The sequence below is a fragment of the Listeria kieliensis genome (genome assembly GCF_003369925.1).
GTDB classification, from domain to species: domain Bacteria; phylum Bacillota; class Bacilli; order Lactobacillales; family Listeriaceae; genus Listeria; species Listeria kieliensis_A.
Genome location: NZ_LARY01000003.1, coordinates 57,672 through 173,014 on the forward strand (window position 1 = coordinate 57,672; position 115,343 = coordinate 173,014).

The window sequence follows — 115,343 nt, forward strand, 5'->3', positions numbered from 1 at the left end:
ATTTAAACATTAAAACCAATAAAAACTGCTACAACTCTATTTATTCTAGCAAAAACTACTCTTTTTGGAAAGTGAAGCTATAAAAAAACAGCTGTTTCTAAAAGAAACAGCTGTTTTAGTAAATAAATTAGTCAACAACCTTATTTTTTCAAGTTGTAGAAAGCTTTAAGACCACGGTATTGAGCAAGGTCTTGAAGATTGTCTTCGATGCGAAGCAATTGATTGTATTTAGCAACACGGTCAGTACGAACTGGCGCACCAGTTTTGATTTGGCCAGCGTTTGTAGCAACAGCGATATCAGCAATTGTAGAATCTTCAGTTTCACCAGAACGGTGAGAAACAACTGCAGTATAGCCAGCTTCTTTAGCCATTTCAATAGCGTCTAGAGTTTCAGTAAGCGTACCGATTTGGTTAACTTTGATAAGGATTGAGTTAGCGATACCTTCTTCAATACCTCTTTCAAGTTTTTCAGTATTCGTAACGAACAAGTCATCACCAACAAGTTGAACTTTTTTACCAATACGTTCAGTAAGAAGTTTGAAACCTTTCCAGTCATTTTCATCCAAACCATCTTCGATTGAGATGATAGGGTATTTATTAATCATTTCTTCATACCAAGCAACCATTTCTTCAGAAGTACGCGTTACGCCTTCACCTTTAAGTTCATAGTTACCAGATTCGCGGTTATAGAATTCAGAGCTTGCAGCATCCATAGCAATTTTAACTTGTTCGCCAGGTTTATAACCAGCAGCTTCAATCGCTTCGATGATTGCTTCGATCGCTTCTTCATTTGATTCAAGGTTAGGAGCGAAGCCACCTTCATCACCAACACCAGTGTTAAGCCCTTTATTTTTAAGAACACCTTTAAGAGCGTGAACAATTTCAGCACCCATACGAAGAGCTTCTTTAAAGTTAGGAGCACCAACAGGCATAACCATAAATTCTTGAATATCAACGTTATTATCAGCATGTTCCCCACCATTTAAGATATTCATCATAGGAACAGGAAGAACCTTAGCGTTAGTACCGCCGATATATTCATAGAGGTGAACACCAAGTTCATCAGCAGCAGCACGAGCAGCAGCAAGAGAAACACCAAGAATAGCGTTAGCACCTAATTTACCTTTATTAGGAGTACCATCAAGATCGATCATAGCTTTATCGATACCGATTTGGTCAGTAACATCGAAGCCAATAATTTTGTCAGCAATAATATCGTTAACATTTTCGACAGCTTTCAAGACACCTTTACCTAGGTAGCGAGATTTGTCGCCGTCGCGAAGTTCAACAGCTTCGTATTCACCAGTAGAAGCGCCACTAGGAACAAGAGCGCGACCGAAAGCACCAGCTTCCGTATAAACTTCAACTTCGATAGTAGGATTACCACGGGAATCAAGGACCTCACGTGCGTAAACTTCAGTAATAATGGACATTTAAATTCTCTCCTTTGTTGGGGCTCTTATGAGCAAAGCGAATTAGAGCCCCAATATGCATGCGAGCAAAGCGAGCATGTAATCCTTAAAAGGCTCTTATGAGCAATAAACTAAGGCAATAGCCCGAGCTCTAGCCCTTAAAAGACACTTATGAGCAACAAACCAAGACAGCAGTCCGAGCGCTAATCCTTAAAAACTGCTTCAACCAGCCAAGCAAAAGCTAGTATCCAAATCCTCATAAGAAATTACAAACAAAATTCAGCATACACATTGGGAAAACGCAAAACCCATCCCCACAATTTAATTACATTTTTATTGTAGCTTTGTTTACTAAAAAACAAAAGTAAAAACTATACTTATTTCTCGATCAAACTTTCACCAGTCATTTCAGCTGGCTTTTGAACACCTAAAAGATCGAGCATGGTTGGTGCAACATCTGCAAGACGACCATCCGTACGCAAAGTTACACCTTTTTTCGTCACAATCACAGGAACAGGAACCGTTGTATGCGCCGTATGTGGTTTCCCTTCCGGCGTTACCATCGTTTCCGAATTACCGTGATCCGCGAAAATCACTGCCGAACCGCCTTTTTCAAGAATCAAGTCGACAACACGGCCAAGATTTTCATCAACCGCTTCAATCGCTTTGATTGTTGGTTCAAGCATCCCAGAGTGTCCAACCATATCTGGATTAGCAAAGTTCAAGATAATCGCATCATGTTTGTCATTTTGAATATCTGCCACAAGCGCATCCGTAACTTCATACGCACTCATTTCAGGTTGCAAATCATAAGTTTCCACTTTCGGTGAATTGATCAAAATACGATTTTCACCTGGGAATTCTTCATTTCGTCCACCATTCATAAAGAATGTAACGTGCGGGTATTTTTCAGTTTCAGCAATGCGGAGCTGCGAAAGCCCTTCATTTGATAAAACCTCCCCGATTACATTTTTCATTTCGATTGGTTCAAACGCCACTTCAGCATCAACACTTGGATTATAAAGCGTCATCGTCACGAATTTAACATTGTTCGGATGTTTCGCGCCACGATCGAAATGTTCCCATTCCTTATCCGTAAACGCATTTGAAAGTTGAATCGCACGGTCAGGACGGAAGTTAAAGAAAATAACAGCATCGTTGTCTTTAACAGTAGCAACTGGTTTGCCGTCTTTTTCAATAATTGCAGGAACTACAAATTCGTCATTCTTCCCATTTTCATAAGAAGTTTCAACTAATTTGATCGGATCCGCAAACTTTTCACCTTCCCCATAAACAATAGCTTTATAAGCTTTTTCAACACGTTCCCAGCGTTTATCACGATCCATCGCATAAAAACGTCCAGAAACAGTAGCGATTTGGCCATAGCCAAGTTTATCAATTTCTGCTTGAAGCTGTTCTAAATACTTAATTGCTGATTGCGGTGCCACGTCACGCCCATCAAGAAACGCATGAATATAAGTGTTTTTCACACCTTTTTCTTTTGCCGTTTCAAGTAGTGCTGTTAAATGGTTGATATGACTATGAACGCCGCCGTCAGATAAAAGACCAAACAAATGCAAATCAGAATTGTTTTCTTTTGTGTGACTGAATGCGTTATTAAGAGCTTTATTTTCTTGGAATTCGCCTTCTTCAATCGCTTTATCAATTCTTGTTAAACTTTGATAAACGATACGTCCAGCTCCGATATTTGTGTGTCCAACTTCCGAGTTCCCCATTTGGCCATCTGGAAGACCAACGTCAAGACCAGAAGCCTTCAGAGTACTGTGTGAAAATTCAGCCCAGTATTTATCAAAATTTGGTTTTTTCGCTTGTGCAACAGCATTTCCGACTGTTTCATCGCGTTTCCCAAATCCATCCAAAATAATAATTGCTACAGGAGATTTACTCATTTATTTTACTGCCTCCAATAATGCTAAGAACGATTTAGGTTCTAAGCTTGCGCCTCCTACAAGAGCTCCATCGATATCCGATTCAGCCATGTATTCTGCAATATTTTCAGGTTTAACACTGCCGCCATATTGAATGCGAACTGCTTCAGCCGCTTTTTCAGAAACTGCTTCAGCAACTGTTTTACGAATAACTGCACATGTATCATTTGCATCTTTACTTGTTGAAGATTTACCTGTTCCGATTGCCCAGATTGGTTCATAAGCAATAATGGATTTAGATACTTGTTCTTCCGTCAAGCCTTTAAGTGCAGCTTTGATTTGACCACTTACCCAATCGTTTGTTTGTCCAGCTTCTCTTTGTTCTAAAGTTTCACCGCAGCAAATGATTGGTAGCATGCCATGTTTTAAAATAGCATGTGCTTTTTTGTTGATGTCTTCGTCTGTTTCATGGAAATACTCACGACGTTCGGAGTGTCCGATTACAACGTAAGAAACGCCAAGATCAGCAAGAGCGAACGGACTTGTTTCTCCAGTGAATGCACCTTCATCTTCGAAATAACAGTTTTGCGCTGAAATTTGCAAATTTGTACCTTCAGCAAGACGAGTTAAGTCACGTAAGAAAAGCGCTGGAGAAGCGATTACAGAATCTACTGCTTCTTTTCCAGGAACTTTGCCCTTTACTTCTTCAACAAATTCAGCTGCTTTTGCGGCTGTTTTGTTCATCTTCCAGTTTCCTGCAATAATTGGTTTACGCATGAAAAACATCCTTTCGCACTTTATTTTTTATTATTTATCACTAATGGCTGAAACGCCAGGAAGCTCTTTTCCTTCTAAGTATTCAAGTGAAGCCCCGCCGCCAGTTGAGATATGCGTAAATTTATCCGCATAACCAAGTTGCATAGCTGCTGCCGCAGAGTCACCGCCGCCGATGATAGTTGTTGCGTCTTTCAAGTTCGCAATTGCTTCGCAAACGCCGATTGTGCCTTTTGCAAAGTTGCTCATTTCAAATACACCCATTGGTCCGTTCCAAACAACTGTTTTTGCACCTTGAAGCTCTTTTGTGAAAAGTTCAATTGTTTTTTCACCGATATCTAGACCTTCTTCATCAGCAGGAATTTCATTCGATGCAACCGTGTGGAATGGTACGTCATTGCTAAATTCTTTTGCAACTACTGTATCAATTGGAAGGACAAGCTTGTCGCCTGCTTTTTCCATTAGGCTTTTCGCAAGATCTACTTTATCTTCTTCAAGAAGCGAAATCCCTACTTCATAACCTTTCGCTTTCATGAACGTATAAGCCATACCACCACCAATTAGCAACTTATCAGCAACTTTTAGCAAGTTCTCGATAACGCCAATTTTGTCAGAGACTTTAGCTCCACCAAGAATGGCAACAAATGGACGGTCAGGATTTTCAACCACCCCACCGATAAATTTAATTTCTTTTTCCATTAAGAAGCCGGCTGCTGTATCAAGATGAGAAGCAATCCCAACGTTAGATGCGTGAGCACGGTGAGCCGTACCGAAAGCATCATTTACAAATACGTCACCAAGGCTAGCCCAGTATTTGCCAAGTTCTGGATCATTTCCACTTTCTTTTTTACCATCAATATCTTCAAAACGTGTATTTTCAAACAGAAGGACGTCGCCGTCTTTCATTTCATTGATTGCATTTTCAAGTTCTGGACCACGAGTCACAGGAACGAATTTCACTTCTTTGCCTAGCAATTCGCTTAAACGTTCAGCGACTGGGCGAAGAGTTTTATCTTTTTTGTCTTCTTCAGTTTTCACTTTTCCAAGGTGGGAAAATAGAATTGCTTTCCCATGATTTTCAATAATGTACTTAATCGTCGGAAGGGCAGCAACAATACGGTTATCATTTGTAATTTTGCCATCTTGCATCGGAACGTTAAAGTCAACGCGGACAAGAACTTTTTTGTCATTCAAGTCTAAATCAGTGATTACTTTTTTAGCCATTTCACATTTCCTCCATTACTTAAAAGATTTTTAAGTCATTTTAACAAACAAGCGGAAACAAACTTCTTTGTCTCCGCTTATTCGGTTAAAACTATTTAGTTCCTACTTAAATTATTTAGCAATTTTAGCGAAGTATTCAAGTGTACGAACTAGTTGAGCAGTGTAGCTCATTTCGTTATCGTACCAAGAAACTGTTTTAACAAGTTGTTTGTCGCCAACAGTCATTACTTTTGTTTGAGTTTCATCAAATAGAGAACCGTAAGTCATGCCTTTAATATCAGAAGAAACGATTTGGTCAGCAGTGTATCCGAATGTATCAGGATCGCTAGCGTCTTTCATTGCTTTGTTTACGTCTTCAACAGAAACCGTTTTGTCAAGAACTGTTACAAGTTCAGTTAATGAACCAGTTGGAACTGGAACACGTTGAGCAGCTCCATCTAATTTACCTTTAAGGCTTGGAAGTACTTCACCGATTGCTTTAGCAGCACCAGTAGAGTTAGGAACGATGTTTTCAGCTGCTGCACGAGCACGACGGAAGTCACCTTTAGGGTGTGGACCATCAAGAGTCATTTGGTCACCAGTGTATGCATGGATTGTAGTCATAAGACCTTCAACAATACCGAATTTTTCATCTAAAACTTTAGCCATTGGAGCTAAGCAGTTTGTTGTACAGCTTGCACCGGAAATAACTGTTTCAGTTCCGTCAAGTGTTTCATGGTTAACATTGTAAACGATTGTTTTCATGTCGCCAGTTGCAGGTGCGGAGATAACAACTTTTTTAGCACCAGCTTTAAGGTGAAGTTCAGCTTTTTCTTGAGTTGTGAAGAAACCAGTACATTCAAGAACGATTTCAACACCAAGATCTCCCCAAGGAAGTTCTTCTGGGTTACGGTTAGCAAGAACTTTTACTTCTTTACCGTTTACTTTGAAGAAACCATCATGCACTTCAACGTCACCGTCGAATCTACCTTGTGTTGTATCATATTTTAAAAGATGAGCTAACATTTTAGCATCTGTTAAATCATTGATCGCAACTACTTCAATTCCTTCTACTTCTTGGATACGACGAAATGCTAAACGTCCAATACGTCCAAAACCATTAATACCAACTTTAACTGTCATAAGTCATTTTCCTCCTTAGAAAAATAAGTGAAATTTTTTTATTTCAAAAGGGTATTGCTCCCTTTTAAAAGCATATTAGCTGCTCCTTCATCGGTCACGAGAATCGTGTTTTTCGGAGCACTCTTCATGTAGGATTTGATTGCTTTGGCTTTTGATGAGCCACCGGCAATCGCAATGATGTGTGGAATTTTTGCTAAATCTTCAAACTGTAAGCCGAAAGTTGATACTTTATGAACAACTTCCCCTTGTTCGTTGAAGTAATAACCGAAAGCTTCACCCACTGCTTTTCGCTCAGTGATTTTCTGGATCACATCTTCGCTCGTATGGCGTCTTTTCGCCATCGTAAGCGCGTCACCCACCCCATGAACGATTGCATTAGCAGATTGTACAAGGCGTAAACCTTCTTGGATCGCAGGTTCTTTTAAAAGAGAACGATAAGCTTCTTCACCGAGTTGTTCGGGGACATAAAGCACCCCATGTTTTGTTCCCGTTTTTGTTGCTATCCGGTCGCAAATCGTATTGGCCTGATTATCCAGATCCTCTCCGATTCCACCCCGTCCAGGAACAAATAGCAATTCTCGCCCTTTGGCGAAATCACTTGGCATTGTGTCAGCAAAAGCAGCCATTGTAGAGCCACCCATGATCGCAATGATGTTTCGTTTCTCTGTTAGCGCCAAATCAAGTTGTTTGACGGCAACACGTCCCATCTCTTCACGAACCCAAGGTGTAACATCGCTGTCTCCTTGGACGACTAAACACTTTTGAATGTTTAGGACTTCTGCAAGTTGATTTTCGATTGAATGTAGTCCCGATAGTTGGTTCATTGCGCTTTCTAAATCGCGAAAAACGACAAGACCTTCCTCAGTGACTGTCATTCCGGATGATTTGATATCAATCAATCCTTGTGTTTTCAAAAACTCAACTTCACCACGAAGAACTCGCTCGCTCATACCAAGCATTCCAGCTAATGTCCGTCTGCCAACAGGCTCTGCGAAATAAATCGATCGCAAAATCTGATAACGCTTTTGCATAACGGCCAGCACATCGGGTAATAATTTTTTTTGAATGCTTATTAAATCTGACATAGCCATGACTCCTCGTTGATTTGGACGATTAAAGACCCACATAGTCGATAAACGTCCCATCAGAATTAAAAAAAGTAGCGGTAAAGGTTATCCAAATTCAAAATATAGATCGGATTATTCAAATGAGACTTCCCATTTCTTACCTTTTTTCGCTGTGTTTGTAGCTTTATAAAATTCTTTGTTCTCTTTCATTACCCTACGACATCATTGTAACAGGCAAGAGCAAATACTTCAAGTGATAAGTGGGACATTTATAAAAAAACAACAATAACTTTACGGTTCCTTTACGCCCCGTCTCACTTAGAGCGCCATAAATTCCTTCTCAATTTATTTTTACTTGAACATCAAAGTTAACGAGAAGGACAAAAAAAGTCCCTCCTGATTTTTCAGGAGGGACTTTTGACGACCAATCTAATCAAACCTTTTACGTTTCGATGAAGACGGGATAGAAAGTTCTAATCGATACTTAGCGACCGCTCGTCTTGAGATTGCGATATCCTTTTCTTCCAATAGCTCAACTATTTTTTGATCAGATAGCGGCTTTTTCTTATCTTCCTGCTTAATATATTCACTAATCCATTCTTTAATACTTGTGCTGGAAACACCACTAACGTCTTCTGAATTCTCTTTTTTCTTTGGTAAAGCTGAAGAAAAGAAGGATTTTAGCTCAAAAATGCCGTTTGCCGTTTCGAGATATTTCCCATTTACTGCACGTGACACAGTGGATTCATGTACGCCGATTTCCTCAGCAATTTCTTTTAAAGTGAGCGGAACAAGTGGCTCTTTAGGATCAATAAAATGAGCTTGTTGATGCCAAACGATGGCTTTTCCAACTCGTTCAAGCGTATCTTCCCGCTGCTCCATTCCTTTTTTCAGCCAATCATATTCACCTGTTTTTTGCTTTAGAAACTCGGATACTTCTTTTTCTTTGCTATCTTGCATTTGTTTATAGTACTGTTCCTGAAAGCGAATTTGCGGTAGGAAGTTTCTTGCAATGGAAACGATAAGTTCACTACCTTGTTGTTGCAAAATAAGATCTGGAACCACATATTGGACGGTTTCTGTCTCAAACTCGGAACCCGGCTTTGGTTCAAGTGTGCGTACATAATCTGCAACTTCTTGAATATCCGAAAGCTCAACATCAAAAGCTTTTGCAATGTTTTTCCACTTTTTATTTGCAAAGTCTTCAAAATGCTCACTCAGCAAGTCATAGGCAATATATGGCGCGTCACTCGAGCGATCAATCTGCAGCAAAATACATTCTTGTAAATTTCGTGCAGCCACACCTGCGGGTTCTAGACTTTGGAGTATTTGAAGCACATCTAAAACTTCCGTTTCAGTTCGCGTAAGATTTTCGGCGACTGTTTCGGGAGCAATTGTCAAATAGCCTGCCGAATCCAGACTTTCAATCAAATAGAGCGCGATTTGCTTTTCAGAATGTGATAAATCTAGGAGCATAATCTGGTCTTGCAAGTGATCAGACAGCGTTTCCGAGCGACTTGCCACTTGTTCAAGAAAGTCATTTTCCATTTGGGTTCCATTTTTTCGTTTTTTATAAGAATAGTCGGTAGAAATATCTGCTCCCGACGTTACTTCAATTAATGGATTTTCAAGCGCTTTGTCTTCTAAAAACGCGGTAAGGTCTGCGGCTGTAAATTGAAGCATTGCTATTGACTGCGACAATTGTTGTGTCATCGCAAGCTTCATTGTTTGCTTCTGCGCCTGTTTTTGAACAAAACTCGATTCGAGTCTCACAAAATATCCCTCCCGGTTTCCGAATTCCCTCGGGGTGGATTTGCAAAACCCACCTTTGCTTCATTATATCACCCCTATTTTATTTTTGTAATGTTTTTTTATAACGGGTACTCCAGAAAAGCCCTTCTGTCCCCAGGAGAGCCCATACACCTAATGTGGGTGGCATGTAATATTCATATCTTCTGATTTTTAGTATCCAGCAAAGTAGCACCTTTTTCTCCCCAAGCAGGAATCCACTTTCCATCTTCAGAATAATGGGTTTCTTCTATATCTTCTTCGTAAAAATCATGCATAAGATATTTCACAAATCTGTCTGCTGATTTCCCATCTAGGTCATCAAAAAAGTAAGAAATAAAATCGTTTAATTTGTCATAATCAATTTTTTCTTCTTGAACTGATTCAATCAATTCCTCTGTGGTTGTTGCGAAAGAACCAGGTATGAACTTCAAATATTCATAATAAAAATTTCTTGTCGCTGTATATTCAGCAAGATCTGGACTATAAAAAACCATCTTTCGCTTTAGCAAAGCATATTCAAAGCAAACGGACGAATAGTCAGTAATTAGGACCTCTGTTACTAGCAATAGATCATTAATTTCTCTGTAATCAGAAACATCAAAATAAAAATCTTTATATTGATATGGAATTTGTGGCTTGTTTTGAACAAAGGGATGAATTTTTAATAACATAACCCATCCTTTTTTATACAACGCTTCGTAAATATCTTTAAAATTCAAGTATTCAAAGGGATAATGAGCTGATTGTTGACCATTTCCCCTAAAAGTAGGTGCAAATAAAATCACTTTTTTATTTTTAATAAATGGCATCTCTTTATATAGTCTTTCCAAAATGCTTTGTTGCTTATTTAAATCGAAAAAAAGATCCGTTCTTGGTACGCCAATTGGATATACGCTTTCCGCCTTAATGCCAAATCCTTCAGCATACTTATCTACAACATGATGTGAACTGACAATCGCTTTCGTATAGTTCTTATGATCAACGGAATCAATTTTTGGACCCCCAGGCATACCTATTCGACTATATCCAAAAGTTTTGAAAGCACCAACAGCATGCCAAACTTGAATTAAATCCGTATTTTTTCTAATTGATAAAGGATAGATTAATGGATAGTAATCATCGAGAATAATATATCGACTTGTTGCAAAATGATAAGCTAACTTAAAAAATTCTATCCACGTTTTTTTATCTCGAATACTTTCTTTTAAAAAGAAAAAAGAATTGAAATGGGAACCGTTAGATTGTATCGCTTCATAGATATATTCAAAATTCCCTGATAGGTCAGTACGACTATCAGAAGCGAACGTGATCTTATTTTTTTGAATTGGCCATATTTTACAGATGCGATAGCAAAATCTAAAAACTAATTTTTTTGCATATCGTAAAAGCCGGTTCTCTTGTGTCAGATCTTTCTGCTCTAAAAATGATTCGACTTCTGCTAGTTTTTTTGAAGATATTATAAATTTTTGACTTTCAACATCTAACTCAGCTATAAGCCGATAGGATTTATTCATTTTCGATGTATAAACTTTCATTTCTGAAGACACTATAAAATCCGTTTTTTGATTTTTGATATTTCCTAAAGTACAAACCCCTTCTACCCACTCGCCATTAAAAAATTGTTTGATTTTGAGCAATATCTCATAGTTACCTGGCTGTAATACTCTTCCTCTTTCAAATTTATTAAAATTCACGCTGATTTTATAATCTGAGAAAAACAATTTCTCATTTTGCAAGTTCTGCATGCGTAATTCAGCGACTTCTTTTCCATCTTTTTTAAATATCAGATACTTTTCAATTTCACTTTCAGTCAGTGGTTCATTACCCCAAAAGTGAGCATTCCCTTCTAATACCATCATTCCGCTATTAAACGTAAGCTTGGTGATTTCTTTTTCAATAATTAACTCCTCTTGTTCTAGCTCTTTAAGTAGCTCTTCTGCTACCTCTAAATCAATATTAACGAGTGAGCTAAACATTTAAAAAAACATATTTCGCTTTTTATTGTGTGTTGCTCGAATGTTTTTTCCCTCTTTGTCGGAAACCGTCATATACTTGTCTTTCCTCCTCTAGTTGCAAACAATTAATGAGTTGCAATACATTATTTTTTGCATCTATTGTTTGTCTACTAAATTCTTCTTGCTTAATTTTTTTAGCTGGCTGACTATCTATTTTGGCTCCTGCACTTTTTAATTGCTGAATCAACTCAGAAGCAGAAGCGAACATTGGCAAATTATATTTCGCATAGAATTGCTCGTCGAAGAATCCCGGGTTACTTTTATACGCTTCAAAATCTGGTGCTAAGATCAAAATGGGGCGTTCAAAGTAGCTAAAGTCAAGGATCAAAGATGAATAATCGGTAATTAGTATTGCTCCTTCGCTTAAAAAAGAATGGATATCTTGTTTAGAAATATAGTGCTGAAGCTTTTCATTTTTTTCACCTTCCAAGTATGGATGGAGCGAAAGTATTAATTCATAGCCAGTTTCTGCTTTTTCAAATTCAGACACAAGTTCTTCTGCCATAGATAAACAGCTCGCATGTTCTCCATTTCGATATGTTGGCGCATAAATAATCCTGTTTTCACATGCCTTATCATGCAAAGTTTGTACGTATAGCTGCAGCGACCCCGTTACTCTTACCTGACTCTTCTCTACTCCGAGCGCTTGCGCATAGAAAGGGATGTCTTTCATTTGATTTACACACACAAAATCATAGTTCTTATGCGGAATATATGTTTTAACTTTGTTCAAACTGTTCCCAAATTTTTTCAGTTCCCCGGCTGCGTGCCATATTTGAATCACTTTATTCCTCTTGAATTTTATAGCAAGCGCATTTAACGGATAAAAGTGATCATCTACTATAACGATGCCTGATCGAGCAATTAAATATACTGATCGAATAGCTTTATAAAATTTCGATAGTCGCTTTTTATTGCGGCCGTAAATGCAAGTACGAACATCTACTTCTTTATTCTCCTTCATTTCTTCGTAGAGTATTTTCATTCCCACTGTCATTTCATCACTTCTCGAACTAACAAAAGTAATCATATTCCTTCTATATGGCAACAAACAAGCAAGCACCAAATATTCCACTGAAAAAAGACCTTTTAACAGGAGTACTTCCCACCGTTTCATTCTTTTACTTCACCAAGCTTTCTCCCAACTTTTCTTCTCATTTTAGCAACAACTAAATCTTTTTATTTGTAACTTTGTTTCATTAATCTCTCATTTTCAAGGCGTTTTGTTGTCAATATACAACTTTTAACAACCTAACTACGAAAAAAGGAAGTAGAAACTCAGAAAAATCTTTCTTCGTTTCTACTTCCTTATCCATTTAATATTCAACTATTTTTTCTTTAACTTGGCAAATGGTTCATAAAATTTTGATAGGCAAAACCTTCCACTTCTTTCTTGCCAAAATGGTGTTCCAGAACTGCAATAAAATCTTGAAAATCTGAGGCGTTTTCAAGACCTTTTACATGTGAAGGGATCCCATCAAAATCTGATCCAAAACCGATATTTTGAATCCCTCCAAGTTCCGCAATATGGTCGATGTGACGAACGACATCTTCCATATCCGCCATCCCACTTTCCGTTGTAAAAAGCGGATGAAAAATCACATGGATCATTGCATCTTTTTCAATCATGGCTTTAATTTGGTCGTCATCCAAGTTACGTTTATGCGAACAAATCGCTTTTGCGCTAGAATGACTAGCAATCGGAAACTCAGCAATCTCCATAACATCCCAAAAGCTTTTCACGCTCAAATGCGAAACATCAGTAAAAGCATGATGCGCATTTAAACGAGTTACAATTTCTTTTCCAAAACTAGTTAGTCCAGCGCCTCGCTTTTCTTCAATACCATCAGCAGCAAGATTCGCATTATTCCAAGTTAGCCCTACAGAAAGAACACCGCCATTAAGCAACTGCTCAAGTCTTTCGAGATCTTGACCGATCGGCTCCACACCTTCTAAAGTCAGTGCCGCAGCAATTTTCCCTTCTGGAAGCGTTTCTAAATCTGTCCATTTTTTAAGCGGCTTGATAACACCATTTCGGTGTAGCACATGTTGTTTGAAAATATTGCTTTGTTCCACCGCTTTTTTCCACTTTTGTTCGATTGGAACCTCAGGATCGAGAAAAATGGCAAAACTTTGTAAGAATAGTTCTCCTTCTATCATTCGCTCAAAATTCACATCAAGTTCCGGTGAATCTTGGAATGTAATTCGTCCTTTAGCTTGTTGCAGCTTATAAAGCACATCACAGTGCATATCCACAATTTTCACTCGTCGTTTCCTCCTTCAAACAGCGACTTTCCTTCAAGTCCCAACAATTTATTCAATGTCGCCCGGTGCCATTTCCTGCCAAGAACGTACTTACTAACTAAATACGTCCCAGCTTCAAGTGACTGATTTTCTGTAAGGGCTTGAATTTTCAACTGATAAACAAGATTTTTTTTGCCAATCTCCACTTTATGCAGCCTTTCTTTAGCAAGATAATGCATTTCCGCTTCGCCCAGTTTAAACTGAAACGTAAACATTCCAACATTAGTAAACGCAAGAACCAGCGTGTGTCGCGTTCGCATAGTTGGTCCTGCGTAAAGCAAATTGATGTCACTCACCGCAAGTTCGTTTTCCCGAGCAAAGTCATAAATTTCTTTTTCAAGCCGTTCTTTTAACCCCAAGTTTTATCACCTTTTTCTAGTCCAAACTTCTTTTAACATTCCTACAAAAAAAGAATTTCCTCAAACCTGAATATCCAAATAAGAATAAGCTCGAACATCAAAGCGGTTTCGGCTTCGCGAAAATTCAATGGGTCTTCCATCTTTTTGATAAATCACTTGTTTGATTTCAAGTATCGGATCGTGTTCGCCGCAATTTAAATATTTCTGATCATCCGATGAACTTTTATCCGCAGAAATCGTTCGGTAAGCGCCTGCAAATTTAATGCCTAGTTCTTTCTTTAAATATGAATAAATCGAATGACGAATATGTATTTTTGTAAGCCCAGGAACCAAGTCTACTGGCATGTATGTATGTTCCAAAACAAATGGCTTCCCGTCCAAAATCCGAAGTCTAAAAATGTTGTACACGGGGTGACTGTCACTTATCATTAAGCGCTCTTGCACCACTTCGTCTGGAAATTCCACCGTGAAATCAATAGGTTCACTCACAAGGTCATGACTCGTATTTTCAAAATCATTGCTGAGCCCTTGATAATCTTTTAAATAAGATAAGTTTTTATCTTTAAGAAACGGATGATTCAAAACCTTGGTTCCCGACCCACGTTGCGAATACACCAAACCCTCCATCGTCAAAATGTTGATCGCTTTTTTGATCGTCATTCTGCTCACACCAAACTCATCCACCAAAACAACTTGATTTGGCATGAAACTGTCTGTCGGATATTCACCGCTCTGGATGCGTTCTCGCAATATATTCGCGATTTCTTCGTATTTTGGCACCTTTTTCACCTCCACTTGAGTATAACTGAATCTATCAATTTCCTCAATCTAAAACGGCAAAGTAACTCGCTCATTTTACTTTCTTGTAAAGACTCAAAAATTCACTAACCTTTTACATGAAGTTTACAGCTTCTTCAATAAAGCCTAAAATTCACACACTATACTAAAATACAAGGAGGGATTACATATGCAAAAATGGGTAAAAGTAACTGGAATTGCATTTGTTGGAACAAGTTTACTACTCACGGGCTGCCAGTCAGATAAAAAAGCGAAGACGAGCGAGCAAGCCGTAGCCTCAGTAAAGATGGTCGCAGGTGAACAAATCAAACTCGGTGGCGCGGTTAACGTCCGTGACTTGGGCGGGTACAAAACGGCTGATGGCAAGAAAATCAAGTCGCATAGACTAATTCGTTCGGCGGAACTTTACAAGTTAACCGGGGATGACATTCACAAATTAAAAAGCACCTATCACTTACAGCAAATTGTTGATTTCCGGACAAACAGTGAGGTGAAGGAAAAGCCAGATCCGCCTATCCAAGGAGTGCGCTATACTCACGACTCCATCATGAAAGATAATGGCGCCTCAACAAGCATGGCAGATTTAACAAGGAGCTTATCAAAAATGGACAATCCAGAAAGTTTCTTGATCCAAGCCAATCAAAGCTTTGTAACAGACGAGCATGCAAGGCAAGCCTACAAAAAGTTCTTTGACATCTTACTTGAAAACGAAAAAGGAGCCGTTTTATGGCATTGCACGGCCGGAAAAGATAGAGCCGGATTTGGAACTGCACTTGTTCTTTCGGCACTCGGCGTCCCGGAGAAAACGATTATGCAGGATTATTTACTTTCCAACAAGTACCGTGCCGCTGAAAACAAAGCAGCAATTGGGGAAGTTGCCAAGCAAACCGATGATCCCAAAGTGATTGACGGAATGAAAGCAATCATGGATGTACGCGAAAGCTATTTAAATGCTGCCTTTATGGAAATCAATAAGCAATATGGCTCGATGGATCGCTTCTTGAAAGATGGGCTTGGGCTTACAAGCAAAGACCTCACAAAATTGAAAAGTAACTATTTGAGCTAAAAAAGAAAATAAAGCGGGTAAATTTGCACTCGCGGGTTCCTGCTCACGCATCACTAATTATGCTCATCCGCACATTTATTTATCGCTTCCTTTTATTTTTAAAATGAATCACTCTTCAAATGCCTAGTCATTTAATAAAAAGGATTGATTTTTAAAGTAAAGGTCGCTATGATAAGTAGTATGAAGCGTTTTAAATAAAAAAGAAGTGCGTTTTGGCTTCTAGCGGAAGGAAGAACAGATATGTTAGGTGCAATTGAAGCAGGTGGAACAAAAATCGTTTGTGCTGTGGCGCCAAAAGAAGCGCTCACGCAAATTGCGGAACGAATCAGTATCCCAACAGGCACTCCGCAAGAAACGATGCCCAAAATAATCGCTTTTTTCAAAAATTATCAAATCGAAGCCATCGGAATCGGCTCATTCGGACCAATTGACGTTGATCCAAGTTCTCCTACATACGGATTCATCACAAACACACCGAAGCTTGCTTGGAAACACTTTGATTTCCTTGGCACGATGAAAAAAGCATTCGCTGTCCCTTATTTTTGGACAACGGATGTCAATGCAGCTGCTTTCGGGGAGTTGAAACACGGCTCGGCTGTCGGAAATGAAAATTGTATTTACATAACCGTTGGAACTGGAATCGGCGGTGGAGTGGTGCTGAACGGGAAGGTTATAGAAGGAAAAGGGCATCCTGAGATCGGTCACATTTATATCAATCAATTGGTACACGACTCTTTCGAAGGAAACTGCCCTTACCACAAGAATTGTTTAGAAGGACTGGCAGCGGGGCCAGCAATTGAAGCGCGAGCTGGCAAGCCCGCACAAAATTTAGCAGCCGATAATCCCGCTTGGGAACTGGAAGCTCATTATCTGGCTGAGGCTTGCGTCAACTATACCCTTTCGTTCTCGCCTGAAAAAATTATTTTTGGGGGCGGCGTTATGAAACAAGCGCATTTATTTCCACTGGTACGCGAGAAATTCACCGAGTTACTGAACGGTTATTTGCCAATCAGTCAAGTGGACCAGTACATTGTCCCATGCGCCCTTCAAGATAACGCTGGAATTGTGGGTTGTCTGGCGCTGGCCAAAGAAACTTTATAATAAATATAAAAGGTCGATTGTTTTTCATTATCATCTCAATCGACTTTTTATTTGCTTTAAGCAAATCCTCTACATTATCTAAACTTATTTTAAAAATTGGTTGGATTCAAACCTTTCTTCTCATATTGAGTTACCTACTTAACGATGGAAATTTCGGATATAGGGCTCTATATCATTTATTCTCAAGTCATATAATAATTTGACTATTCTTTGACTTCCACTGTGCAATTGTGAAAAAAGACACAATATCAACATGAAAGACAGGTTTATTTATGTTACTTAGTTGCAGAAGTCTAAAATTAGTTGGCGTATCCTTCATTACAGTTACATCTGCTCACTTTTCCTGTCTTTCAAAAAGTGATATAATGTGAGCAATTTCATATTTAGGAGGATAGACATGCATAACTTTAACAGCCAAGAAACACAAGATATCCTGAAACATTATGCTTTTATCATGCAGAGTCCAGCAATCAAAGGGGTTAGGCAAAATTTCCAAAAAGACTTTACATTAGCTCAACTTTCTTTAGTTGATGACCCTTACCTCAGTTTAATCAATCTTGAACGCTTTCTATCCACTGAACCTTGCTTTGCAAACGTTCGTTATCAAGAGTTAGTATGGCTTATCGATCACTATGAAGCACTTAATATGTTATCCAAAAGCTCCAAAATTTTCACCCCTCAATTTCCAGAAAAAGTTGGAAAAAAATTAGTTTTTTTATTATGGTTCCAAGGAGAAAATTCTGCTCCTCCCATTGTTAAGGCAAACATTCGTAGGCTAAAAGAATACTTCGAAAACTACGAAATTGTCTTCTTATCCGATGAAAACATTGTCCAGTGGATGGATATTTCAAACATACCCAATTATGAAATCATGAAAGAAAAGTTTCCCGCACATTTATCTGACGTCATTCGTAGCTACTTATTAGCTACTTATGGTGGTGTTTGGCTTGATTCAACTGTTGTAATAAACAGTGATTCTGTAACTTTTTTAGAAAAAAACATGGAAAGACGCAGGCATTTCATTTTACGATACAGTGATTTTAGAATAGCAAATTGGCTAATCGCAACCAAAGAGCAAGACAAAACTATGCGATTACAGTATGTTGCACTAACTGAATGGCTTAAAAGAAAAAAAGTATTCCTAGAATATTTTCAATTTCACACTTTTTTTGAAATTTTTAGCATGTTAGATGATGATTTTTTAGATGCAACTCGCTTAAAAGCACCAGATGCATTCTTATTATCAAAAAAATGGCCTAGCGTAATTCAAGCATCTAATATCCAAAACATTTTTGAGAAAATGCCCTTCCAAAAACTCAACTATAAAATTGATCGAAACAAAGTGTTACCAAGAACAGTTGAACATTTATTCGAAAATTATTTAGATCCCACTTCAGATAATTCTTTACAGGACATCTATAAATTACCAAATGCAAAAAACAATGCAGGAGAACAATTCTTCACTGAAAATCCTCAAAAAATCATAGCGAAAAAAGAAATTGACATCTGGTCAGGCGTTGACTTCACAGCGAACACACGTGTCGGAATTCTTCCTCCAAATAAGGAAACGACTGTTTTAGCAATCAGTGGTACTATTGCCGGGACGCCGAGATTAAAAATAGATAGTGGTTATATTACTGCGAATAAAAAATGGATACAATCACTTTGAAGTGTTTACGTTGTCTTTTTTATTGCATGTTAAAGATGAAACATGGAATTTTTGTTTAAGCTCAATGAAACGTCTTCATAGAATAATGTGGCCTATCAATTAGAACGCTTGGCTATTACAAAAATACCCCGAATGAAAGTCCCGACTTTCGCCGGAACCATTTTCTTTATCTTTCATCTATTTTCGAAGCTATTACTAAAGAGTTGATGACTACAGGAATTGTCACAACCAACCAAACAAGCAAAAAATAGTCATGCTTTTTGATTGCTTGCGCGAAAACAAGAATACTACTTACTAACGCCAAAATAAGAACACTATAATTCAACCATTTTTTCACTGTACTTATCACCTACATTCCATATGCCTTTCCAATTGTTGTGTATGTTTTTTTTAACCCAGTATAATTTGACTTTTTATAAACGAAATATTGTTTTTTTATTTTTTGCATACCTGCCAATACCACATTTTTACTTTTACATACGCTTTTTTTGCGACTTTACTGCTTGAACTGCCGCAATTATTACTCCTGGAATTCCTAGCCAAGCCCCCCACTACTGCTATAATGGCATATCCGACAGAAGCAGCTGAGGCATAAGCATTTACATTTACTTTATAGGTATGAATATATTTCCATGGCGAATATGCTCTTAACATGCTATTATTGCCAAACTCATTCATGCTTTCGTTTTCAATCTCAAGAGAAACAACTTCCTTACCGTTTTCATAAACTGTTTTCTTTCCGTTCACATCTTGTTTTACTTCTAGCGTTGCTGTTTCACCTGTTGTTTTGTTTTGGATCGTTCCTTCTGTTAAAGATTGATTCCAAATCACAACTTCCTTTTCATCCGTTTCTTTATTAAGGCTTTCCCATTCTGTATCGGACTTTTCAACAATTTTCAATGTTTCATTATCTAAAATAACTTGATTTGAATTAGACTGACTTTTTTCAGCTACCGGATCTCCTTCTGCTTTTCTATCCATCGTAAAGTTAGAAACCCCAGGAGTTACTACTGAAAACAGCATTGACGCCGATAAAACTATACTTCAGCATTTTTAGTCTTTTTCTCTTTATTTGCGTTATTACCATCTTCCTTTCAGTATTTTAGTTTTTGCACTCAGATTATAGCATGAAATATTATTGTAAAAGGAAAATATAGTGAAATGCCTGATTTAAGTCGTAAATGACCGAAAATTTCTAGTTTTTCATTTTTTTGGATTTTATTGAGAATAATATTTTTATTATGTTTTTAATATATACAACATAAAAAGATCTTACAAACCGTCACTAACCAAAGCTCCACCAAGCATTGAGACCATTTATAAGATTTTTTTAAATTTACTTTTAATATCCTTGGAGGACTTAGTAAACGTTTATATTATAGCAAAACCCGCCGGAATACTACCACAAAAATCGGAGCATCGCAAACATACTATTTTTTAAACGCATATCATCCTAGAAATTTTCTAACACATCTTCTTGTTTTTCGAAGACTTCTGTGACTTTCTTGCCAAAATGTCCTTTTACGGCTTCTCGCAAGTGGCTGCTTGTTTCCGAAAAAGATGTCTTCGCCATTTTCATTTCTTCTTTTCCCGCTTTTCGAACTTTCTTGTCTGCTGCTTGTCCTATCCGTATATGTTGCATTCCTAAAGTTCGGATTTGTGTTTTCTGATTGTTTTTCTGGAATTCTTTGAGTAGATCTTCTAGTGCCTCTAACAACTTGCATCACCTCATTTGTTTCTCTCTACTTGCTGTAATCCTTTATGAAACTGTTCCTCTAGATGTTCCGTTTTTTGTCTTACTTCCCGCTTTTTCTCCTGTAAATCCACTTGATAGTTTGTTTCCAACTGTTCGATTTCCCTTCGAGCCATTTCTAGAATGTCCGTACAGTCTTCTTCCCTTTGTCGAATCTGGTAGAGAATCGCTTCATAAGTTTGCTGCGCGATTTCTTCGCCTTTTTTCTGAAAGCGATAAATGTCCTCCGCTTGTTCCTCAAGTTCTTGTCTTTGCCGTCTATACTCCGTTCGCAACTCTTCTTCGGTTTTCACCTACGAACCTCCCTCACTCATCCCAATTGCTGAGCTAATTCGTGATCTTTTTGTTTAAGAGCCTCAATACTCTGTTTAATTTCTTTTGCCAAATGGTCAAATTTAGACCCCATCTTCTTTACTTTATTCATTTTTTTCTGATACGCTTCGCAGGGTTCAATGACTAATCGTTTTTCTGTGCAACCTACGCTTTCTAACTCCGCTAAGATTTCACTTTCTGTGAGCATATCTCCCACTCGGCGTGCTTCTTGTAGTATTTCCTTCCAGATCTTTTCGACCTTATCCATGCCTTCCTGATAAACCTTAATGACATGTGCGGTGACTGCTTTAAACTCTGCCATGGCTGTCTCTACAGCGGCTAACGCTCGACTATCATCTAAATAGATCTGTTCGTTCGTCGAGATTCCTCCACCACTTGCTTGGAATTTTTTTTGCAGTATTTCAAGGTCATATAACTTGGATATGTATTCAGTCATAGCATAGCGTTCTGCTTGTTGAACAATGGCTTCTTGGTTATATTCATTATTAGGTATTTTTAGCTTACCATTTTTATCAAACGCCCAGTTGCTCAACTGATGATAGTCGACAATGTTCAAATGAGACCCCATCTCCATGCTCACTTTGATTTCGGCGCCTGTCCCATTTCCACCAAAGTTCCCAATAACATCTGCACGATTCCGATAATTCGCTAACATGCCTGGATTCGCTTCGATCCACTTTTTGGCTTCATCCGATAAAATATTGGAGGGGTCTGGGCCATTGAAACCTACATTGCGCCACTTATTTTCAGCCGCAATCATTAAAGCCAAATATTCTCCTAAAGAATGACCTGTTGTCGTGATAACGGAATTGGAATATTGAGCTTTTACTTCATTTGCAAATTTTTGAGCGGAAATTGCTTGTCCGTCAATTTTTGATCCCTTAAATGGATGCGCGGGGCTAAGTTCAAGTTTTTTATTTCCTTGAATGACCGTTTGAAGATCCGTTGCCCGGTCTTTGGCGTCTGAAAAATTTGTCCCCGCGTAGGCAATAACAATTTCTGTAGTGTCGACTTTTCCATGTTTATCCACTGGGGCTACTGCCATGGCTTGCATACCATTTTTTGAGTTATTTTCTGTTTTTAAGATTTTATAGTTAAAGCCATCTAACTCAAAACTATTTCCTTTTTTCATAGTAGGGGAATAATCACCTTGTTTCGGGTCTAACCAATAAGCTGCATCGCCCAATTTATTGTACTGTCTATCCCGAATAGCCATCAAACTTCCTCCTCTTTGCCATTTGAATAAATAACTTTAACTTTATTTGTTGTAGTCCCCTTTTCTTGAACCTCTTTATCAACTAAACCTATAGTAGATAATTCGTTTTGTTTTTTTACAAAACCATAATCAAAACGGGCAGTTTTATTTTTATCATTTGTCATCTTCACAACCATTCGATAAAAACCTGTCATTTTATTATAGCCAGTGCGCTCTATTTCTACTTTTTTTATATCGGAAAATTTCTTTTTTAATAACTCAACGGATTGTTTTTCGGCCTCTAACTTTTCTACTTCTTTTTTATTATCCATATACATCTTCCCTCCAGTAATTAAGACAACCACAATAATGACTACTGCAACAGAAATTAAAATAATCCTGCCCTTTTTCATCTCATCTCTCCATCCATTTCACTTCTCCATATATCAAAAATGCCTCTTAAATTATACAATAAGAGGCACTCTTTTAAAATTAAAAGCCAAAGTTTTGGGACAGTTGTTGGTCTTGTTCTTCCACCGCTGTCGCTGTTTTTTGAAGTTGTTGCTCGATTTGATCCATCAAATTTGCGAATTCCGTTACTTTTGGTTTTAATTGGTTGAATTGGTCATCAAAACGCGCAAACGCTTGTCCTTCCCATTCACTCCGTAGTTGTTCCTGTAATTGGGATAAGCGTTGCAACATTTGCTCAATATCACGTGCACTTGTGCCGTAAGTCTTGGCGCGATCACGTAACTCGGCTGGGGTCATTCTGATTTGTCCAGACATCTAATTCATCTCCTAATTATGTATTTTTCTTTCAATTGTAATATACCATATTTTAGAAATGAAATTGTGTCGATTTAATGAACTTTTTATTGAATCATATACAAAAAACACCGTCAACTTATGGGAATTAAAGATATAAAAAAACATCTTATCTATGATTACAAACTACAAATCATAAATAAGATGCTTCTCGTTTTTTCTAACGCCCTCGGAGGGAATCGAACCCCCATTTTAAGAACCGGAATCTCACGTGCTATCCGTTGCACCACGAGGGCAATTTTCACCGTACGAATAATAATTATAGACGAAAACCCTGTTTTTTACAAGTTTTATTCAAAATTTAAAGCCTTTCATTTGACCTACTTTGACCTTTGTTATATGATATAATCATTATATGAGAAAGAAGCATTTTCTCATTCTAAATTATTGCTATTCACAGGAGGAATCTTGATATGAATTTAATCCCTACAGTTATTGAACAAACAAGCCGTGGCGAACGTGCTTATGATATCTACTCTCGCCTTTTAAAAGACCGTATTATTATGCTTGGATCTCCAATTGATGACAACGTAGCTAACTCTATTGTATCGCAATTACTGTTTCTTGATGCCCAAGACCCTGAAAAGGATATTTTCCTTTACATTAACTCTCCAGGTGGTAGCATCTCTGCAGGGATGGCAATTTACGACACAATGAACTTCGTTAAAGCTGATGTACAAACAATCGGCATGGGGATGGCTGCTTCAATGGGATCATTCCTTCTTGCAGCGGGGGAAAAAGGAAAACGTTTCGCTCTTCCAAATTCAGAAATTATGATTCACCAACCATTAGGTGGTGCACAGGGGCAAGCAACTGAAATTGAAATTGCCGCACGTCATATTTTGAAAATCAAAGAACGCATGAATCAAATTTTAGCTGATAAAACTGGTCAACCTCTTGAAGTCATTGCACGTGATACAGATCGTGATAACTTCATGAGTGCAGAACAAGCAAAAGAGTATGGCTTAATTGACGACATTATCGTAAACAAAGCTGGTTTAAAATAAACACTGTCTGAACAACCTTGCATCTTTCTCAAGATGCAAGGTTGTTTTTTTGCACAAATTAAGCAACTTTGTACCAACTATATTTGTAAATGTTACAAATTTTTTAATATATTTTAATTAGTCTTTCTTTTTAAAAGGTTTCGTGTATAATAATCCCTAAAACTAAATAAAAAGGAGAGATTTTATGGCAACAATCGCAGCATTATTGGCGGTAATGGTCGCTATTTTCGTTGGTGAGTGGGTTTCTACTTGGACGAAAGCACTTATTCCGTCTCTTTTCATCACTTCGGTTATTTTCATCATTGGTTATTGGACAATTTTTCCGAAAGATCTCGTCGAAAAAGCCAGCTTCGGCGTCAACTTTGCAAGTATCTGCGTACCTCTTCTGCTAGTCCATTTAGGTACAAGCATGAATTTAAAACAACTTGCAAGGCAATGGAAAGCAGTTGCCATTAGTCTCCTCGGTGTTTGTGGAACTCTTCTACTAACGCTTACAATCGGGAGCTTCATTTTTGACCTCCATACTGTTTTAGCCGCCGTTCCAGCTATGGTTGGTGGGATTGTATCAGCACTTCTAATGAGTGATAGTTTAAATCAAATTGGTTTAACTTCGCTTGCCACGTTACCAGTTTATATGATCATGTTTCATGGGATTTTTGGCTATCCAATCACCTCGATTATGCTCAAAAAAGAAGCGCGACGTTTACAAACTAAATTCCAAAGCGGCAATATTAGTCAAACCGAATCTCTAGAAGCAAATGAAGAGGAAGATTCCAAAAAGTTCATTGAAAAACTTCCAAATGACTATAAAACAGGTGCATTTATCCTAGCACGTGTTATACTAGTTGCATTAATTGCTTTTGCGGCAAGTCAATTGATCCATAACTTTATTAATTTCAACATCCTATGTCTACTTTTCGGTGTTGTTTTCTGTGAACTTGGTTTCCTAGAAAAAAACGCGCTTCACAAAGCAGGCGTTTTCAATTGGCTCATTTATGGCTTAATTGCTTACATATTTATGCAGCTTGGCACCTCGACTCCAAAAGGATTTGTTTCCTACATTCCTGAAATCATCATTTTGCTTGTTCTAGGTGTTATCGGAATGTACCTTATTTCACTTTTATTATCAAAATATTTGAAGCTTTCGAAAGAAATGGGCTTCGCCGTGGCATTAACTTCCTTGCTTGGTTTCCCAGCCGATTATATCCTAACGAATGACGTAATCAAAGACGTAACGAAAGATCCTAAGGAAGTCAACTACTTAACCAAAAACATGTTACCTCCAATGCTTGTTGGCGGGTTTACCACCGTCTCAATCGCTTCAATTATTATTGCATCAATTTTCATAAAATTCATATAGAAAGCAGGGCTAAACATGACAAAAACAAAATTCAAAAATGCACAAGTATTTACGGGAAACGGAGAACAATTTGAACAAATTGATTTTGGCGTTGACGAGTCAACCGGGCGCCTCTTTTTCGATCTTGAAAACCACAGCTTCGATACCGAAAAAGACTTGGGTGGGCGATTTGTAATGCCTGGTCTCATCAATTGTCACACTCACGTGGTTCTCGATCCTTTCTTTAAAATCGGCGGACTTTCGACAGTGTCGAGTAAAGAAGCAGAAGCCGTTCGCGGAACCTTCATCGCACTAGATAACATCCAAAAGTCGCTAAAACATGGCGTTACCTATCTTCGTGACTGTGGCTCTTCCTTTGATATCGATATCAAGCTTTCTCAGCTTGAAAAAGAAGGTCATTTATTTGCTCCTGGTATTATCGGATCTGGCCCAGCACTCGTGATGACTGGCGGACACGGTGTTGAGCTTGGACTTGAAACAGATGGTTCTGATGAAATGAGAAGAAACGCCCGCCGAAATATCAAAAATGGTGCACGAAACATCAAAATGATGGCTACGGGCGGAGTAAGTGTAGATGGCGAAAAACCAACAGATGTTCAACTCAGTGAAGAAGAAATGCGCGTAGCCGTTGAAGAAGCCCATCATAAAGGCTATACAGCTTGTGCCCATGCTCAAGGTACGGAAGGCATCAAAAATGCTATCCGAGCAGGCGTTGACTCGATTGAGCATGGTGTTTACCTTGATGATGAATCTATCCAAATGCTTCTTGACCACGGTACGTTTGTAGTCCCAACGCTGATTGCGCCTTATGCTATCAACCAGCATCCAGATGTGCTACCAGAATTCATGGTTGCCAAATCCGTTGAAATTTCGGAAGCGCATTTTGAAAGCATCGGAAAAGCTGCTAAAGCGGGTGTCAAGCTAGCACTTGGAACCGATTCAGGCACAGCCTACAATGACTTTGAAAATAGCGCTGCCTTTGAAATGGAACTCATGGTTCGCGCGGGAGTTACCCCGCTTCAGGCCCTTCAGGCTGCTTCCAAAAATGCTGCTGAACTTTTGAAAATCGATCAAGAAACTGGAACTCTTGAAAATGGAAAATTGGCTGACTTCCTTGTTCTAAAAGAAAACCCACTTGAAGATATCCGAGCTGTACAAGGCGAAAAAGATGTCTACAAAAAAGGAAAACTTGTTTAAAAAGGAAAACCCCCAATGCTAAAGTGCATTGGGGGTTTTCCTATCATTAAGCTCGACTATATTGAATTGGGCCAGCTATTTCTTCACCAAGTTGGCTAGCTGCTTCTCTTGCAAAATATGGATTGCGAAGTAGCTCACGTCCAAGGAAAATCAAGTCAGCACGTCCGTTTCCAAGGATTTCTTCGGCTTGGATTGCATTTGTAATCAGACCAACTGCCCCGGTTGCGATTCCTGCGCCCGCTCGAATTTTTTCAGCGAATGGGACTTGGTAGCCTGGATAGCTGTTTGGTGCAACAGGGACTAATCCGCCGCTAGAAGTATCCACAAGTTCTACACCATCTGCTTTCATCCATTTCGCAAAAGGAATGTAATCATCTGGCGTTAAGCCACCATGTGCGTAGTCATCCGCAGAAATTCGAACTATTACAGGTCCATCCCAAACTTCGCGAACAGCTTTAATTACTTCGCTTAAGATTCGGTAACGATTCCCCGCTGGGCCGCCGTAGGTATCTTCACGCCGATTTGTGAGTGGTGAGAGAAATTCATGGAGCAAATAGCCATGTGCGGCGTGAATTTCAATTACGTCAAAACCTGCTTCTGCAGCTCGGTAAGCCGCACGTCTGAAGTCAGCCACTACTTCCTTGATTTCCTCACTAGTAAGTTCTTCTGGTGTTCCGTATTTATCACTAAAAGGAATGGCAGAAGGTGCAACAATTCGACCTTCAAGTTCTGATTTTCTGCCTGCATGCGCAAGTTGAATGCCTGCTTTCGCATCGTGATAGTGAATACCATCTGTAATTCGTTTAAGCATCGGAATTTGCTCGTCATTCCAGATCCCAAGGTCATTTGCTGAAATCCGTCCAACAGCTTGTACAGCTGTAGCTTCGGTGAAAACAAGGCCTACTCCACCTGCTGCACGTGACATGTAATGAGTCAAATGGAAGTCCGTTGCGATTCCATCTTCCTTTTCAACTGAATACATGCACATCGGCGACATCACAATCCGATTTTTAAGCGTTACATCTTGCAATTTGTAGCTAGAAAATAATTTCGACATCAAACTCGCATCCTTTTCCTTATTTTTTAATGTTCAAAAACGCGGAGTCCCACTTGTGACGGGGCTTCTCCATTTCGCAGTCGCTCGGCTATCTGATCAATTTTACGTAATCTATGGTTGATTCCCGATTTTGAAATAGGCCCTGCACTGATCATTTCCCCGAGCTCTTTAAGTGAAACATCTTCATGAGTCACTCGTAGCTCGGCGATTTCACGCAACCGTTCTGGTAGGGCATCTAGCCCCACTTCCGCTTGAATGAATTTAATATTTTCAATTTGGCGCACAGCCGCACTAATCGTTTTATTCAAATTCGCCGTCTCGCAGTTCACTAGCCGATTGACCGAATTCCGCATATCACGCATGATTCGAACATCTTCAAAGTGCAGAAGCGCTGAAGTGGCACCAATAATGCTAAGAAATTCTGTGATTTTTTCTGCTTCTTTTAAATACGTAATCGAGCCATTTTTTCGCTCAAGCGTCCGCGCGTGAAGCCCAAATTGATTCATCAAATCGCAAATCGCTTCATTGTGCTCCGAATAGACCGAAAAAATTTCCAAATGATAAGAAGAAGTTTCCGGGTTATTTACAGAACCACTCGCAAGAAACGCACCACGGAGATAGGCCCTCTTCGCATTCCTTTTTTTCACAAATCCTCTGTCAATTGATTTGATAAACGTGAAAGAATCTTTTAAAATATGCAGATCTTCCAAAATCTCACGTGTTTTAACTTTCAGACGCACAATATAAACATTATTCTTTTTCAGCTTCATCTTTCTTCGTACTAAAAGCTCAATCGGAATATTATAAAGCCGTTTTAAAAGCTGATACATCCGTCTTGCTGTCGCCGCATTTTCCGTTTGAACATCCGCCACCATGGCGCCGTTTGAAATGGAAACCGCTCCATTCATCCGAATAAAGGCAGCAAGTTCCGGCTTCGCTTCATCATCCGTCACTTCAAAATGCGTCAATTCTTTTTTTGTTTCCGAAGCAAATGACATTTCACTCACTCCTTTTCTTTATAATTCGGTAGCAAATTCAGGAGCGCAGCAGCCACTTTTTCGCCATCATGCCGAACAAGCCCATCCTCAGTTGAGAGAAAATCATGATAAATTGCTTCAACGCCCAACTTGCTGATTCCTGCAGCGTCATGTACGACTTGTGTGACTTCATCTGGAAATAGCAATTCTTGTGGCACTTTCTCCGTGTTAATCAACGTTTTAGTAATAAATGGCTCGCCGACATGTTCCTGAATGACGCGAATATGATCCGCATCACTAAAATAATCGGTTTCTCCAATTTGCGTTAAAATATTAGTGATATAAACTTTTTCAGCTTTTGAATTCACAACTGCTTTGGCAACGCCTTTCACAAGCAAGTTTGGTAAAATGCTCGTATAAAGGCTCCCCGGACCGATCACAATCAAATCGGCTTCTTGAATCGCTTGCGTCGCCGTCTCTAGTGGCTCCACATCTTCTGGTTCAATAAAAGCGCGTTTGATCGGCTTTTTTTGAAGTGGAATAAGCGATTCACCCGTAACGATATCGCCATCTTCCATTTCTGCTTTGAGAATCAGCGGCTTATCCGTAACCGGAATCACCTTGCCGCGAATTCGCAGTACTTTTGCTAAAACATCGATCGCGTCCACGTAGCTCTCGTTCAACTGTGAAAGTGCCGTTAAAATCAAATTCCCCACAACGTGTCCTGATAAATCTCCATCTACCGTAAAACGATACTGAAACAAGTCAGTCAAGCGCTTATCCGCGTTCGAAAGAGCAATCATGACATTCCGAATATCTCCCGGCGGCAAAACATCCATCTGCTGTCTGATTTTCCCCGAGCTTCCGCCATCATCAGCAACCGTAACAAGCGCAGTCAGATTAATTTTTTTCTTTTTTAATCCTTTTAAAACAACAGGAATTCCTGTACCTCCGCCAATTACGACTACTTTCGGCATTGCATCCCTACTCATTTTAACTTTCCTTTCTGCGCTTCATATCACGGTGCGAAATAATCGTTTCGTATTTGGACTCAAGAGCCTTACCGATATACTCCGTAAGAGCCACAGAGCGGTGCTGCCCACCTGTGCATCCAATAGCGACAATAAGTTGTGTTTTTCCTTCTCGTTTATAAAACGGCAACGTGAAATTAAGCAAATCAAGTGTTTTATCAAGAAAGGTTTCAGTTTCCGGCCATTTCATGACATAATCATAAACCTCTTTATCTTTTCCAGTTAAAGGTCGCATTTTATCAATATAATGCGGATTTGGTAAGAAACGAACGTCAAATACAACGTCAGCATCAAGTGGCAATCCGTATTTGAATCCAAATGACATGACTTGGACGTTAAAAATATCTTTATCTTCTGCCTTAAACTCTTGGTTGATCCGATCACGCAATTCCCGTGGTGACAAACGTGACGTATTAATAACTAGTTGTGCACGGCCTTTCAAATCGCTTAAAAGCTCACGTTCAGATCGAATTCCTTCGAGAACCGATCCGTTTGGTTCAAGCGGATGGTGCCGTCTTGATTCTTTGTAACGCGAAACGAGTACTTGATCGTCCGCTTCTAAAAATAAAATTTTTGTTGTAATAAAAGATGTATTATCAAGATCATCAAGTGCCGAGTCAATCGAATCAAAGAAATCACGGCTTCTTAAATCCATAACGAGCGCAATTTTATTCATCTTCCCTGATTCTTTCATCAGTTCCCAAAATTTAGGAAGAAGTGTAGGCGGCAAGTTATCGACACAAAAGTATCCTAGATCTTCTAGCGACTGCATGGCAACCGTTTTTCCTGCCCCACTCATCCCAGTAATAATGACTAATTGTAATTGATTCGAAGCCAAAATTCCACGCCCTTTCCATTTTAGCTATTCTTTTATTGTACCACATTGTGAGGTAGAAAGAATAAAAAAGAAGCTTCAAAATCAGAAGCTTCTTTCCTTCTTTCAACGTTCCACTTGCTCTAAAAGCGCATCACGAACACGCGTTAATTTAGCCAAGCTTTCTTCCGCTGTTTTTCCTTTAATACTGAAATAAAATTTAATTTTTGGTTCCGTTCCAGATGGACGAAGGCAGAACCACGAACCATCTTCTAAATAAAATTTCAAAACATCCGCACGTGGTAGAGCAATCGCTGCCGTTTCACCAGATGCGAAAGTCGTCTCACTCCGCAAATAGTCTTCTGTTCGACTAATTTTTTCACTGCCCATACTTGTCGGCAGTTGTTCACGAAAACGTGACATCAAAGCTTTAATTTGCTCTGAACCATCTTTTCCGCTTAACGTTAGTGAAACTAAATCTTCTTTGTAATAACCAAATTGCTTATAGAGTTCTTCTAGCTCATCAAACAGCGTAAGTCCGCGTTCCTTCGCATCGAGCATTACTTCCGAAATCGCAAGCACCGCTTGAATCGCATCTTTATCTCGTGTAAAAGCCTTCACCATGTAGCCATTACTTTCCTCGTAACCAAATTCAAATTGATGCGAGCCCGTCGCTTCAAAACCTTTAATTTGTTCAGCAATAAATTTAAAGCCCGTCAACACTTCAATCATTTCCGCACCATAAAACTCAGCAATATCTCGTCCAAGATCACTTGTCACGATGGATTTTAGCACTGCAGCATTTGATGGTAACTCACCTTGCTTTTTCTTTTGCTTCAACAAATAGTTCAAAATCAAAGCGCCAATTTGATTTCCCGAAAGCACATCGAATTCACCAGAATTTGTACGCACTGCGACACCAAGTCGGTCAGCATCTGGATCCGTCCCTACGAGAATATCGGCATTTTCTTTTTCACCATACGAAATCGCAAGTTCAAAAGCCTCACGATTTTCCGGATTAGGTGACTTGACCGTTGAAAAATCCGGATCATTAATAAATTGTTCTTCTACTTTAATAATGTTTGTGAAACCAACGCTTTGAAGCGCCGGCACACCAAGAATTCCACCTGTACCGTGAAGTGGCGTGAAAACAATCTTAATGTCTTTTCCTTTTTCTTGAACAAGCGATTTATTCACGATCACTTCTTTAAGCTTTTGCAAATAAGGACGATCCACTTCTTCGCTGATCACTTCAAGCAAGCCTTGCGTTTTCAGAACTTCAAGGTCTTCAATTTGAACAGAAAAAATATCTTGGATCGCATCGATGTATTCCGTAACTGCATCCGCGCCTTCTGGAGGCATTTGGCCACCATCTTCTCCGTAAACCTTGTAGCCATTATATTCTGGCGGGTTGTGACTTGCCGTAATCACAATCCCACTAAAACAATTTAAATAGCGTACCGCAAAAGAAAGTTCTGGTGTGGGGCGCAACGCTTCAAATACATAGCTTTTCACACCATGTTTCCCGAGCACAGCCGCACTTTCAAATGCAAATTCGCGTGACATATAACGTGGATCATAAGCGATCACAACACCACGTTTTTTAGCTTCTTCACCATTTTCGGCAACAAAGCGAGCTAAACCTTCCGATGCCTTTCGAATCGTGTAAATGTTCATCCGGTTTGTTCCTGGACCGAGCACACCACGCATGCCCGCCGTACCAAATTCCATATCCCGGTAAAAACTATCTTCAAGAACCTTTTCATTGCCGGCTTCCTGATCCAGCTCTTTTCGAAGTTTTTCATCTAAATCCGAATTCTCGAGCCACTTCTGGTATTCCACTTGCCAGTTCATAACTAATCCCCTCTCAAAAGCCCAATTTACTTTTCATCTTTATCATCATAACCGTTTGGATGCGCCGAATGCCATCTCCAAGCCGCACCAATAATATCGTGCATATCCGTATGTTCCGGTTCCCATCCTAGAATCCGCTTAGCCTTTTCGCTCGATGCCACAAGCGCACTTGGGTCCCCAGGACGTCGTGCTACAATTTCATCTGGAATAGCTTTCCCAGTAACTTCGCGCGCCACCTCAAGCATTTCCTTCACCGAATATCCCTTATTACTTCCAAGGTTAAAGATGTTGCTTTCGCCGCCATTTTTCAGATATTCAAGCGCTAAAATATGAGCTTTCACTAAATCGACAACATGGACATAATCTCGGATGCAAGTTCCATCTTCCGTCGGATAATCATCTCCATAAATCATCAACTTCTCACGCTGCCCAAGAGCCACTTGCAAAATAATCGGCACAAGATGAGATTCTGGATTGTGGTCTTCACCTATCGAACCATCTTCCTTCGCACCCGCCACATTAAAATAGCGAAGCGCCACATAACGCGTTCCGTACGCCAAATCGCACCAGTGCATCATCTTCTCCATCATCAATTTCGAATCGCCATATGTACTTTCCGGCTTCGTGCGCATCTCTTCAGTCAGTGGCACTTTCTCAGGTTCGCCGTAAGTCGCAGCAGTGGAAGAAAACACGATATGCTTCACGCCAAACTCTTCCATCACTTCAAGCAAAATTTGCGTTCCGTACACATTATTATTCAAATACTCTAGCGGGATTTCCATGGATTCCCCAACAAGCGAACTAGCCGCAAAATGGATGACACCGTCAATTTTCTCCTTGCGAAACACCTCTTGCAAGAACACTTTGTTGCGAATGTCCCCCTCATAAAAAGCAGCTTTTTCATGTACCGCTTGCCGGTGTCCCGTTTTTAAATTATCAACAATAACCACATCATAGTTGTCCGCTATCAATTGATCGACCGCATGTGAGCCAATATAACCAGCTCCTCCAAGAACAAGAATACTCATCTCATTTCCTCCTCGTACTTTTTTACATTTAAATTCATTCTACAACAAATCTTGCACTTCGTCATGTGAATTCAATAAGAATACCGTTTGTTCACAAATTTGTCATTTATCTTTCTTTTTACTCAACAAAAAAAGTTGAGATCAAAAGATCCCAACTTTTCCCATTCCAATCACAGTTTTCCAGTTACCCACAATCCGAGTTGTGACAAAATCGCGCTTCCTAGATACGTACCAATGAAAACAAAGATCGCAACAATGGCTACTTTCCAAGAAGTCTTCGATAAATCAATCAAGTGATCCGCAACCGAAATTCCTGCGAATGCCAAAATCGGCGTTGTAATCGACAAGAAATCCACAGCCGCAATCGCTTGAACGAAGAAATTCGATGATAAACAGAAAATAAGCGAAACAAGCGAAACCCATCCAAGTACTGGAAAACTCTTCAAAATATTCACAGGTACTTTTTTCATGATATCCGAGACCAGAATCCCAATAAAGGAAAAGCCCCATAAAACAAAGAGGCCAATAAACGTATCCATCGAAATCGGCGTTCCTTCAGGATTTTTCCATAACTTCACTTGTTGCGTAAATAAAATAAGCGCAATACTTAAAAGTAGAACTAGACCAAATTTAATATACTTATGCTGCAACACTTTGTTAGACACCTTGCTCCTCCCCTTTCCTTGTTAAAACGCGATACATGAATCTTTGTAGCGGAACCGCCAAAAAGACCATCGTGTAAGTTCCCAAAAAGCTTGTTAAAAGCTGACTTGCTGCAGCAAAAGAAAGAATCGTGCCGCTTAAATCAGGAACTTGAGCCGCAAGCGTTGAAGAAGCTGCCGTCATCATGCTGGCTGATCCCACGCCTGAACTCATCGCAAGTGCCCGCACATCGAATCCAAGGTAAAGTAAGAACGGTGCAAAAATACTGAAAAAGATTGCGCCAAAAAGCGTTCCGATCAAATAAATCGACAAGACGCCTCGCCCTTCCGGTGAATTGAGCGTGTATTTCTCCGAGATATAAGCGAGTTCCCCTTCACGCCCGAGTCCAAGCGTCGCACCAATTGCTTCACGACGAAGACCAAGTAACAATGCGATCGGAAGACCTAGCAGAACAGTCCCTAAGTTCCCAAGTTCTTGGAAAATAAAGACCCAGCCGATACTAAAAATTTCTTTAATATTCGGAGCTACATCTGCCCCGTAACGGGCCATAAGGGGCAACATGATATAAATCAAGTACTTTCCAGAAAAACCAACATTTTCTTTGCTATAAATTCGTTTCAAAATCCCTTTTCTAAAATAAGGAACTCCAAGAATCATTCCGATGATAACAGCAAAAACAAGTGGAAGAATCGTAATCGTTACTTTCCCCATTTTCACTGGTACAATTCCAATTAGTTCCGAAATGGCAATAATCACTAAAACCGTTGCTAACAAATAAACAAAATTCTTTTTCATTGGTCCTCCCTTTTACGATTCAATTATACTCAAAATTTGTTGTTCATATTCTTTATAACTGCGTTTGTACAGCTCTTTACGATCAATTGACCCATTCATCTCTTCAAGCACATCTGCAATAAAGCCTGGAAGTGTTTCAAGAACAAATGGCTCATCAATCATTTTAAAATCATCGCCATGAATTGAGCCTGTAAACCCGCCATAGCTAATTTGAATACAAGGCATCATAAAGGATAAATCGCCAATATCGCCAGCAGCTGCAATGCCACCGCGATCTTCAATAATCGCTTCCACAGCATCATTTTTTAGATAAGCTTTCTTTACAAATTCATTCAAATAGCGATTTTGAATGAACGGTAGATAGCCCATTTGCGTTTGAATATCCACTTTACCACCCAAACTCATCGCGCTTCCAAGAGCAGCTTGATCAAGCTTCACAGCCGTTTGCTTCATATAATCAAGCGTTCTCGTACGCAAGTCGGTGCCGACACGGACCTTATTTGGAATCACATTCGTCGACATATTCGAATTCATCAAAATCGGATTAAAACGAACAAGCATCGTGTCATCCATTTGTTGCCGCATAAAGCCTAAAGCCACATTAAATAAGTTAGACATACTGTAGGCATTAACCCCGCTAAATGGGGCAAAGCCCGCATGCGCAGCTTTTCCTTCAAAATCATAGTACTTGTACAAAAAGCCCGCCAAATCACAGTTGATTTCGATCGTCGGCTTATCAAACGTTTCGCCGATTGCATGCACGCACATCGCGAAATCAATATCATCAAAAACACCCAGCTTCATCGCTTCCGGTTTTCCACCATAATATGTAATTTTCCCTTGCGAACGTAACGTTTCACGGTATTCCAAATCTAAAAATTCCTCTGCAGGAACGAATACAAAAACGATATTAAAATCAAATTTTTCATAAGCTTTAGAGCTTACCAAGTAGGCATATAAAGCGAGCGCTGTCGTAATTTGTGTAAAGTGCCCACAATTATGAGCTGCACCCGTTTCCGGATCAGCGTTGAAATGCGTTGGCGCGTAAACCGCATCCAGTTCAGCGATAAACGCCATCGTCATTTCCTTATCCTTCGAAAGCCATGTCTTAATCCCCGTTGCACTAAAATGTTCCAACTGAGCATCCGGGTTCTCCTTCAGCAAAAAGTCTTCCACCACTTTTTTAGTGTATACTTCTTTGTAACCTAGTTCTGGATGATCGAACAAATCATGCGCAATTTTTGACATTTCTTCAAAACGTTCCTGAAAAAACATATCCAAGCCACCTTTTCATTATTTTTAAACCCCTCAATAAAAACATCTACAGATAATTTATTTCTGCTAAAGAATATAATTGAAAAACTTTCATGAAATTATTTTAACATAACATTTCCTCCATAGATATAGCATTCTATCGGATTTTTCTAATATTTGCAAAATCATTTCGCATTAAAAGAAACCCTCGCTTTTTAAAAAGCGAGGGTTTCTTAGCATTATTTATTAACTTCTTCAAGTGCCAAAGTTTCCTTTAGCTCTTCCACAAATTTCTGTGCATTTTGTCCGGCAATGCCGCCATCACCAGTTGCCGTAACGATTTGTCGAAGCGTTTTTGCGCGCACATCGCCTGCTGCAAAAATGCCAGGAATACTTGTTTCCATTTCTTCATTCGTTACAACATAACCTGCTGCGTCGGTAATACCTAGGTCACGGAAAGGCTCAGTAAGCGGAACAAGTCCAACATAGATGAAAACACCTGCAGCTGGAACTTCCCGTTTAGAGCCATCTTTTGTAGATACAAGACGCACTCCAGTTACTTTCTTTCCATCACCAAGAATTTCTTCCACTTCAGAATTCCAAATAAAATCTACTTTATCATTTTTAAACGCGCGATCTTGCAAAATTTGTTGCGCACGGAGCTTGTCACGGCGATGAATTACAGTTACTTTATCCGCATAGCGTGTTAGATAAGTTCCTTCTTCAACTGCTGAATCGCCGCCGCCAACGACAAGTAATTCTTGGTTTTTGAAAAACGCTCCATCACAAACGGCACAATAAGAAACACCGCGTCCAGAAAGATCTTCTTCACCCGTTACACCAAGTTTTTTATGTTCGGCACCGGAAGCGATAATAACCGCACGTGCTTTATAGCTTTTTGAGCCTGCCGTAACAAGTTTATAACTGTTATGATCTTCGATTCCTTTAATGTCGCCATAAGCGTACTCCGCTCCAAATTGTTTAGCACCGCTTAGCATTTTATCGGATAGTTCAGGGCCGAGAATACTGTCAAAGCCAGGATAGTTTTCTACTTCTGCTGTGTTCACCATTTGGCCGCCGGGAACTCCGCGTTCAATCATCAACGTATCTAAATCTGCACGAGAAGTATAAAGTGCTGCTGTCATTCCAGCAGGTCCCGCACCGATGATAATGACATCATAAATTTTTTCTTCATTTGCCATTTTTATTCCTCCTAGTTCCCAGTTCTAAGTCTATCAACAGCTTAATACGAAAACCCATTTTCGTCTATTTTTCTGCTCATGCGGTCACAGAAATGGTAACTCAAGTGGTTGCGCTCCACAAATTTGTGTCGCTTCACTTACTTGTTTCCCGCCAAAATGAACTAACAGATAAGCAGAAATGCCTTGCAACTGCTCTTCATCAAGTGTCACTTCAGCTTCGCTCAAGCGGAAAATGGCAGCAAGTGATTCTTTATAGAAAGAAAGATTTTTGGCAGCAAGTGGCAAAGCTTCTTCCTCAAGCTTCCGCCAAATCTGGATCAAGGTTTTGCTATTCCGCTCCAAAATGCCTTCAGGTAAATACTCGAAGTCTGTGAATACCAAATGCTCAAGATAATTCCAATTGCTCATCTCAAATAGCGGATTAAAAAGAAGCAGTTCCGCTCGCACGGAAGAAATCGAAAGCGCATAAACGCCAATAAAATGATCCAGCTCATCTTCCGCGCAAAGTTCCGTCAAAATTTGCGAAGCTTCGTGAGCCATCTCTCCTTTTCTTGAAAAAGGAAAAGCCTCTCGCTCATAAACATCACAATTCAAAAACTGTTGCCAATATTCCTTTGCATTTTCTTCTTGGCCAAGATAAAAGGCTGTTTTTGCCCGGTAATAGTAAAAACGCGGACGATCCGTAACCTCGAGATCAACTATATCGACAAACAGGTTCTCAGCCTGTGTGTAGTCTGCCATCATCGCGTGCAATACAGCCAAACGCTCTTTATGATGAGTTAAAATCGGAACTACTTTTTTCAGTTCTCCGTATAATTTCTCAGCTTCTTCTCGGTTCGCTTTAAAATAATGGTACACAAACAAATCTGCTAGCCCAAGTAAATTCCCCGGCGAACGATCAAGCAGACGATAAAGAACTTTCAAACCTTCCTCTTCTCGTAAATCTTCAAAATAAAGCATCGCGAGCTGATTATACGCTGGCCAAAAATTCGGTTTTTCGTCAACCACCTTCTCAAGCACCTGACATGCCGAAGCACTATCTTCCTCTGCCAAATAGCGATTCAGCTCCCGCTTATACTGGTAAAACTCCTGTTCGGCTTTAGCAAAATTATTTTCAAGCGCCACGCCGATCGGAGTTTCCTCTAGTAAAAGTTGAATCAGATCCTCTGCTTCCTCTTTATACTCGCCAGTCGGGTCCAGTTCCTGGTAACGCTTGGCATATTGAAGCGCACGCCTAAAATCTTTCATATAGGCGAAATTATTGGCGATAAAGTAATAACAATACACCATGCTCTCATCCAAATTTTCCAAAATATAACGCAAAAATTGGTTAGACTTATGGAACTGCCCTACTTCCGTATAGCAAATTGCCAGTTGGCACATCACCACTGGTTCGCGTGGTTCAAGTTCATGTGCTCGTTCCAAATATTCGATTGCTTCTTTGATCTTTTCTTCGCGAAAAGCAGCAATCCCCCGTTCAAAATAGAAGTAACTATTCGGGAAAAAGTGAATCACTTTCGCGTCTCTTGATTCTCTTTTCTTCAACTTCTCCCCTCCATTCCTCGTTTCTTAGTTGAAGTATATCATAGATTTTTTGTTCCGCAAGTGGCAAAAAGACTGAAATAAGAGCCTTTTTATCTTTACGCTCCCATTTCAGTCCCTTTTATTTTCCCGATCAAGCGGGCGCACAACGAGTGGGTTCCCAAATGCTAAGTGATCATCCGGAATATCTCGATTAATAACTGCCCCAGCTCCCACTTTGACGCGGCTTCCAATTGTCACCCCCGGAAGAATCGTTACATTGGCTCCGATCATCGTGTCATCACCAATTTGAACTTCTCCCGTGCGGTATTCTTCAATCAAATATTCATGTGTCAAAATCGTTGTGTGGAATCCAATAATCGAATTCCGACCAATTTTGATTTTTTCTGGATAAAACAAATCAAATGTTACTTTGAAAGCGATGGCCGTATTTTCACCAATCTCCATCCGCAAAAGACTCTGATACAACTTTCGCTTACCTGAAATCCACGGAAAATAGCGGCAAAACTCGATCACGATCGTGTTTTTCAAAGTTCGCCAAAATGATACCGTTTGATAAACTCGAAATAGCGGATTTTCTTTTTCTCTTCTTGGTTTAAAACGGTTCAAGCGACGCATCGTTACTCTTCCTCACGATGAACAATCTTCAGCAAGTCGCCCATTTTGTGTAACATATAATCAGGTTCATAAGCGAGAAGCGTGTCTTCCCCTTTGATGCTCCAAGCAACACCTGCAGCTTTCACACCGGCATTTTTTCCAGCCAAAATATCATGATAGTTGTCTCCGACCATGATCGCTTCCTCTTTTGAAGCATTTAAAAGCGTCAACGCCATGTTAATCCCTTCTGGATCAGGCTTTGCGGCTTGCACTTGATCGAAACCGATAACAACTTGGAAAAACTTATCTAGCCCCATTACTTTTAGGCCTCGCATTACTGTGTCATAAATCTTCGTTGAAACAATAGCAAGTTTATAATCTTCTTCATAAAGGGCTCGAATCGCTTCATAAACGCCATCATATTCCAAGATGAGCTCATCATGATGCGCATTTGTATACGCCCGGTAAAAATCGATCATTTCTTCTGCGCGTTCTGGCAACAAATTCCCAAAGGTTTCAGAAATCGGCGGTCCAATAAACGGCAGGATTTCTTCACGAGAAAATTCTTTTTCAGGTAAAAATTCTTTTAATGTCGCTTGAAAAGAAGCGATAATGAGTTCATTGGTATTAATCAAAGTCCCATCTAAATCGAAAAGCAGGGTTGTGATTTCGCTAGTCATGTCTACACCCTTTCCTGATTAAATTATTTCCTTTTTGGCACGTTACCGAACTTATCGGCCATATAATAAGGCGGATTTTGTTTGATCCGACGATAAGCAATAATCGCGAGGGAAACCACGATAAGAAGTATCGCGAGTACTTGCGAAACGCGGAAATCGCCCCACATTAAGCTATCTGTTCGCATTCCTTCGACAAAGAATCGTCCGAAAGAGTACCAGATCACATAACTCAAGAAAAGTTCGCCTCGTCTGATTTTTGTTCGGCGCAAGATGAGTAAAACGATAAATCCTAAAACATTCCACAGGCTTTCATAGAGAAAGGTGGGTTGATAGTATGTACCTTCAATATACATTTGATTAATGATGAAGTCTGGTAAATGCAAGCCTTCCAAGAAACTCCGGGTAGTTTCCGCACCATGTGCTTCTTGATTCATAAAGTTGCCCCAGCGTCCAATAGCTTGAGCGATAATCAAACTTGGCGCTGCAATATCCGCCAACTGCCAAAATGAAATTTTCTTCACTCGAGCAAAAATGATAGCCGTCGCAACCGCCCCGATTAAAGCGCCATAAATCGCAATGCCCCCATGCCAAATTTTAATGATTTCGTCTAAATTGTTTTTATAAAAATCCCACTGGAACACGACATAATAAATTCGCGCACAAATAATTGAAATCGGGATTGCCCAAATCAAAAGGTCAATATACAATTCTTTATCTAATCCACGCTTGCTAGACTCTCGAAGAGCTAGTAAAAGAGCAACTACAACACCAACTGCAATAATAATGCCATACCATTTGATTGAGAGTCCGCCAAGATCGATCGCAACCGGATCAAGCGGCTTAATTTGATTCTCCATGTTTAACCTACTTTCATTCACTTTGTTCGTATTGATTGTACCTTTTTTTACGTAAAAAGAAAAGGAGCCCGAATTTCTACTTCTTCATTCACTCGTGGCTCCATTTCTGGCATTTTAGTCGTTCATACTGTTATGGCTGATCAAACGATTAAGGTCACTCGTAAAGCGTTCAGCCGCATTGTACCCCATGTTTTTCAACCTGAAGTTCATCGCAGCAACTTCGATAATAACCGATAAGTTTCTTCCCGGCCTAACCGGAACCGTAATCATCGGCACGTCCATATCAAAAATTTGCGTCTTTTCTTCATCCAATCCGACACGATCATAGTGTTTTTCTGGATCCCAGTTTTCCAAATGAACTACGAGCGTAATCTTTTTACTCGACCGAACCGCACCTGCACCGAAAAGCGTCATAACATTAATAATGCCAAGCCCGCGGATTTCCAGTAAATGTTCAATAATTTCTGGTGAGGAACCAATCAACGACAACTCATCTTCTTTGCGAATTTCAACGTTGTCGTCAGCTACTAGTCGGTGCCCGCGTTTCACAAGTTCAAGCGCTGTTTCACTTTTCCCAACGCCACTATTTCCCGTAATCAAAACACCAAGCCCATAAATATCTACTAAAACACCATGTTTTGAAATCACCGGTGCAAGCTTACTTTCCAAATAATTCGTAATATAAACAGACAAGCGCGTTGTTTTAAGGCGAGAACGAAGGACAGGGATTCCAGCTTCTTTTGCAGCTTGAATAAGCTCATCGGGGGCTTCTAGGCTACGTGAGATTACAAAAGCTGGCGTGCGACGCGTACACATTTGCCGATACCGTTTTAAACGTTCCTGCGTTTCCATCCCCTTTGAAAACGAAATCTCCGTCATTCCGAATAGTTGTACACGGTCTTCAGGATAATACGAGAAAAAGCCAGTCAGTTCAAGACCTGGTCTTGATAAATCACTTGTTACGATTGGGCGATTTAATCCGTCATCTGAACAAAGCACTTCTAAATTAAGCCGCTCCACTAATTCTTTAACCGGAACAGATTTTGTCATCAAATTACCTCCATCAAGGTTTGTTTTCTTTATTTTACCATTTCTCAAGCTTTTCGAGTAGTTAAATCCCAAACTTTGCTTGAATTTGCTTCCTAAACAAAAACAGCCCCATTCACTTGGAGCTGTTTTTGTTATTTCTTATCATCCCATAATACGGAATTAATAATCATATTGGCAAATGCCATAATTGCAGCAATCAACATTGCCATCCCGAATCCATCAATACTAAACGAGCTTCCCATGAAATAAGTCGTAAGTTCAAGCATCAGCGCATTTACGACGAAGGTAAACAAGCCAAGCGTCAAAATATTAATTGGGAGCGTTAGAATAAATAAAATCGGACGAACTAGCATATTTAAGATTGCTAAAATAAAACTTGCAATGACAGCAGTCATAAATCCGTCGACATGGAAGCTTGAAAAGAAACCAGACATCGCGACAAATAAAACTGCATTAATGATAACACCTATTAACCAGCGCATTTCCGAAAATTCACTCCCACTCTGAACCTGGAGCTTTTGGCATAATAATCGCGGCAATGATATATAGCAAGATACCTGATCCACCAATTAAAGTTAGAACGACCCAAGCAAGGCGTATCCAAGTAACATCAAAGCCCAAGTATTCCGCAAAGCCACCACAAACTCCAGCTAGCATTTTTTGTTCCGATGATTTTGTTAGTTTTTTCATCGTAATTCTTCCTTTCTTTTAATGATTATAAAACATTTTCCTGTTTTTCTTCCAGTTCAGTCACTTTAATAATTCCAGTATCTACGTTAGCTTGCAGAGTTGCTGTACTTATTTCTTCAGCATTTTGAGTGAAAACAAGTGCTTGAGTCGAATCATCCCAAACCTTAGCATTTTTCAAATCAAAGTAAATTTTTTCTCGTTTGGTTCCAAGCGTCCCATCCACGTTCCACGATGCGGGAATCTGGATGCGAATATCTCCATTCGGGGCTTTCAAATCTGCTGCTGTTGCAGAATCATTGTGCAAGTTATACTCCACATCGCCCTTAGCGGATTTAGCAATCGTGGTAATAAAATTGCCATCCACAACTACGTCTCCTTTTTGCGTAACAAGATCGAGATTTTCAATATTGGCTTGCTTGAAGAAAATTTCGCCATCTTGTAAATCTGCACTTAAGAATTTACCGCTAGCTGCTGAAGAGCGAAGATCCCCGTGGTGAATCTTAATAATTGTATCTTCTACTGAAATATCATCAAATTTCAAGTTTCCGTTGAGTAGTTGAATTTTAACTTGTTCATACAGTCTTTTAGGAACCGTCAAAACGACATCTGTTTTCAAAATATCTTTTCTTGATTCAAACGTAAATTGCGCTGGATCAATTTCTAACATAGTTTGGCTAAAGAAATAATCCCACAATTTATCTTCACTCATTTGGCGAATCGACCGAGCTTTTTCATGAACCGCAAGAACAACGCGCATCTTCAATTCATTTTTTTCCCAAACACGGATGCGGACGTCTCCTGTCGCAATTTGAACTTTAAGCGCCTTGAACGTCGTTGCATCGAACGTGAATTCACGAGTTGGACGCGGTCTCGCTCCCCCGCGGTGAATTGACGGTTCTGGCGTATGTGATGGACGCATTTTATCAGCATTTCGCATGCGACCGCGTTCCATATGAGCCTGCTTTCTTGCCACTTTTTCGTCCATTCGGTCAAAGCGTTGCCCACGTCTTTCACTCACGTAACGACGCTTTTCATCTTGCCGGCGACGAAATTCCGCTCTCACTTCATCATTATTCATGTTACTTGAAGGAATCACAAACAAAGCAATAATGTAAGCGATGATTGCAATCCCGGTTTTCATCGTAAAAATCGCAAAGGCAATAAAAACGAGCCGTAAAATCGTTGCATCAATTCCAGTGTATTCCGCAATACCTCCGAAAACACCACCCACTTTACGATCTACTCGCGACCTTCTTAACTTTTTCTCCATAGCTTGTGCTTCCTTTCTTCCTAAAACTTAACTAACTAAGCAGGAAACAGGGATGCTGCTTCCCGCAAATTGCATTTATTTAAAGTCTCTAATTTTCACATTGCCCGTCGTTGCTTCAGCTTCTACTTTCAGTGCTTCCGAATCTTCATTTGAAGCTTTCGTAAATACCATCATCTTGTTCACTGATTCCGTTTTTGAATCGAGAACATTCGCATCCTTCACATCAAGCAACAATTTACCTAGATTGGTATGAATTCGTCCATCCAAGCCCGATTCCTTCGGCACGATAACCTCAATGTTTCCAGCACCAGCTTTCGCCTTGAGATAAACTGCATTGGCATTTTCCAGTTGATAACGCACATTTCCATTTTTAGTGGTCAAGTTACTTGAATAAAACTCACCTTTCACAGCCACATTCCCATTTAGCGTTTTAAGCGAAACATCTCGCACTTTCCCATTTTGAATCCGAACATTTCCATTGATTGATTCAATTTCAGCAAGTGTCGCTTGAAGCGTTCCGACACTAATATTGCCATTCGTTGTTTTCGCAAACAAGTCACGTCCAACTAGCTCATCAATGTGGAAATTCCCATTCAAAATTTTGATTGAAACATAATCATATTCCCGGCGTGGCAAGTAAACCGTCAAGTTGGTCACAATTTGTTTTGATTTAGATTCGAATCGAAGCGTTTCTTCATCTACCCGAAGCGTCGTTCGATCAAAGAAAATCTTCATTGCTTCCTCTTCTGGGTATTCCTTGAAGAGCTTAATCGCAGCCTTCACACGAATATCATCATTTTCCGATGGCTTGAATTCAATATTCCCAAGCGCAACATCAAACTCTAAAATTGAAAGCGTCGTATCATGATAAACAAATTCGCGTTCTAGCTTCGTTGAGGTTAAAAATGGAAACGGCATATCCTTCACTTGATTGATAGCACTTCCCAAGAAAGAACCAATTTTTTCACCCGCTTGCGATAAATCACTCATTACATTTTTCAACGTTTCTTCGCGTTTCGCTTGCTTTTCACGTTCTAATTTAGCTCTTTCTTCCTTGTTTGTTAACTTTTGAGGACGAGGACGCGTTTTTTTAGCTTCTCCGCCACGATACGGATTATCTTTGGTGTTCCAACCTTGCGAATAATCATAACCCACTTCCTCTTGCTCCTCCTCTTCCTGACGAGCTTCCGAGCAATCAGCTTGACGCATATTTTCCGAAGCTGCGCTTTTTCCTTCTTTTTTCGAAATATTTTCAAGTAACATCAAAGCTTCTTCCGTTGAGATAACGCCTTGTTTTACGAGTTCCAAAATACGTTTACGTTCATTTTCCATGTTTCTTCCCTCCAAAAATTTATCATTTATTCAAAAGTTCCAATTGATTGAGTGTCTCATTTATTATAGTTCTATTATGACGCATCACATAAATTCTGTCATACAACCTAAGAACGATTCTTTCTTTAGACTTTTGGGGAAAAGAAAAAGCCTGATCTGGCTACTTTCATCCAGACCAAGCTTATCAACTTATTTTTGCTTTTCGGCTACCTTTTCCTTCATACGATTCTTATCACGTTCCAAAATCGGTTTCAAGTAGTGCCCCGTATACGATTTCTTCGATGCCGCTACCTTTTCAGGCGTTCCCTTCGCGATAATTTGACCGCCTCCATCGCCACCTTCTGGCCCGAGGTCAATCAAATAATCAGCTTGCTTGATCACATCCAAATTGTGCTCAATCACAAGAACCGTATCGCCATTTTCGACGAGTCGTTGCAAGACTCCGAGCAAACGGCCAATATCATCAACATGCAGCCCTGTCGTAGGCTCATCCAAGATATAAAACGACTTTCCGTTGCTGCGTTTATGGAGTTCCGAAGCGAGTTTCACACGTTGCGCTTCCCCGCCTGAAAGCGTCGTTGCAGGTTGACCTAAACGAATATAGCCAAGTCCTACATCCACAATCGTTTGCAATTTCCGAGCAATTTTCGGTTGGTTTTGGAAAAATTCAAGCCCTTCTTCCACCGTCATATCTAGCACTTCTGCAATATTCTTTCCTTTGTAATGAATATCAAGCGTTTCACTATTATAACGTTTTCCGCCACAAACCTCACAAGGAACATAAACATCCGGCAAAAAGTGCATTTCAATTTTGATAATGCCGTCCCCTTTACAAGCTTCACAACGTCCACCTTTCACATTAAAACTAAACCGGCCTTTTTGATATCCACGAACTTTCGCTTCATTTGTCGAAGCAAACAAATCACGAATATCATCAAACGCTCCAGTATATGTGGCCGGATTTGATCTTGGCGTCCGTCCGATTGGTGACTGATCAATATCAATGATCTTTTCAAGGTGTTCGATTCCTTTGATTTCCTTATGCGCTCCTGGCTTAGCATTCGCACGATTTAGTTTTCGAGAAAGCGTCTTTCGAAGAACTTCATTCACGAGTGAACTTTTTCCAGAGCCAGAAACCCCAGTCACACAAGTAAAAGTTCCAAGTGGAATATCCGCTGACACATTTTTCAAGTTATTTGCCTTGGCACCGATAATCTCAAGCTTATTACCATTTCCTTTACGACGCTTCGTTGGAACAGGAATAAATTTCTTACCAGAAAGATACGCACCTGTGATTGAATTGGCATCGTTCGCAACTTCTTCCGGGCTTCCAGCAGCCACAATTTCTCCGCCGTGTTCCCCGGCTCCTGGTCCAATATCAATCAAATAATCCGCTGCCATCATTGTATCCTCATCATGTTCCACAACGATGAGCGTATTGCCAATATCTCGCATGCCTTGAAGTGTATTCACAAGCCGGTCATTATCCCGCTGATGCAACCCAATCGAAGGCTCATCTAAAATGTAAAGCACTCCAGTAAGCTTCGAACCAATTTGTGTAGCCAATCGAATTCGTTGCGCTTCACCACCAGAAAGCGTTCCAGCCGCTCGACTCAACGTTAAATAATTCAATCCGACATTTTTAAGAAAACCTAATCGGTTTCGAACTTCTTTCAAAATCGGTGCAGCAATTTGTGATTCTTTTTCCGATAAATCAAGGCCTTCAAAGAAATCATAGCCTTCTGTAATCGAATAATCGCTTACTTCCCCAAGATGCTTCCCGTCCACTTTGACAGCAAGAGCTTCTTCCTTCAAACGATAACCATGACAAGTTGGACATGGCAAATTAGTCATATATTGCGCCATTTGGTCACGCGTGAAATCCGAGTTCGTTTCCCGGTAGCGCCGCTCAATATTCGGCAAAATCCCTTCAAACGGCATCCAAGTTTCCCGTGTCATTCCAAAATCATTCTTATATTTAAAGAAAAATTCTTTTTCACCAGAACCATTTAAGATGATATTTTGATGCTCTTTCGAAAGTTTTTCAAACGGTGTATCCATATCAATCCCAAACTCTTCACAGGCAGAAGCAAGCATCTGCGGATAATATTGTGAGCTAATAGGCTTCCAAGGTACGATAGCCCCTTCGTTTAACGAAAGTGATGGATCCGGAATAACTGTTTCTACATCCACTTCAAGTTTTGTTCCAAGACCATCACAAGTTGGACAAGCACCAAATGGACTGTTGAACGAAAACATACGTGGCTCTAATTCACCAACCGTAAAACCGCAGTACGGGCACGCGTAGTGTTCGCTAAACAGCAATTCCTTTTCACCGATCACATCCACAACAGCATAACCATCTGCGAGCTTAAGTGCTGACTCTAAGGAATCATATAGACGCGAATGCACGCCTTCTTTGATCACAATCCGGTCAATGATGATTTCAATCGAATGTTTCTTGTTTTTTTCCAGTTCGATTTCATCATTTACATCATACACTTCGCCATCTACGCGAATTCGTACGTAACCTTGCTTTTTAATTTCTTCAAACGTTTTCTTATGTGTTCCTTTTTTTCCTGAAACGATCGGAGCCATAATTTGGATCCGTGTTTTTTCAGGATATTCAAACACACGATCTACCATCTGATCAATCGTCTGTGAAGTAATTTCAATTCCGTGATTCGGGCAAATTGGGTGCCCTACACGAGCGTAAAGCAACCGCAAATAATCATGAATTTCAGTTACGGTCCCAACTGTCGAACGTGGATTTCGACTTGTCGTTTTTTGGTCAATCGAAATCGCTGGACTCAAACCTTCAATCAAATCCACATCTGGTTTATCCATTTGCCCAAGGAACTGTCTCGCATATGCAGACAATGATTCAACGTAGCGCCTTTGTCCTTCCGCATAAATCGTATCAAAAGCAAGCGAAGACTTCCCAGAACCCGATAAGCCAGTCATAACGACTAACTTATCGCGCGGGATTTCCACATCAACGTTTTTCAAATTGTGTGCTCTCGCTCCTTGGATTACGATCTTATCTTTTTTCAAATCTGCTCATCCTTCCGCTTTAAGTTCTAAAAGTGCATCCCGAAGTTCAGCCGCTCGTTCGAAGTCAAGTGCCTTCGCAGCAGCCTTCATTTCATGTTCCATATCTTCAATTAATTGTCCGCGTTCTTGTTTCGTTAGCTTGCTCAAGTCTTGAAGTTTCTCGTCTTCCTCTTCTGAAGCCGTTGTTGCAGAAATCACGCCACGAATTTCTTTTCGAATCGTTTTCGGTACAATTCCATGTTTTTCATTATATTCCTCTTGAATTTTACGACGACGTTCCGTTTCATCAATGGATTTCGTCATGGAATCTGTCATATTATCCGCATACATAATAACTTTCCCGTGTTCATTCCGCGCAGCGCGTCCCATTGTTTGAATAAGCGACCGTTCAGAACGAAGGAAACCTTCTTTGTCTGCATCTAAGATCGCAACAAGCGAAACCTCCGGCAAGTCAATTCCTTCACGTAGCAAGTTGATCCCAACGAGTACGTCAAATACGCCTAATCTTAAATCTCGGATGATTTCGATCCGTTCGAGAGTTTTGATCTCAGAGTGTAAATACTGGACTTTGATGCCCGCTTCTTTCAAGTAATCCGTTAGATCTTCTGCCATTTTTTTCGTCAAAGTGGTGACTAGAACCCGTTCGTCTTTTCCAGTTCGGTCATTGATTTCATCGATCAAATCATCAATTTGTCCTTCAATCGGACGAACTTCAATAATTGGATCAAGCAGCCCTGTTGGACGAATGATTTGTTCGACTACATCTGGATTGTGTTCGAGTTCGTAAGGACCTGGCGTTGCAGAAATATAAACAATTTGATTAACATGCTTTTCAAATTCTTCCAATCGAAGCGGACGATTATCCAGTGCTGATGGCAGTCTAAAACCATGATCCACAAGCATTTGTTTCCGCGCTTGGTCCCCGTTGTACATGCCCCGAATTTGAGGCATTGTAACGTGCGACTCATCAATCACAATTTGGAAGTCATCTGGGAAATAATCAAGCAATGTGTAAGGCGTAGAACCCGGTTCCCGTAAAGCTAAATGCCTTGAATAGTTTTCAATCCCTGAGCAGTAGCCCATTTCTTCCATCATTTCAATATCATAGTTAGTCCGCTGTTCAAGACGTTGCGCTTCTAATAGTTTATCTTGACTGCGCAATTCTTTTAAACGCTCTGCTAACTCCAGCTTAATATTTTGAATAGCAATCTTCATAATATCAGGGCTCGTCACAAAGTGAGAAGCCGGGAAAATCGAAACATGTTCCCGGTCGCCAATAATTTCACCCGTTAAAGCGTCAACTTCACGAATTCGTTCGATTTCATCTCCGAAAAACTCAACGCGAATACAGTGTTCATCACGTGAAGCGGGAAAAATTTCGACAACATCTCCGCGCACACGAAAACGGCCACGCTGGAAGTCAATATCATTTCGGTCATACTGAATCGCAACTAAACGACGAAGTAACTCATCTCGTCCAAGTTCCATTCCAGTTCTTAGCGAAACAAGTAATTTACCATATTCTTCTGGTGCCCCTAAACCGTATATACAAGAAACACTCGCGATGATGATGACATCACGCCGTTCAAATAAAGCAGCTGTTGCTGAGTGTCGCAGTTTGTCAATTTCATCGTTAATACTCGCATCTTTTTCTATATAAGTGTCACTTTGCGGAACATAGGCTTCTGGTTGATAATAATCATAATAACTGACAAAATATTCAACAGCATTGTTCGGAAAAAACTCTTTAAATTCACTATAAAGTTGCCCTGCTAATGTTTTATTATGAGCCATAACAAGCGTCGGCTTATTAACTTCCTGAATGACATTAGACACCGTAAATGTCTTCCCGGTTCCCGTTGCCCCAAGTAAAGTTTGATGTTTCACGCCTTTATTAAGCCCTGCAACTAGTTTTTCAATCGCTCTTGGCTGATCGCCAGACGGTTTATATTCTGAAACGAGTTCAAATTTATCAGTCAATACCTCTTCCTCCATTCCTGCTCGCTTAAATTCTTTCGCTCATACATAAGATTCTTTCATTTTACCATAAAGTATTCTATTCGCCTAGCAAAAAGCGAACATATTTTCGGTTTTCTGGCGAACGAAAAAACGTCATCTCGGCGGATCACGTTTTCTCTCTCTAATCTATTTTATCACTTTTGTTATTTTTCACCTATCCATGTGCTTTCCTCTTGCCTTTAGCCGCTTAAGCATGATCGTTGCAACAGCAAAACCTACCGTCATCGATAGCGCGTCTAAAATCATTAGCAGGTAAGTTTTCGTGTAACCTAGCTTCACACTTGCCGCGATCAAGATCACCATCAAAAGAAGCGCAATATAGCGATTATAAGTAATGCGCGCAAACATGATGACCAAAAGCCCAGGAAAGAAAATAGCCGAAAGCATCTGATCTACCATGTTTCCTCTCTCCTTTACTTAGAATCGTCCTTTAAAGCCTGAGCAGTAATAGCATTCGTTAATTCAGGAAGCTCGGTTTTGCGGATTCCCTTTTCATGTAGCATATCTGGCAGAATTTCTGCCAGAAAGTATTTTACACTTGCCATCTCCTGATATTTATAAATCGTTGCAAGCGCCTCACTATAGATTTCAACAAAAACATTTTCCGGATTTCCCTTTTGGATTTCACCAAACGATTCATATAGTAAATCCACTTTATCTGCAATCGCTAGAATTTTTCCTTCAAGCGTTTCATCTTTGCCTTCTTTTAACAAATGACGATAGATTGCTTGAAATTCACTGGGGATCTCCCGCTCAATAAAATTTTGCGTCATGCTTTCTTCCACTTCGGAAAGCATTTCCCGGAGCTCCGCCGTCGCATATTTGACAGGCGTTTTAATGTCGCCAATAAAAAGTTCAGAATAATCGTGGTTTAGCGCTTTTTCATAAAGCGCCCGCCAATCGACTTGATTTCCTGCTTTTTCTTCTACGTTCCCAAAAAATTGAGCAATACTTGTGACTTTGAAAGAATGTTCAGCGACGGAATGCTCCTGATATTTAAATTTTCCCGGACAACGATAAATGTTTTCAAGATCCGATAAACTTTGAAAATATTGATGAATTCCCATCTTAACACTCCTTCTCGATTATTTTTTGCTGCTTTGTTGCTTTTTGTTCGTAGGATTCGTATTTTCCACTTCACGCATCACAACTGCAGCCGCATATCCGACGAGTGCAATCATAAAGCCCGAATAAGAGCGAAAATTATCTGGCACAATAAAAGCAATAATTAAAAGAACTGCAGCCGTGAGCAAGATTCCCCAGATAAATAATTTTTGCTTTCGAGGCCGTTCCGCTTTGATCGGTACATAAATCCAAATAAAACAAATCACTTGAATCAAGATAAATTGCCCAATGCCGAGTAACGAAACGAGAACAAGCGACTGATTAAATAAAAGTCCAAGAATAGCGACCAAAAGCATCAAAATAAAGCCCGCGATGATGGCTGTTTTTTGCGTTGACGTGAGTTTCAAAGCTTTCCCTCCAAAGTCTTATTTGTTCTTTACTTTACCACAGAAAGCCAAAGTTTTCGACAAAAAGACGCCTTTTCCCTTTGCAGGAAACGAACAGGCGCCCTTTCTAGTTATTTGATTTTTTCTTCTTTCGACCGAATCAAAATTGTCAAACTGAGAAGCGTCACAATGATCGTCGCTCCCATATCCGCCATGATTGCCATCCAAAGCGTCAGTAAGCCTGGCAGGGTCAAAAGAAGTGCCAAAATTTTCAGCCCTAATGCAAATGCAATGTTAAAGCCAATGATTTTACGAACTTTTTTGGCGATCCGGATGGTCATCGGGAGTTTCAGCAAGTGATCCTGCATCAAGACAACATCCGCCACTTCAATAGCACTATCGGTGCCTTTTCCCATGGCAATCCCGAGATCTGCTGTAGCAAGCGCAGGTGAATCATTGATGCCATCTCCGACCATCATCACTTTCCCAGTTTCGGATTGAATTTTCCGGATGCGATCCAGTTTTTCCTCGGGCAATAAGTCCGCATAATATGTGTCCATCCCAATTTCCGATGCCACTTGCTCGGCTGTCTTCGCATGGTCCCCGGTCAGCATGATGGTATTTGTTACACCAATTTGATGCAAATCCGAAATGAGTTCGCGGCTTTCTGGCCGAAGCGCATCGCGGATACCGAACATGCCGAGAATTTGCCATTCAGATGCTGCCACAACGACCGTGTAGCCAGCTTGCTTCAAGGTCCGCACATCCGAACGCGCCTTGTCACTCCAAGCCCCATCCGGAATCTGGCTTTCATTTCCCATAAAGTAGGCGTTGCCTTCTAAGCGTCCAGCAAGGCCTTTTCCGGCGATGGTTTCCATCGAGTCCATCTTGCCGATTTTCACACCGTCATTTTCCGCTTTTTGAATAATCGCTGAGGCAATCGGGTGAAGCGAATCGCTTTCCATCCGCGAGGCGATATCCATGAAGCGATCATCATACGCGATCAATTCCGCCACAACGGGTTTTCCGCTCGTAAGTGTTCCTGTTTTATCAAAGGCAATTTGCTTAATTTTCCCGAGTTGTTCGAGGAAAACACCGCCTTTGATCAACACGCCATTTTTGGCACTGCGAGTGATCCCAGACACGATCGCAACCGGCGAAGAAAGAATGAGTGCGCACGGGCAGCCGATAATTAGAACTGCAAGCCCTTCATAAAGCCATTTTGAAAAGTCTGCTCCGAAAAGAAGGGGTGGAACAAACGCGATGAGCACGGCAAAAAGCATAATCGCTGGTGTATAGTAACGCGCAAATTTATCGATGAAAAGCTCAGTTGGCGTTTTCGTTTCTTGTGCTTCTTCAACCAAATGAAGAATTTTGGCAAGAGAAGAATCTTCATATAAAGCCGAAATCTCAGCTTTAATCGTTCCTTCATTGTTAATGGAACCGCCAAATAACGCATCTCCAATTTGTTTTTCAACTGGCATGGATTCCCCGGTAATCGCTGCTTCGTTAAAGGAACTAGCGCCTTCAATGATTGTTGCATCTGAGGGCACTTTTTCGCCTGCACGAATTAAGACCACATCTCGCAATTGCAATTTCGAAATCGGGATTTGGCTCACTTCGCCGTTTACGATGACATTAGCTGTTTTAGGTGCTACTTTTAAAAGTTCCGACATGGATTTTCTCGCTTGGCGCATTCCGAAACCTTCTAAGTATTCGTTTAAGCCAAACAAAATCGCAACAACGGTTCCTTCTTTGTAATCTCCAATGGCAAAAGCCCCAATCAAAGCAACTGTCATCAGTGTATCAATCGTAAATTTCAACCGGAAAAGGTTTTTAAGGCCCTTAAAGAAAGTTTGATAGCCACTAAGTCCCGCAGCTGCTAAGTAGATGGCAAAAGAAGCAATCCAAGGAATTTTATTTCCAAGAACAAGAGCCACAATGAACAGTACGGTTGAAATGCCCAGTTGGATCAAAAGTTTCTTATCATTTCCATGCTCATGGCTATGATCATGCGCATCTTCTGAATGCTCCTCATTTGGTTTCACAATCGCTACATTTTCTGTTTTTAGAATTTTTTCAACCGTGGCAAGTGGGATTCCATCTGGAAGAATCAATTTGGATGTGTTATAAAAAATTTTCGCTTCACTGCCATGGTTTAAATTCTGAATTTCTCGCTCCAGTTTTTCAGAACAGTGGGCACATGAAAGTCCTGTCAATCTGTACTCTGTCATCGTAATCCTCTCCTAGCTTGGCTGCCTCGCTTACCTTACCTATGCTCAACATGATGAATCGCTTGCTTAAGGAGTTCAAGCACATGGTGATCATCTTGTGAATAATAAATCGTCGTTCCCTCTCGCCGTGATTTCACCAGTCGTAAGTTCTTTAAAAAACGCAACTGATGAGAAACCGTCGTTTGATTAAAAGAAAGGGTGCGCGCGATTTCATTCACGGAATACTCTCGTTCTTGCAAGAGATTCAAAATTTGGACACGTGTTGGATCTGAAAGCGCCTTAAAAATTTGTGTAACATCTAGCAACGTTTCTTCGTCAAGTTTTGAATGATTTTCCATAACCGTTCACACTCCATTATTATATGTTCATATAATCATATGATAGCGTGTCTATACGGCTTTTGGCAACTTTAGTGAATTAGGTTTTTATATTATTATATGTTAATATACACATATAATAATATAAAAAGTCAAAAAAAGCAAGTAAAACCCTATATTTTTATGACCTTCTTCCTTCGCATAATGTCAGCTTTCACCCATAAAACTGCACATCCCAATAAAAAAACCTTCCGGCAACAAGACCCTCAAATTTCGATATTTAGAAATAAGCCGCCGAAAGGTTATTGGATTAATTATTAAGTTCTTCAATCTCCCCACTATCCAGATAGACGATCCATTCTGAAATATTCGTGATATAGTCACCAATTCGTTCTAAATTTTGAGCAACCAGCAACAAATGTGAAATTTCCTCTACGTGATCGGGATTTTCCTGCATCTGTTCAATACATTTGCGCGACACGACTCGATGCAACTTATCAACTTCATTGTCACGTGCGGCAATTTCGCGCGCAGCCACTGCATCTCCCGCTAAATAAGCATTTAGCACATCATGCAACATGGACTTCACAATTTCTCCCATTTCAGGAATCTCAGAGATCGGCTTTAGCACTTTGCTGTCCCCTAAGCGAATCGTCGCTTTCGCAATGCTAACTGCATGGTCCCCCATTCGTTCCAAATCAGAGCTTGCTTTTAAAACTGTTACAATTTTTCGTAAATCCGTTCCGACCGGTTGCTGCAACGCAATCAGCTCAAAAGAACCTTGTTCAAGTGATAATTCCATATTATTAATGGCTTTATCTTCCGCTATCACTTGATCCGCAAGCTTGCTATCCCGCTCTGAAAGAGACTTCATGGCTTTAAAAATCGCTTCATTTACAAGCATCCCCATTTCTAATAAATGTTGATGCAAATCGTTTAATTGCTCCGTAAATAACTTTCTCACTACCATAGTGTTTTCACTCCTTATCCAAATCGACCAGAAATATAGTCTTCTGTTTTTTGTTTTGTAGGGTTCGTAAAAATGGTGTTGGTGTCCGCAAACTCAATAATCTCGCCATTTAAGAAAAACGCCGTTTCATCGGAAATCCGAGAGGCTTGTTGCATGTTGTGGGTTACGATGACGATCGTATAGTCTTTTTTCAATTCCAAAATCAAATCTTCCACCTTGGCTGTTGAAATGGGATCAAGCGCCGAGGTTGGTTCGTCCATCAAAATGACTTCGGGTTTTACGGCAAGAACTCGCGCAATGCAGAGGCGCTGCTGCTGCCCGCCCGACATTCCTGTTGCGGGTTTGTCGAGCCTGTCGCTGACTTCATCCCAAAGGGCAGCTTGGCGGAGACTCCGCTCCACAATCGCATCCAGTTCTTTTCGGTTTGTCACGCCATGCATCCGCGGTCCGTAAGCCACATTGTCATAAATCGAAAACGGGAAAGGATTCGGCTGCTGAAAGACCATCCCGACGCGCTTTCGAAGTCCCACAAGATCCACCTTTGCTTGATTAATTTCTTCATTTGAAATTTGGATGCTACCAGTCGTTTTCACGTTAGGAATCAAGTCATTCATCCGATTGAGCGTCCGCAAAAATGTGGATTTCCCACATCCAGAAGGGCCGATTAATGCGGTGACTTGGTTTTCTTTAATTGAAAGCGAAACTTTTTTGAGAGCTTGTTTGGCTCCATAAAATAAATCAACATCCGTTGTTTCAATCATAAATTTGGTTTTTTCGGTCGTCATTTCCATCTTAAAATCGCTCCTTTAACCAAAGTTTCCAGAAATATAATCTTCCGTCCGCTTTTCTGATGGGTTCGTGAAAAGTTCCGTTGTTTCTTTGAATTCTACAACTTCGCCGAGATAGAAAAAGGCTGTGAAGTCCGATACACGTGCGGCTTGTTGCATGTTATGCGTCACAATGACAATCGTATATTTCTCTTTTAGTTCGTTAATCAAATCTTCAATTTTGCTAGTCGAAATCGGATCGAGTGCCGATGCTGGTTCGTCGAGGAGCAAAACTTTAGGCTGCATCGCAATTGCCCTTGCAATACAAAGCCGTTGCTGTTGGCCGCCAGAAAGCGAAAGCGCGCTTTTATTCAAATCGTCTTTCACTTCATCCCAAAGTGCGGCCCCGCGCAAGCTTTTTTCCACGCGTTCCATCAATTCTTTTTTACTACGCATCCCGTGACGCTTCAGCCCAAATGCAATATTTTCATAGATGGACTTCGAAAATGGATTCGGTTTCTGAAAAACCATCCCGATTTCTTGTCGAATTCGGTAAAGATCAATTTCTTTCCGGTTAATATTGATATCGTCATAGAAAATTTTTCCTTCCATCCGGCAGCCATCAATTTCTTCATTCATACGGTTAAGCGCCCGCAAATAAGTGGATTTGCCGCATCCGGATGGACCGATTAGCGCGGTAACTTGATTTTCAGGGAAAGCTAAATTCACGCCTTTGATCGCATGATTGTCGCCATAGTATACGTGGAGGTCTTCTGTCGCCATCGCATGGCGGCTTGCCGCTAAGCTAGATCCATTCGCCAAAGCTTCAGTTCTTGTTTCTTGCTTATCCAGCATCTCTGCACTGGTTTGATTTTTCGTTAACAGCATCTTCAAAACTCCTTTGTTTAAGACGAAGACGTCATTTTTTTGAATACTAGTTTGCCAAGTAAGCGAGCCAAAATATTGAACAGAAGCACCGATAGAATCAAAACGGCCGAGGCTCCATCTGAAACCGCGCGTGCATCTGGCATAATTCCTTCACCGTTGATTTTCCAAATGTGCACGGCAAGCGTTTCTGCTGGGCGGAAAATGTTGAGCGGCGAGGTGACATCAGCCGGGTTCCAGTTTGTGAAGTCCAAAATCGGCGTGCTTTGTCCTGCTGTGAAAATAAGTGCTGCGGCTTCACCAAATACACGTCCTGCCGCAAGGATGATGCCGGTTATGATCGCCGGAAGAGCGGCTGGGACAAGAACCCGCGTGATCGTTTCCCATCTAGAAATCCCAAGCGCAAGACCTGCTTCACGTTGTGTATTTGGGATCGCTCGAAGCGCATCCTCAACGACACGAATCAAAAGCGGTAAGTTGAAAATCGTGAGGGTGAGCGCACCGGATAATACCGAGAAGCTCCAGCCCATTTGGATAACGAAAACGAGGAATCCGAAAAGTCCTACTACGATGGATGGCAATGAACTTAAAACTTCGATGGTCGTTCGGATTAAGTCGGTCAGCCAATTTTTCCGGGCATATTCAGCCATGTAAATCCCTGCGCCGAGGGCAAGTGGAATCGAAATGAGCATTGTTATGATCAACATGTAAAAGGAATTCCAGATTTCAGGTCCGATCCCACCACCCGCTTTAAATGCTTGCGGAGGATTTGTCAAGAAATCGAGGCTAAGTTTCGGCACGCCTTTCACAAGAATATAACCAAGTAAACTTGCGAGTATCAGGGTAATCAGGACGGCTATGAAGTAAAAAACGCCGGTTGCAATCTTGTCTTTGGTTTTTACATTCATTTTGCTTTCCTCCTACGGCCGATGAATCGGATAATAATGATGAAAAAGAGTGACATCGCGAGCAGAACCATCGCAAGCGACCAAAGAATATTGTTATCGAGCGTTCCCATGACGGTATTCCCCATACCCATCGTCAAAATACTGGTCAAAGTCGAAGCTGGTTCAAAAAGTGAAGTTGGAATCACAGCTGAGTTCCCGATCACCATCTGAACAGCCAGTGCTTCACCAAATGCGCGAGCCATCCCGAATACAACGGCTGTCAAAATGCCCGCACGTGAGGAACGAAGCACGACACGCCAAATCGTTTGCCATCTTGTTGCTCCAAGCGCAAGTGAAGCTTCCCGGTAATGACGAGGCACGGCTTTGATTGCATCTACGGAAAGTGATGTGACCGTGGGTAAAATCATGACGGTTAACACAACTGTGGCAGCAGCAATCCCGAAGCCACTTCCCGCAATGTGCTCTCGAATAAATGGCACAATAACACTTAAGCCAATAAATCCATAAACGACTGATGGAATCCCAACAAGCAGCTCAATAACTGGTTGCAATACTTTTTTCCCGAAACGCGGCGAAATTTCAACCATAAAAATTGCTGCTCCAATTGCAAGCGGAGCCGAGATACAAGCCGCTAGCAAAGTTACCGCAAATGAACCGATGATCATCGGAAGTGCGCCGACTAGGGCATTGCCAGCTGCATCTGTTTTCGTTGGATTCCAATCCTTCCCAGAGATGAAATCCCAAAATGATACTTTATTAATAAAAAAGGTGGATAATCCTTTTGAAATGACAAAATAAAGGATGGAAACTGCCGCGATGACCATCACAGCAATACAGATAAAGGTAATAATTTTCCCTCTTGATTCAAGACGTGCTTTTTTGGATACGCGTGTCAGTTTTTCTTCATTCATGATTTCCAAAACGTAAAACTCCTTCCGTTCCCTAACATGCGGGCAAGTCTATCCTAGTCATGAAGGATAGACTTCCCATTTTCACTATTTTTCGCATTTTGCTTTATAACTCGGTGATTTTCCCGTCTGCATCGCGTTCCACTTTCATTTCTTTAATTGACTGATAGCCAAGTTGTGGAACAATATCCTTTTGGACAGCGTCACTAACCATGTAATCAAGGAATGTTTTCGTAAGTCCTTTTGGTTTTCCGTTCGTATACATGTGCTCATAAGACCAAATTTTCCATTCGTTCGTTGCGACGTTTTTCTCATCTGGTTTTACGCCATCTACAGATAAACCAACTACAGATTTATTAATGTAAGAAAATGCTAGATAACTGATCGCTCCAGGAGTTTCGCTCACAATTTTACGAACCGTTCCAGAAGAGTCTTGCTCTTGTGCTTTAATTGGTGTTTCACCTTTTAGCGCCCACTGTTCGAACGTGGCACGCGTTCCACTTCCTTCAGCTCGGTTAATGACAGTTACTTTCTCATCTTTACCGCCGACATCTTTCCAGTTTGTTACTTTCCCTGTGAAAATGTCGATCAACTGTTGTTGCGTTAAATTATCAACGCCGACATCTTTGTTCGCGACTGGAGCCATGCCTACAACGGCCACTTTATGATCGACCAGTTTCGAAGCATCGACACCATCTTTTTCCTCCGCAAACACATCAGAATTTCCGATTTCAACTGCGCCTTGTTGAACTTGCGTTAACCCCGTTCCGGATCCACCACCTTGCACATTGATTTGCGCTTTAGGATTTTCCGACTGAAATTGTTTTCCAGCAGCTTCCACAAGAGGTTGTAACGCCGTTGAACCAACGGCTGTAAGTGAACCAGACGTTTCCTTAGAATCACCGCCTGAGCTATTTGAAGAACTTCCGCCCCCACAAGCCGCAAGAACAAGCATTAAAGCTGATAAAATTGTTGCTATACCCAAAACCTTTTTTTTCATTTTTATTACCCACCTTATTTGATAAATTGGTTATCCTTACAATACCTACTATAACCAGAAAGCGTTAAGCCGTTATTTAGCTAATGTTAAGATCGTGTAAATCTTTAAATTTCGTAAAAAAGATGACAAGAAAATGAATTTTTGGGCTAGAAAAACACGCCTAGGCGAAAATTTCACCTAGGCGTGTTAAGGTTGGCTTGCTATAATTTAGGATTGTTACAAAACTTCGTTTTTCAAGTATATCTTTGGATGAAAGACAAATTACTTCTTCGGCCATTTAATTTCAAATGTTGTTCCTTGGTCTTCTTTACTCGTGACAAAAATTTCACCAGCCATACTTTCAACTAGATGTTTCACAATCGAGAGACCTAGACCCGTTCCGCCAGAATGGCGGCTTCTTGCCTTATCTACTCGGTAAAATCGTTCAAAAATCCGTTCCAAGTCTTTTTCTGGAATCCCAATCCCATTATCGCTCACTTTCAGCACGACATAATCTCCCGCGTCGTCCAAACTCAAGCGAACTTTTCCTTCTGCTTGTGTATATTGAATCGCATTCGACAACAAATTAACGAGGATTTGCTGGATCCGGTCGCGCTCTGCTGCAATTTCAAGTGGTGGTTCGTGTTTTTCCGGCAGTTCCAGTTCGATCGACTTTGTAGCTGCAAATTCGCTCACCATCTCTACCGATTGGCGAATCACATCATCTAAGTTCACTTGTTCTATTTGAATAGGAAGGGTTTTTTGTTCGATTTTCGAAAGCGCCAAGATATCCAAAATTAATCGGTTTAATCGTTCGCTTTCGTCTTTAATAATCGTTAAAAATTGTCGTAGCAGCTCTTCGTTGTGCATCGCTCCGTCAAGCAAGGTTTCAGCAAAGCCTTTGACAGCCGTTACGGGCGTTTTTAGTTCATGCGAGACATTCGCAACAAATTCAGAGCGAACGTTTTCCAAATGACGGATTTGCGTGATGTCATGCAGTAAAAGGACAACGCCAGAGACTTCCCCGTCCTCCATCAAAATCGGTGTTACACTGGCATCTAAAATCATTTCTCTTGGGAAATAAATCGATACTTCTTCTTGTGCACGCTGCTTTTCTTGGAAGCCTTTTTCAATTAATTGACTCACGCTAAAGCTTTTAATCACTTCATAAAAAGTTCTTCCAGTAATTTCCTGCTCACCTAAAATTTGATACATCGCTTTATTGGTCATGATGATTTCTTTATCATAGTTGATCAACATGACTCCACTCACAAGATTTTCTACAATCGCAGATAGGCGCTGAGAATTTTCGCGGATTTCATACATTTGTTGTTCCAAACTTTCCGCTAGTTTATTGACAGAAACTGAAATTTCTTGGAGTTCCCCGCTAGATTTCCCGTAAATTCGGCTGCTGTAATTGCGCGAAGCTAAGTCATTTGAAACTTCGATGATTTCTTTTACAGGACGTGTAATTCGCCTTGCGATAATGATACTAATCGCTGCAATAATAAGTAGTATCGGGAGCAAAATTAAGAGCAGGTTACCCCAAAGTGTGTCCACTGCTTTTTCAATAGATTCAAGCGAAACGGAAATCCGTACGGCTCCATCTACTTTTCCGTCATGCAAAATAGGTACCGCTACATAAAGCATGCTGTAGCCTACCGTGGCGCTTTTTCTTGTTGCTATCCCGACAGACTTCTTGCCTTCGAGTATTGCTTGAAATTCCGGTCGACTCGCGTGATTTCCAAGCTTTTCTGGGTTTTCTTTCGAGTCCATCACTACTTGACCTGTTTGATCAATGATGGTAATCCGCGCATCCACTTCTTTACCAAGCGGTGCCACGGCCTCTTCCAGTTCTGCCTCACGTCTATCTAAGTCTTGGTTACTCAGATTCAGTGTATGCACTAAAATTTGCGCTTCATCTTTTAACTGGTCTTCCTTCATTTTCATGTAGGTTGATTTCATGAGTTCTCCAGAAAAAACTCCCACAACCACAATCGTAATAAAAAATAAAACGAAAAATGAAACGCCAATTTTCAACCATAATTTATTCATCCGCTTATTCCTTTGCACTTTCCATTTTATATCCAAACCCGCGAACCGTTTTGATATATTGTGGTTGCTTCGTATCCGTCTCAATTTTATCGCGCAAATGACTTACATGAACATCGACAATTCGCGTCTCGCCAATATAATCATAGTTCCAAACCGTATCAAGCAGCTGGTCACGTGAGAACACTTTTCCGCGATGCTTCGCCAAATAAAGCAGCAACTCAAATTCTTTCGGCGTAAGTTCAAGCGCTTTGCCACGTAAAAAAGCTTGATAACTTTCTGGAAGAATTTCCAGTTCGCCGATGACGAGCTTATTTTCTTCTCCGCTTCCAGATGCCTCTTTATCAAATTGGTCTCCCTTCGCGGCGCGTCTTAAAATCGCCTTGATTCGAGCAAGGACTTCGCGCGGGCTAAATGGCTTCGTCAAATAGTCATCTGCCCCCAGTTCAAGGCCAATAATTTTATCCAATTCCTCATCCTTTGCCGTAAGCATCAAAATCGGCACATCCACTTTACTTTGTCGTAATTTTTTCGTCACCTCGATGCCATCCATTTTAGGCAGCATCAAATCGAGTACAATCAAATCTGGCTGCTCCGAGACCGCTCGTTCATAACCCTCTGCACCATCAAAAGCAGTGATCACTTCATAGCCAGCTTTTTTTATGTTATATTCCAGAAGCGTAACAATGGACGTTTCATCATCTACAACTAAAATTTTTGTCACAATGCTTTCCCTCTCTTCCAGCTTTCCTCTATTTGTTAACCTAAATATAGCATGGATTTAACGTTGTCGGATAGCAATCCACAATTTTTTTACAAAAACTTAAACAAAAAACAAGTCTGCTCCTTGAAGCAGACTTGTAAAAATTATCTTGGTTCAACGAGCAGCAAGCCCAGTTCAAATGAGTCATTCTCATAAAGAGCGGTCTGTTCAAAACGCGGCTCTCCATTCAACCCCACCACTTTCAACTTACAAAAAGCTCGGTTTTTATTTAGTGCTTCATACAGCTCTGTTCGGTTTTTCACGGGTATACTATTTACCTCCGTGATTTTTTCACCTGCAACAAGGTGCATCCGTGATGACGGCGTATCCTTACGAGCTCCGAGAATTACAATCCCATCCGGTTCTGGTTTGTAGCGAAGCGGAGCATTTTTGTCTGTCCGATAGAAGCGCCATGAAATCCAAAATCTCGAAATAATCGCAAGCACGAAGGCAACAAGCGTCATCACTGGCGAAGCAATGCTGATCAATCCAATCGCCGCAACGATAACCGCAAGTGTAGTAACTTGCATGGCAATTTTTCGGCTAAGATCTTCCGGCAGTTCTGAACGTGTTTGCTGTTGAAAGCCGATGACAAGCGGTAATAGCACTAGTGTGTAGGATTCAGAGCCAATGTTAAAAATCGGCCAAAAATCAAATATATGTGTAATTTCTGTTCCTGGAACAAAAGCAATGAGCGGGATAAACCAAAGCTTTCTAAGCTGGAACCCGCCAATAAGCTTACCGCGTCCGCTTTTTCTAAGCGAAGGTGACGGTGACTTTGCACTGGTATGCTGAATTAACCAGGCTTCAACAAATAATAAAATCGCAAGCAAGAAAGTCATCGCAATCATGAAATTATCAATATAAAGCGCGTCATAAGACAGCAAAGTGTCTTGGAAAGGTCCAAACTTAATATCATAATAATAACAGAAGTAAAAAACTAAACTCGAAATCCCAATGGTGATCGCTGTTGAACTAAGTCGGAACATCGCTACAATCAGAACCAAAATCGTAACGATATTAAAAATAACGATCCAAACTTGCATGATCCCGAATCCAATGAAAAAGGAAACAACAGAAAGAACAATCGCAATTCCGATTCCAAGCGAAAAAAAGTTTTTCAGTTCAAGAAATGGCGAGTAAATTCGGACGCTAAACGAACGCCGCTCCCATTTCACACGATTATAGCCTGCCAGCACTGTTAAGAGAATCGACAAGTAAAAAACCGGCTGAAGTAGCAAACTCAGTATTCCTTTTAAAATAATTTCTATGACATTCATTTCTACAAAAGCCCCCTAAAACCGATTCTTTCTTATAATATGGGTGCAAGCAACCGGCTTACTGCTTCTTTAAATTTAATCCAAAGTGAGCGTTCGCTATAAAGTTCCGGCGTCAGCTGATAAGACTTCAAAATATCTTCTAAGAAAATATCTTCAAGTTTCGCTGCGAGAGCTTTTTCATAAATAAACGCATTCACTTCAAAATTCAAACGAAAACTCCGAAAATCCATATTTGCTGTCCCAACAGATGCAATTTCTCCATCAATGACAAGCATTTTAGCATGAATAAAACCATTATCATAAATGAAAAATTTAGCGCCTGTTTCCATGAGTTCCCCAGCATAACTAGTTGTCGCTCGGTAAACAAACGGATGATCCGGTTTATTTGGAATCATAATCCGGACATCAATCCCTGAAAGCGAAGCTATTTTAAGTGCCTCAAACAAGCTTGCATCTGGAATAAAATAAGGCGTCTGCAAATAAATCGACCGCTTCGCCGAATTAATCATCTTAATATAGCCATTCTTAATTTGCTGCCACTCTGAATCCGGCCCGCTCGACACAATTTGCATCGACGTTTGCCCTTTCCCATGAAAAGTCGGGAAATAGCGCGCCTTATAATCAATCTTATGATTAGGCGCCGCCGAATTCCAATCCATGATATAACGCGTTTGCATCGCGTACACTGCTTTCCCATGAATCCGCAAATGGGTATCGCGCCAGTATCCAAATTTTTTCGAAAGCCCAAGGTACTCATCACCAATGTTGAACCCACCGATATAGCCCACTTTGCCATCAATAATTGCTAACTTGCGGTGGTTCCGGTAGTTCAGCCTAAAATTGATCAAGGGGAGTTTAGACGGGAAAAACGGCCTCACGATTCCTCCACTTTTCTCCAGTTCTCGAAAAAAAGATTTTTTGGTCGTTCTTGATCCCATTGCATCGTAGATAACTTTGACGTTAACGCCTTCTTTGGCTTTTTTTTCAAGCAAATGAATCATTTTTTTACCCAACTCATCGGAGTGGAAAATATAGTAAATAATATGTATATGATCTGTCGCTGCCTCAATATCTTTCATTAGCGCTTCGAATTTTTCGTGTCCATCAACATAAACTTGCACTTCATTATCTTGAGTTAAAATGGCTCCATCGTTAACTAGTAAAAGGTAAACTAGGTCACGGTAGTGCTGCACATTCGGATCACTAAAAGGAAATTCATTTTGTCGAATTAACTCAATTTGGTTCGCCGTTGACTCCTTAATCCCAATTTTTTCTTGTCCTTTCCAATCAAAAATCTTTTTCTTAGAAAGCTTTCTCCCAAAAATCAAATAAATAATGAATCCTAAAATAGGAACAAAAGTTAAGACAAGAAGCCAAGCCCACGTAGCAGATGTGTCTCTTCGTTCTAAAAAGACTGTAACTCCCGCAAAAAACACATTTAGCACTAACAAGATGACTAAAATAGCTGTCAAAATCCCCACTTAGCACTCTCCTTTTTCACTTACTCTAGAACATCATATCATAAAAATAAGGTTTCGCCTATTTTCCCTAAAAAAACATCTCCCTTTTCCACCACGAGAAAAGAGAGATGCCCTCAAAAATTTTATAAATATGGAGCTGGATTTATAGGAACACCATTTTTATGAATCTCAAAGTGCAGATGTTGCCCCGTTGATTGCCCCGTTGATCCCATAATTCCAATAGCTTGTCCTTGCATCACATTTTGACCCGCAACAACATTTAAGCTTCCAGCACGCATATGCCCGTATAATGTTTGGTAACCATTACCGTGGTCAATTTCAACAACATAACCGTAACCACCATAGCCACTTCCTGGCGCACCATAACCCGCAAAGACTACACGACCAGATGCTGCTGCAACAACTTGAACTGTACCACCCGCTGCAATATCTTGACCTTTATGAGATTCATGCTGTCCAGTTACAGGATTCGTCCGATCGCTAAACCCAGAAGTTAAGATACCTTGAGCCGGTTTGATGAACATACCACTAGCCGAACTTGATGAACCGCCTCCTGTCGATGGTGCTTGTGCTACTGGCGAACTTGTGACTGGTGCAGATTTGCTTGAGCTTGGTGCAGCCGATCTTGCTGATGCTGCAGACTGTGCTGCGCTTTGTCTACGTTGCTCTTCCATTGCTCGTTTTGCCGCTTCTTCTTTTTTACGTTGTTCCTCCGCATATGCAGCAGAGATGTTAGAAAGAAGTGATTGTTCTTGGCTTGAGAGTTTACTTTTTTGCGCCTCAAGAAGCGCCGTTTCCTGCGCTGTTTTATTTTTCTTCGCTGCAAGCATACTGATCAAATCATTTTGCTCAGCTTTTTGGCTTTCTAAGTTGTTTTTCGTCAGCATAATTTGATCTTTCATCTTGTTTAATTCAGCTAATTTTTTCTCAGAAGTGTCTTGCTTATCTTTCAACAATTTTTGATCGCTTTTTTGCTTCTCCATAATTTCTTGATCTGATTTCACGATAACTTGTACCAAATTTGCGCGATCAATAAAATCACTGAAATCTTCCGCCTGCATCAAAATCGTTAAATAGCTCTTTCCACTGCCGCTCGTTTGAATTGCTCGTGCGCGTTTTTCAAGAACTTTTTGGCGTTGCTTAATCTCTTCTTTAAGCGTTGCAATTTCTTGTTTTAATTTTTGAACTTGTTTTTGCTCAGTATTCACTTTCTCAACTTGTTCTTTCAATTTCGCATTCGTTTCATCAATTTCCTTAGAAACACGTTCTAATGTTGCTTTGACAGAAGCTGTGTCTGATTCAATTTTATTTAATTCAGATCGTTTTGTTTCAATTCCTTTTTCAACTGATGATCTTTCCTCAGTAACACCTTGTTTTTGCCGTTCCAATTCAGAAATATTTGACGCGAATACATTCATCGGCTGTAAAATTAATACTGCAGCAGCAACTGTTGCAGCAAAGCCTATCGTTTTATTTTTTTTCATTCTTCTTTCTTTACCTCACTTCATTTTTACTACTTTTATTAGTCTTTACTTCTTTTTTTGATAAAAAAAGTACCTTTATCTCAATTCGACAAAGGTACTTCTTTGATTTTCAAATGTTTGTTTTCTATTCCTTAGAAGTTCGCTACACGACCGTAGCCTACAAGATAACGAGCCCAATAACCGCTCGAGATATTATCATACTTAACGCCGTTATTTTGTGCATTGATCATTTGACCACCGCCAACATAAATCCCAACGTGTGCAATTCCACTACCATAGTTAAAGAATACTAAATCACCTGGTTTTGCTTGACTTGCACTTACTTTAGTTGCAGAAGCATACTGTCCGCCAGAAGTTCTTGGAAGGCTAATTCCAGCAGCTCTGAATGCATAAGAAGTAAATCCTGAGCAGTCAAATGCGCTTGGACCAGAAGCCCCTAGAGAATAAGGTTTACCAAGTTGCGCACGAGCCGCTGCGATCATTGCAGAGTAGCCACTACCACTTGGAGCTGGTGCATTGCTACTAGCTGATGATCCACTGTTTGAAGAAGAGCTTGTGTTGCTGTTTCCTGCAGAAGATTTACTGCTAGAAGACGAAACATTGCTTGCAGATGCTGTACGATTTGAGCTTGAAGAAGATGAGCTGCTGCTTGTTGATGCAACAGATTCTCCAGCTGTTGGCGCTGCTGCTGCCGCTAATTCACGAGCACGTTCAGCCGCTGCTGCTGCTTGTTTATCACGCTCACTTACAAGATTAGATTTTGCTTTTTCAGCTCCTGCTTGTTCAAGAGCAAGTTTAGCAACAACCGCTTCTTTTTCAGCTTTTTGAGCTTCGATTTTATTTTGTTGTGCTTCGAAGTCTGCAATTGCTTGACGTTGTTTGTCTTGTGTTTTCTTCACTGCAGCTTGTTTTGATTTAAGTGCAGCTTCATCACTTTGTTGATCATCTAAGATCGATTTATCAGAGTTAACAAGTTCGTTAACAGCTGAAACACGACTTACTAAGTCAGAGAAATTGTCAGCTCCTAGAATAACATCAAGGTAAGCATTTGAATTCGAAGTTTTTTGCATTGCGCGTGCGCGTTCTTTCAAAACTTCTTCACGTTCTTTAATACGTTCATTGATTTCTTGGATTTCTTTGTTTAACTGTTTAAGTTCTTTTCCTGTTTTGTCAAAGTCCGCTTGCAAATCTTTTGCTTTCTTTTGAGCGGAATCCATATCAGAAACTAATTTCGATAGTTCCGATTGTAAATCGCCTTTCTTAGCTTTCAAATCACTAATTTTTTTATCCTGCGATTGGATATCCTTATTTACGTCCGCGAAAACATCTGTCGTAAAAGCTGGTGTTAAACTCATAACTGCTGCAAGTGAGACTGCAATAAACGCATTTTTTTTCAAAGAATTTACCTCCTAAAAAGCTCCCTAGCTTTCCTTTTATTTTTTAGATTATTTTTGACTGATTCGGGTATATACTTCTGTACACCTTTTTAGACTTTCAAGAACCTTCTAATTGAAATAGCACTTCCCCAAATACCAATTAAAACGCCTATCAAGATAATGAGTGCACTTAATTCATAAGCAAATGGTGTTGGTGGTAAGAGCGAAAGTGACGTAGTCGCCAATTTCGGATTTACCAAATTGTAAGTATTAATGTAACCTACAAAAGTTAAGATAACCGGAATGATCGAACCAATTAATCCGAGCCAAGCGCCTTCTAGAATGAAAGGCCAGCGGATGAACCAGTTTGTCGCTCCGACCAGTTTCATAATTTCGATTTCCCTGCGACGTGAGAAGATAGCAATCTTAATCGTATTTGAGATGAGGAACATCGCTGTAAGCAGTAATCCAATACTTAAAATCACACCAGCATATCTTGCCCATTTCAACGTATTAAACAAATTGTCTACCGTTTTCTCGCCGTATTCAGCGTCATCTACATGTTTTAGTTTTTCAATTTTCGTTGCCACTTTTTTCGTTTGCTCTGGCTCTTTAGCCTGAACAACAAAAACATCATGGAGCGGGTTGTCTTGTTTAAACAGTTCGAAGTTTTTTCCGTAAGCCCCAACAAGTTTTTTAAGTTGTTGGTCTTTCGAGGAGAACGTTACATCTGCAACGCCACTCACTTTTTCGATCTCCGCTTTCAGTTCGTCTTCTTGTTTTTGATTGGCCCCAAGTGAAATATGTACATTAATTTGTACGTCATTTTCAACATCAGAAGCAAGTTTATTCATGTTGATCAAAATAGAGAAGAACACACTCACAAGAATCAATGTAACTGTTACGGCACTTGCTGCCGCAAAAGTCATCCACCCATTTCGATAAAGACTTTTCAAACTCTCTTTGACATGCCGTCCAACTGTTCTAAATTTCATATCCATATTCTCCTTGCTCTTCATCACGGGCAATTCTACCATTTTCGATAGCAATGACTCGATGTTTTAGCGTGTTCACAATTTCTTTATTGTGTGTCGCCATAACAATCGTTGTCCCGTTTTTGTTGATTTCCTCAAGGATATTCATGATTTCCCATGAAGTATCTGGATCGAGATTTCCGGTTGGTTCATCAGCAATCAGAACTTTAGGCGTATTCGCAATTGATCTAGCAATTGAAATCCGCTGTTGTTCTCCTCCTGAGAGTTCGTCGGGCATCATTCTGACCTTGTGCTTTAAGTTGACCAAGTCAAGCACTTCCATGACACGATCTTTAATTTCAGCTGGATCTTTTTCCACGACTTCCATCGCATAAGCAATGTTTTCATAGACAGTTTTACTTTGAAGTAACTTGAAATCTTGGAAAACAACGCCAACATCTCGTCTCAAGTAAGGAACTTCCTTGTTTTTCATGTTGATAAGATCAAACCGATCAACTTGAATGTTTCCCTTGGTCGCTCTTTCCTCTCGGTAGATCATTTTAATAAAAGTGGATTTACCAGCTCCACTTGGACCAACAACATAGACGAATTCCCCTTGGTCGATTTTAACATTCAGACCATTGGCAGCAGTGATGCCATTCGGGTACTTCTTATAAACGTCTTCCATAACTATCATTTAATCACCTTACTCGCCTTTCTTAATAGCTTCGGTTTAAAGGTAATGCAATGATAACCTTCGATATAAAACTGTTACTTCCGTGACAAGTAATCTATCACAACAGAAACAATTATAACATTCTAGTTTTTCAACTTTAGGTTAATTGCATTACAGTTATATTTCAGCTCATGACAATCTGTGTTTTGTTGTAATACACAGTTGCAAAATGGATGTTCACTTTTTAATTTCATGCTAAATTTAACTTTAATATTTTTCTTTTAGGAAATGCTGTTTACTAAACTTCAAATTTCCCGATGAACCTATTGTATCGTTTTTCAGCACAAAATAACATTACAGTGATATTAAAAATCATTACAGTTTCCAAGCAGAGGCATAGACCGATTCAACCTTCACTTCCTACATATTTACTTAGTTACACAGGTTTTTTGTCATCAAACTGTTATATAAAAAAGACAGCCGTTCTTCCTTAGAACGACTGTCTTTTTTAACGGTTGAAACCTTCTCCCATTACTTCGCTTGCACTCATAACAATAACAAACGCATCTGGATCCATTTCTTTAATCACTTCTTTCAATTTTTGAAAGCCGCGTTGTTGGATAACACATAAAAGAATTTGCTTTTCATCATCCGTATAGCCACCTTTTGCTTCAAGACGTGTAATACCTCGCCCAATTTGAAACAAAATCGCTTCACGTATTGCCTCTTCATGCTCTGAAATAATCAGAACTGTTTTCGATTGATCTAAGCCGACTTGCACCAAATCGATTGTCTTACTTGTCGCAAATAAACCGATTAAAGCAAATAAACCCGATTCGATATCAAACGCTATCATCGCGAGCACGACAACTGTCCCATCAATTAAGGCCACGCAAACACCAAGCGATAAGTGCGTGTATTTATGCAAAATCTGCGCTATCACATCTGTTCCACCAGTTGACGCTTTTCCTCGGAACACAATTCCAAGTCCAATCCCAACTAAAACGCCACCAAACAATGCACCAATCAGCGATTCTCTTGTCCAAGGATCGAAGCCTTGAGAAAGATAAACAAACAGTGGAACAGCCATTGTTCCAACGAATGTTTTTAGACCAAACTGATAACCGAGAAAAATGACACCAGCAATAAATAGAGGAATATTTAACGCCCACTGAATAAACGCCGGCGTCCAACCAGTCAAATAGTGAAGGATAGTACTAATACCACTAACGCCGCCAGACGCAATGTGGTTAGGCAAAAGCAGCACATTGAAAGCAAGCGCAATAACAGCAGCCCCTAAAATGACAAATGAATAATCGCGCAATTGACGTGCAACGGGCGAATGAAAGTTTTTCCCCATAGTTTCCCTCCGAATCAGTTGATACGTGAACGCAAGTAAGCATTGACAAACTCGTCTAAATCGCCATCCATAACTGCTTGAATATTCCCCGTCTCAACATTTGTGCGGTGATCTTTCACCATAGAATAAGGATGGAAAACATAAGAACGAATTTGGCTCCCCCAGCCGATTTCTTTTTGCTCTCCCCGAATTTCAGCAAGTTCCGCTTCTTTTTCTTCCTGCTCTTTTTGATAAAGCTTTGCCTTAAGCATCTTCATCGCTTGTTCTCGGTTTTTCAGTTGCGAACGTTCTGATTGGCAAGTAACAACGATCCCCGTTGGAATATGCGTCATTCGCACAGCTGAATCCGTCGTATTAATATGCTGTCCACCAGCGCCCGTTGCCCGGTACGTATCAATTTTCAGATCTTCCGGCCGAATTTCAATCTCGATATCGTTATCCATCTCAGGCATAACGTCCACCGAAACAAAAGAAGTGTGGCGTCTTCCAGAAGAATCAAATGGCGAAATTCGTACCAATCGATGTACCCCTTTTTCCGCCTTAAAGTAGCCATAAGCATTGTGTCCCTTAATGAGAAGCGTCACACTTTTTATCCCCGCCTCGTCACCTGCTTGATAATCGAGTGTTTCCACTTTAAATCCTTTTTTCTCAGCAAAACGTTGATACATCCGCAAAAGCATTGAACCCCAATCTTGTGACTCCGTTCCGCCGGCTCCAGGATGCAGTTCCACAATCGCATTGTTCGCATCATACGGATCGCTTAACATTAATTTCAATTCAAAGTCATCCAGCTCTTTCACAAAACTATCTAATTCCTCTTCAAGTTCCGCCTGTAAATCCGCATCATTTTCCTCGCGAAGCAGTTCCAAACTCACTTCGAGATTCTCTTGTTCTTCTTCCAGTTTGTGAAAAGCATTAAATGTATCTTTTAGTCCATTCGACTCATTAATCACTTTTTGCGCCGCTTGCTGATCGTTCCAAAAGTTCGGATCAAGCATTTGATCTTCCAGTTCAGCAATACGAGCTTCCATGCTTTCTAAGTCAAAGAGACCCCCTAAAATCTTTTATTTGGCTGGCCGTTTTTTCCAGCACATTACGAATTTCTGCTAATTCCATTGTTTTTCCACCTTTTTCGATTTATTCAAAAGCTATCCCTAGTATAACGAAATTTTCTAGAGAAATCTATTGCTTTTTCCACAAGAAAAGGCGCCAAAAGTGGCGCCCCGAGATTTAAGCTTCTTTTCCGTGACAATTTTTGTATTTCTTACCGCTGCCACAAGGACAAAGATCATTTCTACCGATATGATTATCTTTCACGACCGGTCTTTTTTTCGCCTCAGGTTTTCCTTCAGCAGGATCAACTGCCTCACCCTTTGCAACTTGTTCACGTTCAAGGTTTTGTCTAATTTCAGCCTTCATGATATATTTCGCAACTTCTTCATCAATGGAAGAAACCATCGCTTCGAACATTTCAAAGCCTTCCGATTGATACTCACGAAGCGGATCAATTTGACCATAAGCACGCAAGTGAATGCCATCACGCAAGTGATCCATCGCATCAATGTGGTCAACCCATTTAGTATCTACAACACGAAGCAAGACTACTTTTTGGAACTCGTTGAAGTCTTCTTCTGGAAGAAGACTTTCTTTTTCATCGTAAACTTCCGTAATTTTTTCATACACGAAGTCTTCGATACCTTCAGAATCCAAGCCTTGTAAATCTTCGACTGTCACCGCTCCTTCAGGAAGCAAGTTTGCATCAAGATAGTCAACAATTGCTTGTAGGTTCCAGCTTTCCTCTGCTTCATGAGAAGAAGCATTAGCAGAAACGATAAAGTTGAGTGTCCGTTTAATCATCGGCTCAATAATTTCACGCAAACCGTTTTCAGCCGTAATGACATCATAACGTTGTTTATAAATGACTTCACGTTGTTGGCGAAGAACATCATCATATTGCAAGACTTGTTTCCGCGAATCAAAGTTATTTCCTTCAACACGTTTTTGTGCAGACTCTACAGCCCGACTAACCATCTTACTTTGGATCGCTTCCTCGCTCATACCGAAGCGTTCCATCATGCTCTTCATATTGTCCGAACCAAAGCGGCGCATCAGTTCATCTTCCATCGAAAGATAGAATTGCGTCACACCAGGGTCCCCTTGACGACCAGAACGTCCACGCAACTGATTATCAATCCGGCGTGACTCGTGACGTTCCGTACCAATAACAGCAAGCCCACCTGCATCAAGCGCTTCACTGTCTAGTTTAATATCCGTACCACGACCAGCCATGTTGGTTGCAATCGTAACGGCACCATGTTTCCCTGCATTTTCGATAATATTAGCTTCACGCTCATGTTGTTTCGCATTCAAAACATCATGTGGAATTCCTTTGCGTTTCAATTTACTTGAAATCAGTTCCGAAGTTTCAATCGCGACCGTACCAACAAGGACAGGTTGCCCTTTCGCATGTCGTTCTGCAATATCATCAGCAACAGCACTGAATTTTGCATCAATCGTTGTATAAATCAAATCCGGACGATCATCCCGAACAATCGGACGGTTCGTTGGAATTTCAATAACACGCATATTATAAATATCTCGGAATTCTTCTTCTTCCGTTTTCGCCGTACCAGTCATTCCAGCTAGTTTTTTATACATCCGGAAATAGTTTTGGAATGTAATAGTGGCCATAGTTTTTGATTCATTTTGAATCGTCACATTTTCTTTTGCTTCAAGCGCTTGGTGAAGCCCTTCACTAAAACGGCGGCCTTTCATAATCCGACCAGTAAACTGATCAACGATTAATACTTCGTCATCTTGAACAACATAGTCAACGTCACGAGCCATCGTATAATTCGCTTTTAAAGCTTGTGCAATGTGGTGAAGTAATACTGTGTTTTCCAAATCGTAAAGATTTTCTACATCGAAATATTTTTCCCCACGTGCCATACCTTCCTCAGTTAAGTTAACCGATTTTGTCTTGATATCCACTGTATAATCTTTTTCTTCCGTAAGTGTCGTAACAAATGTGTTGGCACGTACATACAAAAGATTGGATTTTTCCGCTTCGCCAGAAATAATTAGCGGCGTCCGTGCTTCATCGACCAAGATGGAGTCAACCTCATCGATAATAGCAAACGAAAGTGGACGCTGAACCATTTGCTCTTTGTAAACAACCATGTTGTCTCGCAAATAGTCAAAGCCTAGTTCATTATTTGTGCTATAAGTAATATCGCACGCATACTGTTCACGTTTTTCTTCGCTAGAAAGCTCATTTAAGTTAAGCCCTACTTTAAGCCCAAGAAACTCGTAAAGTACCCCCATCTCTTCAGCGTCCCGTTGTGCCAAGTATTCATTGACTGTTACAACGTGCACGCCTTCACCAGAAAGGGCATTTAAATAAACAGGAAGAGTAGCCGTAAGCGTTTTACCTTCCCCAGTTTTCATTTCCGCGATATTCCCTTCATGAAGAACAACGCCCCCCATTAATTGCACACGGAAAGGATAGAGTCCTAAAGCACGTTTAGCACCCTCTCTTGCAACAGCAAATGCTTCGACTAAAATGTCATCAAGCGTTTCGCCATTTTGAACACGCTCTTTGAATTCAGCTGTCTTTTCACGCAAACCATCATCCGATAGTTGTGCAGTTTCATCTGCAAGAGCTTCAATTTGATCTGCTTTTTTTTCAAGATATTTAATATCCTTTTTACCGGATTCAAACATCTTTTTTAATAATCCTGCCATACTAATTCTCCTCTACTAAATTTAACTAAAACTTGCTATTCTATATGAATTCCGGATATTATCAATCAAATAAGATACACTACTTAATTTTATCACTTATTCCGAAAAAATGATAATAGGAAGTTTATTTCTCGATAAGTCACCCACCATTATACCATTTAATTCGCTATATAAATATGTATTTTGTGTGAATTCTCGTATTTTATGTGAAATCTTATAAAAAAAAACGCCTTGCTCGATGTGGCAAGGCGCTTTGTCCATTCACTTAATTTGTTTCAATCAAACCATATTTCCCATCTTTACGACGATAAACAATGTTTGTTTCATCCGATTCCGCGTCTGTATAGACATAGAAATCATGACCAAGCATGTTCATTTGTAGAACTGCTTCTTCACTGTCCATCGGTTTAAGATCGAACTGTTTTGTCCGTACAATTTCAAGATCGTTATCTGACTCTTCCGCTGGCTCCACATTCGCGTCAGCCGAAGCAAAAAAATCCTGCACGGCGCCTTTATCACGGAATTTCCGGTTTACTTTTGTTTTATGTTTCCGAATTTGTCGTTCTAATTTATCTGCAATCAAATCAATACTTGCATATAGATCTCCGCTTGTTTCTTCAGCACGAAGCACCAAATTCGGAAGAGGAATTGTAACTTCAACTTTCGCATTTTTATCCGAATACACTTTAAGATTAACATGCACATTAGCATCTGGCGTTTCAGTAAAGTATCTTTCTAATTTATCAATCTTTTTCTCGACATAACTTCGAATTGCATCGGTTACTTCAATGTTTTCACCACGAATGTTGTACTTAAGCATTGTAATTCCTCCTTTGGGATAGAACAAAATCTTTTAATAAGGAGTTTCTCTCCTTATCTCTAGTCTAAGGGAATATGCCCTTTTTTGCAAACATTTACATAGCATTTTGGGCAGTTTTCCTCACGATTTTGTTTTTTATTCTTTCCCTCCTTTTTCCACAATACTCAAGAAACAAACCTATTTCATTCACAACTTAACTCTTCTTCAAAAAGCACCAAAACATGAACTATTTTACCATGTACTCCACTCAATTTAGCAAGCTGGACTTTTTCCGCCGAGCGCATCAAAAACACGCCCATTTCCGCCTGTTGATTTTGCTCAGAAAGCATCACACATGGGATTGCCGCAGCCACTAAAATCTGTCGGCCAGCTTCACTCAAAGGCAAATAAGCTAGTTTCGGGCGTACTTTCTTGCCAACTTCTATACAAAAACACTTCGAAAGTTCGTCATCTTGCATGTTAAGATAGCGCTCGACAAAATTTTCCGCTTGCTCATTCCATTTAAAAATCGCTCTCACATTCCCATCTTGCTTGCTTTCTGCACTCAAAAACCCCGCTCTGCAAGACGTACACAGCCATGACTCTGTTGTCGTGCTGAAAAGATTGGCAAACCGAAGTGGAACTCGAACTTGATTTCCACATAATAAGCAGTTACTCACTAAGCAGCCCTTCTTTCACACCAAGCGCATTCATCATTTTGATGTGCTTGATCGCGCGCTTCATTTCTCGTGTGCGCCCGTGATGAAAAAAGAAAACCTCACCAGTTGGGGAGCTAACTTTCCTTCCGGCGCGTCCAGCAATTTGTACGAGCGCTGCTTCCGTAAAAATGGCTCCCTCACTTCCAAAAACAGCCACTTGAACATCTGCAAAAGTTACCCCGCGTTCCAAAATCGTTGTAGAAAGTAAAATCGCAGTTTCACGTTTGCGAAAACGCTCCACTTTTTCTTTTCGTAATTTATCGGCCGAATGGACCGTTTCAACGTTCAGATAACCAGCTTGTTCAAGCGCCACTTTCACTTCATACATAACTTCAATTTTTGGAAAAAACAGCAAAATTGGCTTATCATTTTGTTGGTGCTTCCGAAGCCAATCAAGGACCTTCCTACAAATTTGTTTTTTCTTAAGCAACTTGGCCCAATCTCCAATCCAAATAAGTTCTGGCACCGGCAACTTATAGCCATGATAACGTGCTGGAATTTTCACATGTCGCCTTGTTCCTTTCTCACACTCATCCTGCCAAGCTTTTTCAGGCGTTGCAGTAATATAAATCTCCGTTCCTTTTTCTGCCCTTGCTTTACGAACCGCATATTCCAAAAAAGGGTCTTTCGCATAAGGAAAAGCATCCACTTCATCAATAAAAAGCACATCAAAATAACGATAAAACCTGATCAACTGGTGTGTCGTCGCAATCACAAAACGCTCACCTCGAAATTTATCCTCCGAATCCCCATACAAACAAACGAGCGGCACATCTGGGAAAACCTCTCGAAACCGCGGCAACAATTCAATACAAACATCCACACGTGGCGAAGCAAAGCAGACACGCAACCCTCGCTCAAAAGCCGCTTCAAGACCACGAAATGTCATCTCCGTTTTCCCGGAACCCGCTACTGCCCACAAAAGCAAAGGTTCTAACCGTTCAACTGCCGAAACAACCGCATCCGCTCCCTTCTTCTGCGCTCGTGAAAGCTCCCCGTCCCATTTGAGCGCCTCATTCAAGAAAATCCGTTCACTTTCCTTCGCCTCCAAATAATGGAGGCACGCCGATTTTTCCACTCGCTTCATCATAAGACAATTTCGACAATAAAGATCACCCCGAAACGTTTTTCCAAATAAACTGGGGGTGTTAATTCCCACAGCGAAAACAAAATGGCTGCTTTTCATTCCCAGTAATTGCTTGCCTACTTTGTAGCCCGTCCGGATGCGCATTAAGTTCGTCATCTAAATACAAAATCCCTGGATACATATCTTCACCTCATCTGATTTAGTTATACCTGATTTCAGCTTTTTTTGCAGAAAGGAAAATGCTGTTTTGCGACCCCAAAACCATCAAATTCCCCATAAGAAAAACGTGATTTTCGAGTTCGAAAATCACGTTTTATTTGGCAAATAAACTATTTTAAGCTTTTATTTGATTGACCACGTTAATCCTAATGCGCCTTCTCCGAGATGGGTACCGATCACTGGCCCAAAATAGCTAAGGTGAAACTCCACCGTAGGAAACTTCTCTGCTAATTCTTTAAGCCACGCTTCTCCTCTTGCAGGAACGTTGCCGTGAATTACATAAGCTTGTTCTGCTTCACCATTTTGTACCGCTTGATCAAGAATTTCTTCAATCCGCTTTAAAGCTTTCTTCTGGGTACGCACTTTTTCAAAAAGAACGATATGCTTATCTTCAAAATGAAGGATCGGTTTAATTTGAAGCAAACTGCCTATCATCGCTTGTGTTCCTGTTAGTCGTCCACCGCGTTGTAAATTATTCAAATCATCTACCATAAAGTAAGCATCCATGTTTTGCTTCATTTTTTCAAGATAGGCTAATATTTCATCCGCACTTTTCCCTTGTTCTGCAAGCGAAGCTGCTTTTAAGGCAAGCGAACCCTGTGCCATACAAGCAAGTCCAGAATCTACAGCAAAAACATTCAAGCCCTCCACCATTTCTCCTGCAGAAACAGCATTTTGAAACGTTCCACTAATGCCACTTGTCAAGTGCACGGAAATAACCGTGTCAAATCCTTCTTTTTTAAGCTCTTCAAATACTTGAACAAAATCTCCAGGTGCTGGTTGCGAAGAAGTTGGAAAATCTTTGCTTTCTTTGATTTTTGCATAAAAATCATCCGTTAGCAGATCTACTTCTTCTTTATAAGACTTTCCATCAATAATGACCGAGAGCGGAACCACACGAATATCATACTTGCGGATGGCTTCCTGCGGCAAATAAGCCGTACTATCTACAACAACTGCAATTTTTTCTTCAACCATTTTATTTTCCCTACACCCCTTAGCGAATATACACCCAACCGTTCTTAATCGCTGTCACAACTGCCTGAGTTCGGTCGTTTACTTTCATTTTTTGTAAAATACTACTAACATGATTTTTTACTGTTTTTTCACTAATAAATAAAGTTTCCCCAATTCCACGATTGCTTTTGCCATCTGTTAAAAGTTGCAATACTTCACACTCTCTATGTGTTAAGATATGAAGTGGCATTTTTACTTCCGGCTGTTGGTAACCATACGCGCCTTGTGCTGTATTTGTACTTGCAAGATGACGGTATTCACGAATCAATTTGATAGCTGCCTTAGGATGAATGTAGGCTCCACCTTCATCCACAATTTTTATCGCTCCAACTAATTCCTTTGCATCCATTTCTTTTAGCAAGAAGCCAACTGCGCCAGAACGAAGTGCTTCCGTTACATATTCATCAGAATCATGAATCGTTAAGATGACCACTTTAATGCTTGGGAATTGACGAACCAACATTTCCGTCGCATCCAAACCGTTCACGGTGGGCATATTAATGTCCATTAAAACAATATCAGGCTTATATTCCCTTACTTTCGCAACAATATTTTTTCCATTTTCTGCTTCAGCTACTACATCAAATGAATCTTCAAGTTCTAAAATCCGCTTAATTCCCTCACGGAATAGTTGATGATCATCAACAATCATAATTTTGAGAGTCATACTAACGATTCCTCCTCGCATAAGTTTCCTTCTTCATATTTCTCTGTATTTTCAAAGTAGCATTCTGCCGTCCCTTTATTCGACTGATTTCATGCCTGTTTTATTCTTCCCTCAAACTATTTCCTTTTCTCTTCAAATTAAACAAAATAAGCGCAAAAGTATAATTCGTTTTGCCTATATAAAAGAGTAGAGGAGACTTTTTATCTATCTAAAGTAATAGTAATCTTTATTATAACATGAATTTGCTCCTACTTCACTTAGAATGGGGGGCGTCTTTAAAAAATCTTATATATACATCCCCGATCATTTCCGCTAAAATAGAAGCATAACTTAGCTTTTCAACTGAGGAGGCTCTTATGTTAGATCATTATTTGACAATCCGTGAAGAAGGCGAGCATGAAATCGTCATCCAAAAATCGCGGTTTATTTGCACAATTGCTCGCGCCTATTCGGAAGAAGAAGCTCAGGGTTTCATTGCTAAAATAAAAAAAGAACACTGGAATGCTACTCATAACTGTTCGGCATACTTAATTGGTGATCGCTCAGAATTTCAAAAAGCAAGCGACGACGGCGAACCAAGTGGCACAGCCGGCATCCCGATGCTTGAAGTTTTAAAAAAGAAGAATTTGCAAAACGTCGTGGTTCTTGTCACACGTTATTTTGGTGGTATAAAGCTTGGAGCTGGCGGTTTAGTTCGCGCTTATGGAAGTGCTGTAAGTGAAGCTTGTCACGAAATCGGGATTGTGGAGCGAAAATTAGCCACACTCATCTCATTCACGATCAGCTATAGTCAACTTGGGAAATTTGAAAATGTACTTGGACAAAAAGGTTATAGCATTGCTGACAAAGTATTTACCGATGTTGTGACTCTTTCTGTGTTTGTTGACCAAGACGATATCGAAGCATTTCTCATGTGGATGACAGAAGTTTCAAATGGTCAGGTTCACTGCACACTTGGTGAGAAAAAATACTACGAAAAGGATGTATCGCAATGAATGCTCATTTTTTAAGTGCTTTGCCCGATCAGTTTACTACTGACCGACTCTTGCTCAAAAAAACAACACTTCAAGATGCTTTCCCACTTTTTCAGATTTGGTCGGACAGCGCTGTTGCTGAATATATGAATATCGAAAAATTTTCCTCCGTTTATCAAGCCGAAGAGATGATAAAAGCGATTGCCGCTGAGCCGGATGCCATTCGGTATACCATTTTCAGTCAAGAAAAAGTGATTGGGTCTTTTGGAATTAATGAAGTTAATGTAGCCAATAACACTGCTGAAATCGGATATGAGCTTGCTAAAAACTATTGGCGTAAAGGCATTATGACCGAACTTCTTCGTTACTTCTTGCCTTTGCTGCAAAATAAACTTCATTTTTCTGGAGTTTATGCAAAAGTAATCCCTGAAAATACGGCTTCTACTATTCTACTTAAAAAACTCGACTTCGAAATATCTGGTGAAGCTCAGGAGTGGGATCAAGACAACAAACAACTGAGCACTGTACTAATTTTCGAGCACAACTTCAAAAAGACCTCCACGTTCTAGGGTTACATTTTTGAAAGGTTGCCAGTTTTTTATTTCTTTTTAATCAGTTTCGAGTATAATAAAAAGATGGCAATTGTATTACCTGATGGTAGTTACCTTACAAAATTAAAGAAATCGTAATTTTCACGTAACAAAAAGTTCCGTGTAAAATGATACAATTGATTTTGTTGTGTTTGTTGTTAGCAAATCGAAAACGACAATTAAGGAGAAAATAATATATGGAAAATGGCTTTAATGGACGAAATCGAGCGTCCAAATATAAACGCCGCCGCAGAATTCTTTACTGGATTTTAATTCCGTTTCTACTTTTAATTCTTGTAGGAGTGGGTTATGGAACCTATCTTTTCAGCAAGACAAAGCTTGCGGCTGATAACTCTTTTGACGACGTACGAAACGGCCAAGCTTCAACGCTTAGAACCAAGGATATTGAACCCATTAAAGATAGTTTTTCTGTTTTAGTTATCGGTGTAGATACGAGTGAAAAACGCTCGTCTGACGGGAGACCACGTAGTGATTCACTGATTTTAGCTACATTTAACGTGAAAGACGCTCGCGTTGAAATGACAAGCATCCCACGAGATTCATACGTTCATATTGATTACCCGAAAAAAAATATAGATACTTATACAAAGATTAATGCCGCTCACGCTTATGGCGGTCCAGAACTAACCATGAAAACAGTAGAAGAAAAATTTCAGATTCCAATTGATTATTATGTTCGTTTCGATTTTGATGCTTTCTTAAAAATCGTAAATGCATTAGATGGGATCGACGTGGATGTTCCTGTTTCCTTCACAGAACAAAATTCTAAAGATGAAGCTGATGCAATCAGTTTGAAAAAAGGGAAACAACGACTGGATGCAGAAGAAGCTCTGGCGCTTGCACGAACAAGGCATATCGATAATGACATTGAACGTGGAAAGAGACAACAACTCATTATTAAAGCGATTGTTGATGAGGCGACCAAAATCACATCTATCAATAAATACTCCAGTATTATTGATGCTGTTGGCGACAATATGAAAACGAACTTGTCATTCAATCAGATGATCTCGATCGCCAAATTTTCAATGACCAATAATATTAAAATGAAATCACTCAACTTAAAAGGTACTGATGCTCCACAAAATGGCGTTTATTACTACCAACTTGATGAAAATTCAGTTGAAAGTGTCGCAAACAAATTCGCCTCTGAGTTGAATATCTCAAAACCTTTCCCAAATGCACTGCCTTACAAAGATTCAAAATCTTCATCAACTGCTGATTCTGAATAAAAATTACAAAAAAGCGAGCCCACTTTTGATACTCAAAAGTGGGCTCGCTTTTTAGCTTCACTATTTACGTTTTCGATGAATTTTTTGTAAAATATTTAAAAGTGGACGATAATCTTCTCCAACAAGCCCAATAAATTCAACAATAACCTCTACACAGATAACCATGAGAAGCAACAATATAATTGATCCCCATGCAGTAGAAACTGAAAATACAAAGGCTGTTAAAGAAAACAATAATGCCATACTATAAATTAACAAGACAGTTTGTCTTTCCGTAAATCCAAGCGCCATTAAACGATGATGGATGTGGGAACGGTCAGCTGAAGAAATCGGCATTTTCTTTTTCAGCCGGCGAACAATCGCGAAAAACGTATCTGACACGGGTACCCCAAGAATAATAAGTGGAACAAGTAACGAAATAAAGGTTACATTCTTAAAACCCATAAGCGAAAGAATCGCAATCATATAGCCAAGAAATAATGAGCCCGTATCACCCATAAAAATAGAAGCCGGCGGAAAATTAAAGATTAAAAAAGCAAAAACAGAAGCCACCAAAAGGATAGCAACAGGAGCGACAAAAGCATCTTTCAAAAGAAGTGCCATGCCCGCAATTGTGGTTAGTGCAATAATGGATACACCGCCAGCCAGTCCGTCCAAGCCATCAATTAAGTTCACAGCATTGATAATGGCAATAATCCAAATAATAGATAGTGGAATCGAAAACAAGCCAAAATCAAGCTGTCCATAAAACGGGACATTAATGAATTCAATTGTTACATTTCCCCAAATCGTAACACAAAGCGCTGCCACAACTTGACCTATCAGTTTAATTTTAGGTGAAAGCTCAACAATATCATCTACAACTCCTGTAAAAACTATAATCAAAGCCCCAATATATACAGGTAAAAAGCCCGTCCGGTCAATCGGAGCCAAAAAGAAAGCTATTGAAAAGCTAATAAATATAGCTAGCCCACCAAGTGTTGGTGTAATTCGCTTATGATTATGTCGTTCACGTGGGGCATCTACAGCACCTACTGCGTTTGCAAACCTACGAACGACAGGAATAAGAAGAACCCCTAGCCCAAATGCCAAAATGATCCAAATATACAAACTGATTTCAGCTCCGATCTTTAATCTAGCAAAATAGTTTCAACTGACTCTGTAAAGCGCTTTAACGCTTGCTCATCAATCTCAACACCAATTCCCAATCCCTCTGGGACACAAATTTTCCCATCTACAAGTTCAAAATTATGTCTCACTATATCTTGTTTAAAATATCGACTAGTCGCCGAAATATCTCCTGGAAACTGAAATTCATTCCGCGCAGCAAGCGCTACATTATATGCCCGACCAACACCAGCTTCGAGCATTCCGCCACACCAAACGATCATTCCGGTTTGTTTACAAAACTCAGCAATTCGAAGGGCTTCTCGTAGTCCTCCAACTCGAGCCATTTTCAAATTAATCGCCCGACAACTTCCAAAAGCATGAGCTTGCTTAACATCCTCCAGACTTCGAATATTTTCATCTAGACATACTGCTACTTTTTCTAACTTATCTTGAAGTTTAGCATGTAACCACAAATCTCGCACACCAAAAGGCTGTTCAATCATTGTGATATTTAACCAGTCCAATTTCAAAAGTTCATTCAGATCTTTTTCCTCATACGCAGAATTAGCATCAGCTAAAATTGGTAGTTCAGGGAATTCATCACGAATTGCTTTTAGATAAGAAAAATCCGCTCCAGGTTTAATTTTAACTTTTACTCTATTATAACCTGCCGAAACATAAGCATGAACTTTCTCCACAAGCAACCGTTCATTTTTTTGAATTCCTATGCTCACTCCTACTGAGATTTCTTTTCGCTGCGCTCCAATAAAATGAGCTAAACTAATTTTTTGTCTTTTAGCAAATAAGTCGTAGCAAGCAGATTCAATAGAGGATTTTGCCATCTCGTTTCCTCTAATCCAAGCAAAGAACTCGCTTACTTCTTCCGCACACTTGATTTCTTTTCCCCTAAGCTCTTCTAACAAGAGACTTACGACTACTTTTTTAGCACCCTCGAGCGTTTCTTCCGTATAATCAGGAAGCGGAAAAGCTTCTAGCTCCCCGTAGCCTACATTTCCAAGCTCATCCTCAAGCGCAATTAAGTAAAAACTCTTTTCTCGCAATAATCCATAACTTGTTCGAAATGGGGTCAAAAGTGGCAAATGAACTTTATATAAAAAAGCTTTATTTAGCTTCATTTATTTACACTTTCTTTCCTTTTTCTTTCTCGATTAACTACCCGCAAAAATTGCGGAAGGGCTAAAAACCTTCTCCACCTCGTTGGATTCGTAACAATCCGATATAACCACTCAAGACGCATCTTGATCATAATTTTCGGTGCACGTTTAGCTGTTCCCGACAAAATATCAAATGAACCGCCAACCCCCATAAAGACTCCCTTTGAAAAAGACTGGTAATGTGAAGCAATCCAGTTTTCCTGTGCAGGGGAGCCCAACGCAACAAATATAAAATCTGGTTCGCATTCCTGAATTTCTTGAACAATTTGTTCACTTTCACCATCAGAAAAGTAGCCATGTCTACAGCCCACAACTTGAAGCTGTGGATAGCTTTCCTCAAGCACCAATCTAAGCGCTTGACTAACTTCTGGCTTAGCTCCAAGAAAAAAGATTTTTAATTTTTTCTGATTAGCATGCTCTAAAATCCCAATCATAGTGTCAAATCCAGTTACTCGCTCATTCAGCGGAAGCCCTAGTTTTTCTGCAGCTAATATAATCCCAATGCCATCAGCAGTAATATAATCCGCTTGCAAAATTGTTTCTTTAAATTGAGCATTTTTCATTGCGCTCATTACGATTTCAGGGTTTGCAGTTACAACAAATTTTTTTTCCCGATTTTCCGCTTTTTGAAGCAGCTCTTCAACAAATTGCTGCTGGGTAGTACGATAAAACGGAACTCCTAGGATTTCCACTGTTTTCTTTTCCATAATAAACTCCTAAAAAAATCTATACATTCAGTTTATCATAAAAACACCTAGCTTCCTATTCCAAGTTCAACAAAAACGACTAGAAACTAGGATTATCCCCTATTATTTATATTTTTAGTGACTCACTGTTCACTATTTTCTTTCGCATTTGACTCTTTCTTTTTTAAATTCTCTCTATTTGAGCTCAAATAGCGAATTTTCCTTGCTAAGACTTCTACTACAAATACTCGTTTTTCTTCTTTGTTAAGATAGCTTCTGGTTTGTAATTCCCCTGCTACACCAATAAGAGTTCCTTTATCACAGTAGTTTGCCATTTCTTCAGCTCGCTTTCCCCAGACGACACAGGGGATAAAATCTGCATCTTGTTCATGCCGCTTAGCTTTACCAAAACGATTTAATGCTAAGGTAAAGTTCAACACTGTCTTATCATCTGAAGTAAATTGCAATTCTGGATCCTTAGTCAACCTTCCAACTAAAGTCACTTGATTAATCATAATTGTTAGCACCTCTTTCTTAGATTTAAATGCTAGTTTAACTGCAACTTAATCACTTGTAAAAACATAAAAAAATACTTTTGTCGTCCTAATGCCTTATAAAAAAATTCTTTTCTATTTAAATAAAATCCGTTTTTCTTAGTCAGATATTGAACCAAAATCTTTTTTTAGTAAGTTGGACAAATTACTAAGGCATGTTACTATACAAAAAACCCGATCCATAAATGAATCGAGTTCTCTTATTTATTCAGCATCACTTAAAGCGACCATTATCTCCGCTTCACAAACTGTTTCTCCTTCGACACTTGCTTTCACATTTGCTTTCGCAATTGAAGCTCTAAACCTTGTGATTTCAGCCTCTAAACGAAGCTGATCCCCAGGAATTACTTGCCTTTTAAAGCGACATTTATCAATCCCGGCAAAAAGTCCAATTTTCCCTTGGTTTGCTGGATCCTGAATTACCGCTAAGCCACATGCTTGTGCTAACGCTTCTACCACTAGAACACCTGGCATAACCGGATACTCTGGAAAATGACCGTTAAAAAACGGTTCGTTAGCAGTTACATTTTTAATAGCCACCACTCGCTTTCCTTCTTCCAATTCAATAACTCGATCCACCAGTAAAAATGGATAGCGATGCGGTAGCAACTCTTTAATTTGTTTAATATCTAACAAATTTATCCCTCACTTCATTTGAAAAATTAAAGCCAACTTCGTTTTTTTCTTCCTAATGACTCTAGTAAAACACCTGTACCTAGCGCCACAACATCAAGCGGACGTTCTGTTACTAGTACGGGGACTTTTAACCTCTCAGCCATCAAGTCTGTAAGACCGTGGAGTAGCGATCCACCACCAGTCATAATAATTCCACGATCAATGATATCTGCTGAAAGCTCTGGAGGTGTTTTTTCTAATACTTGACGAGCTGAATGGATAATACTCTCTAATGATTCATGAAGCGCTTCTTCAATCTCATCACTAGAAATTGTGATTGTCTTTGGCAATCCACTCACTAAATCACGACCACGAATTTCCATCGTTTCTGATCTAAAACCAGCTACAGCAGTTCCGATTGTCATTTTTAACGTTTCTGCTGTACGTTCACCAACCAAGAGCTTATATTTTCTCTTTATGTATTGTAAAATATCTTGATCCCATTGCGTACCAGCCACTTTAACAGATTGGCTAGTTACAATTTCACCCATGGATAAAACAGCAATATCTGCAGTTCCGCCACCAATATCAATAACCATATTGCCACTCGGTTCAAATATTTCCATCCCAGCTCCAATTGCAGCTACTTTAGGCTCTTCTTCTAAGAAAATTTGTTTACCTCCACTTTTCTCGGCTACTTCACGAATCGCTTTTTGCTCCACAGAAGTAATATTTGTTGGACAACAAATTAATACTCGAGGGCGCGAGAAAAATGTTCTCAAATTTAATTTTTGCAAGAAGAAATGAAGCATCTCTTGAACCATATCAAAATCAGCAATAACCCCATCTTTCATTGGTCGGATAGCCGTTATGTCTCCTGGGGTTCTTCCTACCATATTATACGCCTCTTCACCAACAGCAAGTACACGGCCTGTTTTATTATTAATTGCAACAACTGAGGGTTCATTTACGACAATCCCTTGTCCTTTTACATGAATTAATACATTTGCTGTTCCTAAGTCAATTCCTACATCTTTTGCCAAAATTATTCCCCTTTCTTCGGTGTGACGAACTTTCTTCTTATCTCATTTTGAATTATAGCACAATTTATATCCCGCTGAAATGCTTTTCTTTACTTAATTTAGACTAAAAAAAAGAGACCTTAAATAAGGTACTCTTTTCAATGCAAAATTCAACTTATTACTTCATTTCAAAAACAGCCTCAAGACCTTTTTCTTTGATCACTTGGTCATCCACACGTTCAATATCAGCACCAAGCGCTCTAAGTTTCAAATGGAAATCCGTATAGCCACGATCTAAGTATTTTAACTCAGTAACTTGAGTATATCCATCTGCTTCCAGTCCAGCAAGAACGAGCGCAGCCGCAGCTCGCAAATCAGTTGCAGCTACTTCAGCTCCTTGAAGTTTAGCAGGACCATTAATAATCACAGAATTGCCTTCAATTTTCATATCCGCATTCATGCGTCGCATTTCTTCTACATGCATGAATCGATTTTCAAAAACAGTTTCTGTCATAACGCTTGTTCCTTCACTAAGCATTTGAATAACCATCATTTGAGATTGCATATCAGTTGGAAATCCCGGGTGGGGCATTGTTTTTACATCTACCGGTTTTAACTTGTCTGGGCCAATTACTCGTAGCCCATTAGCTTCTTCAATAATTTGAACGCCCATTTCTTCTAATTTTGCAATTAGGGAGCTTATATGTTCAGGAACAGCATCTTCTACAAGAACATTTCCTTTTGTGATAGCCGCTGCAATCATAAAAGTCCCAGCTTCGATGCGATCTGGAATAATGGAATGTTCTGTAGCTGTCAATTCCTTAACACCTTCGATGCGAATAACTTCCGTTCCTGCGCCAATGACTCTTGCGCCCATTTGGTTCAAGAAATTAGCTAAATCAACAATTTCAGGTTCACGTGCAACGTTTTCGATGACAGTCGTCCCCTCTGCGAGAGTGGCAGCCATCATAATATTTTGAGTGGCACCAACGCTTGGAAAATCAAGATAAATTTTTGCTCCTAACAATTTTTCAGCCGTGGCTTCAATATAACCATTTTCTATTTTAACAGTTGCTCCCATCGCTTCAAAACCCTTTAAGTGTAGGTCAACAGGTCTCGAACCAATTGCACACCCACCAGGAAGAGCCACGCGAGCTTTACCAGTACGAGCAAGTAGCGGCCCCATTACTACAATTGAAGCTCGCATTTTTCGAACATATTCAAAAGGCGCATCAGATGAAATTTCACCTGTTGCATCCACTGTCACAATATCATCTTTAAATTGAACATCAGCTTGCAAATACTTTAGCACTTCATTGATCGTATAGACATCTGATAATCTCGGTACATTGCTAAGCACACTAGTTCCTTTGCTTGCTAAAAGCGTAGCAGCAATTACAGGTAAAACCGCATTTTTTGCCCCTTCAACTTTCACGCTGCCGTTTAACTGTTTTCCGCCACGAACTATTATCTTTTCCAACGCTATCCCTCCGTACTACTCAAACTTCTAAACACTTCTATGTCAACTATTTATCTTTGTCATCATTTCGTAAAATATAAGCACCTTGATCATTTTACCATCATTACGTATTACATTCAACTTTCTTTTCCCGGGACAGCAAGTTATTTTAATTAGGCTAAACCTTTGTCCTTATAATTATTCACAAAAAGTAGCCTTTTTAAACACATTAATCAAAAGTTATGCACTAATTGTCGAAAAACAGCTAGAAAATCGATGAAAAAGCTACTTAACAAATAGCCAATTACAATCGCAAAAATCGCAAAAAGCAATCTTGCTTGTACAACATGATTTTTTCTTAAAAATTTTTCATAGTTAATGGATTGCAGCGCCCAAAACGTGATGATTATAAAAATCAAATGTGAAAAAATTACCGTAAGAGGTTGTTCCATAACGATATTGTACAAATCTATTCACTCTCCTCAAAACATTCTTTTACATTCTATCAAAAATAAGGCTCGAAATACATTTTCTTGCCCTCAAAAAAACTCTCAACCTTTTTGGTTGAGAGTTTTTTTATATTAATGATTTTTCGCGTGAATTCGGTTGATTGCTTTTTGAAGAGCAACTTGTGCCGTAATGGCATCAACCTTCTGCTCTTTGGCTTCTTTCAATCGTTGTTCAGCACGTTCTTTGGCACGCTCAGCGCGGTCAACATCAATATCTTGCTCACGCTCAGCTGTATCAGCCAAAATATTTACTTCTTCACCGTTTACTTCCATGAATCCTCCATTTACAGCAATCCACTCTTCTCCTGAATCTTGTTTCAAGCGAACAATATCAATTTTAAGCGGAGCTACAAGTGGAACGTGTCCATGCAAGATCCCTAGCTCGCCAGCTTTTGTTCTGGCAATCACCATATTTGCATTACCTTCAAAAACAGGGCCATCTGGAGTAACGACACTTACTTTTAATTCGCTCATACGTATCTCCTCCTGTTTTTATCAGACTTCAATTCCTTGGCTTTTTGCTTTTTCAAGGACTTCTTCAATGCGTCCCACAGAACGGAAAGTATCTTCTGGAATATGATCGTACTTACCAGCTAGAATATCTTTAAACCCTTTAATTGTTTCTTTTACTGGGACATAAGAACCTGGTTGCCCAGTAAATTGTTCGGCCACGTGAAAATTTTGTGACAAGAAGAACTGTACGCGACGTGCACGTGCAACTGCTTGCTTATCGTCGTCAGAAAGTTCATCCATACCTAGAATCGCAATAATGTCTTGCAATTCACGATAACGTTGCAGTAATTGTTGTACCTGTGTAGCCACTTCATAGTGTTCTTCCCCAACAATTTCAGGAGAAAGCGCACGCGAAGTAGAAGCTAACGGATCAACCGCAGGGTAAATTCCTTGTTCTGTCAATTTACGTTCAAGGTTAGTCGTTGCATCCAAGTGGGCAAATGTAGTTGCAGGAGCTGGATCAGTATAGTCATCGGCCGGCACGTAAATTGCTTGAATAGATGTAACAGAACCAACGTTTGTTGAAGTAATCCGTTCCTGCAATTGTCCCATTTCTGTTGCAAGCGTTGGTTGATAACCAACGGCAGAAGGCATGCGCCCAAGCAGAGCGGATACTTCTGAACCGGCTTGAGTAAAGCGGAAAATATTATCAATGAAAAGTAGCACATCTTGATGTTCTACATCACGGAAGTATTCCGCAATAGTCAATCCTGTTAGTGCAACACGCATCCGAGCACCAGGTGGTTCATTCATTTGTCCGAATACCATCGCTGTTTTTTCGATAACACCAGATTCTTTCATTTCGAAATAAAGGTCATTACCTTCACGTGTACGTTCACCAACACCCGCAAACACAGAAATACCGCCGTGTTCTTGTGCAATATTATTGATCAATTCTTGGATAAGAACGGTTTTACCTACACCCGCGCCACCAAACAGACCAATTTTACCACCTTTAACATAAGGAGCTAGCAAATCAACAACTTTAATACCCGTTTCTAGAATTTCAGTTGTTGTTGATAGTTCGTCAAACGTAGGGGCAGAACGGTGGATTTTATTACGTTTTACGTCGCCTTCAATCGGCGCATCTAAATCAATTGTATCGCCTAAAACGTTGAATACACGTCCAAGCGTCACTTGACCAACAGGAACCGTTATCGGGCTCCCTGTATCAATTACGTCCATTCCTCTTTGCACACCATCAGTGGATGCCATCGCAATTGTACGAACAACATCATCACCCAACTGAATAGCTACTTCTAAGGTAAGACTTCTTGTAGTTTTTTCTTCTGACTGAGCTGGATACTCCACAGTAAGGGCATTGTAAATTTCAGGCAGTTCACCGCCGTCGAATTTCACATCGACTACTGGTCCCATTACTTGGATTACTCGTCCTTTCGTCATGCGATTATTCCTCCTCACTTACCTTCCCAAAAGGGTTCGCATGGGTTGAAGTCGGCTTCAAATAGCACAAATACAAGCTATTCGAGTGCGGCCGCACCACCAACGATTTCGGTAATTTCTTGCGTGATCGCCGCTTGGCGAGCACGGTTATATTGAAGCGATAGGTCACTAATTAAATCGGATGCATTATCTGTTGCGCTGCGCATTGCTGTCATCCGAGCAGCATGTTCAGCAGCTTTGGCATCTAATAACGCACCAAAAATTAAGCTTTCCACATATTGTGGTAGCAAAACTTCTAAAATTTCTTGTTCCGATGGTTCAAATTCATACACCGTCATATCATGCTCTGCTTCTTCTCCTGCTTCATGAAACTCAGTAAGCGGAAGAAGCTGTACATTTCGGAGTTCATTTGAAATCGAGTTGATATGGTGGATGTAATGAATAAACAACTCATCATAAACACCATCTTCAAACATTTGAACAGCGTTGCTTGCGATGTCTTTGATTTCGGCAAAAGCCGGGTGATCAGAAAGCCCTTCGATTTCTAGAACGATATTCATCCCACGAGCTTTGAAAAAATCTCGTGCAGTCCGCCCTACAACAATGAGTGCATACTCATCACTTGAATTATGCTTCGTTGTAATATCCTGATACACTTCTTTAATGACTGAGCTGTTATAAGAACCAGCAAGTCCTGTATCAGAAGTAATCACGATGTAACCTGTTCGTTTTACAGGTCGTGAAACGAGCATTGGGTGATCTGAGCTATTTCCCGTTGCCGCAACATTTGTAACGACATCACGAATCTTCGAAACGTAAGGTGCATAAGCTTTTGCGTTCGCTTCAGCACGACCCAGTTTAGATGCGGAAACCATTTGCATAGCTTTTGTGATCTGACTGGTTTTTTTCGTCGAATTAATTCGCTGTTTAATATCAATTAAAGATGCCACAGATTTTCACCACCTTGTTTCTTGCCACCTTTAGAAGAAATTATTTTTCTTCACTAGGAACAAAAGTATTTTTGAATTCATCAAGCGCACTGTTCAGTTTTGCTTCATCTGGAAGAGATTTTGTAGTCCGAATCTCATCTAGTAATTCTGCATGGTTGTGATCGAACCATGTATTCATTTCAGATTCAAAGCGTAGAACATCATGAACTGGGATGTCATCCAAATAGTTATGAACAAGTGCATAAAGAATAAGTACTTGTTTCTCAACTTTTAAAGGTTTGTGTAAATCTTGTTTCAACACTTCAACTGTACGTTTCCCTCTTTCAAGTTTCGCACGTGTTGCCGCATCTAAATCAGATCCAAATTGCGAGAACGATTCAAGTTCACGATACGCAGCAAGGTCAAGCCGAAGCGTACCCGCTACTTTTTTCATCGCTTTAATTTGCGCTGAACCACCAACACGTGATACAGACAAACCAGCGTTAATCGCCGGACGAACACCCGAGAAGAACAAATCAGATTGCAAGAAGATTTGTCCATCTGTTATCGAAATAACGTTTGTTGGAATATAAGCAGAAATGTCCCCTGCCTGTGTTTCAACAAATGGAAGGGCAGTAATTGAACCCCCGCCAAGCGCATCACTTAGTTTTGCAGCACGTTCTAAAAGACGCGAATGCAAGTAGAAAACATCCCCTGGATATGCTTCACGACCTGGAGGACGACGAAGTAGCAGGGAAAGTTCACGGTATGCAGCTGCTTGTTTCGATAAATCATCATAAACAATTAAAACGTGTTTTCCGTTATACATGAATTCTTCGCCCATTGCTACACCCGCATACGGTGCAAGGTAAAGTAGCGGTGCCGGTTGTGATGCTGCTGCTGTTACAACGATTGTATAATCAAGTGCACCATACTTGCGAAGTGTTTCAACTGCTGTACGAACAGTAGATTCTTTTTGACCGATTGCGACATAGATACAAATCATATCTTGGTCAGCTTGATTTAGAATCGTATCAATCGCAACAGAAGTCTTCCCTGTTTGGCGGTCACCAATAATCAGCTCACGTTGTCCACGACCAATTGGAACTAAAGCATCAATTGCCTTGATTCCTGTTTGTAATGGTTCAGAGACAGATTGACGTTGCATAACGCCAGGAGCCACTGCTTCAATTGGACGAGTTTTAGTTGTTTCAACTGCGCCTAAACCATCAACTGGTCGACCAAGCGGATCAACAACACGCCCTATAAGAGCATCCCCAACAGGTACTTCCATAATTTTTCCAGTACGACGAACTTCATCGCCTTCACGAATTTCTGTGTAAGGGCCTAAAATGATGATACCTACATCATTTGTTTCTAGGTTTTGTGCCATTCCCATTACACCATTTGAGAACTCTAACAATTCTCCGGCCATTGCATTATCAAGTCCATGTGCACGCGCGATCCCATCACCGATATAAGTAACTGTACCTACTTCACTTACTTCCAAATCGCTTTGATAGTTTTCGATCTGCTGCTTTATAATGGAACTGATTTCTTCAGCCTTAATGCTCATCAATTTCACCCCTTGAAAAAACGGGAACTAGGCTTTAATTTGCCGTTCCATGTTCTTTAATTTCGTTTTTAAACTGTCATCGTAAATGCGAGTCCCAATCACGACACGAACACCGCCAATAAGCGATTTATCAACATGATTGTGGATATGGAGCTTTTTCTTGTCCAACTTCTTAGCAAATACAGCAGAAAGTGATTCTTTTTCTTGGTCTGAAAGCGGGATAACTGAGTAAACATCAGCTTCAGCGATTCCTTCCAGATTATTGACTCGTTCTTTATAAAGATCGGCGATTACCATTAAATAATCTTCACGTCCACGGTCAATTAGCAAAAAGATAAAGTCCCGAAGCGTTTCATTTACATCTTTAAAAACAGAACCAGCAAGTTCTTTCTTTTGCTCTGTTGTGAGAGTTGGATTTTCAAGTAGTTTTACAAAATTTTCATTTTCAGTTAAAACCTGCTTAATAACGGAGAGTTCCTCACCAAATTCACGGATTTGTTTTTTCTCCTCAGCCACTTGAAAAATAGCTGTGGCATAACGGCTTGCGACTTCTAAATCTTTACTCATTTTTCATCGCCCAGCCTTTCGATATAATCTTGAATGATATCGTTTTGTGCTTTTTCATCTAGATTTTTTTCGATTACTTTCGAGGCAATCAGAACAGATAAGGAGCCAACTTGCTCGCGAAGAGCCGAAATAGCTTCTTCTTTTTCGCGAACAATTTCGTTTTTCGCTTCTTCTTTTAGGCGCTCTGATTCGGAACGTGCTTGTTTAACAATTTCTTCACGCTCTTTTTCACCAAGCTGTTTAGCATTTTCAATCATTGTTTGTGCTTCTACACGAGCTTGTTTTAAAACTTCACGTTGTTCATCTAGAAGTTTTTCAGCTTGTGAACGGCTTTCTTCAGCCGAATCAATTTCAGAAGCAATATGCTCTTCACGTTCTTTCATAACATTCATTAGTGGCTTCCAAGCAAAAATGCGGATCAGTACTAATAAAAGTGCGAAAGTAAAGAGTGTAAATAGACTATCGCCTATTGTAAAAGCAGAACCTACTACTAAATGTGGTTGTAACACGCCTGTTTCACTCCTTTCCAAACATTCGCTAAAACTCTAATTACATTTCAAGGAACGGGGAAAAACCCCGATCTCTTTGCGATTCGTGGTTTTAATTACTTATTTAGAACCATGAATGCAATAACGACAGCGATGATTGGAAGGGCTTCAACTAAACCGATACCAATGAACATGATCGTTTGTAGCATTGAACGAGCTTCTGGTTGACGAGCAACACCTTCAACAGTTTTTGAAACAATAAGACCATTACCAATACCTGCACCTAGTGCACCTAATCCTACTGCGATTGCAGCTGCAATAACACCTAAAGACATAATTTAATATCCTCCTTAAAATTCCTGTTTAATTTGTTTCATTTATTAAAGCTTAATGTTCATCACTAACTTTGTGTGACATATAAACCATTGTCAACATTGTAAAGATATACGCTTGGATCGCACCGATGAATACGGAGAATCCTTGCCATAAGAGTGCTGGAATAATTGCGAGTACACCTGTAAAAATGTTGATGTGTGCGAGCTGAGTCGCAATAATAGAGAGTAAAACTTCACCAGCAAAAATGTTTCCGTAAAGCCGCAATCCGAGCGTTAGCGTATTAGCAAACTCTTCAACTACTTTTAGCGGGAACAAGAATTTCATTGGACTCAAATATGTGCCCATGAAATAATGTTTGAATCCACGCATCTTGACACCATAATAATGTGTAAGCGCAAGTATCATAATGGCAAGTGTTAACGTTACAATTGGATCCGCTGTGGGTGAACGCCACCAAACTTCATCGTGAACTGCAACGGATGTCACAACACCGAGCATATTCGCTACAAAGATGAACATAATTAGCGTAATCCCTAAAACATGAAATCTTCCTCCAGTTTTCCAGTCCATATTACTACCAATGATGCCGCGGACAAAGTCCATTACCCATTCAATAAAGTTTTGCTTCCCAGTTGGACGCCGTTTTAAATTGCGGGTACAAATAATAGCGATCAAAAGCACGATCACGCATGTAACAGTAATCATCACTAGGTTCGAAAGATTAAAATCTAAGCCTAGAAAATGGACTATGGGAAAGTTTTCTTCCAATTTGGTTCACCCCTCTCTTTTTGTTAACTTTTTTCTCCGATATAAGGAATACAGCATAAAATCCAAGAAGATAACCGCATAAGCTATTCCTAGACCAATAAGCATACTGTAAACATGAAAATACTCGGGGAGTTGTGTGGCAATGATTGTCGCAAGTAGGACACTTCCCATTCTTGCAACCGTTCCGATACCGTAAAAGTTTCGGTTTTCCGCAAGAGCCTTTGTCATCGCTTGTGTTCGTCTCATTAGTAGCCAGTAATTAAACCAGCCTACAATTAGTCCTAGTTTCAAACCCAAGAAGATATGTACATATGGTGTAAGAAACCAGCCTAGAAGACAAACTCCAATAAATGCAATGAGATACTTTTGATGGCGATGGTACATTCCTATTAACGACTCTAACATTTGATGCCGTCCTTTCTTTTTCATGCATGTCAATCGTCTTGTTTACAAATTTGCAAACTTATTCGGAGTGAGCAGCTAAACTTTGTGAAATACGACACATCCAGAACCTTCTATCCCTTTTCTTTCACTAATGAAAGCCTTAACACCGTGTCCTTTCTAGAATACAACAGCAAAAAGATAAAAGTCAATATCATACCACATTTTATTCTGCGCCTACGTTCTTATAGTATCACATTTCCCAGGTGTTCAGAAAACATTTGATTGTTTTTTTGTTTACTTTTTTGTAAAGTTTTCTCGCATGAAATCCGCAGCCTGAGTTTGTTTACATAAACACCTCCGATACTCAGAAAAGCCTACTCAGAAACAAGTATATCATTTCACAAACTTAAAAAATAAAAAACCTTTCACAATTGTAAAAGGCTTTCGCTTCTTTAAAATCGAGAATCTGAAAGCACTTTTCTACTGAAAAAAGAACACAAAAGCGGTTCCTTCATTCCCCCGATTGATATAACCCTTCAAAGCCGCAACTTTATTTCTGTCAGCAATTTTTTGCCGGCGGGAATAAAAGAATGCTTCGCAGCGCTCTATCCCTTGATGAATGAAAGTACGTTTTCTAGGTTCATTTGATTGATAACATTGAACATATTATCACATGTCACTAAAAAGCTCTACCCTTAATCCCTTCTGTAATAAATATGTAATAATAAGGCGTTTTCATTTAACTGAAAAATAAACAGACAGCTACCCAAACTGGATAACTGTCTACCTTTAATCAATTGGTTTTAAAATCTTCTGGACGCTTTGTTCCATTAAAATAAGAAGAAATGGCTTCAAGAATTCGCTTGGATGCTTCCCCGTCACCATATGGATTGCTTGCTTGACTCATTTTTTGATGCTCTGCTGGATTATCAAGCAACAACAAAGCCTCTTCAATCAAAGCTGCTTTTTCAGTACCGATTAGTTTTAGTGTCCCAGCTTCCACGCCTTCAGGTCGTTCAGTTGTGTCACGTAAAACTAAAACGGGGACGCCCATACCCGGCGCTTCTTCTTGCACACCGCCAGAATCGGTAAAAACTAAGTACGATTTTTTCAAGAAATTATGGAAATCGATTGCATCTAAAGGTTCAATCAAATGAATTCGATCATGCCCACCGAGAATGCTGACAGCTTTTTCTCTTACCGCTGGGTTTTTATGCATCGGGTAAACGAGCTCAACATCTGGGCGCTCTTCAACAATCTCCCGCACACCTTCGAACATGCCTTGCATAGGTTCTCCGAGATTTTCTCGCCGGTGAGCCGTCATCAAAATCAACCGATGATCGCCTAAGCCGTCTAAAATTGGGTGCGAATAATTTTCTTGCACCGTCGTTTTTAGCGCATCAATCGCCGTGTTTCCCGTTACAAAAATCGCGTCCGCTTTCTTGTTTTCACGCAGCAGATTTTCTTTTGCCGTATCCGTAGGCGCAAAATGTAAATCTGCTAAAACTCCAGTAAGTTCACGGTTCATTTCTTCAGGAAACGGAGAGTACTTATTCCAAGTTCTAAGGCCCGCTTCCACATGTCCGATTGCTGTTTGTTCGTAAAATGAAGCTAAGCCAGCAGCAAAGCTTGTTGTCGTATCCCCGTGGACAAGCACAATATCTGGCTTTTCTTGCTTGATCGTTTCAACCAAACCAGATAAAACACGCGATGTGATCTCACTTAGTGTTTGACCCGCTTTCATAATATCTAGATCAACATCCGCTTCGATATTAAAAATTTCCATAACTTGATCAAGCATTTCACGGTGTTGTGCCGTCACAACAACGACCGACTCGAACTGATCTGGATTTTCTTTAAGCGCATGAACGAGCGGTGCCATTTTAATTGCTTCAGGTCGCGTCCCGAAAACACTCATCACCTTAATTTTTGCCATATCCCTCAACCTCTTCTATTTTGTTCCGAATAAACGATCGCCCGCGTCTCCCAAGCCGGGGATAATATATCCGTCTTCATTTAGTTTTTCATCAAGTGCAGCGATATAAATATCTACATCTGGATGCGCTTTTTGAAGTGCTTCAACACCTTCTGGAGCCGCCACAAGACACATGAATTTCATGTTTTTTGCCCCGCGTTTTTTAAGCGAATCAATCGCCATAATTGCCGAACCACCCGTTGCAAGCATTGGATCAACAACAATGAAAAGTCTTTCTTCCACGTCAGAAGGAAGTTTCACAAAGTACTCCACAGGTTCAAGTGTTTCGTGGTCGCGATATAAACCAACATGACCTACTTTAGCTGCAGGAATCAGCTTTAAAATTCCATCTGTCATTCCAAGCCCTGCACGCAAAATTGGCACAACACCGACTTTTTTCCCTGCAAGCGACTTCGCTTTTGTTTTTTGAATGGGTGTTTCTACTATTGTGTCTTCCAGTTCCATATCACGAGTAATTTCATAAGCCATTAAAGTGGCAACTTCATCGACCAGTTCACGAAATGCTTTCGTTCCCGTTTCTTTATCGCGAAGAATAGTTAACTTATGCTGAATTAATGGATGACTTGTTACATGTACTTCTGACATTTCCGTTCCGCTCCTTTTTCATATAGAAATTTCTCTTCTTAATTGTATCAGAAGACAGCTCAAGTGCAACAGAAAAAATTATCTCCATACAAAAACAAGGTAAAAAGTTTATTTTCTACCTTGTTTCGTTTTTTCACATATTTTCATATAATGGATAATTTTGCATAAAGCTTGTCACTTCCGCTTGCACTTCATCCAAAACAGCTTGTTCATTCAAGTTATGCACTACTTTAGCGATAAGCTCTCCCACTTTAACCATCGCTTGTTCATCAAAGCCACGTGTTGTGACTGCTGCCGTTCCAACACGAATCCCACTTGTTACAAATGGACTTTCTGTTTCAAATGGAATGGAGTTTTTATTCACTGTAATGCCAACAGAATCGAGTGCCGTTTCTGCATCTTTTCCAGTGATCCCAAGCGCTTTTAAATCAATCAATAACAAATGATTATCCGTTCCATTTGTTAGCACATCAATTCCATTTTCCTGCAAAGTCGTAGCTAGTTGTTTCGCATTTTTGATAATTTGAGCTTGATATTCCTTGAATTCTGGCTGCAAAGCTTCCCCAAACGCTACTGCTTTTGCCGCAATAATGTGCATCAGCGGTCCACCTTGGATCCCTGGGAAAACTGCTTTATCAATTTTTTGACCCCATTTTTCTTTTGCAAGAATCATTCCACCACGAGGGCCGCGAAGCGTTTTGTGCGTTGTCGTTGTGACAAAATCTGCATATTCTACCGGGTTTTGATGAAGCCCTGCAGCAACAAGTCCGGCAATATGCGCCATATCAACCATGAAAAGTGCATTTACTTCATCAGCAATTTCACGGAACTTCGCAAAATCAATCGCCCTTGGGTAGGCACTTGCTCCCGCCACAATCAATTTAGGTTTCGCTTCAAGCGCAACTTTTCTCACTTCATCGTAATCAATTTGTTTTGTTTCTGGGTCAACGCCGTATTCTTCAAAATGATACAACACACCGCTGAAATTCACAGGACTACCGTGTGTCAAATGCCCGCCATGTGCCAAGTTCATACCGAGAACCGTATCTCCCGGTGAAAGCACCGCCTGATAAACCGCCATATTGGCTTGTGCTCCTGAGTGAGGCTGAACGTTTGCATAATCCGCGTTAAAAAGTTCCTTCGCCCGGTCTCTCGCCAAATTTTCAACGATATCAACATATTCGCACCCGCCATAATATCGTCTTCCCGGATACCCTTCCGCATATTTGTTGGTTAAGACTGATCCCATAGCTGCAAGAACTTGTTCACTTACAAAATTTTCCGATGCAATGAGTTCAATGTTGTTTCTTTGTCTTCCCAGTTCCAAGTGAATTGCGTTAAAAACCTCAGTATCTCCTTTTTGCAGATAAACCAATACACCCAACCTCCAATTTTTTTGTTTTTTATGTCGAATCCTACATTCAATTATCTCTATCATTACGCAAAAAAAACAGAAAATCAAGTGTTTTATTCGATTTTTTAGTAAATTTAGAAAGTGAACCCTTTCACTTATAGAAAGCGTTCGTAAATAGCCGTTCGAAGAGCATCAAAAGCCAGTCGATATTCCACCTCACCGCCAGAAAACGGGTCAAAAATATCTTTTCCCTCTAGCGAAATCAAAGCGAACTTCTTTTCTTCTACAGGAAAAATCGACCGAAGTAAGGCTAACTGGGCCGCGGTCATCACAAAAATTTTATCCGCCCATGCCAAATCTTCTTGTCGAAGTTGATGCGCTTCATGAGAAAACAACAAGCCTTCGTCACGCAGAATTCGCTCCGCTTCCGCCGAAAGCGGAGCCCCTTCTTTCGCACTAAGTCCCCTTGACCGAACAAAAACATCAGGCCGAGCTTTCCGAAGAATCCCTTCTGCCATGGGACTGCGACAAGTATTCCCCGTGCAAATTAGTAGAATATTCATCGTGGTAACTCACTTGTTTCATTCAAGTATTTATTCCCTGCCGCTTTTTCGAGTCGGTTCATTACCGCGTCTCCGATCCCATCTTTTGAAAAAGTTTCCGCGAGTATGAGAGTCGTATCCGTATGATCGAACAAGCGCAAACCATCATACAAACGCCTTGCAATCTCATCCATTTGAGCTCGACTACCGATTTTAATTTTCATTATCGGCTCACGAATTTCTGCCGCTAATTCATCCGAAAGAAGCAGTCCCACTTTTTCGCCGCGGTCAAGACCGCGCTTAATTTGTTTATCCCAAAAAGCAGCGTCGCCTTCCACAAGATAAACCGGCGCAAGAGGAGCATAATGTGTATATTTCATTCCTGGCGCTTTCGGAACTTCTTCCTTTTTCGGCGTATTTCGAGCAGACTGAACTTCACCGATCACTTCCTCGATTTGTTCCGTTGAAACACCACCCGGTCGCAAAATCACTGGTATTTTGGAAGTAACATCCAGCACAGTCGATTCCAGGCCGACTCCCGTACTGCCACCATCAATAATCGCTGAAATTCGACCACTTAAATCTTCTTCCACGTGACGCGCCGTTGTTGGGCTAGGGCGTCCAGAACGGTTCGCACTTGGTGCCGCGATTGGGCGATTCGTGACACGCAATAATTCGAGTCCCACCGGATGAACTGGCATCCGAACGCCCACCGTATTTAAACCCGCCGTGACACTTTCAGCAAGCGCACCAGGCTTGATTGGTAAAATTAGCGTTAACGGACCTGGCCAAAAAGCCTCCATTAACTTCTCCGCTTTTTCAGGAACTTCGGCGATAAACTCTTGCATTTGTTTGGCATCCGCAATATGCACAATTAAAGGATTATCAGATGGTCGACCCTTTGCCTCATAAATTTTCTTAACCGCATCTGGATTTGTCGCATCAGCCCCGAGTCCATAAACGGTTTCTGTTGGAAAGGCCACCGTTTCTCCTGCACGAAGTAAATCTGCCGCTTCTTGATAGATTTCTTTTCCTTGATCAATATTCCAAAGTTTCGTTTCCATCTTTTTATACTCCTTTTTTCGCCTTCTTGTCTTATTCTAACTTCTTTCTACCCCATTTTACAATCTTTTACAGCCAAAAAGTTATCCCCAAACTGTGGATAATAACTTGTTCCTTGGGGATAACTTTATGTGGATTTGTGGATATCCATCCAAAACCTTGTTCTAGAGCAATTTATAATAGAATATTTTACATTTATCAGCTTCTTTTTGCAGAAGTTATCCACAAACAGATGCCTGATTCGCAACAAAAAAGACACGACTTTTCAGTTCATGTCTCCATTTAATAAATTAGAACAAACGACAATGCGGTCTTTTTGATTGATATCTTTATGAATGTAGGTTTTCGCTTCTGGGAACGTGGATGCGAATAAGGCTTGTACCGCTTCCCCTTGTGTATAGCCAATTTCAACCGCTATCCAGAACTTATCATCAAGCACCTCTGGCAAGTCTTTTATCAAGCGTTCATAAATTGCTAAGCCGTTATTTTCGGCAAAAAGGGCGAGCTCTGGTTCGTTCGCTAGAACGTAAGTCGACATCTCTTGTTTCTCGCGCTCAGCAATATAAGGGGGGTTCGCGACAATCACATCAAACGTTTGCTTTTCGTGCTTAAACGCCTCTAACAAGTCGGTTTCTACAAAATTCACGGGCGCGTTCAGTGCCAAACTGTTTTTTTGTGCAACGGCGAGCGCCTGAAAAGAGATGTCAGAAGCCGAAACCGCCAGTTCTGGAAAAAGTTTCTTTAGCGAAATCGCAATGATGCCACTTCCTGTACAGACGTCGAGCACCGTTTTCTGTGGATTTTTCTTCAAGAACTGCTCGCACAACAAGACAAGTTCCTCTGTTTCAGGTCTTGGAATCAACACGTTTTGATCGACATAAAAATCGTAGCCATAAAACGGAGCAATGTTTAAAATGTACTGCACAGGCTCACCATTTAAATAGCGATCAAAATCTGCTTTAAACTGCAACTCGTGTTTTTCTTCCAAAACGCGATCAAAACTCGACCAAAGCTCTGTTCTTTTCAGGCCAAGTCTCGTTTCAAGCAAAATCTCTGCCGCATTTAAATCCAAGTTCCGCGCTTTTAAAATTTGCGCCACTTCATGAAGGAGCGCGCCGATTGTTCGCTTATTCGGCATCGTTTAAATGCTCCAATTTACTTGTCTGATCTTCCAAAATAAGCGCATCAATGATTTCGTCTAGCTTCCCTTCCATGATTTGATCGAGTTTTTGAATCGTCAAACCAATCCGGTGATCGGTCACCCGGTTTTGTGGATAGTTGTATGTCCGAATCCGCTCAGAACGGTCACCTGTTCCAACTGCCGACTTGCGGTTCGCATCATATTCTTCGCGTGCTTCCGTTTCAAATTTATCGTAAACGCGCGCGCGCAAAACTTTCATTGCTTTTTCTTTATTCTTAATTTGAGAGCGCTCATCTTGCATCGAAACTACAATCCCTGTTGGAATATGCGTTAGCCTTACAGCTGACATCGTCGTATTGACACTTTGTCCACCGGCACCTGTTGAAGCAAATGTATCTACGCGAATATCCTTATCCTGTAAATCCACTTCCACATCTTCTGCTTCCGGTAAAATCGCAACCGTTGCCGTAGACGTGTGAATCCGTCCGCCTGATTCCGTTTCTGGAACCCGCTGCACACGGTGAGCCCCATTTTCATATTTCAAGCGCGAAAACGCGCCTGCACCGTTTATCATCACGATAATTTCTTTGTATCCGCCAATTCCAGTTGGATTCGCATCCATCACATCCACTTTCCAGCCACGTGATTCCGCATAACGACTGTACATCCGGAACAAATCTCCCGCAAATAAAGCCGCTTCGTCGCCACCTGCTGCACCGCGAATTTCCATGATGACATTTTTATCATCATTCGGGTCTTTTGGTACAAGAAGTAACTTCAGCTTTTCTTCTAGTTCTGTTTTTTCTTCTTGCAGACCACTTAGCTCTTCTTTCGCAAGTTCACGCATCTCATCATCCAGTTTTTCAGACAAAAGCTCCTTCGTTTCGTCAATACCAGAGGTTACCTCTTTATAGTGACGATACGTTTCCACTGTTTCTGCGATACTAGACTGTTCTTTTGATAAATCACGTAATTTTTTTGCATCCGAAACTACTTCTGGATCGCTTAATAGCTCATTTAATTCATCATAACGGTTCTCAACCGCTTGCAAACGATCATACATAGATTTCATCCCTCACCTTTCATTCATCGATTGGCGGATGCGCATGACACTTTCTGCAAACCGGATAATACTGGTCATTGCCGCCAATTAAAATTTGTTCTCCTGTATAGACAGGCTTTCCTTTTTCATCAACACGTAAAACCATCGTCGCTTTTTTCGCGCAAAACCAACAAATAGTCTTCATTTCTTCAATTTTATCTGCATATAGCAACAGATATTTCGATCCTTCAAACAACTCATTCCTGAAATCATTTTTTAGTCCATAAGCAATAACAGGAATCCCGAGCTCATCCACAATATGTGCCAGTTGAAAGACATGGTGTTTCTCAAGGAACTGCGATTCATCCAGCAGAACACAACTTGGGCGAGGTTCAATTGCCTTGACCTGTTCAAAAATATTCGTATCAGAAAAAACCGGAATCGCATCACGTTTTAAGCCAATTCGACTTGAAACGACCCCCACTTGGTCACGATTATCAATACCAGACGTAAAAATCACAACCGGCTTATTTTGTTCCTCATAATTATGTGCTACTTTCAAAATTTCAATCGTTTTCCCACTGTTCATCACACCATAACGAAAAAATAACTGTGCCATAAATCCATACCCTCTTTTCTAAAACTCTTTTCCTATTCTACCACAGTCCCTAAAAAAATTGGATAGGGAAGCAAGAAATTTCGGTTTTGCTTCAAAAAAGAAGCTTAGCTACTTCTAGCCAAGCTCCCCCTCATCATTTTATTTCACTTGAAAACGCGTACCCCACTAGGCTCAGCGCGAAGCTGTTTGACTTCCGCCTCGAAGCCGAGCCCGCAAAGTTCTTGCCTAAGCGTTTCACTCACTTCATGCGGCGCAAGCACAAGCACAGTCGGGCCTGCTCCGCTAAGAACTGCCGCATAGCCGCCAAATTCAGCCACTTTTTTCCGAATCTCGATCAAATGCGGCACGAGCTTCGCACGATACGTTTCATGAAACAAGTCACGCTCCATCATTTCGCCCGCAAGCCGCAAGTCTCCCGCAACAAGTGCCGCAACCATCACATTAGCCACACTGCTTGCCTGAACCGCATCCGAATACGAAAGCTCGCGCGGTAAAACCGCGCGACTTTCACTTGTAAGAAGCGCTTCCTCAGAGATAACTGCCAAGATGGCTGCATCCGGAAAAGCATGCTGCAAATAAAAATCTCGATCTGGCTGCTTCGCGCAAACGACCAAGCCGCCTAAAATGGCGGGCGCAACATTATCAGGATGGCCTTCAAATTCCACGGCAAGCCTAACGATCTCATCGCGCGAAAGGCCAAGGTCCGCAAGTTGATTCGCTAGCTCAATCCCAGCCACAATGGCCGCTGAGCTACTGCCAAGCCCCCTTGCAGGCGGGATATCCGATTCCATCACTAAACGGTGGGGCTTAAGATCAGGCGCTATTTTTTTAGCTACTTGGATGATCATGTTCGTCTCATCCTTGGGGATATCCCCCGCAAGTTGATGCTCAATCTGCCAAGCTGAGCTTTCTTCGCAGACGGTGAGCGTCAAATATAAATCAAGCGCAAGCCCGCAAGAATCAAAACCGGGTCCAAGATTCGCCGTTGTAGCTGGAACTTGGATGCGCATCAGGCTTTCACTCCGTTTCGCAGATGTTCACGCATCGCTTCGATGGTTTCAATATGCGCAATATCGAAGGAATGCACATTCATAGCTGTATCTGGATCTTTCAGGCCATTCCCCGTGAAGACACAGACAACCTGAGAGCCTCGCTTGATGCGACCTTCTTTCAAGCTTTTGATGACGCCTGCAAGTGAAGCAGCAGATCCTGGCTCAATGAAAACACCGTCGCGTGCGGCCGCAAGTTTATAGGCTTCAATAATTTCTTCATCCGAAACAGAGGTAATTGCGCCGCCTGATTCATCGCGCGCCACCTCGGCCAGCTTCCAGCTGGCCGGGTTTCCTATCCGGATGGCTGTCGCGATCGTTTCGGGCGCTGCAATTCGCTCACCTTTCACGATGGCCGCTGCTCCTTCTGCTTCAAATCCGTGCATTTCCGGTAGCCCTGTCGCATGCGCACCATTCCATTCCTTGAAGCCCTTCCAATAAGCCGAGATATTTCCCGCGTTGCCTACTGGGATGGCAAGTACATCAGGTGCTTTTCCTAAATCCTCGCAAATTTCAAAAGCAGCCGTTTTTTGTCCTTCAAGGCGGAACGGGTTCACTGAATTGACAAGGGTTACGGCTTCTGTTTCCGCCAGTTCCCGCACGGCGTCTAAAGCTTCATCAAAGTTTCCTGCAATCGCAATAATATCTGCCCCGTACATCACAGCTTGTGCTAGCTTACCGAGCGCTACTTTGCCGTCTGGGATCACAATATAAGCTTTCATCCCTGCGCGTGCCGCATAAGCCGCTGCCGACGCCGATGTGTTCCCTGTTGACGCGCAAATCACTGCTTCTGCTCCTGCTTCTTTCGCTTTCGCAACCGCCATCACCATGCCGCGATCTTTAAACGAGCCAGTCGGATTGAGCCCTTCAAATTTCCCGTAAAGCTCTACGCCAAGCTCTTCTGACAAGTGAAGAAGTGGAATGAGTGGCGTATTCCCCTCTGATAGCGAGAGGAGAGGTGTCGCTTCTGTAATTGGCAAATTATCCTTATATTTGTCTAGTAGACCTTTGTACATCTTTATCCCTCCACGACGGCATACTGTGTAATGAGGCGCATCTCAGGTTCTTTGTTCACGCCGTCCACAGCTTCCTCAATTTGATTACGACTTGCAGCATGGCTAACAATCACTACTGTAGCCGTATGCTTGTCATTTGGTTCTTGCAAAATTTTATCAAAACTAACGCCCGCGTCAGCAAATATTTTCGTTAACTTCAGAAACGTGCCTGTTTTATCGTTCATTTGCATCCGGAAATAATATTTCGAAAAAACTTTATCTGCCGGCGTATATTTAGTTTCATGAACAAAGCGATTGAATACATTCCCAATCGTTCCGAGCTTGGTATTTTTAGCGACCGTAATCAAATCACTCACAACACTTGTCGCAGTTGGCATTTCACCTGCTCCTGGTCCGTAAAACATCGTTTCCCCAACAGCTGCTCCTGTGACAAATACGGCATTGTTTTCATCGTTAACGCCAGAAAGTGGATGTGCCGCCGGAAGAAGCACTGGTCCAACTGCAACGTCAACTGTATTGTCAATTTCCTCAGCTTGTCCGACTAACTTTACTTTATAGCCAAGTTGCGAGGCAATTGCAATGTCTTTTTGGGAAATACCACGAATCCCCTTCGTTTTCACGTCATCTAAATTGACATTCATTCCAAAAGCTAGTCTCGTTAAAATGACCATTTTGCGTGCCGCATCAATCCCGTCAACGTCACTTGTCGGATCTGATTCCGCGAAGCCTAAATCCTGCGCTTCTTTTAACGCTTCTTCATAGCTTTTACTTGAAGTCGTCATTTGCGTTAACATGTAGTTGGTCGTTCCATTCACGATCCCCAAAACCTTTTTAATGCGATCTGCTGCTAAACTATTCACAATCGTCCGCAAGATAGGAATGCCACCTGCCACACTCGCTTCATAAAATAAATCACAGTGGTTTTCCTGTGCCACCGCCACAAGCTCATCTCCGTGGATAGCGATTAAATCTTTATTCGCAGTTACAACACTTTTTCCGGCTTTCAGCGCATGCAAAATATAATTACGCGCGGTTGTGATGCTGCCCATTACTTCTACAACAACAGCGATTTCCGGATCGTCTAGCACATCTGTAGGATCGGTTGTTAAGGTAAACCCTTCTGCCTCGTAACGGCGATTCTTTTCTAAATCGCGCACAAGCACTTTTTTCACGGTGATATCATAGCCCGTCACTTGGCTGATTTTTTCTTGGTGTTCTTTTAAAATACGGATGACGCCACTTCCTACGGTGCCGAATCCTAACACACCTACTTGTAATTTTGCTTTCACATGAAAACCTCCTTTGAAAAGTATTGATCTCTCCTTTATTATACGCACGATAATTCAAAGATGTAAACACTCTTATTCGAACCTTCGCATTTCTTCCACTTTACTGACTATTCTGCTTTAAGATAAGTCAAAAAAAATACACCTCTTGGAAGAGATGTATTTGTTCCTTCATGATTAAGCTTCGTTTGTACGAACTTATTTGAGTCCGTATTTTTTGTTGAAGCGGTCCACACGGCCGTCTGCAGTCGCATGTTTTTGTTTACCAGTATAGAATGGGTGCGAATCAGAAGAGATTTCGACACGTAGCAACGGATACTCGTTACCATCTTCCCAAGTGATTGTTTCATTTGACGGTTTTGTAGAACCCGACAAAAATTTAAAATCAGTACTAGTATCAACGAAAACAACTGGACGGTAATCAGGATGAATTCCAGTCTTCATTTCTTTTCAACTCCTTCGCCCTGAATCATCTGAAACAGAGAAATTCACTGCAAGAAACACACAGTATGATAATTATAACAACTGATACGCAAACAAGCAATAGTTATTTTTTAAACATTTCTTCATTCAACAATTCATGAAATTCTTGATTGGTCTTCGTCTTTTTCATGTAGCGAATGAACCGTTCTGACATATCCAGCGCGTCGCCTTGCACCGGCAAAACTTTTCGGATTTTCCAAAGCTGATCCAGTCGTTCTTTTGCGAGTAATAGTTCTTCTTTCCGTGTTCCAGATCTTCTAATATCAATCGCTGGGAACAACCTTCTTTCCGCAAGTGTACGATCAAGATGGAGTTCCATATTCCCTGTGCCTTTAAATTCTTCGTAAATCACATCGTCCATTCTTGAACCTGTATCAATCAACGCTGTTGCAAGAATCGTTAAACTTCCGCCTTCTTCGATGTTCCGCGCAGCTCCAAAGAAACGTTTTGGTCTATGAAATGCAGCTGGGTCAATCCCGCCAGAAAGCGTTCGTCCACTTGGAGGAATAATAAGGTTGTAGGCTCTTGCAAGCCGAGTGATGCTGTCCATCAAAATAATGACATCACGTTTTTGTTCAGCCAGTCGCATTGCCCGTTCCAACACAAGTTCTGCCACTTTAATATGGTTTTCAGGTACTTCATCAAACGTCGAGCTTGCCACATCGGCAGTAACCGAACGTTCAATGTCAGTCACTTCTTCTGGTCGTTCATCAATTAAGAGTACAATCAACTCTGCTTCTGGATGATTTTTCGTGATCGAGTTGGCAATTTCTTTTAACAAAATCGTTTTCCCAGCTTTTGGTGGAGCTACGATGAGTCCACGTTGTCCAAAACCAATCGGGGAAATCATATCCACCATTCGCATAGAAAGCGGATATTGACCTGTTTCCAATTCAATTTGCCGGTTGGGATAAAGCGGCGTGAGCCCAGGGAAATGAACTCGCTCTTTTGCAACCTCGGGGTTCTCGCCATTTACTGCTTCTACATGTAGCAAACCAAAATAGCGTTCATTTTCTTTCGGCGGCCTTACCTTCCCAGAAACTTTATCTCCCGTGCGCAAATCGAAACGACGAATTTGTGAGGCAGAAATATAAATATCTTCCGAACTAGCGGAATAATTGATCGGTCGCAAGAATCCAAAACCTTCTTGCGGAATGATATCCAGCACGCCTTCCATGAAAAAGAAACCTTCCTTTTCTGCATTAGATTTAAGTAATGCAAAACTTAGCTCTTTTTTAGTCAGCTTGCTGTAGTAAGCAATTTTATGCTCTTTAGCGAGCGCATAAATCTCTTTAATCGTTAAGTTCTCTAAATACGACATGGACAAATTCGCCATTAATTAACCACCTTTATGTTTAAAATAGTTCACACAAGAAGTCGATACTCGAACGTTTGTTTATCAAGAGATAGATGGCTCGTCCGATTCTTTGCGAATATCTGCACCAAGCGCTGTCAATTTTTCGACAATGTTGCCATATCCGCGTTCAATATGCTCAATTTCAAGGATCTCTGTTGTTCCTTCTGCAACAAGTCCCGCAATAATTAGAGCGGCTCCTGCGCGCAAATCTGTCGCCGTAACTTTTGTACCTTTTAATGGCGTTTTCCCATAAATGACAACACTGCGACCGTTTTGCTTAAATTTGCCACCCATTCTTTCCAATTCCGCAATTTGCTTGAAACGATCCGAGTAAACCGTATCCGTTACAATGCCGCTTCCTTCAGCTTGGGTGAGAAGCGCCGTCATTGGCTGTTGCAAATCTGTCGCAAATCCTGGATACGCATATGTTTTAACGTCTACTTTGCTCAAATGCTCAGCTTCGCCAACACAGATGGAGTCATCTGCAACTTCAATAGGCACGCCCATTTCACTTAATTTAGCCGTAATTCCTTCTAAGTGATCTGGAATAACGTTTTGAATTTTAACCCCATCGCCAGCAGCTGCAGCAATAATCATATATGTCCCAGCTTCAATTCGGTCTGGAATGATCGCATGCCTGCAACCTGAAAGCTTTTCAACACCTTGGATGCGAATCGTATCTGTTCCAGCACCCTTAATATTGGCACCCATATTATTCAAAAGCGTGGCAACATCAATAATTTCCGGTTCTTTTGCTGCATTTTCAATTACTGTTTTTCCCTCAGCTAAAACAGCTGCAAGCATAATATTGATCGTTGCGCCAACGCTAACAACATCTAAATAGATCCTAGCTCCGCGAAGCTTTTCCGCTCGCAAATAAATAGCGCCTTGTTCATTTGTTACGGTTGCTCCAAGTGCTTCAAAGCCTTTAATATGCTGATCGATCGGACGCGGTCCAAGATAGCAACCACCTGGAAGCCCCACCACAGCTTTTTTAAATTTACCAAGAAGTGCTCCCATTAAATAATACGAAGCACGCAATTTTTTTACGTTTCCATTGGGAAGTGGCATATCTACAATTTCACTTGGGTCGATAATCGCTTGATTTTCATCGTATCGAACACTGCCACCTAGTTCTCCTATAATTTGATAAAGAGTTTGAACATCTGAAATATTTGGCAACCCTTCTAAGACAACTTCTGAGTCTGCCATGATTGCAGCTGGGATTAAAGCGACAGCACTATTTTTAGCCCCATCAATTGTTACAGTCCCCGAAAGTTTTTTGCCGCCTTGTATCACCAATCGATTCGCCATGACTAACCTTCTTTCTTTTCAATTTCTTCCTTCATTATCGCTGAAACCTGTTTTTTATGCAAGACTCCGCTCCGCGAAAAAAGCCATCCAGTTCTAGGACAGCTTTTCTTCAAATGGAATGCTTGTCGTTTTTTTTTTCGCCTCAAGACTCTTATCCTGAATCATTAAGGCAATCGCCCCAAACACGATACAACTATAATATGTCACAATCCGCCATAAAATCAGTGCTGCAAGCAGTTTAGCCGATCCAAGAAACGGAGCAAACAAAAGCGTAAAGGTATACTCGGCTCCACCGCTTCCACCAGGAGTTGGCATAACCGTTGCAAACATCATAATGAAAGCATGAAATGTAATCACCATATAGAGTCCCATCGTCGTGACGCCCAGCCCTAGCATTATAAAATAGGGAATTGCAAAATAAACCCATAGTTGTAATGTCGTGTAAAAACTAGCTGACACTATAAGTTTCCAGTCTCTGCTAATTCGACCACTTTCTTCATGAAATGTATCAATTTTTTCATCAATACTGGTCTCGATTTTAAGCACACGTTCTTGTTTCAAAAACCAGCCAATCGGTTTTAATAGTATATGTACCAACCTAGTTGTAAAGCCACGACTCTTGCCAACAAGGACTAAAGCAATAATAACGAAAAGGTGCACCGCAAAGCCGATCACAACAAGATATTTAACTTGCGGAACCGCCCCAGTCATCAAATAGTGAAACCCAAAAATTAAAATCAGTAAAAAATTAATCACGATCATTGCTTGATAGATAATAAATTTAAACAATAAAACAGAACTTGCAGAGCCAATATCCATGCCTTTTTTGATAAGCGCATAGAGCTGAGCGGGTTGCCCACCAGCCTGCATCGGTGTGATTGTATTAAAAAATTGCCCAATCATTGTAATTCGAAAAGACGAAAAAAACTTTTGCTTTTCAAAACTTGGTTTCACACTTTTGTGGAGAACAACGCCTTCAAATAGCCAATATAAAAACATAAATAAAAACGCTACCAAAATCCACCACAAGTTGACTTGATCCATCTCTTCGAAGAATTTTTTTAAATTGACGTCGCGAAACTGCCAAACTAAAAAGCCAATGCTAATCACAAGAATCAAAAAAATATTGAGCCAGTTTCGTTTTGCAGTTTTGCTCATACCGCCACTCACTCCTTCACTAACTGGTGGTAAAACTCATCCCAAATTCTTGTTAGACGCTCTTCCGAATAATACTCTGCACCTGATCTGGCCATTTGAACAAGCTTGTTATACGCAGAATGATCTTCTTTCAGTTCGCGTAGTTTTTGGATGAATCCTTGATTGTCGGTCGCAGAATCATAATATCCTGTTAAAATATCCTTGTATAAATCCAAGTCGCGAACAAGCACTGGAACGTCAGCACTCATCGCTTCCAGTATCGCCATCGGAAAAAGTTCATTATAAGACGGCATAAAAAAGACATCCGCCATGTTAAAACAAGCGTTCATTTCTGTTCGGTCAACGATTCCAATGAACTTAACATTTTCTGGAGGATTATCATAGATTTCCTTAAGCTCCGCATAACCAGCTGTAATTTTCCCAAAAGAAAAACCGCCTGCCCAAACAAATTCAATTTCTGGAAGCGCACGTGCTACTTCAATAAAATCTAAAACGCCTTTTCGGTGTTGTACCTGCCCTACCCCAAGCACGACAAATTTGTCAGAATCAATGTGATATTTTTTTCTAACTTCTTGTTTGGCTTCGTTTTTCATCGGATAAAATGTTTTTTTAGAAACAAAGTTAGGAATGTAGTGGATCTTTTCACTAGCAACGCCATGTTGTTCAAGCTTCGGTATAAACGAAGAATTGACCACTACAATTTGATCCATTCGATTGTAAAATGAAATCAAATACTTATAAAAAACAGCGCGGGCAATTTTGGGGAGCTTTAAACTTCCCTCCAAAGTTTCTGGCAGAAAGTGAACATAGCCAACCCGAACTCCGCGCTTTTTCTTGAAAAATGTCGAAAGATAAAAGTGAAAATCCACCGTATGATAGTGCGTAATATCACTTTTACGGAAAGTATTAATCGAGAGGTCAAACTTATCACTTAAATGTTCAGACACAAGGTTGACTAACTCACGATAGGCAGAAGCAACGCCTTGCCCTTTCACCTTCTCTGCAGACGACAACATCGTTAATTTAATCACGCCTACTTGACCTTCCTTTCCTGATGTGCGAATTTGATGTTAGCGAGAAAACCTGCGATGCCATCTTACTTTTCAAAAGCGTTGGCTTTAAATCAATTGGCTTCCTCTCCGTCGACTGGTAGGCCGCAATCACTTCCATATAAGCTGCTTCGACTGTTTTCCCAAAGGTCTCAGCTGAATAGCATAAAACCTCACTTCGTCCATTTTGAGCAATTTGTTTAGCTCTTCCTGGATTTTTTAAGACGAACAGCAAGCGATCCGCTAATTCTTCATCAGAATCAAATAAAAAGCCTGTTTTTTCATCGATCAGAAAATCTTCAATACTTTCATCGCGCTTTGCAACGACCGGAAGTCCAGATGCCATCGCTTCGATATAAGTTAAACCCTGTGTTTCACTCGTCGAAGCACTAACAAACAGGTGTCCTAATTGATAATAATTACCAACTTTTGCCCATTCAACAGCACCCGTAAAAATCACTGACTCAGCTAACCCAAGTTCTACAGATTTTTCTTCGAGTTCTGCCTTAACAGGACCGTCGCCAACAATAACAAGCTTTGCATTAGGAATTTCGCTCAAAACCTTCGGAAAGGCATCTAGAATGGCATCGATATTTTTCTCATAAGCAACACGTCCTAACGAAAGTACAATTGGATCATCTTTTGAAATGCCGAGTTCAGATCGAATCGCATCTAAAGTTTTCTCGTCCGCACGTTCAAATGAATGTAAATCAGTCCCCGTCGGAATTGTATAAATCAATTTATTTAAACCACACTCTTCCAAATGATGGCGTACTTTTTGAGTTGGCGCGATGAGCGCTTGGTAACTCTCACAAAAAGAGCGTGTCATCCTTTTTACCATATTTGGTTTTAAGATTTTACCTTTAGCAATATAATGTAAATAATCCACATACATCGTGTGATAAGTATGGATAATTGGAATCGAATATTTCTTCGCGATTTTTTTGCCAAGCAGTCCTAACGAAAATTCTGTATGTGTATGAATAATATCTAAATTTAGTTCTCCGACAAGACGAATAAACTTACTCATCCCTGCAATAGCAATTCTTCGCTCTGGAAAGAACACAAAAGGAATGCTCGGCAAACGAAACACACGCCCCTCTTCACTTGCCCTGTCAGCATTAGGATCGGTCGTCGTAAAAATATATACATTATGTCCTCTTCGTCTCAGCTCTTCTTCCAAGGTAACAATTGAAGTTGCTACCCCGCTGATTTGCGGACTGTAGGTATCGGTAAAGATCCCTATATTCATTACTATCGCCTACTCTCTCCAAGTTGGTTCTCTGGATATCTGTTCCATCATTATAGCATAATTCACGATATATGTATTCCAAAGCTGACTATCTCTATTATGAAGTGATATCTTCACTTTTTCATACGCCCCTAGAATGATTTTTACCTAAATCTTTATTACTAAGACCGACGCTTCTTTTCCAACTGCTTTATTTTACAATCCTTTTCGTTATAACACAATAACCATTATCACAGATAGTTAAACTAACTACACAATGGCAAACAAAAAAGAGAGACGTGAAAACGCCTCTCCCTCAAAAAATTTGAAATTGTTCTTACGCTTTTCCGTTAGAACCAAATTCTTGAATTTTTTCTGTAACTGTTTTAATGATCGCATCAACGCCAGGGCCGATAACTTTACGTGGATCATAAACATCTTTATCAGCAGCAAGTTTTTCACGAACAGCTGCAGTCCAAACAATTTGGCACTCAGTGTTAACGTTGATTTTGCTGTGACCAAGTTCAATCGCTTTTTTAATTTGATGTTCAGGAATTCCTGATCCACCATGAAGTACAAGCGGTTTACCTGTAAGTTCGGAGATTTCTTTCATTTCGTCGAAGCCTAATTTTGGTTCGCCGTGGTAAGGGCCATGTACAGAACCAAGTGCAGCTGCAAGCGCATCAATACCAGCTTCTTTCACAACGCGTAGGCATTCTTGTGGATCAGCATAGTTGATTCCACCAGTAACGCCGTCTTCTGTTCCACCAACAGTTCCAACTTCAGCTTCTACAGAAACGCCTTTTGGATGTGCATAGTCTACAACTTCTTTTGTCATAGCTACGTTTTCATCGATTGGATGGTGAGAACCATCGATCATTACCGATGTGAAGCCTGCATCAATTGCAGCTTTACAAGAATCAAAGCTTGAACCATGGTCTAAGTGGATAGCAACTGGAACTGTAATTTTCAAGTCTTCTACAAGACCTTGAGTCATTTTTAC

General features: G+C 40.5%; 109 protein-coding genes, 1 tRNA gene and 1 pseudogene (1 of these 111 only partly in view). 9 read left to right on the forward strand and 102 right to left on the reverse strand.

Going from position 1 to position 115,343, the window contains the following annotated elements:
- Positions 1-140 precede the first annotated feature (140 nt).
- From eno to UR08_RS11755, 12 genes are all read right to left on the reverse strand, one after another.
- A complete protein-coding gene (eno, locus tag UR08_RS11700; protein WP_115753856.1) occupies positions 141-1,433 on the reverse strand; it encodes a phosphopyruvate hydratase in 1,293 nt (430 codons plus the stop codon).
- 356 nt (positions 1,434-1,789) lie between these two features.
- Entirely contained in the window at positions 1,790-3,322 is a 1,533-nt protein-coding gene (gene gpmI / locus UR08_RS11705; RefSeq protein ID WP_115753857.1) for a 2,3-bisphosphoglycerate-independent phosphoglycerate mutase, read from the reverse strand.
- Positions 3,323-4,078, reverse strand: a complete 756-nt coding sequence (gene tpiA, locus UR08_RS11710; protein ID WP_115753858.1) for a triose-phosphate isomerase — start codon at positions 4,076-4,078, stop codon at positions 3,323-3,325. It abuts the gene before it with no gap.
- 30 nt (positions 4,079-4,108) lie between these two features.
- A complete protein-coding gene (locus UR08_RS11715) occupies positions 4,109-5,299 on the reverse strand; it encodes a phosphoglycerate kinase (RefSeq protein ID WP_115753859.1) in 1,191 nt (396 codons plus the stop codon).
- A 111-nt stretch (positions 5,300-5,410) separates the two neighbouring features.
- Complete coding sequence (gene gap / locus UR08_RS11720) at positions 5,411-6,421, reverse strand: type I glyceraldehyde-3-phosphate dehydrogenase (protein ID WP_115753860.1); 1,011 nt, start codon at positions 6,419-6,421, stop codon at positions 5,411-5,413.
- 38 nt (positions 6,422-6,459) lie between these two features.
- On the reverse strand, positions 6,460-7,506 hold the full coding sequence (locus UR08_RS11725; protein ID WP_115753861.1) for a sugar-binding transcriptional regulator: 1,047 nt from the start codon (positions 7,504-7,506) through the stop codon (positions 6,460-6,462).
- A 411-nt stretch (positions 7,507-7,917) separates the two neighbouring features.
- Complete coding sequence (rpoN, locus tag UR08_RS11730) at positions 7,918-9,261, reverse strand: RNA polymerase factor sigma-54 (RefSeq protein WP_115753862.1); 1,344 nt, start codon at positions 9,259-9,261, stop codon at positions 7,918-7,920.
- A 173-nt stretch (positions 9,262-9,434) separates the two neighbouring features.
- Positions 9,435-11,255 (reverse strand): CDP-glycerol glycerophosphotransferase family protein, encoded by a 1,821-nt coding sequence (locus UR08_RS11735; RefSeq protein WP_115753863.1) that lies wholly within the window; start codon positions 11,253-11,255, stop codon positions 9,435-9,437.
- A gap of 22 nt (positions 11,256-11,277) precedes the next feature.
- Entirely contained in the window at positions 11,278-12,411 is a 1,134-nt protein-coding gene (locus UR08_RS11740; RefSeq protein WP_115753864.1) for a CDP-glycerol glycerophosphotransferase family protein, read from the reverse strand.
- Between the two features lie 221 nt (positions 12,412-12,632).
- Complete coding sequence (locus tag UR08_RS11745; protein WP_420812342.1) at positions 12,633-13,544, reverse strand: dipeptidase; 912 nt, start codon at positions 13,542-13,544, stop codon at positions 12,633-12,635.
- Positions 13,545-13,555: 11 nt separating this feature from the next.
- A complete protein-coding gene (locus UR08_RS11750; RefSeq protein ID WP_115753866.1) occupies positions 13,556-13,957 on the reverse strand; it encodes a hypothetical protein in 402 nt (133 codons plus the stop codon).
- Positions 13,958-14,017: 60 nt separating this feature from the next.
- Positions 14,018-14,737 carry a GntR family transcriptional regulator gene (locus UR08_RS11755; protein ID WP_115753867.1) on the reverse strand — a complete coding sequence of 240 codons (720 nt, stop codon included), beginning with the start codon at positions 14,735-14,737 and terminating at the stop codon, positions 14,018-14,020.
- A gap of 187 nt (positions 14,738-14,924) precedes the next feature.
- Here UR08_RS11755 and UR08_RS11760 point away from each other — a divergent pair, with 187 nt between their 5' ends.
- From UR08_RS11760 to UR08_RS11770, 3 genes are all read left to right on the forward strand, one after another.
- Positions 14,925-15,821: a tyrosine-protein phosphatase gene (locus UR08_RS11760; protein WP_115753868.1), complete on the forward strand. Its 897-nt coding sequence runs from the start codon at positions 14,925-14,927 to the stop codon at positions 15,819-15,821.
- Positions 15,822-16,061: 240 nt separating this feature from the next.
- Positions 16,062-16,922, forward strand: a complete 861-nt coding sequence (locus tag UR08_RS11765) for an ROK family protein (protein ID WP_115753869.1) — start codon at positions 16,062-16,064, stop codon at positions 16,920-16,922.
- 397 nt (positions 16,923-17,319) lie between these two features.
- Positions 17,320-18,591: a capsular polysaccharide synthesis protein gene (locus UR08_RS11770; protein WP_115753870.1), complete on the forward strand. Its 1,272-nt coding sequence runs from the start codon at positions 17,320-17,322 to the stop codon at positions 18,589-18,591.
- Positions 18,592-19,026: 435 nt separating this feature from the next.
- Here the strand turns inward: UR08_RS11770 and UR08_RS11775 are convergent, their stop codons facing one another.
- The 7 genes from UR08_RS11775 to UR08_RS11805 all read right to left on the reverse strand — a co-directional run bounded on the left by UR08_RS11775 (position 19,027) and on the right by UR08_RS11805 (position 22,933).
- Entirely contained in the window at positions 19,027-19,572 is a 546-nt protein-coding gene (locus tag UR08_RS11775) for a hypothetical protein (protein WP_115753871.1), read from the reverse strand.
- Between the two features lie 472 nt (positions 19,573-20,044).
- Complete coding sequence (locus UR08_RS11780) at positions 20,045-20,308, reverse strand: hypothetical protein (RefSeq protein WP_115753872.1); 264 nt, start codon at positions 20,306-20,308, stop codon at positions 20,045-20,047.
- An 11-nt stretch (positions 20,309-20,319) separates the two neighbouring features.
- Positions 20,320-20,637: a hypothetical protein gene (locus UR08_RS11785; RefSeq protein WP_115753873.1), complete on the reverse strand. Its 318-nt coding sequence runs from the start codon at positions 20,635-20,637 to the stop codon at positions 20,320-20,322.
- Positions 20,638-20,654: 17 nt separating this feature from the next.
- Complete coding sequence (locus tag UR08_RS11790; protein WP_205757251.1) at positions 20,655-21,893, reverse strand: lipase; 1,239 nt, start codon at positions 21,891-21,893, stop codon at positions 20,655-20,657.
- A complete protein-coding gene (locus UR08_RS11795) occupies positions 21,893-22,285 on the reverse strand; it encodes a hypothetical protein (RefSeq protein WP_115753874.1) in 393 nt (130 codons plus the stop codon). Before UR08_RS11795 ends, UR08_RS11790 begins: the two co-directional genes overlap by 1 nt.
- 79 nt (positions 22,286-22,364) lie before the next feature.
- Positions 22,365-22,658, reverse strand: a complete 294-nt coding sequence (locus tag UR08_RS11800) for a WXG100 family type VII secretion target (RefSeq protein ID WP_036071444.1) — start codon at positions 22,656-22,658, stop codon at positions 22,365-22,367.
- Between the two features lie 203 nt (positions 22,659-22,861).
- Positions 22,862-22,933 (reverse strand) — tRNA-Arg (locus UR08_RS11805).
- Between the two features lie 177 nt (positions 22,934-23,110).
- Here UR08_RS11805 and clpP point away from each other — a divergent pair.
- From clpP to UR08_RS11820, 3 genes are all read left to right on the forward strand, one after another.
- Entirely contained in the window at positions 23,111-23,704 is a 594-nt protein-coding gene (gene clpP, locus UR08_RS11810; protein WP_115753875.1) for an ATP-dependent Clp endopeptidase proteolytic subunit ClpP, read from the forward strand.
- Between the two features lie 184 nt (positions 23,705-23,888).
- Positions 23,889-25,064, forward strand: a complete 1,176-nt coding sequence (locus UR08_RS11815) for a hypothetical protein (protein WP_115753876.1) — start codon at positions 23,889-23,891, stop codon at positions 25,062-25,064.
- A 15-nt stretch (positions 25,065-25,079) separates the two neighbouring features.
- Entirely contained in the window at positions 25,080-26,261 is a 1,182-nt protein-coding gene (locus UR08_RS11820) for a metal-dependent hydrolase family protein (RefSeq protein WP_115753877.1), read from the forward strand.
- A gap of 46 nt (positions 26,262-26,307) precedes the next feature.
- Here the strand turns inward: UR08_RS11820 and namA are convergent, their stop codons facing one another.
- The 48 genes and pseudogenes from namA to UR08_RS12060 all read right to left on the reverse strand — a co-directional run bounded on the left by namA (position 26,308) and on the right by UR08_RS12060 (position 79,144).
- Positions 26,308-27,318 carry an NADPH dehydrogenase NamA gene (gene namA, locus UR08_RS11825; protein WP_115753878.1) on the reverse strand — a complete coding sequence of 337 codons (1,011 nt, stop codon included), beginning with the start codon at positions 27,316-27,318 and terminating at the stop codon, positions 26,308-26,310.
- Positions 27,319-27,344: 26 nt separating this feature from the next.
- The gene (gene whiA / locus UR08_RS11830) at positions 27,345-28,316 is read right to left on the reverse strand and encodes a DNA-binding protein WhiA (RefSeq protein ID WP_115753879.1); all 972 of its coding nucleotides are present in this window, start codon (positions 28,314-28,316) and stop codon (positions 27,345-27,347) included.
- A 5-nt stretch (positions 28,317-28,321) separates the two neighbouring features.
- Positions 28,322-29,287 carry a gluconeogenesis factor YvcK family protein gene (locus tag UR08_RS11835; protein WP_115753880.1) on the reverse strand — a complete coding sequence of 322 codons (966 nt, stop codon included), beginning with the start codon at positions 29,285-29,287 and terminating at the stop codon, positions 28,322-28,324.
- A gap of 1 nt (position 29,288) precedes the next feature.
- Positions 29,289-30,164 (reverse strand): RNase adapter RapZ, encoded by an 876-nt coding sequence (gene rapZ / locus UR08_RS11840; protein WP_115753881.1) that lies wholly within the window; start codon positions 30,162-30,164, stop codon positions 29,289-29,291.
- A gap of 102 nt (positions 30,165-30,266) precedes the next feature.
- Positions 30,267-31,994, reverse strand: a complete 1,728-nt coding sequence (locus UR08_RS11845) for a phospho-sugar mutase (RefSeq protein WP_115753882.1) — start codon at positions 31,992-31,994, stop codon at positions 30,267-30,269.
- A 26-nt stretch (positions 31,995-32,020) separates the two neighbouring features.
- Complete coding sequence (gene galE / locus UR08_RS11850) at positions 32,021-33,022, reverse strand: UDP-glucose 4-epimerase GalE (protein ID WP_115753883.1); 1,002 nt, start codon at positions 33,020-33,022, stop codon at positions 32,021-32,023.
- A 170-nt stretch (positions 33,023-33,192) separates the two neighbouring features.
- Positions 33,193-33,687 (reverse strand): hypothetical protein, encoded by a 495-nt coding sequence (locus UR08_RS11855; RefSeq protein WP_115753884.1) that lies wholly within the window; start codon positions 33,685-33,687, stop codon positions 33,193-33,195.
- Positions 33,680-34,480, reverse strand: a complete 801-nt coding sequence (locus tag UR08_RS11860; protein ID WP_115753885.1) for a DUF3100 domain-containing protein — start codon at positions 34,478-34,480, stop codon at positions 33,680-33,682. Before UR08_RS11860 ends, UR08_RS11855 begins: the two co-directional genes overlap by 8 nt.
- 12 nt (positions 34,481-34,492) lie before the next feature.
- Positions 34,493-35,755: a M20/M25/M40 family metallo-hydrolase gene (locus UR08_RS11865; protein ID WP_115753886.1), complete on the reverse strand. Its 1,263-nt coding sequence runs from the start codon at positions 35,753-35,755 to the stop codon at positions 34,493-34,495.
- A gap of 218 nt (positions 35,756-35,973) precedes the next feature.
- Positions 35,974-36,936: a thioredoxin-disulfide reductase gene (trxB, locus tag UR08_RS11870; protein ID WP_115753887.1), complete on the reverse strand. Its 963-nt coding sequence runs from the start codon at positions 36,934-36,936 to the stop codon at positions 35,974-35,976.
- A gap of 84 nt (positions 36,937-37,020) precedes the next feature.
- Positions 37,021-38,481 carry a tetratricopeptide repeat protein gene (locus UR08_RS11875; protein ID WP_115753888.1) on the reverse strand — a complete coding sequence of 487 codons (1,461 nt, stop codon included), beginning with the start codon at positions 38,479-38,481 and terminating at the stop codon, positions 37,021-37,023.
- Between the two features lie 108 nt (positions 38,482-38,589).
- The gene (locus tag UR08_RS11880; RefSeq protein WP_115753889.1) at positions 38,590-39,096 is read right to left on the reverse strand and encodes an acyltransferase; all 507 of its coding nucleotides are present in this window, start codon (positions 39,094-39,096) and stop codon (positions 38,590-38,592) included.
- Between the two features lie 2 nt (positions 39,097-39,098).
- The gene (gene ppaX / locus UR08_RS11885) at positions 39,099-39,755 is read right to left on the reverse strand and encodes a pyrophosphatase PpaX (RefSeq protein ID WP_115753890.1); all 657 of its coding nucleotides are present in this window, start codon (positions 39,753-39,755) and stop codon (positions 39,099-39,101) included.
- Between the two features lie 23 nt (positions 39,756-39,778).
- Entirely contained in the window at positions 39,779-40,612 is an 834-nt protein-coding gene (gene lgt, locus UR08_RS11890) for a prolipoprotein diacylglyceryl transferase (protein ID WP_115753891.1), read from the reverse strand.
- 114 nt (positions 40,613-40,726) lie between these two features.
- Complete coding sequence (gene hprK, locus UR08_RS11895; protein ID WP_115753892.1) at positions 40,727-41,662, reverse strand: HPr(Ser) kinase/phosphatase; 936 nt, start codon at positions 41,660-41,662, stop codon at positions 40,727-40,729.
- A gap of 131 nt (positions 41,663-41,793) precedes the next feature.
- Positions 41,794-42,144: a phage holin family protein gene (locus tag UR08_RS11900; RefSeq protein ID WP_115753893.1), complete on the reverse strand. Its 351-nt coding sequence runs from the start codon at positions 42,142-42,144 to the stop codon at positions 41,794-41,796.
- A gap of 10 nt (positions 42,145-42,154) precedes the next feature.
- Positions 42,155-42,352, reverse strand: a complete 198-nt coding sequence (locus UR08_RS11905) for a PspC domain-containing protein (RefSeq protein ID WP_115753894.1) — start codon at positions 42,350-42,352, stop codon at positions 42,155-42,157.
- A gap of 25 nt (positions 42,353-42,377) precedes the next feature.
- Entirely contained in the window at positions 42,378-43,622 is a 1,245-nt protein-coding gene (locus UR08_RS11910) for a PspC domain-containing protein (RefSeq protein WP_115753895.1), read from the reverse strand.
- Between the two features lie 75 nt (positions 43,623-43,697).
- A complete protein-coding gene (locus UR08_RS11915) occupies positions 43,698-44,954 on the reverse strand; it encodes a DUF4097 family beta strand repeat-containing protein (protein ID WP_115753896.1) in 1,257 nt (418 codons plus the stop codon).
- Positions 44,955-45,143: 189 nt separating this feature from the next.
- Positions 45,144-48,008 carry an excinuclease ABC subunit UvrA gene (uvrA, locus tag UR08_RS11920; protein WP_115753897.1) on the reverse strand — a complete coding sequence of 955 codons (2,865 nt, stop codon included), beginning with the start codon at positions 48,006-48,008 and terminating at the stop codon, positions 45,144-45,146.
- A gap of 6 nt (positions 48,009-48,014) precedes the next feature.
- Complete coding sequence (gene uvrB / locus UR08_RS11925; RefSeq protein ID WP_115753898.1) at positions 48,015-49,988, reverse strand: excinuclease ABC subunit UvrB; 1,974 nt, start codon at positions 49,986-49,988, stop codon at positions 48,015-48,017.
- Between the two features lie 189 nt (positions 49,989-50,177).
- Entirely contained in the window at positions 50,178-50,426 is a 249-nt protein-coding gene (locus UR08_RS11930; protein ID WP_115753899.1) for a CsbA family protein, read from the reverse strand.
- A 14-nt stretch (positions 50,427-50,440) separates the two neighbouring features.
- A complete protein-coding gene (locus UR08_RS11935) occupies positions 50,441-51,094 on the reverse strand; it encodes an HD domain-containing protein (RefSeq protein ID WP_115753900.1) in 654 nt (217 codons plus the stop codon).
- A gap of 18 nt (positions 51,095-51,112) precedes the next feature.
- A complete protein-coding gene (locus UR08_RS11940) occupies positions 51,113-51,499 on the reverse strand; it encodes a hypothetical protein (protein ID WP_240616096.1) in 387 nt (128 codons plus the stop codon).
- Positions 51,500-51,609: 110 nt separating this feature from the next.
- A complete protein-coding gene (locus UR08_RS11945) occupies positions 51,610-53,712 on the reverse strand; it encodes a heavy metal translocating P-type ATPase (RefSeq protein WP_115753901.1) in 2,103 nt (700 codons plus the stop codon).
- Between the two features lie 35 nt (positions 53,713-53,747).
- Positions 53,748-54,050 (reverse strand): ArsR/SmtB family transcription factor, encoded by a 303-nt coding sequence (locus UR08_RS11950; protein WP_115753902.1) that lies wholly within the window; start codon positions 54,048-54,050, stop codon positions 53,748-53,750.
- A gap of 289 nt (positions 54,051-54,339) precedes the next feature.
- Positions 54,340-54,999, reverse strand: a complete 660-nt coding sequence (gene phoU / locus UR08_RS11955) for a phosphate signaling complex protein PhoU (RefSeq protein ID WP_115753903.1) — start codon at positions 54,997-54,999, stop codon at positions 54,340-54,342.
- A gap of 14 nt (positions 55,000-55,013) precedes the next feature.
- Positions 55,014-55,784 (reverse strand): phosphate ABC transporter ATP-binding protein PstB, encoded by a 771-nt coding sequence (gene pstB / locus UR08_RS11960; RefSeq protein WP_115753991.1) that lies wholly within the window; start codon positions 55,782-55,784, stop codon positions 55,014-55,016.
- A 21-nt stretch (positions 55,785-55,805) separates the two neighbouring features.
- A complete protein-coding gene (pstB, locus tag UR08_RS11965; protein ID WP_240616097.1) occupies positions 55,806-56,549 on the reverse strand; it encodes a phosphate ABC transporter ATP-binding protein PstB in 744 nt (247 codons plus the stop codon).
- 122 nt (positions 56,550-56,671) lie between these two features.
- Positions 56,672-57,559 (reverse strand): phosphate ABC transporter permease PstA, encoded by an 888-nt coding sequence (gene pstA, locus UR08_RS11970; RefSeq protein ID WP_115753904.1) that lies wholly within the window; start codon positions 57,557-57,559, stop codon positions 56,672-56,674.
- The gene (gene pstC, locus UR08_RS11975) at positions 57,556-58,470 is read right to left on the reverse strand and encodes a phosphate ABC transporter permease subunit PstC (RefSeq protein ID WP_420812343.1); all 915 of its coding nucleotides are present in this window, start codon (positions 58,468-58,470) and stop codon (positions 57,556-57,558) included. Before pstC ends, pstA begins: the two co-directional genes overlap by 4 nt.
- Positions 58,471-58,573: 103 nt before the next feature.
- Positions 58,574-59,467 carry a phosphate ABC transporter substrate-binding protein PstS family protein gene (locus UR08_RS11980; protein ID WP_115753906.1) on the reverse strand — a complete coding sequence of 298 codons (894 nt, stop codon included), beginning with the start codon at positions 59,465-59,467 and terminating at the stop codon, positions 58,574-58,576.
- A gap of 261 nt (positions 59,468-59,728) precedes the next feature.
- Complete coding sequence (gene pnpS, locus UR08_RS11985; RefSeq protein WP_115753907.1) at positions 59,729-61,501, reverse strand: two-component system histidine kinase PnpS; 1,773 nt, start codon at positions 61,499-61,501, stop codon at positions 59,729-59,731.
- 4 nt (positions 61,502-61,505) lie between these two features.
- Entirely contained in the window at positions 61,506-62,222 is a 717-nt protein-coding gene (locus tag UR08_RS11990; RefSeq protein ID WP_115753908.1) for a response regulator transcription factor, read from the reverse strand.
- A gap of 143 nt (positions 62,223-62,365) precedes the next feature.
- On the reverse strand, positions 62,366-63,541 hold the full coding sequence (locus UR08_RS11995) for a PDZ domain-containing protein (RefSeq protein WP_115753909.1): 1,176 nt from the start codon (positions 63,539-63,541) through the stop codon (positions 62,366-62,368).
- A gap of 32 nt (positions 63,542-63,573) precedes the next feature.
- Positions 63,574-65,022, reverse strand: a complete 1,449-nt coding sequence (cls, locus tag UR08_RS12000) for a cardiolipin synthase (RefSeq protein ID WP_115753910.1) — start codon at positions 65,020-65,022, stop codon at positions 63,574-63,576.
- Positions 65,023-65,144: 122 nt separating this feature from the next.
- Positions 65,145-66,506, reverse strand: coding sequence for a murein hydrolase activator EnvC family protein (locus UR08_RS12005; RefSeq protein WP_115753911.1), 1,362 nt, complete (start codon positions 66,504-66,506; stop codon positions 65,145-65,147).
- 131 nt (positions 66,507-66,637) lie between these two features.
- Positions 66,638-67,903: an NlpC/P60 family protein gene (locus UR08_RS12010; protein ID WP_115753912.1), complete on the reverse strand. Its 1,266-nt coding sequence runs from the start codon at positions 67,901-67,903 to the stop codon at positions 66,638-66,640.
- Between the two features lie 89 nt (positions 67,904-67,992).
- Positions 67,993-68,877 (reverse strand): permease-like cell division protein FtsX, encoded by an 885-nt coding sequence (ftsX, locus tag UR08_RS12015; RefSeq protein WP_115753913.1) that lies wholly within the window; start codon positions 68,875-68,877, stop codon positions 67,993-67,995.
- Positions 68,867-69,553, reverse strand: coding sequence for a cell division ATP-binding protein FtsE (ftsE, locus tag UR08_RS12020; protein ID WP_115753914.1), 687 nt, complete (start codon positions 69,551-69,553; stop codon positions 68,867-68,869). The genes ftsX and ftsE overlap by 11 nt, the downstream gene beginning before the upstream one ends.
- Before the next feature lie 487 nt (positions 69,554-70,040).
- The gene (locus UR08_RS12025) at positions 70,041-70,892 is read right to left on the reverse strand and encodes a YitT family protein (protein WP_115753915.1); all 852 of its coding nucleotides are present in this window, start codon (positions 70,890-70,892) and stop codon (positions 70,041-70,043) included.
- A 14-nt stretch (positions 70,893-70,906) separates the two neighbouring features.
- Positions 70,907-72,008, reverse strand: a protein-coding gene (gene prfB, locus UR08_RS12030) for a peptide chain release factor 2 (RefSeq protein WP_115753916.1) whose coding sequence is annotated in 2 segments (ribosomal slippage) — positions 70,907-71,935 and positions 71,937-72,008 — 1,101 coding nt in all. Because the reading frame shifts where the segments join, the coding sequence is not laid out codon by codon here.
- A 114-nt stretch (positions 72,009-72,122) separates the two neighbouring features.
- The gene (gene secA, locus UR08_RS12035) at positions 72,123-74,636 is read right to left on the reverse strand and encodes a preprotein translocase subunit SecA (protein ID WP_115753917.1); all 2,514 of its coding nucleotides are present in this window, start codon (positions 74,634-74,636) and stop codon (positions 72,123-72,125) included.
- 265 nt (positions 74,637-74,901) lie between these two features.
- Positions 74,902-75,456 (reverse strand): ribosome hibernation-promoting factor, HPF/YfiA family, encoded by a 555-nt coding sequence (gene hpf, locus UR08_RS12040; RefSeq protein WP_115753918.1) that lies wholly within the window; start codon positions 75,454-75,456, stop codon positions 74,902-74,904.
- Between the two features lie 182 nt (positions 75,457-75,638).
- Positions 75,639-76,115, reverse strand: a complete 477-nt coding sequence (locus UR08_RS12045; RefSeq protein WP_133296355.1) for a hypothetical protein — start codon at positions 76,113-76,115, stop codon at positions 75,639-75,641.
- A pseudogene (locus UR08_RS12050) lies at positions 76,108-77,422 on the reverse strand (ATP-dependent helicase ComFA). Before UR08_RS12050 ends, UR08_RS12045 begins: the two are co-directional and overlap by 8 nt.
- Before the next feature lie 161 nt (positions 77,423-77,583).
- Entirely contained in the window at positions 77,584-78,438 is an 855-nt protein-coding gene (locus UR08_RS12055) for a DegV family protein (protein WP_115753920.1), read from the reverse strand.
- Positions 78,439-78,457: 19 nt separating this feature from the next.
- Entirely contained in the window at positions 78,458-79,144 is a 687-nt protein-coding gene (locus tag UR08_RS12060) for a response regulator transcription factor (protein ID WP_036073168.1), read from the reverse strand.
- A 356-nt stretch (positions 79,145-79,500) separates the two neighbouring features.
- Here UR08_RS12060 and UR08_RS12065 point away from each other — a divergent pair, with 356 nt between their 5' ends.
- The 3 genes from UR08_RS12065 (at position 79,501) to UR08_RS12075 (ending at position 81,961) form a co-directional block, all read left to right on the forward strand.
- Positions 79,501-80,139, forward strand: coding sequence for a YigZ family protein (locus tag UR08_RS12065; protein WP_115753921.1), 639 nt, complete (start codon positions 79,501-79,503; stop codon positions 80,137-80,139).
- Positions 80,136-80,687 (forward strand): GNAT family N-acetyltransferase, encoded by a 552-nt coding sequence (locus UR08_RS12070; RefSeq protein ID WP_115753922.1) that lies wholly within the window; start codon positions 80,136-80,138, stop codon positions 80,685-80,687. The genes UR08_RS12065 and UR08_RS12070 overlap by 4 nt, the downstream gene beginning before the upstream one ends.
- A 218-nt stretch (positions 80,688-80,905) precedes the next feature.
- Complete coding sequence (locus UR08_RS12075) at positions 80,906-81,961, forward strand: LCP family protein (protein WP_115753923.1); 1,056 nt, start codon at positions 80,906-80,908, stop codon at positions 81,959-81,961.
- 60 nt (positions 81,962-82,021) lie between these two features.
- Here the strand turns inward: UR08_RS12075 and UR08_RS12080 are convergent, their stop codons facing one another.
- The 35 genes from UR08_RS12080 to fba all read right to left on the reverse strand — a co-directional run.
- The gene (locus UR08_RS12080) at positions 82,022-83,071 is read right to left on the reverse strand and encodes a glycosyltransferase family 4 protein (RefSeq protein ID WP_115753924.1); all 1,050 of its coding nucleotides are present in this window, start codon (positions 83,069-83,071) and stop codon (positions 82,022-82,024) included.
- A 20-nt stretch (positions 83,072-83,091) separates the two neighbouring features.
- On the reverse strand, positions 83,092-84,207 hold the full coding sequence (gene menC / locus UR08_RS12085; protein ID WP_115753925.1) for an o-succinylbenzoate synthase: 1,116 nt from the start codon (positions 84,205-84,207) through the stop codon (positions 83,092-83,094).
- The gene (locus UR08_RS12090) at positions 84,204-84,953 is read right to left on the reverse strand and encodes a WecB/TagA/CpsF family glycosyltransferase (protein WP_115753926.1); all 750 of its coding nucleotides are present in this window, start codon (positions 84,951-84,953) and stop codon (positions 84,204-84,206) included. The genes menC and UR08_RS12090 overlap by 4 nt, the downstream gene beginning before the upstream one ends.
- 122 nt (positions 84,954-85,075) lie before the next feature.
- Positions 85,076-85,447 (reverse strand): single-stranded DNA-binding protein, encoded by a 372-nt coding sequence (ssb, locus tag UR08_RS12095; RefSeq protein WP_115753927.1) that lies wholly within the window; start codon positions 85,445-85,447, stop codon positions 85,076-85,078.
- A 243-nt stretch (positions 85,448-85,690) separates the two neighbouring features.
- Entirely contained in the window at positions 85,691-86,122 is a 432-nt protein-coding gene (fabZ, locus tag UR08_RS12100; protein WP_115753928.1) for a 3-hydroxyacyl-ACP dehydratase FabZ, read from the reverse strand.
- Between the two features lie 26 nt (positions 86,123-86,148).
- The gene (gene mreB / locus UR08_RS12105; protein WP_115753929.1) at positions 86,149-87,144 is read right to left on the reverse strand and encodes a rod shape-determining protein MreB; all 996 of its coding nucleotides are present in this window, start codon (positions 87,142-87,144) and stop codon (positions 86,149-86,151) included.
- 157 nt (positions 87,145-87,301) lie between these two features.
- Positions 87,302-88,603: a UDP-N-acetylglucosamine 1-carboxyvinyltransferase gene (gene murA / locus UR08_RS12110; protein ID WP_115753930.1), complete on the reverse strand. Its 1,302-nt coding sequence runs from the start codon at positions 88,601-88,603 to the stop codon at positions 87,302-87,304.
- A 212-nt stretch (positions 88,604-88,815) separates the two neighbouring features.
- A complete protein-coding gene (locus UR08_RS12115; protein ID WP_115753931.1) occupies positions 88,816-89,049 on the reverse strand; it encodes a DUF1146 family protein in 234 nt (77 codons plus the stop codon).
- Positions 89,050-89,163: 114 nt separating this feature from the next.
- Positions 89,164-89,565: a F0F1 ATP synthase subunit epsilon gene (locus tag UR08_RS12120; RefSeq protein ID WP_115753932.1), complete on the reverse strand. Its 402-nt coding sequence runs from the start codon at positions 89,563-89,565 to the stop codon at positions 89,164-89,166.
- A gap of 21 nt (positions 89,566-89,586) precedes the next feature.
- A complete protein-coding gene (gene atpD, locus UR08_RS12125) occupies positions 89,587-91,008 on the reverse strand; it encodes a F0F1 ATP synthase subunit beta (RefSeq protein WP_036073182.1) in 1,422 nt (473 codons plus the stop codon).
- Positions 91,009-91,085: 77 nt separating this feature from the next.
- On the reverse strand, positions 91,086-91,958 hold the full coding sequence (locus UR08_RS12130) for a F0F1 ATP synthase subunit gamma (RefSeq protein WP_115753933.1): 873 nt from the start codon (positions 91,956-91,958) through the stop codon (positions 91,086-91,088).
- Between the two features lie 40 nt (positions 91,959-91,998).
- Positions 91,999-93,513, reverse strand: coding sequence for a F0F1 ATP synthase subunit alpha (gene atpA / locus UR08_RS12135; RefSeq protein WP_115753934.1), 1,515 nt, complete (start codon positions 93,511-93,513; stop codon positions 91,999-92,001).
- A gap of 27 nt (positions 93,514-93,540) precedes the next feature.
- Positions 93,541-94,080: a F0F1 ATP synthase subunit delta gene (locus tag UR08_RS12140; protein WP_115753935.1), complete on the reverse strand. Its 540-nt coding sequence runs from the start codon at positions 94,078-94,080 to the stop codon at positions 93,541-93,543.
- The gene (gene atpF, locus UR08_RS12145) at positions 94,077-94,589 is read right to left on the reverse strand and encodes a F0F1 ATP synthase subunit B (protein ID WP_115753936.1); all 513 of its coding nucleotides are present in this window, start codon (positions 94,587-94,589) and stop codon (positions 94,077-94,079) included. Before atpF ends, UR08_RS12140 begins: the two co-directional genes overlap by 4 nt.
- A 95-nt stretch (positions 94,590-94,684) precedes the next feature.
- A complete protein-coding gene (atpE, locus tag UR08_RS12150; protein WP_003723467.1) occupies positions 94,685-94,903 on the reverse strand; it encodes a F0F1 ATP synthase subunit C in 219 nt (72 codons plus the stop codon).
- A gap of 52 nt (positions 94,904-94,955) precedes the next feature.
- Positions 94,956-95,672, reverse strand: coding sequence for a F0F1 ATP synthase subunit A (atpB, locus tag UR08_RS12155; protein ID WP_115753937.1), 717 nt, complete (start codon positions 95,670-95,672; stop codon positions 94,956-94,958).
- A gap of 6 nt (positions 95,673-95,678) precedes the next feature.
- Positions 95,679-96,077, reverse strand: coding sequence for an ATP synthase subunit I (locus UR08_RS12160; RefSeq protein WP_115753938.1), 399 nt, complete (start codon positions 96,075-96,077; stop codon positions 95,679-95,681).
- Positions 96,078-96,849: 772 nt separating this feature from the next.
- Positions 96,850-97,992 carry a non-hydrolyzing UDP-N-acetylglucosamine 2-epimerase gene (gene wecB, locus UR08_RS12165; RefSeq protein WP_115753939.1) on the reverse strand — a complete coding sequence of 381 codons (1,143 nt, stop codon included), beginning with the start codon at positions 97,990-97,992 and terminating at the stop codon, positions 96,850-96,852.
- Positions 97,993-98,007: 15 nt separating this feature from the next.
- Entirely contained in the window at positions 98,008-98,637 is a 630-nt protein-coding gene (upp, locus tag UR08_RS12170; protein WP_115753940.1) for a uracil phosphoribosyltransferase, read from the reverse strand.
- Between the two features lie 133 nt (positions 98,638-98,770).
- Entirely contained in the window at positions 98,771-100,012 is a 1,242-nt protein-coding gene (gene glyA / locus UR08_RS12175) for a serine hydroxymethyltransferase (RefSeq protein WP_115753941.1), read from the reverse strand.
- Positions 100,013-100,146: 134 nt separating this feature from the next.
- Positions 100,147-100,554 carry an arsenate reductase/protein-tyrosine-phosphatase family protein gene (locus UR08_RS12180; RefSeq protein WP_115753942.1) on the reverse strand — a complete coding sequence of 136 codons (408 nt, stop codon included), beginning with the start codon at positions 100,552-100,554 and terminating at the stop codon, positions 100,147-100,149.
- Positions 100,551-101,597, reverse strand: coding sequence for an L-threonylcarbamoyladenylate synthase (locus UR08_RS12185; RefSeq protein WP_115753943.1), 1,047 nt, complete (start codon positions 101,595-101,597; stop codon positions 100,551-100,553). The genes UR08_RS12180 and UR08_RS12185 overlap by 4 nt, the downstream gene beginning before the upstream one ends.
- A gap of 263 nt (positions 101,598-101,860) precedes the next feature.
- Positions 101,861-102,733: a peptide chain release factor N(5)-glutamine methyltransferase gene (prmC, locus tag UR08_RS12190; RefSeq protein WP_115753944.1), complete on the reverse strand. Its 873-nt coding sequence runs from the start codon at positions 102,731-102,733 to the stop codon at positions 101,861-101,863.
- Positions 102,723-103,799, reverse strand: coding sequence for a peptide chain release factor 1 (gene prfA, locus UR08_RS12195; RefSeq protein ID WP_115753945.1), 1,077 nt, complete (start codon positions 103,797-103,799; stop codon positions 102,723-102,725). The genes prmC and prfA overlap by 11 nt, the downstream gene beginning before the upstream one ends.
- Before the next feature lie 19 nt (positions 103,800-103,818).
- Complete coding sequence (locus UR08_RS12200) at positions 103,819-104,397, reverse strand: thymidine kinase (RefSeq protein ID WP_115753946.1); 579 nt, start codon at positions 104,395-104,397, stop codon at positions 103,819-103,821.
- Between the two features lie 143 nt (positions 104,398-104,540).
- The gene (gene thrB, locus UR08_RS12205) at positions 104,541-105,407 is read right to left on the reverse strand and encodes a homoserine kinase (protein ID WP_115753947.1); all 867 of its coding nucleotides are present in this window, start codon (positions 105,405-105,407) and stop codon (positions 104,541-104,543) included.
- Positions 105,407-106,462 carry a threonine synthase gene (thrC, locus tag UR08_RS12210; RefSeq protein WP_115753948.1) on the reverse strand — a complete coding sequence of 352 codons (1,056 nt, stop codon included), beginning with the start codon at positions 106,460-106,462 and terminating at the stop codon, positions 105,407-105,409. The genes thrB and thrC overlap by 1 nt, the downstream gene beginning before the upstream one ends.
- Positions 106,463-106,464: 2 nt before the next feature.
- Entirely contained in the window at positions 106,465-107,751 is a 1,287-nt protein-coding gene (locus UR08_RS12215) for a homoserine dehydrogenase (RefSeq protein ID WP_115753949.1), read from the reverse strand.
- Between the two features lie 195 nt (positions 107,752-107,946).
- Positions 107,947-108,192 carry a type B 50S ribosomal protein L31 gene (locus UR08_RS12220; RefSeq protein ID WP_115753950.1) on the reverse strand — a complete coding sequence of 82 codons (246 nt, stop codon included), beginning with the start codon at positions 108,190-108,192 and terminating at the stop codon, positions 107,947-107,949.
- Positions 108,193-108,295: 103 nt separating this feature from the next.
- Positions 108,296-109,567 carry a transcription termination factor Rho gene (rho, locus tag UR08_RS12225; protein ID WP_115753951.1) on the reverse strand — a complete coding sequence of 424 codons (1,272 nt, stop codon included), beginning with the start codon at positions 109,565-109,567 and terminating at the stop codon, positions 108,296-108,298.
- A gap of 63 nt (positions 109,568-109,630) precedes the next feature.
- Entirely contained in the window at positions 109,631-110,902 is a 1,272-nt protein-coding gene (locus tag UR08_RS12230; RefSeq protein WP_115753952.1) for a UDP-N-acetylglucosamine 1-carboxyvinyltransferase, read from the reverse strand.
- Positions 110,903-110,995: 93 nt separating this feature from the next.
- Positions 110,996-112,060 carry a lysylphosphatidylglycerol synthase transmembrane domain-containing protein gene (locus UR08_RS12235; protein WP_115753953.1) on the reverse strand — a complete coding sequence of 355 codons (1,065 nt, stop codon included), beginning with the start codon at positions 112,058-112,060 and terminating at the stop codon, positions 110,996-110,998.
- Between the two features lie 8 nt (positions 112,061-112,068).
- Complete coding sequence (locus UR08_RS12240; protein WP_115753954.1) at positions 112,069-113,091, reverse strand: glycosyltransferase family 4 protein; 1,023 nt, start codon at positions 113,089-113,091, stop codon at positions 112,069-112,071.
- Positions 113,084-114,361, reverse strand: coding sequence for a glycosyltransferase family 4 protein (locus tag UR08_RS12245; RefSeq protein ID WP_115753955.1), 1,278 nt, complete (start codon positions 114,359-114,361; stop codon positions 113,084-113,086). Before UR08_RS12245 ends, UR08_RS12240 begins: the two co-directional genes overlap by 8 nt.
- Positions 114,362-114,677: 316 nt before the next feature.
- Positions 114,678-115,343: the 3' portion of a class II fructose-1,6-bisphosphate aldolase gene (gene fba / locus UR08_RS12250; protein ID WP_036073218.1), read on the reverse strand. Its footprint extends 189 nt past the window's final position; 666 of the gene's 855 nt are visible here — the last part of the coding sequence; the start codon falls outside the window, past its right edge — the gene reads right to left on this strand; the stop codon is at positions 114,678-114,680.

What these genes read in the sequence shown, in the direction of transcription:
- pstA (WP_115753904.1), bottom strand. Translation starts at nt 57,559, where the DNA reads ATGAATGTAAAAACCAAAGACAAGATTGCAACCGGCGTTTTTTACTTC.
- UR08_RS11765 (WP_115753869.1), top strand. Translation starts at nt 16,062, where the DNA reads ATGTTAGGTGCAATTGAAGCAGGTGGAACAAAAATCGTTTGTGCTGTG.
- thrC (WP_115753948.1), bottom strand. Translation starts at nt 106,462, where the DNA reads ATGTACAAAGGTCTACTAGACAAATATAAGGATAATTTGCCAATTACA.
- UR08_RS11860 (WP_115753885.1), bottom strand. Translation starts at nt 34,480, where the DNA reads ATGAAAAAGAATTTTGTTTATTTGTTAGCAACGGTTTTAGTGATTATT.
- UR08_RS11995 (WP_115753909.1), bottom strand. Translation starts at nt 63,541, where the DNA reads ATGAATGTCATAGAAATTATTTTAAAAGGAATACTGAGTTTGCTACTT.
- UR08_RS12200 (WP_115753946.1), bottom strand. Translation starts at nt 104,397, where the DNA reads ATGGCACAGTTATTTTTTCGTTATGGTGTGATGAACAGTGGGAAAACG.
- UR08_RS11865 (WP_115753886.1), bottom strand. Translation starts at nt 35,755, where the DNA reads ATGTTTTTTCAGGAACGTTTTGAAGAAATGTCAAAAATTGCGCATGAT.
- UR08_RS11900 (WP_115753893.1), bottom strand. Translation starts at nt 42,144, where the DNA reads ATGCGCTGGTTAATAGGTGTTATCATTAATGCAGTTTTATTTGTCGCG.
- UR08_RS11795 (WP_115753874.1), bottom strand. Translation starts at nt 22,285, where the DNA reads ATGAAAAAGGGCAGGATTATTTTAATTTCTGTTGCAGTAGTCATTATT.
- atpE (WP_003723467.1), bottom strand. Translation starts at nt 94,903, where the DNA reads ATGTCTTTAGGTGTTATTGCAGCTGCAATCGCAGTAGGATTAGGTGCA.
- hprK (WP_115753892.1), bottom strand. Translation starts at nt 41,662, where the DNA reads ATGACAAAATCTGTTCCGGTTAAAGAATTAGTGGAGCGGCTTAATTTA.
- UR08_RS11910 (WP_115753895.1), bottom strand. Translation starts at nt 43,622, where the DNA reads ATGGAGAAAAAGTTAAGAAGGTCGCGAGTAGATCGTAAAGTGGGTGGT.
- pstC (WP_420812343.1), bottom strand. Translation starts at nt 58,470, where the DNA reads ATGAATGAAGAAAAACTGACACGCGTATCCAAAAAAGCACGTCTTGAA.
- upp (WP_115753940.1), bottom strand. Translation starts at nt 98,637, where the DNA reads ATGTCAGAAGTACATGTAACAAGTCATCCATTAATTCAGCATAAGTTA.
- lgt (WP_115753891.1), bottom strand. Translation starts at nt 40,612, where the DNA reads ATGGAGAATCAAATTAAGCCGCTTGATCCGGTTGCGATCGATCTTGGC.
- ppaX (WP_115753890.1), bottom strand. Translation starts at nt 39,755, where the DNA reads ATGACTAGCGAAATCACAACCCTGCTTTTCGATTTAGATGGGACTTTG.
- UR08_RS12060 (WP_036073168.1), bottom strand. Translation starts at nt 79,144, where the DNA reads ATGACTCTCAAAATTATGATTGTTGATGATCATCAACTATTCCGTGAG.
- pstB (WP_240616097.1), bottom strand. Translation starts at nt 56,549, where the DNA reads ATGGCGACAGAAGACCTCCACGTATACTATGGCGACAATCATGCGATC.
- pstB (WP_115753991.1), bottom strand. Translation starts at nt 55,784, where the DNA reads ATGACGACCGAAAAAACCAAATTTATGATTGAAACAACGGATGTTGAT.
- UR08_RS11800 (WP_036071444.1), bottom strand. Translation starts at nt 22,658, where the DNA reads ATGTCTGGACAAATCAGAATGACCCCAGCCGAGTTACGTGATCGCGCC.
- UR08_RS11950 (WP_115753902.1), bottom strand. Translation starts at nt 54,050, where the DNA reads ATGGAAAATCATTCAAAACTTGACGAAGAAACGTTGCTAGATGTTACA.
- gap (WP_115753860.1), bottom strand. Translation starts at nt 6,421, where the DNA reads ATGACAGTTAAAGTTGGTATTAATGGTTTTGGACGTATTGGACGTTTA.
- UR08_RS11725 (WP_115753861.1), bottom strand. Translation starts at nt 7,506, where the DNA reads ATGTCAGATTTAATAAGCATTCAAAAAAAATTATTACCCGATGTGCTG.
- UR08_RS11775 (WP_115753871.1), bottom strand. Translation starts at nt 19,572, where the DNA reads ATGGATAGAAAAGCAGAAGGAGATCCGGTAGCTGAAAAAAGTCAGTCT.
- UR08_RS11820 (WP_115753877.1), top strand. Translation starts at nt 25,080, where the DNA reads ATGACAAAAACAAAATTCAAAAATGCACAAGTATTTACGGGAAACGGA.
- hpf (WP_115753918.1), bottom strand. Translation starts at nt 75,456, where the DNA reads ATGCTTAAGTACAACATTCGTGGTGAAAACATTGAAGTAACCGATGCA.
- ssb (WP_115753927.1), bottom strand. Translation starts at nt 85,447, where the DNA reads ATGATTAATCAAGTGACTTTAGTTGGAAGGTTGACTAAGGATCCAGAA.
- UR08_RS11915 (WP_115753896.1), bottom strand. Translation starts at nt 44,954, where the DNA reads ATGGAAAATGAACGTAAACGTATTTTGGAACTCGTAAAACAAGGCGTT.
- UR08_RS12090 (WP_115753926.1), bottom strand. Translation starts at nt 84,953, where the DNA reads ATGGAAAAGAAAACAGTGGAAATCCTAGGAGTTCCGTTTTATCGTACT.
- UR08_RS12120 (WP_115753932.1), bottom strand. Translation starts at nt 89,565, where the DNA reads ATGAGCGAATTAAAAGTAAGTGTCGTTACTCCAGATGGCCCTGTTTTT.
- UR08_RS11930 (WP_115753899.1), bottom strand. Translation starts at nt 50,426, where the DNA reads ATGGTAGATCAGATGCTTTCGGCTATTTTCTTTCCTGGGCTTTTGGTC.
- UR08_RS12160 (WP_115753938.1), bottom strand. Translation starts at nt 96,077, where the DNA reads ATGTTAGAGTCGTTAATAGGAATGTACCATCGCCATCAAAAGTATCTC.
- ftsE (WP_115753914.1), bottom strand. Translation starts at nt 69,553, where the DNA reads ATGATAGTTATGGAAGACGTTTATAAGAAGTACCCGAATGGCATCACT.
- UR08_RS11790 (WP_205757251.1), bottom strand. Translation starts at nt 21,893, where the DNA reads ATGGCTATTCGGGATAGACAGTACAATAAATTGGGCGATGCAGCTTAT.
- UR08_RS11745 (WP_420812342.1), bottom strand. Translation starts at nt 13,544, where the DNA reads ATGCACTGTGATGTGCTTTATAAGCTGCAACAAGCTAAAGGACGAATT.
- clpP (WP_115753875.1), top strand. Translation starts at nt 23,111, where the DNA reads ATGAATTTAATCCCTACAGTTATTGAACAAACAAGCCGTGGCGAACGT.
- UR08_RS12025 (WP_115753915.1), bottom strand. Translation starts at nt 70,892, where the DNA reads ATGGGGAAAAACTTTCATTCGCCCGTTGCACGTCAATTGCGCGATTAT.
- UR08_RS12055 (WP_115753920.1), bottom strand. Translation starts at nt 78,438, where the DNA reads ATGGTTGAAGAAAAAATTGCAGTTGTTGTAGATAGTACGGCTTATTTG.
- UR08_RS12235 (WP_115753953.1), bottom strand. Translation starts at nt 112,060, where the DNA reads ATGAGCAAAACTGCAAAACGAAACTGGCTCAATATTTTTTTGATTCTT.
- eno (WP_115753856.1), bottom strand. Translation starts at nt 1,433, where the DNA reads ATGTCCATTATTACTGAAGTTTACGCACGTGAGGTCCTTGATTCCCGT.
- UR08_RS12220 (WP_115753950.1), bottom strand. Translation starts at nt 108,192, where the DNA reads ATGAAGACTGGAATTCATCCTGATTACCGTCCAGTTGTTTTCGTTGAT.
- whiA (WP_115753879.1), bottom strand. Translation starts at nt 28,316, where the DNA reads ATGTCATTTGCTTCGGAAACAAAAAAAGAATTGACGCATTTTGAAGTG.
- UR08_RS11770 (WP_115753870.1), top strand. Translation starts at nt 17,320, where the DNA reads ATGCATAACTTTAACAGCCAAGAAACACAAGATATCCTGAAACATTAT.
- UR08_RS11735 (WP_115753863.1), bottom strand. Translation starts at nt 11,255, where the DNA reads ATGTTTAGCTCACTCGTTAATATTGATTTAGAGGTAGCAGAAGAGCTA.
- UR08_RS11980 (WP_115753906.1), bottom strand. Translation starts at nt 59,467, where the DNA reads ATGAAAAAAAAGGTTTTGGGTATAGCAACAATTTTATCAGCTTTAATG.
- atpD (WP_036073182.1), bottom strand. Translation starts at nt 91,008, where the DNA reads ATGACGAAAGGACGAGTAATCCAAGTAATGGGACCAGTAGTCGATGTG.
- UR08_RS11905 (WP_115753894.1), bottom strand. Translation starts at nt 42,352, where the DNA reads ATGAAAAAACTAACAAAATCATCGGAACAAAAAATGCTAGCTGGAGTT.
- thrB (WP_115753947.1), bottom strand. Translation starts at nt 105,407, where the DNA reads ATGCGCATCCAAGTTCCAGCTACAACGGCGAATCTTGGACCCGGTTTT.
- UR08_RS12005 (WP_115753911.1), bottom strand. Translation starts at nt 66,506, where the DNA reads ATGAAAAAAAATAAAACGATAGGCTTTGCTGCAACAGTTGCTGCTGCA.
- UR08_RS12230 (WP_115753952.1), bottom strand. Translation starts at nt 110,902, where the DNA reads ATGGCGAATCGATTGGTGATACAAGGCGGCAAAAAACTTTCGGGGACT.
- UR08_RS12185 (WP_115753943.1), bottom strand. Translation starts at nt 101,597, where the DNA reads ATGGAAACGAAACTTTGGAATATTGATCAAGGAAAAGAAATCTATCAA.
- UR08_RS12065 (WP_115753921.1), top strand. Translation starts at nt 79,501, where the DNA reads ATGTTAGATCATTATTTGACAATCCGTGAAGAAGGCGAGCATGAAATC.
- menC (WP_115753925.1), bottom strand. Translation starts at nt 84,207, where the DNA reads ATGAAGCTAAATAAAGCTTTTTTATATAAAGTTCATTTGCCACTTTTG.
- tpiA (WP_115753858.1), bottom strand. Translation starts at nt 4,078, where the DNA reads ATGCGTAAACCAATTATTGCAGGAAACTGGAAGATGAACAAAACAGCC.
- UR08_RS11835 (WP_115753880.1), bottom strand. Translation starts at nt 29,287, where the DNA reads ATGAGTAGGGATGCAATGCCGAAAGTAGTCGTAATTGGCGGAGGTACA.
- galE (WP_115753883.1), bottom strand. Translation starts at nt 33,022, where the DNA reads ATGAGTATTCTTGTTCTTGGAGGAGCTGGTTATATTGGCTCACATGCG.
- UR08_RS12180 (WP_115753942.1), bottom strand. Translation starts at nt 100,554, where the DNA reads ATGAATATTCTACTAATTTGCACGGGGAATACTTGTCGCAGTCCCATG.
- UR08_RS12140 (WP_115753935.1), bottom strand. Translation starts at nt 94,080, where the DNA reads ATGAGTAAAGATTTAGAAGTCGCAAGCCGTTATGCCACAGCTATTTTT.
- UR08_RS11815 (WP_115753876.1), top strand. Translation starts at nt 23,889, where the DNA reads ATGGCAACAATCGCAGCATTATTGGCGGTAATGGTCGCTATTTTCGTT.
- UR08_RS11715 (WP_115753859.1), bottom strand. Translation starts at nt 5,299, where the DNA reads ATGGCTAAAAAAGTAATCACTGATTTAGACTTGAATGACAAAAAAGTT.
- phoU (WP_115753903.1), bottom strand. Translation starts at nt 54,999, where the DNA reads ATGGTAGTGAGAAAGTTATTTACGGAGCAATTAAACGATTTGCATCAA.
- UR08_RS11935 (WP_115753900.1), bottom strand. Translation starts at nt 51,094, where the DNA reads ATGGGAATTCATCAATATTTTCAAAGTTTATCGGATCTTGAAAACATT.
- secA (WP_115753917.1), bottom strand. Translation starts at nt 74,636, where the DNA reads ATGGCAGGATTATTAAAAAAGATGTTTGAATCCGGTAAAAAGGATATT.
- gpmI (WP_115753857.1), bottom strand. Translation starts at nt 3,322, where the DNA reads ATGAGTAAATCTCCTGTAGCAATTATTATTTTGGATGGATTTGGGAAA.
- rho (WP_115753951.1), bottom strand. Translation starts at nt 109,567, where the DNA reads ATGGCGAATTTGTCCATGTCGTATTTAGAGAACTTAACGATTAAAGAG.
- UR08_RS12075 (WP_115753923.1), top strand. Translation starts at nt 80,906, where the DNA reads ATGGAAAATGGCTTTAATGGACGAAATCGAGCGTCCAAATATAAACGC.
- namA (WP_115753878.1), bottom strand. Translation starts at nt 27,318, where the DNA reads ATGTCGAAATTATTTTCTAGCTACAAATTGCAAGATGTAACGCTTAAA.
- wecB (WP_115753939.1), bottom strand. Translation starts at nt 97,992, where the DNA reads ATGGCAAAAATTAAGGTGATGAGTGTTTTCGGGACGCGACCTGAAGCA.
- UR08_RS11880 (WP_115753889.1), bottom strand. Translation starts at nt 39,096, where the DNA reads ATGCGTCGCTTGAACCGTTTTAAACCAAGAAGAGAAAAAGAAAATCCG.
- UR08_RS11740 (WP_115753864.1), bottom strand. Translation starts at nt 12,411, where the DNA reads ATGAAACGGTGGGAAGTACTCCTGTTAAAAGGTCTTTTTTCAGTGGAA.
- UR08_RS12070 (WP_115753922.1), top strand. Translation starts at nt 80,136, where the DNA reads ATGAATGCTCATTTTTTAAGTGCTTTGCCCGATCAGTTTACTACTGAC.
- UR08_RS12245 (WP_115753955.1), bottom strand. Translation starts at nt 114,361, where the DNA reads ATGAATATAGGGATCTTTACCGATACCTACAGTCCGCAAATCAGCGGG.
- atpA (WP_115753934.1), bottom strand. Translation starts at nt 93,513, where the DNA reads ATGAGCATTAAGGCTGAAGAAATCAGTTCCATTATAAAGCAGCAGATC.
- prfA (WP_115753945.1), bottom strand. Translation starts at nt 103,799, where the DNA reads ATGTATGATCGTTTGCAAGCGGTTGAGAACCGTTATGATGAATTAAAT.
- UR08_RS11845 (WP_115753882.1), bottom strand. Translation starts at nt 31,994, where the DNA reads ATGAACTGGCAAGTGGAATACCAGAAGTGGCTCGAGAATTCGGATTTA.
- prmC (WP_115753944.1), bottom strand. Translation starts at nt 102,733, where the DNA reads ATGCCGAATAAGCGAACAATCGGCGCGCTCCTTCATGAAGTGGCGCAA.
- UR08_RS11945 (WP_115753901.1), bottom strand. Translation starts at nt 53,712, where the DNA reads ATGACAGAGTACAGATTGACAGGACTTTCATGTGCCCACTGTTCTGAA.
- pnpS (WP_115753907.1), bottom strand. Translation starts at nt 61,501, where the DNA reads ATGAATAAATTATGGTTGAAAATTGGCGTTTCATTTTTCGTTTTATTT.
- UR08_RS11760 (WP_115753868.1), top strand. Translation starts at nt 14,925, where the DNA reads ATGCAAAAATGGGTAAAAGTAACTGGAATTGCATTTGTTGGAACAAGT.
- ftsX (WP_115753913.1), bottom strand. Translation starts at nt 68,877, where the DNA reads ATGAAATTTAGAACAGTTGGACGGCATGTCAAAGAGAGTTTGAAAAGT.
- trxB (WP_115753887.1), bottom strand. Translation starts at nt 36,936, where the DNA reads ATGGCAAATGAAGAAAAAATTTATGATGTCATTATCATCGGTGCGGGA.